At 66.1% G+C, this 110,840-nt stretch carries 115 protein-coding genes (2 of these 115 cut by a window edge); 68 read left to right on the top strand and 47 right to left on the bottom strand.

The window, feature by feature from the left end; translation table 11 throughout:
• From C8K14_RS14355 to C8K14_RS14325, 7 genes are all read left to right on the top strand, one after another.
• Positions 1–307: the 3' portion of a phage tail assembly protein gene (locus tag C8K14_RS14355; RefSeq protein WP_107717146.1), read on the top strand. Its footprint begins 32 nt before the window's first position; only the last 307 of its 339 coding nucleotides appear in the window; its start codon lies beyond the left edge, outside the window; its stop codon occupies positions 305–307.
• Complete coding sequence (locus tag C8K14_RS14350) at positions 304–447, top strand: GpE family phage tail protein (protein WP_369974058.1); 144 nt, start codon at positions 304–306, stop codon at positions 445–447. The genes C8K14_RS14355 and C8K14_RS14350 overlap by 4 nt, the downstream gene beginning before the upstream one ends.
• Positions 448–451: 4 nt before the next feature.
• Positions 452–2,653, top strand: coding sequence for a phage tail tape measure protein (locus C8K14_RS14345; RefSeq protein ID WP_107717144.1), 2,202 nt, complete (start codon positions 452–454; stop codon positions 2,651–2,653).
• 11 nt (positions 2,654–2,664) lie between these two features.
• Complete coding sequence (locus tag C8K14_RS14340; protein WP_107717143.1) at positions 2,665–3,039, top strand: phage tail protein; 375 nt, start codon at positions 2,665–2,667, stop codon at positions 3,037–3,039.
• A complete protein-coding gene (locus tag C8K14_RS14335; protein WP_107717142.1) occupies positions 3,039–4,073 on the top strand; it encodes a contractile injection system protein, VgrG/Pvc8 family in 1,035 nt (344 codons plus the stop codon). The genes C8K14_RS14340 and C8K14_RS14335 overlap by 1 nt, the downstream gene beginning before the upstream one ends.
• Positions 4,074–4,220: 147 nt before the next feature.
• Positions 4,221–4,625 carry a helix-turn-helix domain-containing protein gene (locus tag C8K14_RS14330; protein WP_158271918.1) on the top strand — a complete coding sequence of 135 codons (405 nt, stop codon included), beginning with the start codon at positions 4,221–4,223 and terminating at the stop codon, positions 4,623–4,625.
• Between the two features lie 5 nt (positions 4,626–4,630).
• Positions 4,631–5,176, top strand: coding sequence for an ImmA/IrrE family metallo-endopeptidase (locus tag C8K14_RS14325; protein WP_107717140.1), 546 nt, complete (start codon positions 4,631–4,633; stop codon positions 5,174–5,176).
• 341 nt (positions 5,177–5,517) lie between these two features.
• On the opposite strand, the gene C8K14_RS22415 is transcribed toward C8K14_RS14325, so the two are convergent.
• The 4 genes from C8K14_RS22415 to C8K14_RS14310 all read right to left on the bottom strand — a co-directional run bounded on the left by C8K14_RS22415 (position 5,518) and on the right by C8K14_RS14310 (position 7,644).
• On the bottom strand, positions 5,518–5,703 hold the full coding sequence (locus tag C8K14_RS22415) for a hypothetical protein (protein ID WP_133726823.1): 186 nt from the start codon (positions 5,701–5,703) through the stop codon (positions 5,518–5,520).
• A gap of 72 nt (positions 5,704–5,775) precedes the next feature.
• On the bottom strand, positions 5,776–6,012 hold the full coding sequence (locus C8K14_RS14320) for a hypothetical protein (protein WP_107717139.1): 237 nt from the start codon (positions 6,010–6,012) through the stop codon (positions 5,776–5,778).
• 212 nt (positions 6,013–6,224) lie between these two features.
• Positions 6,225–6,965, bottom strand: a complete 741-nt coding sequence (locus C8K14_RS14315; RefSeq protein ID WP_107717138.1) for a TerB family tellurite resistance protein — start codon at positions 6,963–6,965, stop codon at positions 6,225–6,227.
• A 10-nt stretch (positions 6,966–6,975) separates the two neighbouring features.
• Positions 6,976–7,644 carry a S24 family peptidase gene (locus C8K14_RS14310; RefSeq protein WP_107717137.1) on the bottom strand — a complete coding sequence of 223 codons (669 nt, stop codon included), beginning with the start codon at positions 7,642–7,644 and terminating at the stop codon, positions 6,976–6,978.
• Between the two features lie 82 nt (positions 7,645–7,726).
• Here C8K14_RS14310 and C8K14_RS14305 point away from each other — a divergent pair, with 82 nt between their 5' ends.
• From C8K14_RS14305 to C8K14_RS14240, 16 genes are all read left to right on the top strand, one after another.
• Complete coding sequence (locus C8K14_RS14305) at positions 7,727–8,038, top strand: YdaS family helix-turn-helix protein (protein ID WP_107717173.1); 312 nt, start codon at positions 7,727–7,729, stop codon at positions 8,036–8,038.
• Positions 8,035–8,490: a hypothetical protein gene (locus C8K14_RS14300; RefSeq protein ID WP_107717136.1), complete on the top strand. Its 456-nt coding sequence runs from the start codon at positions 8,035–8,037 to the stop codon at positions 8,488–8,490. The genes C8K14_RS14305 and C8K14_RS14300 overlap by 4 nt, the downstream gene beginning before the upstream one ends.
• A 1-nt stretch (position 8,491) precedes the next feature.
• Positions 8,492–8,710 carry a hypothetical protein gene (locus C8K14_RS22410; protein WP_133726822.1) on the top strand — a complete coding sequence of 73 codons (219 nt, stop codon included), beginning with the start codon at positions 8,492–8,494 and terminating at the stop codon, positions 8,708–8,710.
• 2 nt (positions 8,711–8,712) lie between these two features.
• Positions 8,713–9,066: an ogr/Delta-like zinc finger family protein gene (locus C8K14_RS14295; protein WP_133726821.1), complete on the top strand. Its 354-nt coding sequence runs from the start codon at positions 8,713–8,715 to the stop codon at positions 9,064–9,066.
• A gap of 83 nt (positions 9,067–9,149) precedes the next feature.
• On the top strand, positions 9,150–9,353 hold the full coding sequence (locus tag C8K14_RS14290; protein WP_107717134.1) for a hypothetical protein: 204 nt from the start codon (positions 9,150–9,152) through the stop codon (positions 9,351–9,353).
• 40 nt (positions 9,354–9,393) lie between these two features.
• On the top strand, positions 9,394–9,615 hold the full coding sequence (locus C8K14_RS22405) for a hypothetical protein (RefSeq protein ID WP_133726820.1): 222 nt from the start codon (positions 9,394–9,396) through the stop codon (positions 9,613–9,615).
• Complete coding sequence (locus C8K14_RS14285; protein WP_107717133.1) at positions 9,615–9,869, top strand: hypothetical protein; 255 nt, start codon at positions 9,615–9,617, stop codon at positions 9,867–9,869. The genes C8K14_RS22405 and C8K14_RS14285 overlap by 1 nt, the downstream gene beginning before the upstream one ends.
• Positions 9,866–10,072 (top strand): hypothetical protein, encoded by a 207-nt coding sequence (locus tag C8K14_RS14280; protein WP_107717132.1) that lies wholly within the window; start codon positions 9,866–9,868, stop codon positions 10,070–10,072. Before C8K14_RS14285 ends, C8K14_RS14280 begins: the two co-directional genes overlap by 4 nt.
• Positions 10,065–10,349: a hypothetical protein gene (locus C8K14_RS14275; protein ID WP_107717131.1), complete on the top strand. Its 285-nt coding sequence runs from the start codon at positions 10,065–10,067 to the stop codon at positions 10,347–10,349. Before C8K14_RS14280 ends, C8K14_RS14275 begins: the two co-directional genes overlap by 8 nt.
• The gene (locus C8K14_RS14270) at positions 10,342–10,557 is read left to right on the top strand and encodes a hypothetical protein (protein WP_107717130.1); all 216 of its coding nucleotides are present in this window, start codon (positions 10,342–10,344) and stop codon (positions 10,555–10,557) included. Before C8K14_RS14275 ends, C8K14_RS14270 begins: the two co-directional genes overlap by 8 nt.
• Positions 10,554–11,423: an SPFH domain-containing protein gene (locus C8K14_RS14265; RefSeq protein WP_233251092.1), complete on the top strand. Its 870-nt coding sequence runs from the start codon at positions 10,554–10,556 to the stop codon at positions 11,421–11,423. The genes C8K14_RS14270 and C8K14_RS14265 overlap by 4 nt, the downstream gene beginning before the upstream one ends.
• Positions 11,424–11,545: 122 nt before the next feature.
• On the top strand, positions 11,546–12,238 hold the full coding sequence (locus tag C8K14_RS14260; protein WP_107717129.1) for a hypothetical protein: 693 nt from the start codon (positions 11,546–11,548) through the stop codon (positions 12,236–12,238).
• Positions 12,235–12,510, top strand: coding sequence for a DUF2312 domain-containing protein (locus tag C8K14_RS14255; RefSeq protein ID WP_107717128.1), 276 nt, complete (start codon positions 12,235–12,237; stop codon positions 12,508–12,510). Before C8K14_RS14260 ends, C8K14_RS14255 begins: the two co-directional genes overlap by 4 nt.
• Before the next feature lie 62 nt (positions 12,511–12,572).
• Entirely contained in the window at positions 12,573–12,809 is a 237-nt protein-coding gene (locus C8K14_RS14250; protein ID WP_199223735.1) for an AlpA family transcriptional regulator, read from the top strand.
• Between the two features lie 383 nt (positions 12,810–13,192).
• Positions 13,193–14,173: a diacylglycerol kinase family protein gene (locus tag C8K14_RS14245; protein ID WP_107717126.1), complete on the top strand. Its 981-nt coding sequence runs from the start codon at positions 13,193–13,195 to the stop codon at positions 14,171–14,173.
• Positions 14,174–14,313: 140 nt separating this feature from the next.
• Positions 14,314–15,291, top strand: coding sequence for a phosphatase PAP2 family protein (locus C8K14_RS14240; protein WP_051146435.1), 978 nt, complete (start codon positions 14,314–14,316; stop codon positions 15,289–15,291).
• Between the two features lie 73 nt (positions 15,292–15,364).
• On the opposite strand, the gene C8K14_RS14235 is transcribed toward C8K14_RS14240, so the two are convergent.
• The 4 genes from C8K14_RS14235 to C8K14_RS14220 form a co-directional block, all read right to left on the bottom strand.
• A complete protein-coding gene (locus tag C8K14_RS14235; RefSeq protein WP_107717125.1) occupies positions 15,365–19,582 on the bottom strand; it encodes a translocation/assembly module TamB domain-containing protein in 4,218 nt (1,405 codons plus the stop codon).
• Positions 19,582–21,900: an autotransporter assembly complex family protein gene (locus C8K14_RS14230; RefSeq protein WP_107717124.1), complete on the bottom strand. Its 2,319-nt coding sequence runs from the start codon at positions 21,898–21,900 to the stop codon at positions 19,582–19,584. The genes C8K14_RS14235 and C8K14_RS14230 overlap by 1 nt, the downstream gene beginning before the upstream one ends.
• Entirely contained in the window at positions 21,845–22,726 is an 882-nt protein-coding gene (locus C8K14_RS14225) for an arginyltransferase (RefSeq protein WP_107717171.1), read from the bottom strand. Before C8K14_RS14225 ends, C8K14_RS14230 begins: the two co-directional genes overlap by 56 nt.
• A gap of 212 nt (positions 22,727–22,938) precedes the next feature.
• Entirely contained in the window at positions 22,939–24,192 is a 1,254-nt protein-coding gene (locus C8K14_RS14220; RefSeq protein WP_107717123.1) for a threonine ammonia-lyase, read from the bottom strand.
• Positions 24,193–24,302: 110 nt separating this feature from the next.
• Here C8K14_RS14220 and C8K14_RS14215 point away from each other — a divergent pair, with 110 nt between their 5' ends.
• A complete protein-coding gene (locus C8K14_RS14215; protein ID WP_107717122.1) occupies positions 24,303–25,205 on the top strand; it encodes an NAD(P)-dependent oxidoreductase in 903 nt (300 codons plus the stop codon).
• Positions 25,202–26,956: an amidohydrolase gene (locus C8K14_RS14210; RefSeq protein ID WP_107717121.1), complete on the top strand. Its 1,755-nt coding sequence runs from the start codon at positions 25,202–25,204 to the stop codon at positions 26,954–26,956. The genes C8K14_RS14215 and C8K14_RS14210 overlap by 4 nt, the downstream gene beginning before the upstream one ends.
• Positions 26,957–27,154: 198 nt before the next feature.
• Here the strand turns inward: C8K14_RS14210 and tatC are convergent, their stop codons facing one another.
• The 11 genes from tatC to C8K14_RS14155 all read right to left on the bottom strand — a co-directional run bounded on the left by tatC (position 27,155) and on the right by C8K14_RS14155 (position 37,435).
• A complete protein-coding gene (gene tatC, locus C8K14_RS14205) occupies positions 27,155–28,024 on the bottom strand; it encodes a twin-arginine translocase subunit TatC (RefSeq protein ID WP_107717120.1) in 870 nt (289 codons plus the stop codon).
• The gene (gene tatB / locus C8K14_RS14200) at positions 28,021–28,491 is read right to left on the bottom strand and encodes a Sec-independent protein translocase protein TatB (RefSeq protein WP_107717119.1); all 471 of its coding nucleotides are present in this window, start codon (positions 28,489–28,491) and stop codon (positions 28,021–28,023) included. Before tatB ends, tatC begins: the two co-directional genes overlap by 4 nt.
• Positions 28,492–28,520: 29 nt before the next feature.
• Positions 28,521–28,793 carry a Sec-independent protein translocase subunit TatA gene (locus tag C8K14_RS14195; RefSeq protein WP_022676853.1) on the bottom strand — a complete coding sequence of 91 codons (273 nt, stop codon included), beginning with the start codon at positions 28,791–28,793 and terminating at the stop codon, positions 28,521–28,523.
• A gap of 75 nt (positions 28,794–28,868) precedes the next feature.
• Positions 28,869–29,483, bottom strand: coding sequence for an SMC-Scp complex subunit ScpB (gene scpB, locus C8K14_RS14190; protein ID WP_107717170.1), 615 nt, complete (start codon positions 29,481–29,483; stop codon positions 28,869–28,871).
• Positions 29,480–30,292 (bottom strand): ScpA family protein, encoded by an 813-nt coding sequence (locus C8K14_RS14185; RefSeq protein ID WP_107717118.1) that lies wholly within the window; start codon positions 30,290–30,292, stop codon positions 29,480–29,482. Before C8K14_RS14185 ends, scpB begins: the two co-directional genes overlap by 4 nt.
• 6 nt (positions 30,293–30,298) lie before the next feature.
• Positions 30,299–31,315 carry a beta-N-acetylhexosaminidase gene (nagZ, locus tag C8K14_RS14180; protein WP_107717117.1) on the bottom strand — a complete coding sequence of 339 codons (1,017 nt, stop codon included), beginning with the start codon at positions 31,313–31,315 and terminating at the stop codon, positions 30,299–30,301.
• Between the two features lie 114 nt (positions 31,316–31,429).
• Positions 31,430–32,149 (bottom strand): SPOR domain-containing protein, encoded by a 720-nt coding sequence (locus tag C8K14_RS14175; RefSeq protein ID WP_107717116.1) that lies wholly within the window; start codon positions 32,147–32,149, stop codon positions 31,430–31,432.
• Between the two features lie 5 nt (positions 32,150–32,154).
• Positions 32,155–33,918 carry an arginine--tRNA ligase gene (gene argS, locus C8K14_RS14170; RefSeq protein ID WP_107717115.1) on the bottom strand — a complete coding sequence of 588 codons (1,764 nt, stop codon included), beginning with the start codon at positions 33,916–33,918 and terminating at the stop codon, positions 32,155–32,157.
• A gap of 83 nt (positions 33,919–34,001) precedes the next feature.
• Positions 34,002–34,931, bottom strand: coding sequence for an NAD(+) diphosphatase (gene nudC / locus C8K14_RS14165; protein ID WP_107717114.1), 930 nt, complete (start codon positions 34,929–34,931; stop codon positions 34,002–34,004).
• The gene (locus tag C8K14_RS14160) at positions 34,928–36,241 is read right to left on the bottom strand and encodes a serine hydrolase (protein ID WP_107717169.1); all 1,314 of its coding nucleotides are present in this window, start codon (positions 36,239–36,241) and stop codon (positions 34,928–34,930) included. Before C8K14_RS14160 ends, nudC begins: the two co-directional genes overlap by 4 nt.
• 63 nt (positions 36,242–36,304) lie before the next feature.
• Entirely contained in the window at positions 36,305–37,435 is a 1,131-nt protein-coding gene (locus C8K14_RS14155; protein ID WP_107717113.1) for an A/G-specific adenine glycosylase, read from the bottom strand.
• 14 nt (positions 37,436–37,449) lie between these two features.
• Here C8K14_RS14155 and C8K14_RS14150 point away from each other — a divergent pair, with 14 nt between their 5' ends.
• The 7 genes from C8K14_RS14150 to C8K14_RS14120 all read left to right on the top strand — a co-directional run bounded on the left by C8K14_RS14150 (position 37,450) and on the right by C8K14_RS14120 (position 44,732).
• Positions 37,450–38,094: a DUF721 domain-containing protein gene (locus tag C8K14_RS14150; RefSeq protein WP_022676846.1), complete on the top strand. Its 645-nt coding sequence runs from the start codon at positions 37,450–37,452 to the stop codon at positions 38,092–38,094.
• A 44-nt stretch (positions 38,095–38,138) separates the two neighbouring features.
• Positions 38,139–38,846, top strand: coding sequence for a thioredoxin domain-containing protein (locus tag C8K14_RS14145; protein ID WP_051146370.1), 708 nt, complete (start codon positions 38,139–38,141; stop codon positions 38,844–38,846).
• 47 nt (positions 38,847–38,893) lie between these two features.
• On the top strand, positions 38,894–39,643 hold the full coding sequence (locus C8K14_RS14140; RefSeq protein ID WP_022676844.1) for a thioredoxin domain-containing protein: 750 nt from the start codon (positions 38,894–38,896) through the stop codon (positions 39,641–39,643).
• Positions 39,644–39,680: 37 nt separating this feature from the next.
• Positions 39,681–43,121 (top strand): chromosome segregation SMC family protein, encoded by a 3,441-nt coding sequence (locus C8K14_RS14135; RefSeq protein WP_107717112.1) that lies wholly within the window; start codon positions 39,681–39,683, stop codon positions 43,119–43,121.
• A 115-nt stretch (positions 43,122–43,236) separates the two neighbouring features.
• Positions 43,237–44,103, top strand: coding sequence for an MBL fold metallo-hydrolase (locus tag C8K14_RS14130; RefSeq protein ID WP_233251091.1), 867 nt, complete (start codon positions 43,237–43,239; stop codon positions 44,101–44,103).
• 115 nt (positions 44,104–44,218) lie between these two features.
• Complete coding sequence (locus C8K14_RS14125) at positions 44,219–44,491, top strand: BrnT family toxin (protein WP_107717110.1); 273 nt, start codon at positions 44,219–44,221, stop codon at positions 44,489–44,491.
• Entirely contained in the window at positions 44,451–44,732 is a 282-nt protein-coding gene (locus C8K14_RS14120; RefSeq protein ID WP_107717109.1) for a BrnA antitoxin family protein, read from the top strand. The genes C8K14_RS14125 and C8K14_RS14120 overlap by 41 nt, the downstream gene beginning before the upstream one ends.
• A gap of 15 nt (positions 44,733–44,747) precedes the next feature.
• On the opposite strand, the gene ubiA is transcribed toward C8K14_RS14120, so the two are convergent.
• On the bottom strand, positions 44,748–45,662 hold the full coding sequence (ubiA, locus tag C8K14_RS14115; protein ID WP_107717108.1) for a 4-hydroxybenzoate octaprenyltransferase: 915 nt from the start codon (positions 45,660–45,662) through the stop codon (positions 44,748–44,750).
• Between the two features lie 107 nt (positions 45,663–45,769).
• Here ubiA and C8K14_RS14110 point away from each other — a divergent pair, with 107 nt between their 5' ends.
• The 3 genes from C8K14_RS14110 to C8K14_RS14100 all read left to right on the top strand — a co-directional run bounded on the left by C8K14_RS14110 (position 45,770) and on the right by C8K14_RS14100 (position 48,315).
• Positions 45,770–46,522 (top strand): 16S rRNA (uracil(1498)-N(3))-methyltransferase, encoded by a 753-nt coding sequence (locus tag C8K14_RS14110; RefSeq protein WP_199223737.1) that lies wholly within the window; start codon positions 45,770–45,772, stop codon positions 46,520–46,522.
• A gap of 105 nt (positions 46,523–46,627) precedes the next feature.
• Positions 46,628–48,001: a glutamate--cysteine ligase gene (locus tag C8K14_RS14105; RefSeq protein WP_107717106.1), complete on the top strand. Its 1,374-nt coding sequence runs from the start codon at positions 46,628–46,630 to the stop codon at positions 47,999–48,001.
• Between the two features lie 14 nt (positions 48,002–48,015).
• Positions 48,016–48,315: a putative quinol monooxygenase gene (locus C8K14_RS14100; protein WP_022675026.1), complete on the top strand. Its 300-nt coding sequence runs from the start codon at positions 48,016–48,018 to the stop codon at positions 48,313–48,315.
• 54 nt (positions 48,316–48,369) lie between these two features.
• Here the strand turns inward: C8K14_RS14100 and C8K14_RS14095 are convergent, their stop codons facing one another.
• The 5 genes from C8K14_RS14095 to C8K14_RS14075 all read right to left on the bottom strand — a co-directional run bounded on the left by C8K14_RS14095 (position 48,370) and on the right by C8K14_RS14075 (position 54,305).
• Positions 48,370–49,764, bottom strand: a complete 1,395-nt coding sequence (locus C8K14_RS14095; protein ID WP_107717105.1) for an isoprenylcysteine carboxylmethyltransferase family protein — start codon at positions 49,762–49,764, stop codon at positions 48,370–48,372.
• Between the two features lie 45 nt (positions 49,765–49,809).
• The gene (locus tag C8K14_RS14090) at positions 49,810–51,168 is read right to left on the bottom strand and encodes a PQQ-binding-like beta-propeller repeat protein (protein ID WP_022675024.1); all 1,359 of its coding nucleotides are present in this window, start codon (positions 51,166–51,168) and stop codon (positions 49,810–49,812) included.
• A gap of 122 nt (positions 51,169–51,290) precedes the next feature.
• The gene (locus C8K14_RS14085; RefSeq protein WP_107717104.1) at positions 51,291–52,043 is read right to left on the bottom strand and encodes a tetratricopeptide repeat protein; all 753 of its coding nucleotides are present in this window, start codon (positions 52,041–52,043) and stop codon (positions 51,291–51,293) included.
• Positions 52,044–52,212: 169 nt separating this feature from the next.
• The gene (locus C8K14_RS14080) at positions 52,213–53,370 is read right to left on the bottom strand and encodes a glycosyltransferase family 4 protein (protein WP_233251090.1); all 1,158 of its coding nucleotides are present in this window, start codon (positions 53,368–53,370) and stop codon (positions 52,213–52,215) included.
• Positions 53,371–53,396: 26 nt separating this feature from the next.
• A complete protein-coding gene (locus C8K14_RS14075; RefSeq protein ID WP_107717167.1) occupies positions 53,397–54,305 on the bottom strand; it encodes an alpha/beta fold hydrolase in 909 nt (302 codons plus the stop codon).
• An 87-nt stretch (positions 54,306–54,392) separates the two neighbouring features.
• On the opposite strand from C8K14_RS14075, the gene C8K14_RS14070 reads away from it, so the two are divergent.
• Complete coding sequence (locus tag C8K14_RS14070; RefSeq protein WP_107717103.1) at positions 54,393–55,811, top strand: protein adenylyltransferase SelO family protein; 1,419 nt, start codon at positions 54,393–54,395, stop codon at positions 55,809–55,811.
• A gap of 104 nt (positions 55,812–55,915) precedes the next feature.
• The gene (locus C8K14_RS14065; RefSeq protein WP_107717102.1) at positions 55,916–57,328 is read left to right on the top strand and encodes a succinylglutamate-semialdehyde dehydrogenase; all 1,413 of its coding nucleotides are present in this window, start codon (positions 55,916–55,918) and stop codon (positions 57,326–57,328) included.
• On the opposite strand, the gene C8K14_RS14060 is transcribed toward C8K14_RS14065, so the two are convergent.
• Positions 57,325–57,558 carry a hypothetical protein gene (locus C8K14_RS14060; RefSeq protein ID WP_022675018.1) on the bottom strand — a complete coding sequence of 78 codons (234 nt, stop codon included), beginning with the start codon at positions 57,556–57,558 and terminating at the stop codon, positions 57,325–57,327. The two genes, C8K14_RS14065 and C8K14_RS14060, sit on opposite strands and share 4 nt — an antisense overlap.
• A 153-nt stretch (positions 57,559–57,711) precedes the next feature.
• Positions 57,712–58,203, bottom strand: coding sequence for a glycine zipper 2TM domain-containing protein (locus C8K14_RS14055; protein ID WP_107717101.1), 492 nt, complete (start codon positions 58,201–58,203; stop codon positions 57,712–57,714).
• A gap of 168 nt (positions 58,204–58,371) precedes the next feature.
• On the opposite strand from C8K14_RS14055, the gene rarD reads away from it, so the two are divergent.
• A complete protein-coding gene (gene rarD, locus C8K14_RS14050) occupies positions 58,372–59,304 on the top strand; it encodes an EamA family transporter RarD (protein WP_107717100.1) in 933 nt (310 codons plus the stop codon).
• Between the two features lie 157 nt (positions 59,305–59,461).
• On the opposite strand, the gene pyrC is transcribed toward rarD, so the two are convergent.
• Positions 59,462–60,502, bottom strand: a complete 1,041-nt coding sequence (gene pyrC, locus C8K14_RS14045) for a dihydroorotase (RefSeq protein WP_107717099.1) — start codon at positions 60,500–60,502, stop codon at positions 59,462–59,464.
• A 38-nt stretch (positions 60,503–60,540) separates the two neighbouring features.
• Here pyrC and C8K14_RS14040 point away from each other — a divergent pair, with 38 nt between their 5' ends.
• Entirely contained in the window at positions 60,541–61,278 is a 738-nt protein-coding gene (locus tag C8K14_RS14040; RefSeq protein WP_107717098.1) for a folate-binding protein YgfZ, read from the top strand.
• Between the two features lie 116 nt (positions 61,279–61,394).
• On the opposite strand, the gene C8K14_RS14035 is transcribed toward C8K14_RS14040, so the two are convergent.
• The 4 genes from C8K14_RS14035 to C8K14_RS14020 form a co-directional block, all read right to left on the bottom strand.
• On the bottom strand, positions 61,395–63,128 hold the full coding sequence (locus C8K14_RS14035) for an ATP-binding protein (protein ID WP_369974057.1): 1,734 nt from the start codon (positions 63,126–63,128) through the stop codon (positions 61,395–61,397).
• A gap of 88 nt (positions 63,129–63,216) precedes the next feature.
• The gene (locus tag C8K14_RS14030; RefSeq protein WP_062785125.1) at positions 63,217–63,981 is read right to left on the bottom strand and encodes a TIGR02186 family protein; all 765 of its coding nucleotides are present in this window, start codon (positions 63,979–63,981) and stop codon (positions 63,217–63,219) included.
• Entirely contained in the window at positions 63,978–64,892 is a 915-nt protein-coding gene (locus C8K14_RS14025; RefSeq protein ID WP_107717096.1) for a sulfite exporter TauE/SafE family protein, read from the bottom strand. The genes C8K14_RS14030 and C8K14_RS14025 overlap by 4 nt, the downstream gene beginning before the upstream one ends.
• 102 nt (positions 64,893–64,994) lie before the next feature.
• Positions 64,995–65,579, bottom strand: coding sequence for a glycosyltransferase (locus tag C8K14_RS14020; protein ID WP_158272938.1), 585 nt, complete (start codon positions 65,577–65,579; stop codon positions 64,995–64,997).
• Between the two features lie 117 nt (positions 65,580–65,696).
• On the opposite strand from C8K14_RS14020, the gene nhaA reads away from it, so the two are divergent.
• The 3 genes from nhaA to miaB all read left to right on the top strand — a co-directional run bounded on the left by nhaA (position 65,697) and on the right by miaB (position 68,878).
• A complete protein-coding gene (gene nhaA, locus C8K14_RS14015; protein WP_107717095.1) occupies positions 65,697–66,878 on the top strand; it encodes a Na+/H+ antiporter NhaA in 1,182 nt (393 codons plus the stop codon).
• A 98-nt stretch (positions 66,879–66,976) separates the two neighbouring features.
• Complete coding sequence (locus C8K14_RS14010; RefSeq protein WP_107717094.1) at positions 66,977–67,432, top strand: Dps family protein; 456 nt, start codon at positions 66,977–66,979, stop codon at positions 67,430–67,432.
• A gap of 123 nt (positions 67,433–67,555) precedes the next feature.
• Positions 67,556–68,878 carry a tRNA (N6-isopentenyl adenosine(37)-C2)-methylthiotransferase MiaB gene (gene miaB / locus C8K14_RS14005; RefSeq protein ID WP_107717093.1) on the top strand — a complete coding sequence of 441 codons (1,323 nt, stop codon included), beginning with the start codon at positions 67,556–67,558 and terminating at the stop codon, positions 68,876–68,878.
• Positions 68,879–68,960: 82 nt separating this feature from the next.
• On the opposite strand, the gene C8K14_RS14000 is transcribed toward miaB, so the two are convergent.
• Complete coding sequence (locus C8K14_RS14000; protein ID WP_022675006.1) at positions 68,961–69,263, bottom strand: hypothetical protein; 303 nt, start codon at positions 69,261–69,263, stop codon at positions 68,961–68,963.
• A gap of 265 nt (positions 69,264–69,528) precedes the next feature.
• On the opposite strand from C8K14_RS14000, the gene C8K14_RS13995 reads away from it, so the two are divergent.
• The 4 genes from C8K14_RS13995 to C8K14_RS13980 all read left to right on the top strand — a co-directional run bounded on the left by C8K14_RS13995 (position 69,529) and on the right by C8K14_RS13980 (position 73,181).
• Positions 69,529–70,620, top strand: a complete 1,092-nt coding sequence (locus C8K14_RS13995) for a PhoH family protein (protein ID WP_082208975.1) — start codon at positions 69,529–69,531, stop codon at positions 70,618–70,620.
• A gap of 208 nt (positions 70,621–70,828) precedes the next feature.
• Positions 70,829–71,323 carry an rRNA maturation RNase YbeY gene (gene ybeY, locus C8K14_RS13990; protein ID WP_107717092.1) on the top strand — a complete coding sequence of 165 codons (495 nt, stop codon included), beginning with the start codon at positions 70,829–70,831 and terminating at the stop codon, positions 71,321–71,323.
• A gap of 32 nt (positions 71,324–71,355) precedes the next feature.
• Complete coding sequence (locus C8K14_RS13985; protein WP_107717091.1) at positions 71,356–72,300, top strand: hemolysin family protein; 945 nt, start codon at positions 71,356–71,358, stop codon at positions 72,298–72,300.
• Positions 72,300–73,181 carry a LysR substrate-binding domain-containing protein gene (locus C8K14_RS13980; protein WP_022675002.1) on the top strand — a complete coding sequence of 294 codons (882 nt, stop codon included), beginning with the start codon at positions 72,300–72,302 and terminating at the stop codon, positions 73,179–73,181. Before C8K14_RS13985 ends, C8K14_RS13980 begins: the two co-directional genes overlap by 1 nt.
• A gap of 115 nt (positions 73,182–73,296) precedes the next feature.
• Here C8K14_RS13980 and C8K14_RS13975 read toward each other — a convergent pair whose 3' ends face one another.
• Entirely contained in the window at positions 73,297–74,841 is a 1,545-nt protein-coding gene (locus C8K14_RS13975) for an acetyl-CoA hydrolase/transferase family protein (protein ID WP_107717090.1), read from the bottom strand.
• A gap of 151 nt (positions 74,842–74,992) precedes the next feature.
• Positions 74,993–75,448, bottom strand: a complete 456-nt coding sequence (locus C8K14_RS13970) for a peptidylprolyl isomerase (protein WP_022675000.1) — start codon at positions 75,446–75,448, stop codon at positions 74,993–74,995.
• 144 nt (positions 75,449–75,592) lie between these two features.
• On the opposite strand from C8K14_RS13970, the gene mgtE reads away from it, so the two are divergent.
• Both mgtE and C8K14_RS13960 read left to right on the top strand, forming a co-directional pair.
• Positions 75,593–77,023 carry a magnesium transporter gene (gene mgtE, locus C8K14_RS13965; protein WP_028657501.1) on the top strand — a complete coding sequence of 477 codons (1,431 nt, stop codon included), beginning with the start codon at positions 75,593–75,595 and terminating at the stop codon, positions 77,021–77,023.
• Between the two features lie 23 nt (positions 77,024–77,046).
• Positions 77,047–77,454: a DUF1489 domain-containing protein gene (locus C8K14_RS13960; protein ID WP_022674998.1), complete on the top strand. Its 408-nt coding sequence runs from the start codon at positions 77,047–77,049 to the stop codon at positions 77,452–77,454.
• A gap of 81 nt (positions 77,455–77,535) precedes the next feature.
• Here C8K14_RS13960 and clpB read toward each other — a convergent pair whose 3' ends face one another.
• Positions 77,536–80,115, bottom strand: a complete 2,580-nt coding sequence (gene clpB / locus C8K14_RS13955) for an ATP-dependent chaperone ClpB (protein WP_107717089.1) — start codon at positions 80,113–80,115, stop codon at positions 77,536–77,538.
• A gap of 201 nt (positions 80,116–80,316) precedes the next feature.
• Here clpB and C8K14_RS13950 point away from each other — a divergent pair, with 201 nt between their 5' ends.
• The 3 genes from C8K14_RS13950 (at position 80,317) to C8K14_RS13940 (ending at position 84,826) form a co-directional block, all read left to right on the top strand.
• Positions 80,317–83,226, top strand: a complete 2,910-nt coding sequence (locus C8K14_RS13950; protein ID WP_107717088.1) for a pitrilysin family protein — start codon at positions 80,317–80,319, stop codon at positions 83,224–83,226.
• A gap of 138 nt (positions 83,227–83,364) precedes the next feature.
• Complete coding sequence (locus C8K14_RS13945; RefSeq protein ID WP_133726819.1) at positions 83,365–84,048, top strand: hypothetical protein; 684 nt, start codon at positions 83,365–83,367, stop codon at positions 84,046–84,048.
• Positions 84,049–84,094: 46 nt separating this feature from the next.
• Positions 84,095–84,826 (top strand): hypothetical protein, encoded by a 732-nt coding sequence (locus tag C8K14_RS13940; protein ID WP_133726818.1) that lies wholly within the window; start codon positions 84,095–84,097, stop codon positions 84,824–84,826.
• A 109-nt stretch (positions 84,827–84,935) separates the two neighbouring features.
• Here the strand turns inward: C8K14_RS13940 and gatB are convergent, their stop codons facing one another.
• From gatB to rpsU, 5 genes are all read right to left on the bottom strand, one after another.
• Positions 84,936–86,432 (bottom strand): Asp-tRNA(Asn)/Glu-tRNA(Gln) amidotransferase subunit GatB, encoded by a 1,497-nt coding sequence (gene gatB / locus C8K14_RS13935; RefSeq protein ID WP_107717086.1) that lies wholly within the window; start codon positions 86,430–86,432, stop codon positions 84,936–84,938.
• A 1-nt stretch (position 86,433) separates the two neighbouring features.
• On the bottom strand, positions 86,434–87,918 hold the full coding sequence (gene gatA / locus C8K14_RS13930; protein WP_107717166.1) for an Asp-tRNA(Asn)/Glu-tRNA(Gln) amidotransferase subunit GatA: 1,485 nt from the start codon (positions 87,916–87,918) through the stop codon (positions 86,434–86,436).
• Between the two features lie 173 nt (positions 87,919–88,091).
• Complete coding sequence (gatC, locus tag C8K14_RS13925; protein WP_107717085.1) at positions 88,092–88,394, bottom strand: Asp-tRNA(Asn)/Glu-tRNA(Gln) amidotransferase subunit GatC; 303 nt, start codon at positions 88,392–88,394, stop codon at positions 88,092–88,094.
• 121 nt (positions 88,395–88,515) lie between these two features.
• Entirely contained in the window at positions 88,516–89,100 is a 585-nt protein-coding gene (locus C8K14_RS13920) for an FKBP-type peptidyl-prolyl cis-trans isomerase (protein WP_107717084.1), read from the bottom strand.
• Between the two features lie 206 nt (positions 89,101–89,306).
• Complete coding sequence (rpsU, locus tag C8K14_RS13915; RefSeq protein ID WP_011446475.1) at positions 89,307–89,513, bottom strand: 30S ribosomal protein S21; 207 nt, start codon at positions 89,511–89,513, stop codon at positions 89,307–89,309.
• A gap of 186 nt (positions 89,514–89,699) precedes the next feature.
• Between rpsU and C8K14_RS13910 the strand changes: the two genes are divergently transcribed.
• From C8K14_RS13910 to C8K14_RS13880, 7 genes are all read left to right on the top strand, one after another.
• Positions 89,700–91,079, top strand: a complete 1,380-nt coding sequence (locus C8K14_RS13910; RefSeq protein ID WP_107717165.1) for an RluA family pseudouridine synthase — start codon at positions 89,700–89,702, stop codon at positions 91,077–91,079.
• Entirely contained in the window at positions 91,076–91,738 is a 663-nt protein-coding gene (locus C8K14_RS13905) for an HAD-IA family hydrolase (RefSeq protein ID WP_028657623.1), read from the top strand. The genes C8K14_RS13910 and C8K14_RS13905 overlap by 4 nt, the downstream gene beginning before the upstream one ends.
• Positions 91,739–91,742: 4 nt before the next feature.
• Positions 91,743–91,958 carry a hypothetical protein gene (locus C8K14_RS13900; protein WP_107717083.1) on the top strand — a complete coding sequence of 72 codons (216 nt, stop codon included), beginning with the start codon at positions 91,743–91,745 and terminating at the stop codon, positions 91,956–91,958.
• Positions 91,955–92,644 (top strand): ATP12 family chaperone protein, encoded by a 690-nt coding sequence (locus C8K14_RS13895; RefSeq protein WP_107717082.1) that lies wholly within the window; start codon positions 91,955–91,957, stop codon positions 92,642–92,644. The genes C8K14_RS13900 and C8K14_RS13895 overlap by 4 nt, the downstream gene beginning before the upstream one ends.
• A gap of 93 nt (positions 92,645–92,737) precedes the next feature.
• Positions 92,738–93,304 (top strand): peptide deformylase, encoded by a 567-nt coding sequence (gene def, locus C8K14_RS13890; RefSeq protein ID WP_028657624.1) that lies wholly within the window; start codon positions 92,738–92,740, stop codon positions 93,302–93,304.
• A 95-nt stretch (positions 93,305–93,399) separates the two neighbouring features.
• Complete coding sequence (gene rmuC, locus C8K14_RS13885; RefSeq protein ID WP_107717081.1) at positions 93,400–94,944, top strand: DNA recombination protein RmuC; 1,545 nt, start codon at positions 93,400–93,402, stop codon at positions 94,942–94,944.
• A gap of 41 nt (positions 94,945–94,985) precedes the next feature.
• Positions 94,986–95,798 carry a hypothetical protein gene (locus C8K14_RS13880; RefSeq protein WP_133726817.1) on the top strand — a complete coding sequence of 271 codons (813 nt, stop codon included), beginning with the start codon at positions 94,986–94,988 and terminating at the stop codon, positions 95,796–95,798.
• 280 nt (positions 95,799–96,078) lie between these two features.
• Here the strand turns inward: C8K14_RS13880 and C8K14_RS13875 are convergent, their stop codons facing one another.
• Genes C8K14_RS13875 through C8K14_RS13865 form a run of 3 tightly spaced genes read right to left on the bottom strand, consistent with a single transcriptional unit; the run spans position 96,079 to position 98,530 of the window.
• Positions 96,079–96,411: a 2Fe-2S iron-sulfur cluster-binding protein gene (locus C8K14_RS13875; RefSeq protein WP_022677954.1), complete on the bottom strand. Its 333-nt coding sequence runs from the start codon at positions 96,409–96,411 to the stop codon at positions 96,079–96,081.
• Positions 96,412–96,416: 5 nt separating this feature from the next.
• The gene (locus C8K14_RS13870) at positions 96,417–97,502 is read right to left on the bottom strand and encodes a cysteine desulfurase family protein (RefSeq protein WP_107717079.1); all 1,086 of its coding nucleotides are present in this window, start codon (positions 97,500–97,502) and stop codon (positions 96,417–96,419) included.
• Positions 97,499–98,530, bottom strand: coding sequence for a cysteine desulfurase family protein (locus C8K14_RS13865; protein WP_107717078.1), 1,032 nt, complete (start codon positions 98,528–98,530; stop codon positions 97,499–97,501). The genes C8K14_RS13870 and C8K14_RS13865 overlap by 4 nt, the downstream gene beginning before the upstream one ends.
• A 146-nt stretch (positions 98,531–98,676) precedes the next feature.
• Between C8K14_RS13865 and C8K14_RS13860 the strand changes: the two genes are divergently transcribed.
• Entirely contained in the window at positions 98,677–99,333 is a 657-nt protein-coding gene (locus C8K14_RS13860; RefSeq protein WP_107717077.1) for an alpha/beta hydrolase, read from the top strand.
• A gap of 57 nt (positions 99,334–99,390) precedes the next feature.
• Here the strand turns inward: C8K14_RS13860 and C8K14_RS13855 are convergent, their stop codons facing one another.
• Together C8K14_RS13855 and C8K14_RS13850 are read right to left on the bottom strand one after the other, a co-directional pair.
• Positions 99,391–100,914 carry a hypothetical protein gene (locus tag C8K14_RS13855; RefSeq protein WP_233251089.1) on the bottom strand — a complete coding sequence of 508 codons (1,524 nt, stop codon included), beginning with the start codon at positions 100,912–100,914 and terminating at the stop codon, positions 99,391–99,393.
• A gap of 134 nt (positions 100,915–101,048) precedes the next feature.
• Positions 101,049–102,653, bottom strand: coding sequence for a phosphoenolpyruvate carboxykinase (locus C8K14_RS13850; RefSeq protein ID WP_107717076.1), 1,605 nt, complete (start codon positions 102,651–102,653; stop codon positions 101,049–101,051).
• A 399-nt stretch (positions 102,654–103,052) separates the two neighbouring features.
• On the opposite strand from C8K14_RS13850, the gene C8K14_RS13845 reads away from it, so the two are divergent.
• The 7 genes from C8K14_RS13845 (at position 103,053) to C8K14_RS13815 (ending at position 108,760) form a co-directional block, all read left to right on the top strand.
• Positions 103,053–103,835, top strand: coding sequence for a response regulator transcription factor (locus C8K14_RS13845; RefSeq protein ID WP_107717075.1), 783 nt, complete (start codon positions 103,053–103,055; stop codon positions 103,833–103,835).
• Positions 103,832–105,460 carry a stimulus-sensing domain-containing protein gene (locus tag C8K14_RS13840; protein ID WP_369974055.1) on the top strand — a complete coding sequence of 543 codons (1,629 nt, stop codon included), beginning with the start codon at positions 103,832–103,834 and terminating at the stop codon, positions 105,458–105,460. Before C8K14_RS13845 ends, C8K14_RS13840 begins: the two co-directional genes overlap by 4 nt.
• Positions 105,457–105,900, top strand: a complete 444-nt coding sequence (locus C8K14_RS13835) for an HPr kinase/phosphorylase (RefSeq protein WP_107717074.1) — start codon at positions 105,457–105,459, stop codon at positions 105,898–105,900. Before C8K14_RS13840 ends, C8K14_RS13835 begins: the two co-directional genes overlap by 4 nt.
• 83 nt (positions 105,901–105,983) lie before the next feature.
• Positions 105,984–106,949, top strand: coding sequence for an RNase adapter RapZ (gene rapZ, locus C8K14_RS13830; RefSeq protein WP_022677183.1), 966 nt, complete (start codon positions 105,984–105,986; stop codon positions 106,947–106,949).
• Between the two features lie 193 nt (positions 106,950–107,142).
• The gene (locus tag C8K14_RS13825; RefSeq protein ID WP_022677184.1) at positions 107,143–107,547 is read left to right on the top strand and encodes a PTS sugar transporter subunit IIA; all 405 of its coding nucleotides are present in this window, start codon (positions 107,143–107,145) and stop codon (positions 107,545–107,547) included.
• 71 nt (positions 107,548–107,618) lie between these two features.
• Positions 107,619–107,915 (top strand): HPr family phosphocarrier protein, encoded by a 297-nt coding sequence (locus C8K14_RS13820; protein WP_022677185.1) that lies wholly within the window; start codon positions 107,619–107,621, stop codon positions 107,913–107,915.
• 41 nt (positions 107,916–107,956) lie between these two features.
• Positions 107,957–108,760 (top strand): RNA methyltransferase, encoded by an 804-nt coding sequence (locus C8K14_RS13815; RefSeq protein WP_107717073.1) that lies wholly within the window; start codon positions 107,957–107,959, stop codon positions 108,758–108,760.
• A gap of 111 nt (positions 108,761–108,871) precedes the next feature.
• Here C8K14_RS13815 and recR read toward each other — a convergent pair whose 3' ends face one another.
• A complete protein-coding gene (gene recR / locus C8K14_RS13810; protein ID WP_022677187.1) occupies positions 108,872–109,465 on the bottom strand; it encodes a recombination mediator RecR in 594 nt (197 codons plus the stop codon).
• Positions 109,466–109,515: 50 nt separating this feature from the next.
• On the opposite strand from recR, the gene fmt reads away from it, so the two are divergent.
• Together fmt and truA are read left to right on the top strand one after the other, a co-directional pair.
• Positions 109,516–110,421: a methionyl-tRNA formyltransferase gene (gene fmt, locus C8K14_RS13805; protein ID WP_107717072.1), complete on the top strand. Its 906-nt coding sequence runs from the start codon at positions 109,516–109,518 to the stop codon at positions 110,419–110,421.
• Positions 110,421–110,840: the 5' portion of a tRNA pseudouridine(38-40) synthase TruA gene (truA, locus tag C8K14_RS13800; protein WP_107717071.1), read on the top strand. Its footprint extends 330 nt past the window's final position; the window shows 420 of its 750 coding nt (coding positions 1–420); the start codon lies at positions 110,421–110,423; its stop codon lies beyond the right edge, outside the window. Before fmt ends, truA begins: the two co-directional genes overlap by 1 nt.

Below are 110,840 nucleotides of genomic sequence, written 5' to 3'. Positions count from 1 at the left end.
GCCTGCCAGCAAGTCTGTTGTCGTCACCCTCGCCGAGCCCATCAAGCGCGAAGGCGGCGATATCGCCAGTCTCACCATCCGCAAGCCCAAGGGCGGCGATCTGCGCGGCACCAAGTTGACCGACCTGGTTGCAGCCGACGTCGATGCCGTGGCCAAGGTGATCCCGCGCATCACCACCCCCGCCATCGTTGCGCACGAATTCTATGGCTTGGAAGCCGATGACTTCGCCGAAGTGGTCGGCACGGTGGTCGGTTTTTTTCTGAACCAGGCCCAGCGCGAGGCGATGCAGGCGATGACCGCAGCCTGACGGTCGAAACCCTGATCGCCGATATCGCGGCGGTGTTCCACTGGCCTATTGCCGATCTCGCCGCGATGGATCTGGCCGACCTGCTCGAATGGCACCGCCGCGCCGTGGCCGCGTGGAATCGCATGAACAAACCGGAGTAGCCCCGTGGCCAACAACAAGCTGTCCCTGATCGTGTCATTCACGGGCAACGACAAGTTGTCCGGTCCGCTCAAGAACCTCATTGGCCTGGGGAAGAACGGTAAGCAGGCCCTCGATGGCATGTTCCGCGAACTGCGGAACGTGAAAAAGGAGATGCAGGAACTCGACAAGGAAATCGCAAAGGGCACCGGCAACACCGAAGAGCTAACCGCCAAGCAGCGCAACCTGGCCTCGCAGTTGGAGCGGGTGAACGCGCAGATCGACCGACAGAAGGCAATCAACACCTTCAACGCCAATACCAACCGCATTGGACAACGCGGCGAGCAATTGAAGAGTGCTGGCACTGACAACATGCTGGGCGCCGCCGGCCTGGCCACGCCGCTGGTATTAGCTGGCAAAGCCGCGATGGATTTCTCGTCGGGCATGGTGGACATCGCGCAAAAGGCCAACCTCACCCAAGCACAGACCGATGCCATGGCCCAAGGCATCCTGCGCGCGGCCGAGGCTGCGCACCAGATGCCCGAGGCAATGCGGCAGGGCGTCGATGCGCTGTCAGGCTTCGGCATCGATCCGCGCGAAGCCATGCAGATGATCAGCCCGATCGGCCGCCTGGGCACGGCGATGAAGGTGGACATTGCTGATGGCGCCGCTGCTGCCTCTGCCAACCTGCAAAACCTTAAGGTCGGCCTGTTGGACACCGGCAAGGCCCTCGACATCATGGCGGCGGGCGGCAATGTCGGCGCCTTCGAAGTGAAGGACATGGCCCGCTACTTCCCCAGCCTGACTGCGCAGGCCCAGGCGTTGGGCCAGTCGGGCCTGGGCGCCGTGGCTGACCTGACCGCCGCGCTCGAAATCGCCCGGCGCGGCGCGGGCACCAGCGAGGAGGCGGCCACCAACATCACCAACCTGCTCTCGAAGATCAACTCGCCCACGGTGCAGAACGCGTTCAAGAAGAATTTTGGGGTGGATCTACCCGCCGCGCTCAAGGCCGCCTATGCCAAGGGCAAGACGCCGATGGAGGCCCTGGCCGAAATCACCCAGAAAGCCACCGGTGGCGACTTGTCCAAGCTTGGCTTGGTGGTGGAGGACATGCAGGCGCAATCGGCCCTGCGCACCCTGATCCTCAACATGCAGGATTATCGCAAGATCCGCGGCGATCTGGCCAAGAGCGGCGGCACTGTTGATGCAGCCTTTAAGCAACGCGAAGCGCAGGATGCGTCGGTTGCTTGGGAAAGCTTCAAAGGCACAATGAGCGCCCTCGCGATCACGTTGGGCGCCACACTGCTCCCCGCGATGACGGAGTTCTTTGGCTGGGTAAACCAAGGCATCTCAGCTATCTCTAGGTGGGCACAGGCCAATCCGGAAACGGCCAAGAGCCTGATGCAGTTGGTCACCGCCTTTATAGCCGGCAAGGCGGCACTGGGAGCGTTGCAATTCGGTTTCGGCTCCGTGTTGTCCGGATTTGCCTCGCTGCGCAACGTGTTCATGATGGTGCGCGGAGCGTTCATGCTACTCGCGCCGATCGTCACGGCTATCGGCATCTGGCCTATCGTGATCGGCGCGGCCATCGCAGGTGTAGTCTTCGGTCTTTATTGGCTATACAATAACTGGAGCAAGGTTTGGACCTATATCGGAAGCAGCGTAGATAAGATCAAAGGCATCTTTCATGGCCTACCTGAATGGATGCAGTGGGCCGGAAAGATGATGCTGATCGGCTTGATTGAAGGGCTAAAGTCGATCCCCATCGTCGGCTTCGTCACAACGTTAGGCGAGAAAATTATCGGTGCCTTTCGAAAGCCGAACCAAATTAACAGTCCGTCCCGCACTTTCATGCAAATGGGCGGCTTTCTGACGCAAGGGCTAGCAATTGGCATCAACGGCGGCGCGCGCCTACCTCTTCGCGCCATGGGCAAGATGGCTGCGGGCGTTGCGAGCGCCGGCGCCCTCGCTTTGAGCTCTCCGTCACTGGCCGATGCGAAGAACAGGGTGGTAGATGCCAATGCCCGTGCTCTCGAAGGCCCGAGCTCTACCGTTCCCGACCGCAAGGCAAAGGCGGCCCAGGCAGATCGACCACGCCCTAACCTCAACCTGACGCTGAACATCTACCAGCAACCCGGCGAGGATGCCCACGACCTTGCCAAGCGTGTTGCCGATATCATCGAGCGCAAGTTTGGCGGCGGTGGTGGCGACATGGGCGACGATTTCTAAGCGAGGCCCTCATGCTTTTTGCCCTTGGCCTGTTCGTGTTCGACAGCCAGACCATGCTGCCCGACCGCATCGAGCGCGACCGCGCTTTCCGCCACGCACGCGACGATCGCTTCCTGGCGCCCGCCGCCAGCCAGTTCGTGGGTGTGGGCGACGACAAGGTGACGCTCACAGGCACCCTGGTGCCAGAGCTCGCCGGCAGCGCCTCGGCCATCGAAACACTGGCGGAAATGGCTAGCGAGGGCGAAGCCTGGCCGTTGATGGATGGCACCGGCACGATCCTGGGCACATACACCATCGATCGCGTGGCCAATGGTGGATCGAACCTGATCGACACCGGCCAGGCCCGCAAGATCGACTTCACCATCGAATTGACGCGGGTCGCGTAATGGCAAGCGTGCCCACCTCCGCTGGCGCCCAATCGCCCTATAGCCAGCCCCGCGCGAACTGGCGCGTCACGCTCGATGGCCAGGATCTGACAACCGCCATTGCTCCGCGCCTGCTGTCTTTGCGCCTGAGCGAAAAGGAGGGCGAGGAGGCCGATAAGCTCGAGATCGTCGTGCAGGATGCCGATGGCGCGTTCGTCCCGCCGCGCCAGGGAGCGCGCATCGCGGTATGGCTGGGCTGGTCGCGTGGCACCGGCGTGCCGCTCGGCCTGGTCGATAAAGGCAGCTTCGTGGTGGACGAGCTTACCTGGAGCGGCCCGCCAGACCGCGTCTCGATCACCGCGCACGGGGCAGACCTGAAAGGCGGCTTTCGCACACGCAAGACGCGCAGTTGGGTGGGCCAGACGGTCGGGGCGATCATCGCCAAGGTGGCGGCTGACAATGGCCTTACCCCCGCATGCCATCCCGATCTGTCCGGCCAGGCAATCCCGGCCACCGAGCAGCACAATAAGTCGGACATGCAGTTCGTCCGCGATCTCGGCCGCCATTTCGATGCCGTGGCCACGGTTAAGGCCGGCACCCTGATCTTTGCCCCACGCGGCAAGGCGACCACGCCCAGCGGCAAAGCCCTGCCGACCATGACGATCACGCGCCAGCAGTGCAGCAGCGTCAACTGGCGCCGCGCCGCGCGCGACAAGGGCCACGATGGCGCCGAGGCCAAGTGGCACGATCAGGATTCGGCCACGCGCAAGACGGTGACGGCCGGCGGCACCAACCGCCGCCGCCTCAAGCGCGTCTATCCCAACGAGGCAGCGGCCAAGGCTGCCGTGCAGGCGGAAACCGGCCGCCTGGGCCGCGCCTCGGCCACGGTGGACATCACCCTGCCCTATGGCGATGCCCGCGCCGTGCCCGGCACGCGCGTGACCCTGTCAGGCTTCCGCCCGCACATCGACAAGGAAAGCTGGAAGGTTACCAGCGCCGATCACGACCATGGCGCCAATGGCTTCAGCACAAAGCTTGCGTTGGAGATCGCATAGCCTGCCGGTTATGCGTTGGGACGAAATTCCCACGTTTTGTTCCCTTGAGGGGTTGCCAAAGTTTTACCGATCGAGGTAAACAAAGTCTTGCGGTCTTTTTCCTCTTCAGGCAAAACGCAGCCTGGGATCAAGCCGAGGAGAATGACCGTGGCAAACGACAAGGCTGGCACATCACCGCAGCATGAAGGTCCAAGCAAATGGACGCCGTTCGGTGAGGCATTGCGCGCAATTCGGCGCGAAAAGGGTGTGCTTTTGATTGACATGGCGGAGAAGGCCGGGGTTTCCCCTGGTTTTCTTAGCCTTATGGAGACCGGCAAGAAGCCGATTCCCGAGCGCATCATCCCCGCAATCGCAGCGGGTTTTGATCTCGGGCCGAAGAAGACGGCCGAACTGGATGAGGCCGCGCGGTTGTCGGCCAAGGATTACAAAATCCATCTTGGCCCCACCGCAAATCAATTCGATCGTAAAGTCGCCCTCGCCCTGCAAACCGGCTTTGCGAAAATGACGACAAAGAAAAAGGCCAAAATCCTTAAGCTTCTTGAAGAGGTTTAAGGCAGATGGGCGGAAACTTCCAGGCAGTTGAGCCGATGACAAGCGCTGATATCGAGCGCAGTGCACGGGATATCCGTGAGTTTTTTGGCATGGGCACAAAGAACGTTCAGATGGTTAACCTCGTCGAACGTATCCTGCCGGAAGTTCTGCCCGATTATGATTTTTTTATCTTACCGGATGACGATATGCCCGGCCTTGCCGGCATTACCGCGATCAGCGGAGAAGAGACGATCATCCTCTCAGAGTCCACATACATCGCGCTTTGCCATAATGACCGGGAGGCGCGCTTCGTCGCTGCACATGAGTTCGGCCATCTTATCCTCCATTCGCAGCAAACGCCCAGGTTGGCCAAGCGCACACGGAACGACAGCCGTGTTGACCCCGAATGGCAGGCCGATCGCTTTGCAGAACTCTGGCTCGTACCGACTGAGGGTGTGAGGAAGTGCCGCAGCGCGCGGCACGTGGCCGCCAAATACAACGTCACGGACGAACTGGCAGAACGCCGCTGGTTGGAAGTGATGATCGAAGGAATTCAAGGGGAGCTGTTTTGATGAACAACTCCCCCTGAACCTGTCGCAGAACCGCGGCCCCTGTGCAGGTGCGCGATCCAGACGAGCGGTGAGAACCCGATGCATAGCACGGGCGCAAGTCGGACGCAAAGATCATCGGGCCGCCTCGATTTGAGGTGATGTATGTCACGTTCGCGTGTGCCGGATGGCAAGCGTGTGATCTGGCGTCCTTGGATCACGAAGAACGGGAAGCGCGTGTTCGCCAGCCAGTATGGCTTGCGCGCATTTCCGATCCTCGTGGACGAGTAACCGATTGCAGTCCGGCCCTGCAACAACAGCAGGGCCGGACACCAATTTGAAATCCGCCCTTGGGCCTCATCGGCTCAAACCTGTCGTCCATACGCCGCCAAGGTCTTTTTGACCTTGGCGGCTGCTTTTCGCATTTTCAACGCACCGGCATGATCGCCGGAAATTTCAGCTTCATGCGCCGCTTGCAAACCCTTCTGATACATTTCGGCCAGCGTGTCCGCAGGGTCCGCGAAGCCTTGAGATTCCATGATCTCTCGCACTGTCTTCGGCACAATCACCTCTTGCTGTTGTGAAAGAAAGCAGGCCTCATCCCCGCCTCCCGCATTTCCCCCTTACACCTTCGCACCAAATGCGATGATCGCCGGCCCCTCCACTCTTTCATCTCCATGAAGAAGGCAGAAGGAACCGACTGATACGATGACCAAATCGGAGATATTGTAGAACGCCATCCCGACTTCATCATCTGGATAGGGAACAGCGATGCTCGCACCGATTGTTGGAGCGATCGGCAACTCGAAATCACCCACACGTACCTGAGAATCTTCATCCGCGACAACGATCTTCAGCATACCATCTCCTTGCGTGCCTTTGCTGCGGCTACGGCGGCTAATGCCCGCTGGCGGTGATAAATCTGTCGCACACGCACTACGCCGATCTGATGCTTCTCAGCGATCTCCTTGACAGACACTCCTGCCTGCCGATCGGCGAAGATTTGTCTGTTCCGCTTGAGCTTTTCGTGCGGAGAAACAGGGCCTAGAAATTCTCGCATAGCCAATCTCTTTCAGGCTGTGGCCATCACCTTCAGCGTTTCGCTGACCACCGAAGCCCACTCGACCTCTTTGGCATCGATAACGCCATCTGCTGCCGTCACGTTGGCAACACAATCGAGCAGAAGGCGCGAAAGAGACCGGGCTTCTGGATGATCGCGCATCCGCTCCAGGGCCTTGACGAAGTCGAAGCTATCAGGCGCGATCTTGTTGATGTTCTTGCACGCAGTCTCGAACGTCCGGTCATCGCCGCCGAAGCGAACGATATAGCGCTCCATGGCGGTTGCGATGCTGTCCGACTCCAGCGGATGAAACTGACCATCGCACCGGGCCATGAAGACCAGTATTCGCCCTATGTCGGTCAGCGTCTTGTCGGATACCTTCAACGCGCCATGAAGCCACAGTTGGTTGAAATGCTGGCCCGGATCCAGCACTTCGCCCGTTTCCAGGCAGACCAGTTCCTGAATGCGGTCAATGCGGAAAGTGCGATGGGCCCGCCGCTCATAGCAAAAGGCAGTGACGGTTTCTGGCCGCCCATAGCCGGAGATTGACCGACAGATGATCCGCCGCGCACTCGGCTCACCCGCAGCATCAGTGTACTGGATGAACCCGGCCCAACTGGAACTGGCACCGCGCCGCTGGACCTCAATAAAGTCTTCAGTGCCCAGCACAATTGGCTGACACCATGACGGCAGCCCCAAAGGCACCGCACGCCCGGCAGTGGCTTCCTTAACCTGCGCCAAAACCTCGTCCATTTGCCCCCCGCTAAACCTTGCGCACGATCGCAACGACCCGGCCGACTACGGTCATCTCGCCGTCATAGGCCAGTTCATCGCGGAAATCAGGGTTGACCGAGACCAGGCGCATGCCCCCATCCTTGGCTGGGCGTAGCGACTTGATCATGCCCAGGCCGTGCATTTCGATGGCCCAGAACTGATCCCACATGCGCGGGCTCTGCTGCGTGGTGTCGATCAGGAGGATATCGCTGTCGAGAATGGCCGGCATCATCGAAGTGCCGCTGCTTGTTGCCCAGAAGATTTGCTCCATAGGTGCGGACGTGAACTGCCGCACCCATGATCGCGAAAACGTGCGTAGAACCTGGCGGGCCGGCACGTCGTGGATAAACGAACCGCCTAAGCCGTAGGCGACATTGAATTCGGACAGTTGCACAATGTCAGCATCCGGTGCGGGCTCGGCGTGAAACGCGACCAGCGATCCGACCAGATCTGGATCGTCTACTTCACCAACAAGATATTCCGGCGAGGTGCGCAACGCTCGAGCCAGTTCCAGCAGCTTCCCGCTCTCTCGGGTCTCACCTGATATCAAGCGTCCGATTGAGGGCTGGGAAATGCCCAACATGCGCGCCAAGGCCGATTGGCTGAGGCGCCGCTCCTCGATCAACCGCTCCAGTCGCTCGCCAACAATCTCAGCCATGCGCGCAGACTATACAAAAATGAATAGCGCGGCACGCTACATTTTCGTTGCAGCTATCATTCGAATGTGTATAGCTCGCATCATGATTGAAGAGGTCACCCCTTTTCGCGCCCTTCAGATGGTGCGTGCACAGTTCGCTTCGGAGCGGGCAATGGCGCAAGTGTTCGAGGTAAGCCAGCCCACAGTGTGGCGCTGGCTGAACCAATACCAACAGTTGCCCGCTGAGCATGTCCTTCGCGCCGAGCAACTCACCGGCATTTCCCGTCATCTTCTGCGCCCCGATATCTACCCGGCCGATCTCGGCCCCTCGCCTGCCTGGCGTGGCGTAGACAATGGCGCACAGCGCGTCGCCTTCAATCAATCCAATGGTTTGCAGCGGGGGCACGCGGCATGACGAAGCTTCGCGAGCCGCTGACCTATCAGCACACCCTTACCCAGGTCGCCGCGGTAATCGGGTGGGACCGCTGCGGCGCCGTTTGCGGTGTCAGCGGCCGCGCCGTGCGGCACTGGTCCGACCACGACTGCGAAACGGAAATCCGCATGATCGATGCCGAGCGTCTTGATCGCGCGTTCATGGATCATGGCGGCACCTATGCCCCATTCCATCGCCTGCTTTCGCTGCGCCTCGAAATCGCCAGCCACGCGCCTGGCGATGTGAGCCTGGCCGAAATCGCCGCCGAAGCCGCCAAGGAAAGCGGTGAGGCTGTGGCCGCCCTTATCGACGCGGCCCTGCACCCTTCGGACCCTGCGGCCCGCCGCCGTGCCCGCAAGGAAGGCGAGGAGGCCCTGGCGGCCATCACCGATGGCCTCGCCGCTCTCGATCGCCAGCAACAGGGAGACGCATGACGTGCTGCACGGGGGGGACTTCAACAACATGGGAACGGCCGATCTGCGTATCGCCGCGCCCGCTACAACCACGACCAGCGTGATCTGCTCGTGCTGCGGCACGCCGCACATGGCCAAATCGACCAAGCCCACCCGCACAGGCGTGTTGCTCACCTTCACCTGTCAGAACCCGCGTTGCGACCATCGCTGGTCGGCCGGGATCACGCGGGGGAGGTGCTGATCATGGGCGCGCATCCGCTTCCTGACCTTGGCCACAACAGCGCTGCCGCTTCCGGCCGCTCCGACCGGCTGCGCTGCCCCCACTGCAACACGGTGGGCCAGCGCCGCACGAGCCGCGAAGTCACGCCCACGCACCGGGACATCTACTACCAGTGCGCCAACCTGTTTTGCGGGCACAGCTGGAAGGCCAGCGAGACTTACGATTACGGCATCGCGCCCAGCGCGATCCCCAACCCCCGCGTAACGCTACCGATGCGCCCGGTCTCCCGCCAGGACGCCATCGAGATCATGCGCCCGCGTGACGATGTGCAACCCGAACTCTTCGACAGTGCCGCGCCGCCTGAATTGCCCGGCTAACCACACTTAGACCGCCCAACAACCCGCATCTTTTTCCGGCCTCGATCCCGGATGCGCTCTCTTTTTGTCTGAAAGGACTGAACATGAACATCAAGCGTGAGTCCGCCCTCGCCCTCATTTTCTACAACGTCATCGCGTTTGGCTTCCTGTTTTGGAAGGTATTCATCGAAGGGTCGGCATCGACCCTCGTCGGCATCTTGGGAGGGGCCGCAATTTCGGCTCCCATTCTGACGATCGGCGCCCTGCGCTCGGCCCTTTCCCCCCGCTCTGACAGCGACGCGGCCTGACCGCACCCGGCGTCCTTTTGCCTGAAAGGAACACTCTACCATGCGTCTTCCTCGATCCGCGCAACCCGTCTCGCTGCAGCGCCAGACGATCGTCATCCAGTGCGAATGCGGCGCTGAACACCGCTCGCCCGACGCCATCGTGCCGGCAGGATGGACCACGCGCCACGGCGCCGCCTGGTGCGTCGACTGCACCCGCGTCGGCGTGCCCGTGCGCCAATTGCTGCACGGTGGCAGCCGCGCCGCTCGCCGGAGGGCCGCCTGATGACTGCGCGCGCCGCCCCCGCCCATTGGCCCTACGAACACGGCTCGCTCGCCCAGAACGACACCCGCGATCCACGCGCCTGGCACCTCGCCAACAAGGCCCGCTTCGACGCGCTTTATCCGCTGCCCGATCAGGGCACCGGCATGCGCCATGTGCACCCCAGGGATCGCAAGGCGCGCCTTGATGCGGCCCGCCAGTGGCGTTTGGACAACAAGGCCCGCTTCGACGCACTCTACGGGCCGGAGGCGGAATGATGGCGCGCGCCGCATCTCTCACGCTGGCCCAGCTCCAGGCCCGCCGCGCCGCATTTGACGCCATCAAGGCGCGGCGCGCCCTCACCCGTGCAGAGCGGCTCGAAGCCGACCGCCTCGACCAGCGCTTCTACATCCGCGTCTGGCGCGCCCAGCAAGCCGAGGCAGAGCGCCAGTTTCCCCGAAAGGTGCAAGCCCATGGCTGATACCGGCACCATGATGTTGTTGCCGCCACGGCAGGGGCTTTGTCAGACCTGCGGATCGCAGCACGAACCGCATGAACCGCACAACGCGCAAAGCCTCTATTACGGCGTTGCTTTCCAGATGCAGCATGGCCGCGCGCCGACCTGGGACGATGCCCTCGCCCACTGCGCACCGGAAATCCAGCAAGCCTGGCGCAACGAACTGATCTTCATGGGCGTCGATTTCGATGCTGGGGAGATCAACCCGAACCCCAAGGGGAAGCAGGCGCGCCATGTGTGAGCGCCACAGCCACATCATGCTCTGGGTGTTGGGCGCGATTCTTGTCGGCACGAACGTCGCGGTGTTCCGCGTGATCGTCCCTGCCCTGGTCAACCTCCAGAACGATGCCGCCCTCCTGGGCGCAGCCATCCTCTCGCTGCTCGTCGTCGCAGTCGACGGGATTTGCGTCACCCAACTTTTCAACCGTGAAGGGACCGACCAACCATGAAAAAACTGATCATTCTTGCCTTGGCGAGCTGCGCCTTGGCGGCCTGTAGCCGTGTCGAGCCGGGGCACGTTGGCGTGAAGGTGGAGCGCTATGGCTCCGCTGCCGGCGTCCAGGACAAGGCGCTGGGCGTGGGCACCTATTGGACCGGTATCGGCACCGATATCTACGAGTATCCGATCTACACCTCCAACTATGCCTGGACCAACGAAACCCGTTGCGACGATCAGAACACCTGCACCGGCGCCAACGAGGAATTCAGCTTTCAGGACAAGTCGGGCCTGATCGTTACCGCCGATGTGTCGATCGCCTACCGCGTCGATCCTGTGAAGGCGCCGATCCTGTTCCAGAAGTATCGCACGGACATGGCGGGGATCGTCGCCGCCCCGCTGCGCAATGCAGTGCGCTCGGCCCTGGTCGATGGCGCGTCCGGCATGTCAGTCGAAGAGATCTATGGCGCCGGCAAGACCAAGCTGATCAACCAGGCACTGGCCAACGTTCGCCGCTATTTCGAGCCCTTCGGCCTCCATGTTGAACAACTCTACTGGGCCGGCCCGATCCGCATCCCCCAGTCGATCCTCGACCAGATCAACGCGCGCACCAAAAACGAACAGCAGGCCCTGGCCGCCCAGGCCAACGTTGCCACGGTCAAGGCCAACGCCGAAGCGGCCGTGGCCAAGGCCAGCGGCGAGGCCGACGCCACCAAGGTGAAGGCTATCGCCGAAGCCGAAGCCATCCGCATCCGCGCCCAGGCCCTCGCCAACAACCCCAAGATCGTCGGCTATGAATGGGTGCAAAAATGGGACGGCGCCATGCCGAACACCGTCTACTGCTCGTCGTCGCAGCCTTGCGTGCAAACCGGCCAGTAAGCCCCACCTGATCTGAAAGGACCGGCGGGCCAGCCCAATAAGCGCCGCCGCACTCCCATGACCCTCACCATCGCAACTGTCGTGCTCTTCCTGATCGGCGCCGCCCTAGGGGCTTGCGCTCGATGAGCGCCCGCGTGCTGATCGGTTGCGAGCGCAGCGGCGTCTTACGCCGCGCTTTCCTGGCGCGCGGCATCGATGCTTGGTCTTGCGACACCGAAGCAGCCGACGATGGCAGCAATCGCCACATTCGCGGCGACCTGCTCGACCATCTTGAGGATGGTTGGGATTTGCTGGCTGTGATGCATCCGCCCTGCACCCGCCTGTGCAACAGCGGGGTTCGCTGGCTCTACATCGGCGGTCGGCGCATCAATGGCCACGATCCAAACGGCTGGGCTGATCTCGAAGCCGCCGCTGCATTCTACCGCGCGTGTCGCGAGCGCGGAAATATCCCGCGCCGTGCGCTGGAGAACCCCATCATGCACGCCCACGCTGTCCGGCTCACGGGTCGGCGCCACGTCCAGTTCGTTCAACCGTGGTGGTTTGGCGACCCGTTCTTCAAGGCCACCGGCCTTGAACTGATCAACCTGCCCAAGGTTTTGCCCACCAACCGTCTGACACCCCCGCGCCCCGGCACGGCCGAGCACAAGGCATGGAGCCGCGTCCACCGCCAAAGTGGATGGGGCAAGCACGCCGCCGACCGCGCCCGCGCTCGGAGCGAAACTTTCCCCGGGATGGCGGATGCCCTGGCCGAACAGTGGAGCAACTTGCTCGACGTTCGCGCTTCCCTTCCGCGCACGGAGGCGCGAGCAGCATGACCAGTCAACTGACCATTCCCGTTGATCTGCCCGAGGAACACCGCGCAGCAGACGAGCGGCTCAAGCTGCTGATCGAGCGCATTGAGCGGCTCGAGGAAGAAAAGAAGGGCATCAGCGGCGACATCCGCGACATCTTCTATGAGATGAAAGCCGCCGGCTATGACGCCAAGGTCGCGCGGCAGATCATCCGCCTGCGCAAAATGAGGCCCGACGACCGGCGCGAGATGGAAGCCATCCTCGACGTCTACAAATGCGCCCTGGGTATCGATTGATCCATGAACATTACCACCCAATCGGCCGACCGGATTGGCGTGCGCCCACACGGAGATTTCTGATGAAAGACAGTATTTCAGCCGTTGCCACGGGCGCAATGGTAAGGGAGGCCCCAACCGTGCCTGCTGATCGCCTCATGACGATCGCCGAAGTCGCCTATCGGATCGGCACCAGCCCATCGACGATCAACCGTCGCATCCAGGCGGGCAAGTTCCCGAAGCCCGTTCACTTGGGCACTCGCACCAGTCGCTGGCGCGAATCCGAGGTCAATGCCTGGATCCAGAACCTCACTCAGTGAACGAATTGCATGGGGCCTCAATGGGGGCCTTGGAAAATCATCCAAGACCATTTTTCATTATTATTTCGAGGCTTAGTAAAATGTTTCGAATCCTGCCGCCCCAGCCAGATTTGCTGTCCCTGACGCCAAGCGGCGCGGGCGCGACACCCATCATATCCGCCAGATTTTGCCGCCGCGCACCAGGCGCTGCCCGTCTCTGACAGTCCGCCCGGGGTCGCACGGGCCACCCGTTTCGTGCTGAACCGAGACCTACCTGGCCCAATGCGGGCGCAATCGGCGTTGTTATACCAGCGTCAAACAGCTATTGCCCCGCGCCGGGGACGATTGGAGGTTGGGGTTGTTGCGCGTATATCGATGGCTTGGCCGGGACGGCGGGACGGCCGATGGCTGATCGCGCCCTGGCAAGACAAGCCCCGGCGCCTTTGCTTTCCGCCCTGCCTGTTGCCCCCTCTCCTGCTCCAGCGCCGTCTGTCGCGCTGGTCTACAATCCCCATGCCGGGAATTTTTGCGCGCGCACGCTCGAACGTTGGCGCGCCGCGTTGACCGCCGCCGGCCACGCCACGCGCCTGGTCGACAGCCTTGACTATGCCCGCGCGCCGCAGCGCCACCGCGCCGATGTCGTGTGCATCGTCGGCGGCGATGGCACCGCGCGGCTGGTGGTGGAAGCCGAACTGCACGCGCCACGCATCACGCCCGCGTCCGCCGTGCGCCACGCCTTGCTGCCGGCCGGGACGGTAAACCTTATCGCCCGTGAAACCGGCTGCGGCACCGATCCGGCAGGGCTGGTGGCGGCACTGGCGCAGGATGATGCCCCTGCCCTGCAATATCATGGGCTGCTCGATGGCGCGGCCTTCCTGTGCTGCGCCTCGGTCGGGCCAGACAGCGCCGTGGTGGCGCGGGTGACGCCTGCGGCCAAGCGGCGGTGGGGCCGCGCCGCCTATGGCCTGGCGCTGATTGCCCAGCTCTGGCGCTGGCCTCGCCCGGCCCTGGCCGTGACGATCGACGGCGCAGCCCACCGCGCCGAAGCGGTTTTCGTGCTCAAGGGCCGCTTCTATGCCGGGCCGTGGACTCTCGATCCCCAGGCAGACTTACGTTGCCGCGAATTTCGCGTGCTGCTGCTGCCGCGCGCGCGCCGGCGCGACATTGCGCGGCTGGCCCTAGCGGCCATGGTCAGCCCCCGCTTTGCCGATCCGGCGTGGCAGCGATTTTCGGCGCAGACCGTCACGGTGACGGGGCAAGGCGCCGTGCCGATCCAGGCCGATGGCGACATTCTGGGGCAAACGCCCGCCCGGTTCAGCTTGGCGACAGCGCCCATCGCGTTTCTCTCACCTGCGGCGCGACAGACCACAAGGGACCAGGCCTGATGCGCCCGCAGATCGAACGAGAACCTTGTGATGATGCTGTCCAGCCCCGGTCTCTTGCGCCGCCACCACACCCTGGTCCTTCGCGGCCGCGCCCGATGCCCGTTCCACCACCCAGCGGCACGGCCCACCCTTTCCAGCCGATGACGCCTGAAACATCGTTGGCGCCCGTACGCGCCGCGCCGCCGGTCGATCGCTGCCTGTGGGCACTGGTCGGCGGTTCGGCGCTGGTCGTCATGGCCATGATGGTGGGCAATCGCCTTCCAGTCGTGGTGGCGAGCCCGTCCTTCGCGGTGCTGGCCCTGATTGTCGCCCTGTTCTTGGCCACCTGGCGCCACTGTGCCCGCGCCACCACGCCGTTGCAGGCCCGGCTGCGCAACCTCAGCGAATATGGCCTGATCCTGATCGCGATCGGCGTGCTTGGCGCGGTGGCCAGCTATCAGGTGGCAGCGATTTCACGCGGGTTCTGTGACGATGCCCTGCAACGCTGGGACGAGGCACTGCATTTCGACTGGCTCGGCCTCTACGCCCTGGTGGTGCGCCATCCGGTGCTGCAATATACCGGATCGGCGGCCTATAACGCCGTGTTCCTGTACCCCTGGGCCATTCTGATCTGGCACAGCTGGAAGGGGGAACGCGACAAGGCGCGCGAGTTCCTGCTCACCTTCTGGCTGGCTGCGGTCATCACGCTGGTGCTGTTTCCGCTGTTCCCGGCACGTGGCGCGCTATCGCACCTGTGGCACGGCGCGGTGCCCTATGCCCCCAGCAACGGGCTGGACCAGGGCACGGTGATCGCCGCCCTGCGCGCCCATCGCCTGGCCGGAATCGAGCTGTCTTCGGTCACTGGCCTAGTATCCGCGCCCAGCTTCCACACTGTGTGCGGCCTGCTGTTCATCACCTTTTCCTGGCGGATCGCGCACCTGCGCCCGCTGATCGTGCCGCTCAACCTCGTGCTGCTGGCCGCCACCCCGATCGAGGGATCGCATTACCTGGTCGACATGGTGGTGGGCGCCGCCGTAGCTGGGGCGGCCTATGTGCTGGTGCGCAAGCGCTTAGCCTTGCTGGCCTGGGTCCAGGGCATTGCCACCCGCCGCCTGCGCCCCGCCGCCATCACGCGCTGAGCACTCGGCACCATCTCCTTTACCGTGAAGCCGGTGGTCCGGCGCCCACATGCGCGGGCGCCGGACCTTCGCCTCAATAGTCCTTGCTCGCTTTGACGCTGATCTGTTCGTCCCCGATCGTGGAGATCGTGGCGAGCAGGGCAAGCCAGCGGGTGATGCGGAATTCGATCGAGGTGGCGTTGTAGCCGCGTCCGTCGGTCACCAGTTCCAGATAGAACCGGCGGCCCAGGTACTTGCCCACCGCGATCGACGTGCCGCGCCCGGTGGTGGCATCAGCCCCCACGATGCGCAGGCGATCGAGCCCGATGGCGCTGCGCACCTTGTTGATCGGATCGCCGCCCCCGCCGCCGCGCAGGCTGGCCAGCGCCGAGGCCAGCTGCACCGCTTCTGGCGCGGAAATCTGGGTGATCGACGTGCCGAACAGCAAGCGGCTGAGCAATTCTTCCTCGGGCAGCGCCGGGGTTGAGCTGAACGCGATGGAGGTATGCGCCGCCGTGCCGGTGATGCTGATCGTGGCCGTCACCCCGTTGGCATCGCCCGTGGCGACGATATCGAGCTGCGGATCGATCGGCGTGGAGCCGGTAAAGCGGATCTTGCCGCGCGTCAGGTCAAAGCGCTTGCCAGCAAATTCATAGGCCCCCCGGATCACTTCGGCGGTGCCGGTGATCTCGGGCGCGGCAGTGGTGCCGCGCAAGTGAATGTCGGCGCCCCATTCGCTGTCGAGGCCCATGCCGCGCACCGCCACGCGATTGGCGGCGACGGCATCGATCATGAACTGCCATGGCGCCGAAGGCACCTTGGCCGGCGCGGCATCGGCCGGGGCATTGATTTCACGCGTCTTGATCGTCGGCAGATCGGCCGCCGCGCTGGCCTTGCCCAGCGCCCAGCTGGCCTGGTCAATCCGCACGCGCCCGGCAATGGTACCGCCATTGCCGGTGCTGATCACCCGCAACGGCCCGGTGACCGTGGCCGACATATCGTCGCGCCGGATCAACTGAGCGTTGCTGGCCGCCAGGCGCAGGTCGATGCCCACGCCCTTGGTGGCGATGGTCGAGAGGTCGATCGTGCCACTGCCTTCCACCTTGCCCCCATTGCTGGTAGTGCCGGCAAAGTGCTGCAACGCCAGGTGAGAGGCATCGAAGCTGCCCGCAGCCTCGACATTCTGGATATCGGCCCCGATCAGCGAAGAGCGCACGCGCAAGCCCTTGGCCGCCAGCGCGCCGGACATCACCGGGGCATCGATCGTGCCGGTAATGTTGGCAGTCGCGCCCAAGGGGCCGGTAAAGTCGAACGCTTCCACCCCCGCCAATCGCCAGAGCGATTCGGCCGGCCCGCTGTAGCGCACCTGGGCGTTGAGCTTCCCGCCGCGCAGGCGTTCGGCCAGGGTGCCGCCACGCGGCAGATCGGCAATCGCCGTCTGCAAGCGCCCGCGCACTGCGCCCTGGTCCTTGACCACCGCGCGCGTCTGCAACGACGCAGCGTCAAGCTGGCCCACCAGATAGAGATCCACCGGTTGTGAGGTCAGCACCAGGCCAGAGCGCGAGAAATTGCGCACCTGGATCGCCACGTGCCCTTGCGGCGCGCCGGTGCCATCGTCGCTGTAATCGATCAGGCCCGATGCCAGCCCACCCAGGCCAAGATCGGCCACGGCGATATCCAGCACCGACAGCGGCATCCGCGCGACCTTGAGGTCGATCTTGGTCGGCCCGCCCAGCACATGGCCTTCGGCGATGACGATGCCGCGGCCGAAAGTGACTTGCGTAGGATTGAGCTTCCAGCCCTCCCCCTCGCGCTCCATCACCATGCGGCGTGGCATGTCGACCGTGCGGCCGGCATAGTTGCCGGCAACATAGGCGACGATCTTGTCCGGCTCGAACGCGGCGGTGCCCTGCAGCGCGAATTGCGTGCCGCGGCGCCCGGCAATCGACGCGGTGACGCTGCCCGAGCCGTTGACCAGCGCGGCGCTGGCCGCCATCCGGCCGATGAACACCTTGCCCGCCGCAAGCCCCTGCGCCGTGACGTTGGCAGTCAGCGTGCTGTTGCCCTTGGCGAACAGGCCGTCCACGTCGATCTTGGCATTGCCGATGGCAAGCGGCGTGTCGCCCCCAAACCTGGCGTTGCGCGCCAGGATCAGCGCCTTGACCATCTGCCCGCCATCTTGCGGTGCGAGGTGGATCGTGCCGTCAAGCCCCCCGCCCTTGAGCGCGAGATCGCCGGTTACCCCACCCCTGCCCAGCGTGACGCCGCCGGTCACGTCGGTTTGCCACACGCGCAGGAACTGGATCTGCAACCGGGTGGGCCCGCCCTTGGGCGAGAACAGCCCCATCGAGCCGTTGAACGGCCCCAGGCGCGATTGGCCTTGCGCGGTAATGCCCAGGCCATCGGCGATCGGACTGATGCCCACGCGCACGTCTTTGAGGCCGGCCGCCGGCAGCGGGCTGGCAAAGACCAGTTCCGCATGCGGGCCATCCTTGGCCATGCGCGCGTCGACGGTGAACGGGCCGTAATCGGTGGAGCGGCCCTGGCCGACCACGCTGGCGGTGCCGTCCTGGCCAACCTGGCCATCGATGGTCAGGGTGAGCTTGGGCGCATTGACCGCAACCTTGCGCAGCGTGAGCGGGATATTGCCACCCATCCGCGCGCTGCCGGTAAAGCGCACGTCACCACCGGCGAGATTGGCCAGCGTGGCGTTGCTGAGGCGCGAGAGGCGCCCGGCGGCATTGGCCTGGATCGACCATGGCAGGTTGTCACCCACCTTGATCAAGACCTTGGCCGTGCCATCGAGCATGCCGACATCGGGCACGGCAAAGCCGCGCGCCACGATCGGCCCGGCCAGGGCATAGCCGCCGCGGGCGATATCGCCGCGCAGCGTCAGCCGCGCATCGAGGCCCTTGAGATGCAGCGCCAGCGGATCGGCCGAGAGCGCATTGCCGCGCAAGACCAGGCTGCCCTGCAGGCGCGCGCCCGACAGATGCTGATCGACCATGGCCTGACCGCTGCGCAGAACCTGCGCCGTTACATCGAGCGGCAGGACCAGTGCTTTACCATCCCAACGCGCGGTGCCGGCGGTACGCAGGCCCTGTGCAGTGATCTGGCCAGAGCGCAGATTGCGGATCGTCAGGACGTGCTGGAACGACAGATCGGTGAATGCGCCATCAAGCGTGCCGGTGAGCGCCACGCCATCGGCTTGCGGATTGGCCAGCAGCTTTTCCGGGCGCAGGACTTGCGCCTTGACCGCGATCGCTTCGGCGCGATTGTTGGCCAGATCAAGGCCGCCCTGGGCCATCGCACGCAGCGTGGGCGTGACGGCAAAAGCCGTGCCCTGCGCGTGGCTTTGCGCAAAGTTGCCTTGATAGAGCAGCGAAACCTTGCCACCGGCCGCAGCCGCTGCGCTGCCCTTGAGCAGGTCAGCCGGAAACAGCTGGCCAGCCAGGCGATAGGTGCCACTGCGATTGTCGAGCAGGAAGGCCGCCATGGTCTTGCCATCCTGCTGCGCCCAGCCAAACCCGTGCCAATCGGCAAAGCTGCCGCGCCCGGCCACGCGCAGGTGCACATCGCGGCGCAGGCCGGAAAGCCCGGCCAGCAGGCCATCGCGCGGCGCATCATAGATGCCACCCAGTTCGAAGCGATCACGATCCGGCTGGCTATCGAGATGCAGCACCAGGCGATCGCGCCCGCCCAGCTTGCCGGTCACATCGACCAGCGCGCGACCGTTGCGGATATCGGCGCGCGCCTGCACGTCGATGTGGCGGCGATCGCCGACAATGCCCTTGGCGATCGTCAGGTCGTCCAGCGCAAAGCGATCGATGCGGATGTTGAAATCGGGCAGGATCGGCGCGTTGGGATCGCCCGGGTTCATCTTGGGCGTGCGCCACAACGTGCCGTGGTGGAACACCAGCGTGCGGATATCGAGGCCGCTGTGCAGCCAAGACAGCGGGCGCCAGTCCAGCTCCACCTCGGGCACGGTCATGAAGCGGCCGTGCGGATCGCTAATCACCACATCGCGCAGGGTGGAGGCGCCGAACAGCGAGCCATCGATCCGCCCGATCTTGACGCGCAGGCCCGATCCCGGCGTGACCTGGGCAATGCGATCGATGACGAAGCGATGCCCGATCGCCGAATCGAGGATCAGGAACAGCACGCCAAGGCCCGCTGCCAGAAGCAGCAGGCCCGTGGCCAGTCGCCGGGCCCAGCGGGCGGCAAAGCCGGGCTGGCGCGGCGTGGCGCGGGCCGGAACAGGGGCAGGCGCGGGTGCGCCGGCCGCGCCGGTATCTTCCGTTTCCTGCACCATCAGAAAGCTTGCCCCAGCGCGATATAGACCCCCAGGCGGCTGTCGCCCGGGCGCGGATTGATGGGCGTGCCCACGTCGATACGGATCGGGCCGAAGTTGGTCTGATAACGCAGGCCCAACCCGGCGCCCAGGCGCATGCCCGAGAGCGTGGGCGTGGCATTGGTGCCCACCGTGCCAGCATCAACGAACGGCACCAGGCCCACGGCCCCACCGAACAGCCCGGTCTTGACCCGCGCTTCCAGCGAGAATTCAGTGAGCGAGCGGCCGCCGGTCGGCTCTCCGGTGGCATCGAGCGGCCCCACCCGCTGATAGGAATAGCCGCGCACGGATGCGCCACCACCGGCGTAGAACCGCCGCGACGGCGCGATGTTGTCAACCTGTGTGCCGACGATGGCGCCAAGCCGGGTGCGTGCCGCCAGGATCACCCGGCTGCTGATGTGCTGGTACACGCTCGCGTCGATCTGGGTTTTGACATAGCTAGACTTGGTGCCATCGGTGGTGGAAAGTTCCGGCGAAACACGCAGCGACAGGCGCCAGCCCTTGGTGGGATCGAGCAGATTGTCGCTGGCATCATAGGCGCCGCGCAAAGGCAGCGCAGCGATGAAATAGGTGGTGCGCGGCGTGGTGCTGGTGGTTTCCTGCGTGCCGATCAGCTGGATGCCGAACGAATAGGTCCACGGTTTCTGGAAGATCAGCGTGGATTGTTTTTCCAGGCTGGCCGTGGCCGACAGCGTATTGGCGTCATAGGCGCGGACCTGGATCGTCTGGGCATAGAGATCGGCCGTCAGAACCTGGTCACGCTCGTGGAAATTGTTGCGGCGGAACGTGAAGCCGGCGAGCTGCTCCTGGGTGCCGAGCACGCCGCGGAAACGGATCATCCCTTCGGGCGGGAAGAAGTTGCGGTGTTCCCAGCTGCCTTCCAGCCGCGCGCCTTCGCCGCTGGAATAGCCGATCAGGCCCGCGAGCGTGCGCTGCGGCGCCTTGGTCAGGTCAACATCCACGTCGACCACGCCCGGCTGGCCATTGGTGGGCGGGGTCACTTCGCGGGCCTTGACCGTGGCGGTGGACACCAGGCTGGTGGCAAGGATGCCCTCGCGCAGGTCGTCCATGTCGCTGCGCTGGTACATGTCGCCGGGGCGGAAGCGGGCGATGCGTTCCAGGTGGCGAGAGCTGAGATAGGTCGGAAGGTTGCTGTTGACGTGGCCAAAGCGATACTTGCCGCCAGTGGTAACCGGCAGGTTGAGATCGCCGGTGCGCGGTTCGTGGTCGATTACCAGATCGGGTTCGCCGACCGTGGCAAAGGCATAGCCGCGCTCGCCCATTTCCTTGTTGAGGCTGTCCTTTTCCGTCAGGATCTTGTCGGAATTGATCGGATCGCCAACATTGAGGTGGAACGCGGCGCGCAGATCCTGGGCATCGCTGGCGGCCTGGATATCGCCCAGCGCGATATGGGCAAAACGGTATTGCGGGCCGGGCTGGATATCGAACCGTACCACGGCCTTGGCCAGGCTCGCCTGGCGCCGCGCCCGCGCCTCTTCAGCGGTTTCCGCCTTGGCCGGGGCAGCACCCGCACCGGTTGTAGCGCCGGCCGTTCCAGCCGCTACGGGCGTAGTCGTCGGGCGCTCGATCGTCTGGATCACGTCGGGATCGTAATAGCCATAGACGCGCAGTATCTGTTGCAGCAGATCAGCGTCACTCTTGGCGCGCCGGGTCAACTGCGCCAGGTTGTCTTCATCGTCCTTGAGCGTGGCTAGCGCGGACAGCCCCTTGAAGCGGGCAACGATGGCATCGCGATCGGGCAGCGTGGCATCAGGCGGGAACGCCAGCTCCACCTGGTTGGCCACATGCACCAGCGTTGCGTTGGCGATGCGCAGCCCTTGCGCCGAATCATCGGTTTCCAGCGCCACGCCGGCGGCCTTGGCCTGTTCCTGGGCATCGGCGATGTCGGGATCGGGGCTCAGCGGCTCGATCGCGGGGAGATCGGCCTTGTCCGGCCATTCCAGGGTGATGCCCGGCATGGGCGGCAGGGCCGGCAGCGGATCGGGGCTGATCAGCGTGGAAACATCGGGCACGGTGGTGTGCGCCGCATCGGTATCGCGGGCCCAGGCCTGCGGATTGTCGATCGCCGAATCCGGGATCAGCGCCTCAAGCGCGGTATCGGCGTTGCGCGACTGGCCCAGCGCCGGCAGCGGACCGAGCGTTGCACCCAGGCCCAGCCCAAGCGTGGCCAGAGCCCGCGCCAGGCCTGACAGGCAGAAGATGTCAGAGCGGAGGGAAACCTTCGGCCAGGCCAGTGCCGACCACCCTTGCCGCGCCATGGCCCACCGGCTGGGACGCCAGTTCAGGCTTGGCCGGCATGGCATTGCCGCCATCGCTGCGGCCAAGACGGTCAATCGCGTCGGCTTGGGCATCGGGCTCAAAGGCGTGCCAGCCATCCCGGCCCAATCGCTCCATCGGGCGATAGCGAACCTTGTACTGCATCCGGGCCGATCCCTCGACCCAATAGCCGAGGTAGACGTAGGGCAGGCCGATCCTCTGTGCGTGGAGGATGTGATCGAGAATGATGAAGTTTCCAAGCCCGCCGCGCGTTTCGTGATGTGGATCGTAAAAACTGTAGACCATCGAGAGCCCATCACCCTGCTGATCGGTCAGGCAGGCCCCCACCAGTTTGCCCGGGCTGCCATCGGCAGTGGGCTCCCTGTATTCAATCACATAACTTTTCACCGACGTATGTTCCACCATGTCCGCGAAATCGATTTCGTCCATGGTCGCCATGCCGCCACCCGGATGACGGGCAGCGAGGTAACGCCGCAAGAGGTCGAATTGTTCCGCAGTGGACCACGGTTTGCATGCGGTGACAACCAGATCGCCGTTGCGGCGCAGATCGCGGCGTTGCGTGGCTGAAGGGCGGAACGTGCCCGCCACCACCCGCACCGAAACGCACGCGGTGCATTCAATGCATGAAGGACGATAGGCCACGGTCTGGCTGCGACGAAAACCGATCCGGCTCAACGCGTCGTTGAGTTCTTCGGCGCCCGGCCCCTTCAGCTCGGTAAACACCTTCCGCTCCTGCCGATCGGGCAGATAGGGGCAAGGCGCCGGGCTGGTAACGAAAAAGCGGGGAAAACGGACAGGCGCAGTCACAGCCAGAGCAGTTCCTTGTCGCTGGCCGGCCCATCCGGCGCGCGTCGTGCCCATCACCGTGCCCCGGCATGGCCCTGGGTTAAAGCATGTTAACCACGAAATCCGATCGGCCGACAAGCCTGCTCGGTCAATTCGGAGAGATATTCATGCCGCCGCGCGATCCCGTGCCATGGCAGGACACCCTGCCCGGCACGGGTTAACGGATCAGCGCGTCACGCCAGCTCCACCTGGGTCACGTCATAGCCACGGTTGCGCAGCGCGCGCACCAGGAGATCGATCTGCTCGCGGTTGCGCGCTTCGCACTCGATCTCGGCGGTCAGGCCCTTGGCCGGCAGCGAGGTGAAGATGCGCTGGTGCCACACTTCCAGGATGTTGACCTGGTGGCGGTTGAATTCCTCCACCACGCTGTAGAGCGCGCCAGGACGATCCTGCAGCACGATGCGCAGCCGCCCGAGCCGGCCCGAGCGGGCGAGGTCACGCAGCAGCACGTTGGCCAGCAGGCGCGTATCGATATTGCCGCCGGTCAGCACGATGCCCACCTTGCGCCCTTCGAACATGGCGCGGTTGGCGATCACGGCGGCCAGGCCAGCAGCGCCCGCCCCTTCGACCACGGTCTTTTCGATCTGCAGCAGCAGCGCGACTGCAGATTCGAGCGCGGCTTCATCGACCAGGACGATATCGTCCACCAGCGTCGCCAGCACGGCCGAGGTGAACGCCCCCGGTTCCTTGACCGCGATGCCTTCGGCCAGCGTGTCTCCGCCGCACGGCAGGCTCTGGTGCTTGAGCTTGTCATACATCGAGGGAAACAGCTTTGCCTGGACGCCGACCAAGCCGATGCCCGGCTTCATCGCGCGCGCAGCCGTGCCCATGCCGGTCAGCAGCCCGCCCCCGCCGATCGGCACGGCCAGCATGTCGATCTCGGGAACGTCGGTGAGCATTTCGAGCGCGACGGTGCCCTGCCCGGCCGCGACGGCCGGATCATCGAACGGATGCACGAACGTGAGCCAGCGCTCCGCCTCCAGCAGGCGGGCATGAGCATAGGCTTCGTCGAACGTTTCGCCTTCCAGCACGACGTTGCCGCCCACGCTTTCGGTCTGCATGATCTTCACCGCCGGCGTGGTGCGCGGCATCACGATCGTGACCGGCACACCCAGCCGCGTGCCGTGATACGACAGGCCCTGGGCATGGTTGCCGGCAGAGGCCGCGATCACCCCGCGCGAACGCTGTTCTTCGGTCAGCAGGAGAAGGGCATTGAGCGCGCCGCGTTCCTTGTAGGCGGCGGTGAATTGCAGGTTTTCGAACTTGAGATAGATTTCTGCGCCGGTGATCCGGCTCAGCGTCTGGCTATGCAGCGTAGGGGTGCGCACCACCTTGCCCATAATTCGCCCGGCCGCCGCGTGAACGTCGGCAAGGGACAGCAGGGCATGCGCCGGCTGTTGGGCGAGCTTGTGGACAAGGTTTTCCATAGTGAGCCACCCCCTAATGCAAAGGGGGCAGCAAAGAAACCGTTTCCGCATCCCGCGATGCGCCCCAAGGGAGGGCTGGCACACCGGCGCAAAGCGGCTAAACAGCGGGCATGACCGAACCACTCACCATCGCATGCATCGGCCTTGGCACCATGGGCGGGCCGATCGCCCGCCATCTGGGCCAGGCCGGCCACCGCCTGACCATCTTCAACCGCAGCGATGCCCGGCGCGAGGTCTGGATGGCCGCCAATCCGGGCCTGGCCACGCGCGTTGCCGCCAGCCCGGCCGAAGCGGCCGACGGCGCCGATGCGGTGATCACCTGCGTGGGCAACGATGATGACCTCGCCGATGTGGTGCTCAGCCCGCAGGGCGCCTTTGCCACGCTGCGCCCCGGCGCCGTGCTGATCGACCACACCACGGTTTCGGCGCGCATCGCCCGGCAGATTGCCGTGGAAGGCCGCGACAAGGAAATCCTGTGTGTGGATGCGCCGGTTACCGGCGGCCAATCCGGCGCGGAAAGCGGCACCCTGTCGATCATGTGCGGCGGCAGCGACAAGGCGATCGCAGCAGCGCGGCCGATCCTGTCGGCCTATGCCAAGCGCGTGGTCCACGTGGGCAAATCGGGCGCGGGGCAAACCACCAAGATGGTCAACCAGATGTGCCTGGCCGCCACGATCGCCGGCCTTTCCGAAGCCATGCGCTTTGCCCAGGCCGCGCATCTCGATCTTGCCAAGGTGTTCGAGGCGATTTCCGGCGGCGCCGCGCAATCGTGGCAGATGGACAACCGCTGGGACACCATGGCCGCCGATTCCTTTGATTTCGGCTTTGCCGTCGACTGGATGCGCAAGGACCTGGGCCTGGCGATCGAGGAAGCGCGCGGCCTGGGCGCCAGCGTGCCCACCACCGCCCTGATCGACCAGTTCTATGCCGAAGTGCAGGCCCTGGGCGCCGGCCGCCAGGATACCAGCGCGCTGATTCGCCGCCTGCCGCTGCGTGGCCAGAAGCCGGCATGATCAGCCTGCGTCCGGCGGCCCGCCCCGCCCTCATCGCTGCCCTGCTTGCCGCCGCAGCCCTGCCGGTTGCCGTGCATGCCGCGCAGGCTCCATCCACCGATACGCTGGTGGACAATGTCCATGGCGAAACGATCGGCGCCGATGGCCAGCCCGAACAGGTCATCGGCCTGCTGTTCGATCGCTCCGGCGTGATCCGCCAGGTCTTTCACCCTGGCGACAAGCTGCCCAAGAAGGGCTTTGGCTATCACATCGATGGCAAGGGCCAGGTGATTCTGCCCGGCCTGATCGACGCGCACGTCCATGTGATGGAACTGGGCCTGGCCGCCCTTACGCTCGATCTGTCGTCAACGCGCACGCTGGCCGAGGCGCTCGACGCGATCCGCGCCTATGCTGCCGCGCATCCTGATCGCACCTGGATCACCGGGCGCGGCTGGAATCAGGAGCAATGGGGCCTGAAAGACAGCAGCGGGCACAGCCGCTATCCCACTGCGGCCGAACTCGATTCGGTGGTGGGCGATCGCCCGGTCTGGCTGGAGCGGGTCGATGGCCACGCCGGCTGGGCCAACAGCGCCGCGCTCAAGGCCGCCGGGATCACCACCGCCACCAAAGCACCCGATGGCGGGGCGATCGATCGCCGCCCCGATGGCACGCCGGCGGGCGTGCTGGTCGATGCGGCGATGGGCCTGTTGACGCCGCGCCTGCCCGCGCCGCGCGCCGCCGACCGCGATGCCGCGCTGGCCAAGGCGCAGTCGATCCTGTTCCAGCGCGGCGTGACGGCCGTGGCCGACATGGGCACCAGCATCGAAGACTGGCAGGCCTTCCGCCGCGCCGGTGACAAGAACCAGCTCTATGTGCGGATCATGGCCTATGCCATGGGCACCGAGCAGATGGCCCTGATCGCCGGGGGTGAGCCGACGCCGTGGCTCTATGCCGACAGGCTGCGTATGGGCGGGGTCAAGCTGTTCATGGACGGCGCGCTCGGCTCGCGCGGGGCGTGGCTCAAGGCGCCCTATGCCGATGCGCCCAACACGCGCGGGTTGCCGCGCATGACCGATACCCAGCTTGGCAACCTGATGAGCCGGGCGGCGATGGACGGGTTCCAGGTGGCGGTCCATGCCATCGGGGACGCGGCCAATGCCGCCGTGCTGTCCAGCATCGAGGATCTTTCCGCCACCTATAAAGGCGATCGCCGCTGGCGGGTGGAACATGCCCAGATCGTCGATCCGGCCGATATCGCCCGGTTCGGCCACAATGGCGTGATCGCGTCGATGCAGCCGGTGCATGAAACGTCTGATCGGGTGATGGCCGAAGCGCGCCTTGGGCCGCAGCGGCTGGCCGGGGCCTATGCCTGGCAATCGATCGCCAAGGCAGGCGCGCGGCTCGCGTTCGGTTCGGATGCGCCGGTGGAAGCGCCCGATCCCTTTGCCGGGATCGCCGCCGCGATCAGCCGCGAAGGCCCGGATGGCCAACCCGCCGGTGGCTGGCAGCCGCAGGAAAAGGTGACTCCGGCCCAGGCACTGGCCGCCTATACCACCGGCGGCGCCTATGCCGGCTTTGCTGAAGGTCGCTTTGGCCGCCTGGCACCGGGCCTGCGCGCCGATTTCATCCTGGTCGATACCGATCCGCTGACCGCCACGCCCGATGCCATCCGCCACACCCGCGTCCGCGAAACCTGGGTGGGTGGCGGCAAGGTATGGCCGGATGATGCCGAAAACGGGGCGGCCAAAAAGGATGGAAACCAAAAAGGCTGAGAGCCGTTAGATGGCGCGACGCGGAAGGCGCCGGGTTCCCCCCTCATCCCGGCGCTGCGTTGCCAAGCCTTGATGGTGTTCTCCCCTCGCACCCGGGCACGGCCATGCGGGCAGCGGAAAAATCCCGCCGCGCATGCAATTTCCCTCAAGACTGCGCAGGCGGTGGGGGCCAGTGATGGCCCCCACCGCATAGCCATGTCAGGGCAGCAATTGCGTGGGATTTCCGCTGGCCTGCTGGGCCGCAGCGGCGGCATCAGCCGCGGCCTGGGCCGCCTCAGCCGCGGCTTCTTCGGCCGCCATGCGGGCCTTTTCCTCGGCATCGGCCTTTTCGACAAAGCGCATGACGATCAGCGTGCCTTCGAACAGGATCAGCAGCGGGATCGCCAGCATCAGCTGCGACACCACGTCAGGCGGGGTGATCAGCGCAGCCAGCGCGACGATGCCCACGATCACATAGCGGCGTGCCTTGACCAGCGCATCGCGGCTGACGATGCCCGCGCGGTTGAGCAGCATGAGCAGCACCGGCAGCAGGAACGAGACGCCGAACGCCAGGATGAACTGCATCACCAGCGCGAGATACTCCTCGATCCCCGGCAATGCTTCGAGTTGCAGGCCACCCTTGTTGCCCTGGAAACCGACGAACCATTTGAACGCCGTGGGCATGACCACGAAATAGGCCAAGCTGGCGCCCATGCCGAACAGGATCGGCGTGGCGATCAGGAACGGCAGGAATGCACGCTTTTCCCGGGCATAGAGCCCGGGCGCGACAAACGCCCACAGCTGGTTGGCCACCACCGGGAAGCTGAGCAGGAAACCGGAAAACAGCGCCACTTTCAGGTTCACGAAGAACGCCGAATAGAGCTTGGTATAGATCAGCCGGCCATGCCCGGCCGGGAATGCCAGGCTGAGCGGATGGACCAGGATCGCCAGGATGGTGTCGACAAAGTAGTAGCTGATCGCCGAGGTCAGCGCCAAGGCATAGACACAGCGCAACAGGCGGGTGCGCAGCTCGATCAGGTGATCGAGCAGCGGGGCCTGGGTTTCATCGATATCGCGTATCTGGATCACGGTTGGCCCGGCTCGGTGTGGGGGTGAACGGCAGGCGCCACTGCCGCATGGTCTTCATCGGCCGGCTGCGGACCGCGCGGACGCTCGCCCCTGCTTTCCACCGGCAGCAACTTTTCAGGCGGCGGCGGAAGCGGCGCGGGATCGGTCGGCGCATGGGGCGCAAGCACCGGATCGACCGGATGTGCCGGCGCTTCGGCAGTGGCGGCATGGGGCGTTTCAGCCGCGCTCGCAGCCGCGCTTTGCGCCATGATCTGCGCGTTCTGCTCCTGCCACTTCTTTTCCATGTCAGCCAGTTCCGCCTCGCGGATCATGGTTTCGATGCCGGCGCGAAAGTGGTTTGAAACACGGCGCATCTTGCCGATCCAACGGCCGGCGGTGCGCAGTGCGAGCGGCAGATCCTTGGGCCCGATCACCACGATCGCCACGATGACGACCAACAGCAATTCGGACGGCGCAATATCGAACATCGATGGTCAGCCCTGCGTTATCGGGCCGATCAGGCCTGCGGCCCCTGCGGGTGATCGCCCGGCTGCTGGACCGGCGCGGGGTGAACCGGCGCTTGCGGCGCAACGGGGGGAACCGGCGGGGTCTGCTGGATCTGGGCCGGCGGCGGCGTAACCGGAGGATTGGCTTCCTCGTTCATGCCCTGCTTGAAGCTTTTGATACCCTTGCCGAAATCGCCCATCATTTCAGAAATGCGGCCACGCCCGAACAAAATCAGCACGACCAGCGCCAGAATGATCAGGTGCGGTAGAGAAAGGCCACCCATTTCAAATTCTCCTTTGCCTGCCCAGATAGGGGATGTTCCCGCACTTCGCCAGCGGGCAAAGCCGATTCTTGTCGTTTAGTCCGCCTCGCCCGGTTCGTCTGGCGCGTCGGCATCCTCTGGCCCGGCCTCCTCCCGGTTGCCGGTGAGCACGGCATAGGCTTCGTCCACCGGATCGAGCAAGCCGGCGGCGCGCAACTCGCCAATGCCGGGCAGATCTGCCCGGCTGGCAAGACCGAAATGGCTGAGGAACTGCGGCGTGGTGGCATAGATGGTGGGGCGGCCCGGCACTTCGCGCCGCCCGGCGATACGCACCCAGCCCGCTTCCATCAGCACGTCGAGCGTGCCCTTGGCGGTCTGCACGCCGCGGATCGCCTCGATCTCGGCCCGGCTGACCGGCTCGTGATAGGCGATGATCGCCAGGGCTTCGGTCGCCGCGCGAGACAGGCGGCGCACTTCTTCCTTTTCCCGCCGCAACAGGTGCGCCAGATCGGGCGCGGTCTGGAAATGCCAGCGCCCGCCGCGCTCCACCAGATGCACCCCGCGCGGGGCATAGTGCTCTGCCAGCAGGGCCAGCGCCGCGCGCACATCTGCCCCGCCCAGATGGCGCGAAATCTCATCAGCACGCAGGGGTTCCTGCGCGGCAAACAGCGTGGCTTCCACCGCGCGCACCAGATCATCGGGCGCGCTCATGGCCTGGCGCCCTGCAGCGGCCGGATCAACAGCGGGCCAAAGCATTCGTCCTGCACCAGTTCCACCCGCCCTTGCTTGGCCAGTTCCAGCGCCGCCAGAAAACTCGACGCCAGGGCCGATCGCGCCAATTGCCGATCGGCCGCGCCGTTGATCGCCATTGGCGGCAGGAAGGCGCGCAGATCGCGCCATTCCAGGCTGGTGCCGAGCAGCGCGGAGATGCGGGCGAGCGCGGCGTCCAGCGTCATGACCGGACGCTCGCGCACCATGTGCACCACCGGCCGGTTGCGGTGCTGGATCTGGCCATAGGCCTGGATCAGGCCAAACAGATCGGCCTGCCACAGCGACCGGCGGGCCAGGGTAATCCCTTCCGGCGCGCCGCGCGTGAACACGTCGCGCCCCAGCCGATCGCGCGCCATCAGCCGGGCGCCCGCCTCGCGCATGGCGCCCAGCCGCTGCAGGCGCAGTTGCAGGCGCAGCGCCATTTCTTCCGGGCTGGGCTGCATATCGGGGTCGCGCGGCAGCAGCAGCAGCGATTTGAGATAGGCCAGCCAGGCGGCCATCACCAGGTAATCGGCCGCCAGTTCCAGCTTCAGCGCCTCTGCCCGGTCAATATAGCCAAGATATTGATCGACCAGTTCCAGGATCGAAATCCGCCGCAGATCAACCTTTTGCCGCCGCGCCAGATCGAGCAGCAGATCGAGTGGGCCTTCCCAGCCATCGAGATCGAGATAGAGCGCGTCGCCCGTCGCCACGGCCGGAGGCAGCCCGTCCCACAGCGCGTCGTCCTGCGGCTCTGCCCCCTCGGCCATGCCGGATCAGGCCAAGGCCAGCAGCGTGTCGCGCCGGGCGAAAAGCTCTGCCTGCAAGGCCACGTCGCGCGGCACGGCCACCGGTGCCGTGGGCGCTAAGGCGCGGTCCAGCCGCGCGGCAGTCTGCGCGCTCATCGGCGCCAAGGATTGCGCGATGCCGATCATGTCGGGCATCCTGGCCCAGCAGTTGAGCGCGATATCGCACCCGGCGGCCTGCGCCCGCGCCGCGCGTTCCGGCACAGTGCCATCAAGCGCTGCCATGTCGAGATCGTCGGTTAGCAGCAGCCCGTCAAAGCCGATGCGGCGGCGGATGACCTCGGCAATGATGAACGGAGACAGCGTGGCCGGCAGATCGGCGTCCCACGCGGTGAAGCGGATGTGCCCGGTCATGCCGATGGCGGCGCCAGACAGGGCCTGGAACGGGGCGAGATCGGCGGCCAGTTCGTCTTCCCCGGCAGTGACCGTGGGCAGTTCCTTGTGGCTATCGGCCATGGCGCGGCCGTGGCCGGGCATGTGCTTGATCACGCCCATCACCCCGGCCCGCGCCAGGCCATCGAGCGTGGCGCGGGCCAGCGCGGCCACGCGCTGCGGTTCCTTGCCCAGGGCGCGATCACCGATCACGTCGTGCGCGCCGGGCTGGCGCACATCGAGCAGCGGCAGGCAATCCACGCTGATGCCGGCTTCGGCCAGATCGATGCCCAAGGCTTGCGCATTGGCGCGCGCCGCCTCGATCGCGCTCGCGGGCGCCACGTCATAGAGCCGGTCGAACGCCTCGCCAGCGGGATAGGGAGCCCAGACCGGCGGCTTCATCCGCGCGACGCGGCCACCTTCCTGGTCGATCGAGATCAGCAGCCGGTCGCGCCCGTGCAGGTCACGCAGCGAATCGGTCAACTCTCGCAGCTGGTCGCGCGATTCGACATTGCGGCCGAACAGGATGTAGCCGGCAGGATCGGCGTCCTGGAAAAAGGCGCGCTCGTCGGCGGTGAGAACGGGGCCGGAAAGGCCGAAAATGGCTGGAAGCATCGGGGAAGCTTTCCCGCAATTCGGTGCCTTTGACAAGCCACGCAGGCCTTGCCGCCCCATCCGCATTTCCGCATTCCCCGGATGAAGCCATCCGGGGTCAGGCTGTCAGGCAGATCAGTGCTTGACCTGGCACTTCACCCCTTCGCCCTGCAGCGTGTTGCACAGCGAATTGGCAGCGCTCGCGTCGCCGGGCACGGCCTGAAGGCGATAGACCGTGCCGATATCGGCCTTGCCGGCGATGATGCGATGGCTGACGCCCTTGAGGCTTTCATGCGCGACGACCAGCTTGTTCCACCCGGCTTCGGCCAGGGCCTGGCTCGAAAACGCGCCAACCTGCACGCCCACGCCGCTGACCGGCGCAGCGGCGGGCGCGGCCTTTTCAGCGGGCTTGTCTGCCGGCTTGGCCGTGGCGGATGGGCTGGCCGCGGGCGCCGGCGCGTCCTTGGCAGCAAGGGCCGCAGTCGGGCGTTCGCCTTCGCTGACCTTGAAGCTGGAATCGCCAGTGCCCTGGAACGTCTTGCCGCCCGGATCCTTGGGCGCAACCTTGTAGGGTTCCTTGCTCGCCTCGATCAGGCTGCCATCGGCAGCGGCCGGGGCGGCGTTGCGGTGCGTGGCCCAGTAGATCGCCCCGACGATCGCGGCGAGCAGGATCAGCGCCAGCACGCCAAAGCCGATCAGGCGCCCGTTGTCGGGGCCTTCCTCTTCCAGATCGACATCGTCGGCGCTTTCCAGCCAGGGCAGGCGTTCTTCGCTGCCCAGGTCCAGCGCCTGCGCGCCGGTGCCCTGGCCATGTTCGCCCAATGCGGCGTTGTCGTGCTGATCCCCGTTCACCATTGCCTTCAAAGCTCCTGCGCGGCCTCAACCCCCAAGATGGCCAGCCCGTTCTTCAATACCTGCCCGATTTGCGCGGCCAGGAAAAGGCGCGCCTCGGTCAGGGCTTGATCCTGTGCCACAATGAAGCGCTTTTCAGGCTTGTCGTTGCCCACGTTCCAATAGGCGTGGAATGCGGCAGCCAGATCGTAGAGGAAAAACGCGATGCGATGCGGCTCGCGCGCAACTGCGGCGCCTTCCACCATGCGCGGGAACTGCGCGGCCTGCTTGATCACGGCGAGTTCTTCCTGGCCCAGCAGCGCGAGATGGGCAGCGCTCGGCGCCCAGCCCAGTTCGGCGCCCTTGCGCAGGGTGGAGGAAATCCGGGCATGGGCATATTGCACATAGAACACCGGGTTGTCCTTGGAGGCTTCCACCACCTTGGCAAAGTCGAAGTCCATCTGCGCATCGGGCTTACGGGTCAGCATGGTGAAACGCACCACGTCCTTGCCCACTTCCTCGACCACGTCGGCCAGCGTCACGAAATTGCCCGCGCGCTTCGACATCTTGACCGGCTGGCCATCGCGCAGCAGCTGCACCATCTGCACCAGCTTGACTTCGAAAGGCTTGGGGCTCGCGCCTTCTGCCCCGGTCAGCGCGGCGACGGCGGCCTTGATCCGCTTGACCGTGCCGGCATGGTCTGCCCCCCAGATATCCACCAGCGCGTCGGCGGTTTCCGCCTTCTGGAAGTGATAGGCGAGGTCTGCGCCGAAATAGGTCCAACTGCCGTCAGACTTCTTGATCGGCCGATCCTGGTCATCGCCAAACCGCGTGGAGCGGAACAGCGGCAGTTCGACCGGTTCCCAGTCTTCGGGTGTCTTGCCCTTGGGCGCTTCGAGATGGCCGTCATAGACCAGATCGTGCGCGCGCAGCCAGGCTTCGGCCGCCTCGGGCTTGCCAGCGGCCTGCAGTTCCGCCTCGGACGAGAAGAGATCGTGAACGATGCCCAGCTTGGCGAGGTCTTCCTTGATCATCACCAGCATCGCGGCCACCGCCTTTTGGCGGAACAGCACCAGCCATTCGCTTTCGGGCGCGGCGACATAGCGATCGCCGAATTCGGCCGCGAGCGCCTGGCCCAGCGGGATCAGGTATTCACCCGGATAGAGGCCTTCGGGAATGCCGCCAACATCTTCGCCCAGCGCCTCGCGATAGCGCACGTGCGCCGAGCGGGCGAGCACATCGACCTGCGCGCCGGCATCGTTGACGTAATATTCCTTGATCACCTTATGCCCGGCAAATTCGAGCAGGGCGGCAAGCGCATCGCCCACCACCGCGCCGCGGCAATGGCCCATGTGCATCGGCCCGGTGGGATTGGCCGAGACATATTCGACGTTCACCGTGCTGCCACCGCCCAGGGTAGAGCGGCCATAGCTGTTTGCGGCCTGGCCGATCAGGGCCAGCTCGTCGGTCCACGCGGCATCGGCCAGGCGCAGGTTGATGAAGCCCGGACCGGCGATCTCGGCGCTGACGACACGCGGATGGGCGGCCAGTTCGTCTACCAGGAGCGCGGCCAGCGCGCGCGGGTTGGTGCCGGCGGGCTTGGCCAGGACCATCGCCGCATTGGTGGCCAGATCGCCATGCGCGGCATCGCGCGGCGGCTCGCACGTGACGGCGCCGCGCGGCAGGCCGGCGGGCAGCGCGCCCTTGGCGACAAGGGCATCGAGCGCGGCATCGATCACGCCGGCATAGGCAGCGAACAGCGTCTGGGCGGCAACGGGGCTATCGGTCGTCATGGCACGGGCCGATAGCGAATTTGTGGGGCGTTGGAAACCCGAGCGGCGCGGGCATGCGCAACGCCGGTACAGCCAACGCCGGTTCAGCCCCTGTGCGCCATCCACCATTCCAGCAGGTGCCGCGCCACCGCCGTATGGGTCGGCGCCCCGAACGGCGCATCGGGCCGGCCCTCCAGCGCGGCGCTGACTTCTTCGCGGGTGAACCAGCGCGCGTCTTCCAACTCGTTCTGATCGATTGTGATGGTGGGATCATCGGCCAGGGCATGGCAGGCGATCATCAGCGACGAGGGATAGGGCCAGGGCTGGCTGGCGACATAGCGCACGTCGCGCACGCGCACGCCGGCTTCCTCCAGCACTTCGCGTGCCACGGCTTCTTCCACCGTTTCGCCCGGCTCGACAAAGCCGGCCAGCGCGGAATAGCGCCCGGCGGGAAAGCGTGGCTGGCGCCCCAGCAAGAGGCACCCGTCATGTTCGACCAGCATGATCGTGACCGGATCGACGCGCGGAAAGTGATCGGCGCCGCAGTCCGCATTGGTGCAAGACCGCTGCCAGCCGCCCTTGGTCGCCTGCGTGGCATGGCCACAGCGCGCGCAAAAGCGGTGGCGGGCATGCCAATCGACCAGGCTGCGCGCGCCGCCATAAATCGCCAGGTCACGCGCCGGCATGGCATCGAGCAGGGCGCGCAGATTGGGCGCAGCCGGCGCCGTGCTGCCACCAAGGCCAGGCGCGGCGGCGGCAAAGCAGCCCCGCCCGGCTTCATCCAGTCCCAGGAACACCAGGTCCGCTCCATCCGGCGCGGATTGCAGCGGCGCCCAGGTCAGCCCGCCATCGGCCCCAAATTCCGGCGCCAGACCATCGAGCACCAGCAACTGCGCGTCGGGCGCGGCCTGCACCGCCGCCAGCCGCACCGGATCGGTGCGCACCGCATCGGCCCGGTCCAGCGGATTGCCGGCATAGGCAATCGGCGGCAGCGCGCGGGCCAAGGTGCGGGCCAGCGTGTCGGTAGTGGTCATGCGGCAACCTTGTGCTGGGCCAGCAGCCGCGCGCGCACATCGCTGCGCACGGCCTGGGGGAATGCAGTATCGAACGGATAGGCTGTGCTGGGCATGAACTGGGCAAAGAACCCGCCGCGCACGCCGCCCACCTTGCTGATGAAGCCGATCGTGCCAGCCGCGCCCGACCAGCCATAGGTGCCCGCCGAATCGCCAAGGCCAACGCGGCCGCCCGCGCCAAAGCCATGGCCGGCAATCCACGTACCTGCAGTACTGGCGCCGGGCGGCAACAGGTTGCTGGTGCCCATGTCGACCGCCCGCTGGCTCATCACCCGCTTGCCGGCAAACACCCCGCCGCCCAGCAGCATGGCCAGGAACCGGTCATAATCGCGCGGCGAACTGATCAGGCCTGCGCCGCCAAACGGAAAGGCCGGCGGATCGAGATAGACCGAATTGGTCGCGCCATCGATCGGCAGCAGGCGGCCATCGGCCACGACATAGTTGGTGGTGAAGCGCGGCACATCGGCCGGGGCCAGCTGGAACGTGGTGCTGTCCATGCCCAGCGGATCGAAGAAACGCGCTTTCAGGAAGGCGCTGAACTCTTGCCCGGAAGCCAGTTCGATGATCCGGCCCATCAGATCGAGCGCCACCGAATAGGACCAGCGCGTGCCCGGCTGATAGACCAGGGGAAGGCGGGCGAGATTGTCGGCAAAGGCAGCCAGGCTGGGCGCGGTATGCACTTCGCCAAAGCCCGGCAGCGGCACGCGGGTGGCGCGATAGGGCATGATGCCGGCCGCGGCATAGGCATCGCGGATCGGGCCGGTCTGGATAATGGTATAGCCAAGCCCGGCCGTGTGCGTCAGCAGCTGGCGCACGGTGATCGGTGCGGTTGCCGGCACCACCTTGTCCACCGGGCCGGCCGGATCGACCAGCACGTTCATGTGGGCATAGGCCGGCAGGAAATCGGCGATCGGCTGATCGAGGCCAAGCTTGCCCTCGTCGATCAGGATCATCGCAGCCATGCCGGTGATCGGCTTGGTCATCGAATAGATGCGGAACAGGGCGTTTTCATCCAGCGGCCGGGCATCGCCACGCGTGCCAGTGCCGCGCGCCACCACCTCGGGCGGGGCATCGCCCCAGCCCAGCGTGGCAACCGCGCCGGCCAGCTTGCCACTGCCGACATAGTCATCGAGCAGGCCGGTAATGGCCGGCAGGCGCGGGTCTGTCGGCGCGGCATGGGCCCAGCGCTGCAACAGCAGCCCCCCGCCCAGCAGCCCTGCCCCGCCCAGCAGGCCACGACGGCTGAGCGCCGGGGTTTGCGGAAGTGTCATGCGATCGTGCATTGCAGCCAAACCTTTCCAAGACGCCTGTTCATCGTTGCGCCCACGGCGCTTTCACCCTTCGTGCGCACCGGCCAATGCCAGGCGTGCCGCCTTGGCAAAAACCGTTGGCAACCCGGCATTTTCCATATCGCTGCGGGGCCACCACAGCGCACCGGGAATGTGGGCGCCGGGGATATTAGCGGGAGAAAATCCTGCGCCTACCAGCAAATGCAGATCGAGATCGAAATGGGTAAAGGCATGGCGCACCACCCCGGCGAATCGCCAGGTTCCGGCCACCGGCGGCTGGCTATCACCATCGGCCCGCGCGCTCCAGCCATCGTCGGGTAGCGCCCGCATGCCGCCCAGCATGCCCTTGCCCGGCCGCGTCACCACCAGCACCTGCGCCTGGCCATCGGCATCGACCCGTTCGATCCAATAGGCATGCCCCTGGCGCTGCGGCTTGGCTTTCTTGGGCGCCTTGACCGGCAGCGCCTCGGCCCGGCCTTCCGCCTCTGCCCGGCAGGCGCCGCGCAGTGGGCAAAGCAGGCAGCGCGGCGCCTTGACCGTGCAGATGGTGGCGCCCAGGTCCATCATCGCCTGGGCGAAATCACCCGCGCGCGCCGTGGGCGTGATTGTGGCGGTGGCCGCGCGAATGGCAGGCCGCGCCGCAGGCAACGGCACATCGATGGCAAACAGCCGCGCCACCACCCGTTCGACATTGGCATCGACCACTACGGCATGCCGGCCAAACGCGATCGCCGCCACTGCCGCTGCGGTATAGGCGCCAAGGCCCGGCAGCGCGCGCAGGCCCTCCTCGGTATCGGGAAAAGCGCCCAGCGCGGAAACCGCGCGCGCGCAGGCCAGCAGATTGCGCGCGCGGGCATAATAGCCCAGCCCCGCCCAGGCCGCCATGACCGCCGCGTCGTCGGCGGCGGCCAGATCATGCACGGTGGGCCAGGTGCGGGTGAATTTCTCGAAATAGGGGCCGACCGCTGCCACGGTGGTCTGCTGCAGCATCACTTCCGACAACCACACGCGATAGGGATCGGGCGCCGCCGTTCCCGGCCGGCTGCGCCAGGGCAGCACCCGCGCATGGGCATCGTACCAGGCCAGCAGGGCCGCGGCCACGCCATGGCTGGCCGGCACGCTTGCGGTTTCATCACGTTGGGCGGGGAAATCGTCAGGATGGCCACTGGCTTGCATGGCGCCGCTATGGCATGGCAGGCGCCATCATGGAAAGCGATCAGGCCAAACCCCGCCCTGCCCGAAAGGGTGCCGCCAAGCCGGCCGCCAAGCCAGCCAACGCGGCAGCGAGCAAGGCCGCGCCCAAGGGCTTTGAGCGCAAGCGCGGCGGAGAGGCACGGCAGATTGCCGACTTGATGCCGGCGATCGGCCGCACCGCGTTTCGCCGCTTCGGCTTTGTGCAAAGCTCGGTCGTGACCCGCTGGCCCGAAATCGTCGGCACGGCCCATGCCCGCCATTGCATGCCCGAATCGATCCGCTTTGCCCCGGGCGAAAAGGCCGACGGCATCCTGCAACTGGTGGTAACCCCCGCCCATGCCCCGCTGATCCAGCACGTGGTGCCCGAGATCATCGAGCGGGTGAACCGCTTCTTCGGCTATCGCGCCGTGGCCAAGGTCAAGCTACGTCAAGGCGTGGTTCAGGCGCCACGCCCGACAGGCCCTGCGCCGCTGGCGCCGCCGACGTTAAAACCGGTGCCGATGGACCTGGGCGACAGCCTGCGCGCCGTGGGAGACCCGGAACTGCGGGCCGTGCTGGAATCGCTCGCCCGCTCGCTGGGCGAAGCCAGCGCCAAACCAGAACCAAAGCCAAACCGGGACAACAGGGATATCCGCAAGTGACCATTCCGAACGTGACCACGACACTTCGTTCCACTGCCAGGGCCATGGCCCTTTCGCTTGCCGCCGCGCTTGCCACGCTGGTGGCCAATCCCGCCCAGGCTGCTCCGCCGAAAAAGGCGCCCGCCGCACCCGCTGGCCGCAACTGGAACCAGACCGTGGTGCGCACCGCGCGCGACAGTTTCCTGCTCGGCAACCCCAATGCCCCGGTCAAGCTGGTGGAATACATCAGCTATACCTGTCCGCACTGCGCCCATTTCACCCAGGAAGCCGATGCCCAGTTGCGCCTGGGCTTCATCGCCCCGGGCAAGGGTTCGATCGAGGTGCGCAATTTCGTGCGCGACCCGATCGACCTGACCGTGGCGCTGCTCACCCACTGCGTGCCGCCCGCACAGTTCTGGCAGACGCACCTGATGTTCCTGACGCGCCAGGACGATTGGATCGGCCTGGAAATGACCGCCAGCCCGGCCCAGCGCCAGCGCTGGATCACCGGCCCGCTGGCCAGCCGCACCCGCGCCATCGCCAGCGATTTCAAGTTCTATGACATGATGGCCTCGCGCGGGGTCAGCCGTACCGCGGCCGATCGCTGCCTCGCTGACGAAGGCCTGGCCAACCGCCTGGCCGCCGGCACCAAGGACGCCGCCGAAAAGGACTATGTCGAAGGCACGCCGGCCTTCATGATCAACGGCTTGCCGCTGGCCGGCACGGCCAGCTGGGCCGCGCTCAAGCCGCAGCTTGAAGCGCGTATCAACTGATCGGCACCCCCCTCCCTTTACCGCCCCATGCAACGGGAAAACCTGTGATGAAATTTGCCACCACACGCCTTGCGCTTCTGGCCCTGCCGCTCACCCTGGGTCTTGCTGCCTGCGGCAAGAAGGACGATGCCGGCGGCCCGGCCGCCCAGTCTGCCGCTGCCCTGCCCACCGTGGCCCCGCCCGCCGGCAAGGCCTGGAGCGATGTGGTCAGCAAGAATGCCGATGGCGGCTATGTGATGGGCAATCCCGACGCGCCGATCAAGCTGATCGAGTTCGGCTCGCTCACCTGCCCGCACTGCGCCGAGTTCGAGGAAAAGGGCTTCCCCAAGCTGCGTGACACTTATGTCAACAGCGGCCGCGTCAGCCTGGAATTCCGCAATTTCGTGCGTGATCCGTTCGACACGACGATGGCCATGCTGACGCACTGCGGCTCGCCGGACAGCTTCTTTGCGCTGACCCAGCAGGTCTATGCCAACCAGAAGGACATCTTTGCCAAGCTGCAGCCCGCCGCCAAGGAAATCCAGGCGATGAACCTGCCGCCCGCGCAGATGTTCGGCGTGATGGCCGACAAGGGCGGCCTGATCGATTTCTTCGGCGCCCGCGGCATTGCGCGCGATCAGGCAATGGCCTGCCTCGCCAATTCCAAGACTGCCGAGGCGCTGGCCAGCGATACCCAGACCGCCGGTGACAAGTACACCATCAGCGGCACGCCCACCTTCATCGTCAACGGCAAGAACGTGGACGTGGCCACCTGGGAACAGCTCGAGCCGATCCTGCAGCGCGCCGGCGCGCGCTGATCCCCGTTCCGGGGATGGGGCCAGGGGGGCCGGGGCGATGCATTTCCAGCGGTTGAAGCTTTCGGGCTTCAAGAGCTTTGTCGAACCGGCCGAACTGCGCATCGAACCGGGGCTGACCGGCGTGGTCGGCCCCAACGGCTGCGGGAAGTCCAACCTGCTGGAAGCGCTGCGCTGGGTCATGGGGGAGGCTTCGGCCAAGGCCATGCGCGGCGCCGGCATGGACGACGTCATCTTTGCCGGCAGCACCAGCCGACCGGCCCGCGCCTTTGCCGAAGTGGCCCTGACCGCCCAGACCGACCCTGACGACCAGTGGGGCGGCGAACTGGAAGTGGTGCGGCGGATCGAACGCGGCGCCGGTTCCGCCTATCGCGTCAACGGCCGCGACGTGCGCGCCAAGGACGTGGGGCTGATCTTTGCCGATGCCGCCACCGGCGCGCATAGCCCTGCACTGGTCAGCCAGGGGCGCATTGCAGCAGTCATCGCCGCCAAGCCGGCCGAGCGGCGGATGATGCTGGAAGAAGCAGCGGGCATTGCCGGCCTGCACGTGCGCCGGCGCGATGCCGAACAAAAACTGCGCGCGACCGAGGCCAATCTGGCACGGCTGGAAGACCTCATGGCCGGGCTCGATGGCCAGATCGCCGCGCTGCGCCGCCAGGCCCGCGCGGCAGAGCGCTATCGCGCCGTATCCGACAAGATCCGCGTGGCCGAGGCGCGGCTGGTCTTTGCCCGCTGGCGCGATGCCGCCGCCGCTGCCCAGGCCGCGCGTGAGGCTGCCGCCCGGGCCGAGGCGGCCGTCGCCGGCGCCCAGGCCGCCACCGTCACCGCGCAAGGCGCGCAGCACAGCGCCGCCACGGCCCTCGCCCAAGCGCGCGAAGAGCTGTTCGATCGCCGCCAGGATGCCTCTGCCCACGGGCAGCGCATGGCCGCCCTTTCCGCGCAGCTCGAGGCAGCTGAGCAGCGCGTGGCGGATATCGATCGGCAATTGCGCGCGATCGAGGAAGACCGCGCCCAGGCCGACCAGTTGACCGCGCAGGCGGCACAGGCCCTGGCCCGGCTGGAAAGCGACCTGGCCAGCGCCGAAGCCACCCTGCTGGCCGACGAAGCACGCCGCCCGCTGTTGGCCGGCGCGCTGGACGAGGCGGAACGCGCCGCCCGCGCCGCCGAACTGGCCCAGGCACAGGCCCAGGCGCAACAAGCCGGCGTCGAGGCCGAGTGGCGCGTGGCCCAGGCCGCGCTGGCGGCCACGCAAACCGCGCTGGCGCGGCTGGACAGCGAGGCCCAGCGCCTCGCCGGGCGCCGCGCGGCCCTGGCTGCCGAACCCGATCCCGCACTCGCCCTGGCCGAGGCGGAACGCCGACGGGGAGAGGCTGCGGCAACCCTGGCGGCGCAGCGTGCCCGGCGCGAGGAATTGGCCACCACGCGCGAGGCTTTGACCCAGGACCGCGACGGCGCCGCCAATGCCCTCGCCACCGCGCGGGCCGAATTCGCCGGCGTCGCGCGAGAGGCCGAAGCCCTGGCGCGGGACAAGGCGGCGCGGGCCAAGGCCGCCGCGGCGCGCGGGCGCGGGCCATCGGCGCTGTCGGGCTGCCGCGTCGCCCCCGGCTGGGAACGCGCGCTCGCTGCCGTGCTGGGCCGCGATGCCACCGCGCCGCTCGGCCCGGCGCCAGCGGCCGGCGAAGGGCGGTTCTGGACCGGCGCCACACCGCCCGCGCCGCTTGCCGATGCGCTGCTGCATCACCTGCGCGCCTGCCCTGCAGAACTGGCGGCGCGGCTTGCCTTGGTCCGTGCGGTCGAGGCCGACAGCGGCGAGGCGCTCAACCTCGGGGAATGGCTGGTCACCCGCGCCGGTCACTTGCGCCGCTGGGACGGCTTTGTTGCGCGCGGCGAAGGCGCGGCCGAGGCGGCCGCCCTGGAAGCCGACAACCGCCTGGCCGACCTGGAGGCGCGCCGTCCCGCGCTCGACGCGGCGGTGGCATCGGCGCAGACTGCGCATGATGCGGCGCGCGATGGCCTGGCCCAGGCCCAGGCGGAATGGAGCGGGGTGGAACGCCTGATCGGCCAGGCGGCCGAAGCCGAACGCAGCGCCCTGCGCGCAGTGGACCAGGCCGAGGCAGCGCGCGCGCAGCAGGAGGCCCGCGCCGCTGACCTTGCCCGGCAGGAAGCAGCCCTGGCCGAACAGATCACCGCAGCCCAGGCCGAGGCGGAGGGCGCGCAAGCCCGCCACGCCGCGCTGCCCGATCCGGCAGAAGGCCGCGCCGCCGTTGCCACGGCGCAGGCCCAGCACCAGACAGCACGCACCGCCCTGCAACAGGCCATGGCAGCCCATGCCGCGCTGGAACAGGCGCTGGCCGTGGGGCGTGAGCGATTGGGCGGGATGAAGGCCGACATGCGCAACTGGCAGGCCCGCGCCGGCGACGCGGCCAAGCGCCTGGCGCAAATGGCGACACGCGCCCAGGACCTGGCCGCCGAACGCGCGATCAGCGCAGCCAAGCCGGCCGGCCTCATCGCCGAAATCGAACAGGGCGAAGCGATCCGCAACCGCCTCTCCACCGATCTCGCCCAAGCCGAAGCCGCGCTGGCCCAGGCCGAAACCGCCGGCAAGGCCGCCGATACGGCCCTCGCCCAGGCCACCGAAGCCCTGGCCACCGCGCGTGAGGCGCGCGCCACGGCCAGCGCGCAGGCCAGCCACGAAGACCAGCGCCGCCAGGAAATGGCCGGCATTTCCGGCGAACGCTTTCAATGCCCGCCGCCGCTGCTGCCCGAACGCTTTGCCTTTGCCGGGGCCGAGGTGGGCGATGCCGCCAGCGAAAGCACCACGCATGAGCGGCTGCTGGCCGAGCGGGAGCGGATTGGCCCGGTCAACCTGGTGGCGGCCGACGAGCTGGCGCAGGCCGAAGCGCGCCAGGCCGAAAGCCTGGCCGAACAGGCGGAACTGGCCGAAGCGGTCAACCGCCTGCGCGGCTCGATCGGCAACCTCAACCGTGAGGGGCGCGAGCGCCTGCGCGCCGCGTTCGAAGCGGTGGACGGCCATTTCCGCCGCCTGTTCACCCGCCTGTTCGGCGGCGGCGAAGCCCATCTCGCGCTGGTCGACAGCGACGACCCCCTGGAAGCAGGCCTGGAAATCATGGCCCAGCCGCCAGGCAAGCGGCTGCAATCGCTCACGCTGCTGTCTGGCGGCGAACAGGCGCTTACCGCCGTGGCGCTCATCTTTGGCCTGTTCCTCACCAATCCGGCGCCGATCTGCGTGCTCGACGAAGTGGACGCGCCGCTCGACGATGCCAATATCGAACGCTTCTGCGACCTGCTCGATGCCATGGTCGCCGAAACGCAGACCCGCTACCTCATCGTCACGCACAACGCCGTGACCATGAGCCGCATGCACCGCCTGTTTGGCGTGACCATGGTGGAGCGCGGCGTGTCGCGCCTGGTCAGCGTGGACCTGGGCGGCGCCGAAGAACTGCTGGCGTCGGCCGTTTAGGCGCGCAGGATCAAAAACGCGGGCGCGCGCCGTCATGGTCGCGCGCGCCCGCGCGTGCCATTCGGGCAGGATGACCGATCGACAGCGCTTTCGCCTCACCCTTCCCCTTGCCCTCATGGCAGGATCGTCCCTGCTGATCGGCGCGGCCCCGGCGTTCGATCCCCCGCCCTTTGCGCACTGGATCGATGGCACCACGGCCAGCGAACAAGAGATGCAGGTGCAACAGGTTGATGCCGACACCTTCGTGATCCGCCAATCAGTGAAAACCAATTTCGAAGCGCCGTTTCTCTATCTGCTGTTCGGGCAAAGCGGCGCGTTGCTGGTCGATACCGGCGCCGGCGGCCTCATGGTGCGGCCCACGGTGGAACGCGTGATCGCGCAATGGCGCCAGGCCCACGGCAACCACCCGCTGCACCTGACGGTGGCCCATTCGCACAGCCACGGCGACCATCATGCAGGCGACAGCGAATTTGCCGATCGGCCGGATACCACCGTGGTAGGCCTTGCCCCGGCCGATGTTGCCAGCGCATTTCACGTGACCGATTGGCCCAGCGGCCTGGGCACGCTGGACCTGGCCGGCCGCGTGCTGCGCGCCATCCCGACGCCAGGTCATCAAAGCGCCCACGTCATGATCTATGACCCGCAAACCCGTCTGCTCTTGTCGGGTGACATGCTCTATCCCGGCCGTCTCTACGTGCCGATCAACCACTTCGCCGAATTCCGCGCCAGCGCCCATCGCCTGGCCGCCTTTGCCCAGACGCACCCGATCCGCGCCTTGCTCGGCACCCATATCGAGATGACCACCACGCCGGGCCAGGACTATCCGATGGAAGCCCCCACACACCCGGCCGAACACGGCCTGGCCCTGCCGCCCGCCGCGATTGCCGACCTGGTGCAGACCGTGGATGCCATGGGCGACACGCCGGTGAAGGCCGTGCGGCCGGACTTCATCGTCTATCCGGTGGAGCCACGGCCGAACTGATTGGGGGGCGTGTTTGCCCAGACCTTGACATTTTTTGTAGTTACATTAATGTTTCCGGCCAAGATGGTGGCATCCGGGTTGGACGCAACAGGTTTCGTCGTGACATCACGCTGTGATGGAGATCACGTTCGATCCCGCGAAGCGGCGAAAGACCCTGGAAGAGCGCGGATTGGATTTTGCCGACGCGGCCAGGGTATTTGCCGGCGAACACTTCGATGTTGCCGACGAACGATTTGACTATGGGGAAGCTCGCTTCCTCACTTTCGGCTGGCTCGATGGCCGGGCGGTGTCGCTGGTTTGGACGCCGCGCGGCGAAGGCCGCCGGATCATTTCGATGAGGCATGTTCATGCAAAAGAACACGAAGCCCGCAAAAGAGCCCTGGATTGACCCGGACGATGCGCCTGAGTGGACCGAAGACATGTTCCGGATGGCAGCCATCCATCGGGGCGACACGCTGGTGCGGCCTGCCACCGGCGCGCTCAAAACTCCGGGCCGCCCCGTTTCACCGGCCCCCAAGAAGCAGGTGACCCTGCGTCTTGATCCGGATGTGCTCGACGCATTCCGTGCCAGCGGCAAGGGATGGCAATCACGCATGAATGCCGAGTTGCGCAAGGTGTTGGGAATTTAAACGGCTTCGGCCCGCCTACCCCGCGCTCCCCACCACCAGGCACGCCAGCGCCATCAGGAAACCCGCCGTGCGGTTTGAACGGAACCGCGCCAGGGCGTTGTCGCCATCGTCTACGTCAAGACTCAGCGCCTGCCATGCCAGGTGCAGCGCCACCGGCAGCAGCGCGAGCAGCGCCAGGGGATCGGGATGGATCAGCCAGAACGCCAGTGCCCATAGCGCAACGGCAGCGGCGTAGAATGCACTGACACCAGGCCTCACCTTGGCGCCCAGTGCGCGGGCGCTGGAACGGATGCCGACCATGGCGTCATCCTCGCGGTCTTGCAGGGCATAGATCGTGTCATAACCGATGCACCAGCACATCGCCCCGGCATAGAGCGCGGCGAGTGCGCCCAGGTCGCCATCGTGCACCGCCACCCAGCCGGTCGGCGCGCCCCAAGTGAAGACGAGGCCGAGCCAGGCTTGTGGCCACCAGGTGATGCGCTTCATGAACGGGTAGGCGGCGACCAGCGCCAGGCTGCCCAGCGCGACGATCTGCGCCTGCCAGCGCAACTGGAGCAGCACGACCAGCCCCACCGCAGCGAGCACCACGAGCCAGGCCCAGGCCGCCTTCTTGCGCACGCGACCACTGGCCACCGGGCGCTGCGCCGTGCGGGCGACCCGCGCATCGAGATCAGCGTCGACGATATCGTTATAGACGCACCCCGCCCCGCGCATGGCGATGGAGCCGAGCAGCATCCACGCCACCAAGTGCCACTGCCGCGCGCCGCCGGCCAGGAACACGCCCCAGGCGCAGGGCCAGAACAGCAGCCACCAGCCGATCGGCCGGTCCAGCCGGGCGAGCAGCGCATAATCGCGCAAGGGCTGCGGCAGGCGGGCCACCAGCCCGCGATGTTCGCTGTCAGGGACGATCTGATCGGTTGCCGTGGTCATGCTGCCATGCTCCTGCGCCGGTTTGGTCGGGCCCGCAAGGGGACAGATCGCCCGCGTGTTGCCGCCGCGCGCGGCGCTGCCTATGAACGCTGCCCATGACCGATCATCTGCCCGCCACCCCCGCCTGGCCGCCCCGCTCTGCCCCGCGCCTGTTCGTGGAACAACGGCTGGAAGACGGCGCCAGCCTGGCGATCGAGGGCGCGCAGGCACACTATCTGGGCAAGGTGATGCGCGCTGGGCCGGGCGACGCGGTGATCCTGTGCGACAACCAGACCGGCGAATGGCTTGCCCGCGTGGCGCACGCCGGCAAGCGTGACATGATGCTGACGCTCGAGCGGCAGTTGCGGCCACTGGAGGCGGTGCCCGATCTATGGCTGTGCGCGGCCTTGCTCAAGAAGCAGGCGTTCGACTGGGTGCTGGAAAAGGCGACAGAACTGGGCGCCGGCCAGATCCGCCCGGTGATTACGCGGCGCTGCGTGGCCGACAAGCTCAATGCCGAGCGCGCCGCCACGATCGTGACCGAGGCGGCCGAGCAATGCGCACGCACTGCCCTGCCCGCGCTGTTCGATCCGGTGAAGCTCGACGCCATGCTGCGCGACTGGCCAACCGGGCGCGCGCTATTCTTTGCCGATGAACAGGGCGGCGCGCCCGCTGCCGCTGCCTTTGCCGCGCACAAGGGCCCAGCGGCACTGCTGATCGGGCCGGAGGGCGGCTTTGACGAAGCGGAACGCGCCGCGATCCGCGCACATCCTGCCGCCCACGCCATTACCCTGGGTCCGCGCATCCTGCGGGGCGAAACGGCAGCCGTGGCGGGCCTGGGATTGTGGATGGGGGTTGCGGGGGACTGGGCTGCCGCGTGAGGGTTTGCGCTGCGCGCACACCCCTGGGATTATTGCCGCCCTGCAATCGTTCATCCCACGTTTATCGCTGGCGCAAAGTCCGTTTGGCCACTAACGGATGCGGGCATGAGCACGAGACAGGTTTCAGATAGCAACGATCCTCTCATCGAGAGCCGGGACCAGCTTGTCGCCCCCATGCAGAAGGGCGAAAAGCCGCGCGAGGCATGGCGAATCGGCACCGAGCACGAGAAATTCGTCTATCGCACGGCCGATCATGCCGCCCCGTCCTATGACGAGCCAGGTGGCATCCGCGATCTGCTGATGGCGCTGACCGAATTCGGCTGGGAGCCGGTGATGGAAGGCGGCAAGGTCATTGCCATGTCCGGCCCGGATGGCGCGGTCAGCCTGGAGCCGGCCGGCCAGCTTGAACTGTCGGGCGCGCCGCTGGAAAGCCTGCACGAAACCTGTGCGGAAACCGGGCGCCATCTTGCCCAGGTCAAGACCATCGGCGATCGCTTTGGCCTCGCTTACCTCGGCCTTGGCCTTTGGCCCGACAAGGCGCGCGGCGATCTGCCGATCATGCCCAAGGGCCGCTATGAGATCATGCTGCGCCATATGCCCCGCGTGGGCACGATGGGGCTGGACATGATGCTGCGCACCTGCACGATCCAGACCAACCTGGACTATGCCAGCGAAGCCGACATGGCGCAGAAGTTCCGCGTCAGCCTGGCGTTGCAGCCGCTGGCCACCGCTCTGTTTGCCAATTCGCCGTTCCTGGAAGGCAAGCCCAACGGCTTCCTGTCCTATCGCAGCCACATCTGGTCAGACACCGATCCGGCGCGCACCGGCATGCTGCCCTTCGTGTTCGAAGACGGTTTCGGCTATGAACGTTATGTCGACTACATGCTCGACGTGCCGATGTACTTTGTGTTCCGCGACGGCAAATACATCGATGCCGCCGGCCAGTCGTTCCGCGATTTCCTTGATGGCAAGCTGCCCGCTCTGCCCGGCGAAAAGCCGCGAAAGAGCGACTGGATTGACCACCTTTCCACCGCCTTCCCCGAAGTGCGGCTGAAATCGTTCCTGGAAATGCGCGGCGCCGATGGCGGCCCGTGGAACCGGATCTGCGCCCTGCCCGCGTTCTGGGTGGGCCTGCTCTATGACCAGGGCGCGCTCGATGCGGCGTGGGATCTGGTCAAGGACTGGGACATGGAAGGGCGCGAGATCCTGCGCGCCAGCGTGCCCAAGCTGGGCCTCGATGCGCCGCTGCCCGGTGGCGGCACCCTGCGCGACATCGCCGGCCGCGTGCTCGACATTGCGCGCTCGGGCCTGGCCGCGCGCGGGCGCCTCAACGCAGCCGGAGACAACGAGACCGGCTATCTCCTGCCGCTGGACGAGATCGTCGCCTCGGGCAAGACCCCGGCCGAACGCCTGCTCGATCTGTACCACGGCGCTTGGGGCGGTGACCTGTCCAAGGTCTATGCCGCCAAGAGCTTTTGAGAGGATAGCACCCCATGATCCTGGTAATGGGCACGTTTCGCCTGCCGACCGCCGCCTTCGCCACTGCCGCGCCGATGATGCGCGCGGTGATCGAGGCTACCCGCGCCGAAGACGGCTGCCTGGCCTATGCCTATTCGCACGATGCGCTTGATCCCGAAGTGATCCACGTCAGCGAAAAGTGGCGCGACCGCGCCGCGCTCGACGCCCATTTCCAGACCGCGCACATGGCCACCTGGGCACAGCAGCGCGCCGGCCTGGGCCTGACCGAGCGCAACATCCGCGTGTTCGAAAGCGATGAAGGCGTGGCGGTTTGAGCGCTTAGCGCTAGGGTTCCCCCCCAACCCCCTCCTATGAAGAGGAGGGGACTTTTAGATTAATGCTTTATCCTCCCCATCCTCTTTGGATGAGGGGGTCTGGGGGTAGTGGATACCCGCGCCCGACCGACCAAAAACCATTCGCACCAACCGGCCCAACCGCCGCGTGATCAGCCCATGCTGGGCCATCCAGGCATGGTATGCGCGATACTTGGCGTCTTCGCCCAGCAGGTGCTTTTCCTCGGTCTTGGCGCGCCAGAAATAGACCGCGCTGACTAGCGCGAGGGTGACCGTGTTGCGCACGGCATCAACCTTGGAATGCGTGGTGGCGAGGAACGGCATCGTCACCAGCCACCAGAACAGGTTCTTCGACAGATAGGCGGGATGCCGGGTAAAGGCATAGGGGCCGTTGGTCAGCACGCCGCGATACGTAAGGTTGGAAAAGCGCAAGCCGAAGGCAATCGTGGCCCAGGCATAGATCGCCGTCAGCACCACTTGCGCCAGGCCCCAGGCCCACAGCAGCGCCGGATGGCCATCGAACCAATAGGCCCATTCTGCGGTGTTCTGGTGATAGTCCAGCACGCCGCCGCCGCCCATCAGCACAAAGGGCGGATAGCACATCAGCGCTGCCACCCACCCCGCCAGATAGGGATTGGCCGTGCGGATGTGGGCATCGAGCGGCTTCATCGTCAGCAGGTAGCCGACCATGGCGATCTGCACGTCGATCATGAACATCGCCTCGATCGCGGTGTTCGACCAGCGTACCGGATCGGCCCACAGCCCGGTCCAGTCCGCCTCGACCACGGCGGCAAAACCACCGGGCAGGATCGAGATCATGAAGGCGCAGAAAAAGCCTTTCACCGTCCAGGCGCGCAAGTGGTGCCACACCTGGTCCACGTCATAGGCTTCGCGCCCGATCAGCATGGCACCGAAATGCCAGGCCCCGTCGCGCGGGCTGACCAGCACGCGATCGAGCCACAGCACATAGGGAATGGCGCCCAGGAACAGGAACGGCGCGGCCTGTTCCAACAGGTCCATGGCGAACAGATACTGCCCGCGCCAATACCAGCGCCCCAGGCAATAGACGAAGGCGATCAGCGCCCAGGTGGCCCAGAGCCCGGCCAGCTTGGTGATCGAGATATCGAGCACGCTGCGCAACGGGCGCGGCGCCATCCAGTCGATGCCGGTGGAGGGCCGGCGATGAACCTTGTCGACCAGCAGCGACCAGGCCACCATCGGCGTGCCGGAAAACAAGAGGGCAAGCACCGCCGCGCTTGATCCGGCCAGCCGCGCGTGCGGCCCTGGCAAGCCCAGCGCATCGACGATCTGTGGCCAGGCGCGGCACACCGCCACCCATGCCAGCAGGCCAGCGAGGCCCACCAAGCCTACCCAGACGGACACATCGCTGGCAGGGCGGGGCGAAACGGCGTGGGCGGGCGACTTGGTCATACCCGCCCGCTTATACGCGCAGAAGTGGAAATTCGGTGAAGAAGGTTAACGCCAGGCGGTGATTTCGCCGCTGTCATCCAGCACGATCAGGGTCTTGTCAGCCACGATCGGCGGCAGGGTAACGGGCGCAGCCACCTTGGTCACGCGGGCCAGCGTGCCATCACCCACGGTAATGGTGGAAATCTCGCCACGCGAATTGGCCACCCACAGCTTGTTGCCCGCCAAGACCGGCCCGGTCCAGAAGATCGGGCTCTCCTTCTTCTTGGGCTTGAGATAGCGGGGCAGCTGGCTCATCCAGCGGACCTTGCCGGTGGACTTGGCGATGCACAGCAGCTTGTCTTCGTCGGTCAGGGTGAAGATCCACTCACCGGCCACTGCCGGGGTGGAAATGCCCGCCAGGTTGAGTTCCCAGATACGCTGGCCGGTGACCAGTTCATAGGCGGCCATGCGGCCGCCCTGGCCCAGGGCATAGACCCGGCCACGTTCGATGATCGGATCGGCATCGATGTCGGTCAGCGTCGAAACGCTCGTGGCGATCGAGGTACGCGCCAGCGCATCGGACCACAGCTGCCGCCCGTTTTCATAGCGATAGGCCACCAGCTCGCCCGAACTGTAGCCGGCGATCACCGTGCCTTGGCCAGCAGCGGGAGCCGCCACGCCGAACACGCCGCTTTGCGTGACCGAGGCGGACTGGTTCCACAGGTTGGTGCCATCGGCGGTGTTGAGCGCAAAGATCTGGTTGTCCTGCGTCATCACATAGACCGCGCCGAACGCCACGGTGGGCGCGCCGCGCAGCGGGCCGGCCGGCTTTACGCGCCACTTGATCTTGCCATCGGCCGCATCGAGCGCGGCCACTTCGCCAAGGCCGGTGGTGATGTAGACGTTGCCCGAATCAAAGCTGACGCCGCCGCCAAAGATCGAATCGTTCTTTTCGGGCAGACGGAAGCCCTGCTTCCACTTTTCGTGGCCGTTGTTTTCATCGAGCGCGCGCACCACGCCTTCGGTGTCCATCACGAAGACAGTGCCATTGCCCACCACCGGCGATGCGGCCAGGCGCTGCTTGGGCGAAGACCCGGAAATGCGCGTGGACCACAGCTTTTGCGGGGCATCGGCAAGCGCGAGATGGCCCGAAGACTTGCTGGCAGTGCCACCGCCCTGGGCCCATTCGGTGTTGACCACGGGCGCGGGCACGACCACGTCCATGCTTGCGAGCGTGGGGTCAACCTTGGTGCCGGCCTCGATCCGCGACAGCACGGGAATGCGTTCGCCCACGGTGGGCGTGGCCTTGACCTTGCCCTTGTGCCCGGCGCAGCCGCCCAGAACCAGGGCCAGGCCGAGCACTGCCGCGGGGGCCAGCGCCGCAATCCGGCGGCGATCGGTGCCGGCGCCTGGCTGGCGGGCCATGTGGCCCTGGCTGGGAATGCGGATCATGCCTGTCTTCCTTGTCCTGTCATGCCCCGGCGGCCCGTGGCGGGCGGCGGCGCGCAATGCATGCAAACCCGATCGATCGGGAAACCGTGGCAGCCTTACTGGGCCTGCCCGATAACTGCCGAAACATCGTCAACCGCGTCGACACCCAGGCTGCCGGCAACCTGGCGCGCCCGGCGCTTGATCGTGTCGGGCACGTCCTTGTCCTTGGCAATGGCGGCAAACAGCGGCCCCGCCAGATCGTTGTGCCCCTGCTTGAGATAGGCCAGGCCAACCAGTTCGCCGGCGCTGCCGAACCACGGATTGCCCGGCACGGCCAGTGGCTTGAGGCGGTCGATCACCTGCTGCGGAGGCAGCTTGTCAAACGTGATGGCCACTTCACGCACCGTGGCGGCATCGCGATAGGCCTGCGGCGCATTGCTGTCGGCGGCCACGGCGGCAAAGCCCTTGGCGGCCTGATCGGCCTTGCCATCGTCCTGCGCCTTGCCGGCCAGCAGCAGCTGCGCGGCGGCGCGGTTGCCCGGGGTGCCATCCTTGGTCAGCGGATCGAGCAGGGCTTGCGCGGCCTTGTCGTTCTTGGCTTCGAAATTGTCGAGCGCCTGGGTCAGTTGCTCACCCTGCTGGCCGCGCAGCGTATCCTGGTGGTTGCTGTACCACAGCCAGCCACCCAGCCCGGCCAGGCCCAGCACCACGGCCGCGCCAACCGGCTTGCCCCACTTGCGCAGCGTGTAAAGCGCTTCATCCTGGCGCAGGGCATCGTCCACTTCGCGGGCGAAGACATTGCCTTCGGCGGCGCGCGCCACGGCACGCGGATCGGACGGGTTTTGCGGACGGTTCGGTCTAAGGGCCAAGGCTAAGCTTTCGGCGATTGAGAGCAAGGGATAGGCAAGAATTGCACGGAATGGGCGCGGTGTTTAGCGGATGGAGCCACCTTTTCAACGCCTATGATGCTGGCTGTCCCCCGCTGAACCGATGGTTAAGCGAGCAACCGCCTGCAACATCGCGACAACGAACGATGCTTCACGGGAATTGTGCCAGTCCCAGCGCATCGGCATAGACGCGGGCATAGTGGCCGGCCATCACGCTTTCATCATACTCGCGCTTGGCCAGAACCCGGTTGGCCGCCCCGGCGCGGCGGCGCGCCAGTTCGTCGGTCGCCAGGTCCAGCATGGCCTGGGCCAGCGCCGCTTCATCACCGACCGGCGCGATGAACCGCGCGTTGTCAGCGGCAACGATCTCGGCCACGTCGCCCACGGCCGGGCTCGCCACGGCGAGGCCTGCGGCCATCGCCTCAACCACAGAAAGCGGGAACTGTTCGCTATCGCTCGACAGCGCAAAGAAATCGAACAGCCCCACTGCCAGCGCCGGATCGGGAACATGGCCGGGCAGATGCACGCGGTGGCCGATGTTGAGATCCATCGCCTGGGTCAGGATCGCCTCGCGCTCTGGTCCTTCGCCCAGGATCACCAGGTGCCATTCTTCGGGCAGCGCGCGAAAAGCGCGCACCAGGCGGGGCAGGTTCTTGACCGGGCGCAGGCCGGCCAGCGTGCCCACCCACTTTTCGCCCGGCCGCTTGATCACGCGCGGCAGCGCGTCAGGGCGCGCCTTGCGGGCATAAGCAGCGGTGTCGATGCCATTGGCAATGCGGTGGACCTTGTCGGCCGGCTGGTGCCAGGCATCGCGGGCCACGGCCTCCAGCCGGCGCGAGGGCACCACCAGTGCGCTGGCCCGGGCCAGGGCCACGCGCCGGAACCAGTTGCGCCGGGGATTGAGCCGCTCTGCCTCGTCGGCATTGAAGCCGTCTTCATGGTGGACCAGCGGCGCCAGGCCATAGAGTTGGGCGAACAGCGCATGGGCCATGACCGCATCCATCGCCCCCCAGTTGTAGGTGCAGATCAGGTCAAACCCCTGCATGCCGCGTGCCAGGGTCTGGAGGCGACGCACGCCGAGCTTGCCCGCCAGCGGGGGAAAACCCAGCGGAAAATGCACCGAAAGCCCGCGGGCCAAAAGGCTGCGCGCGCCCAGCGCCCCAGGCTGCGCCGAAACCACCGAATGATCGAGCGCGTTGCCGAAACGGTTCATCAGCGCCACGCTGCGGCGTTCCTTGCCCCCGGCATCGAACGTGGAATGCAGGTGCAGCACATGCAGGCGGCGGGCCGGGCCGGCTTGGCGATCCATGGTCAAGGTTCCTGCGCCAGATACCGTCAGTCCAGCCGGGCCAGCAGGGCATCGATCGCCGCGCGTGCCTCGGGTTCGTCCAGTGTGGGGGCATGGCCCACGCGCGGCAGGGTCACCAGCGTGCAATCGGGATGGCGCTGCGCCATCGCGGCGGCGGTATCAGCCGAGAGAATGTCCGACGTGGCGCCATGGACCACCACCAGCGGCACCGGCGTCAACGCGGCGAACAGCGGCCACAGATCGGCCTCGGGCGGCGGCGCGGTACCTTCTGCCCTGGCCTTGGCCGCAGCATCGTCGCGCGCCTGCTCTGCCGCGTCGATCGGGGCGGCGATCTTCATGTCATAGTCAAAGGCGATGCGCCCGCCCGTGCCCAGTGCCATCAGCCGCTTGGCTAGGCGCAGCCAGTCTTCGATGCTAAAATCCGGGTAGATATCGCCCATCGTCTCGCGCAGGCCGCGTGCGGCATGCATCCAGGTCAGATAGCTGCGCCCCTGGCCGACATAGTCGGTGATCCGCGCCAGGCCGGCCGGATCGATCACCGGGCCGATATCGTTGAGCACGGCGCCCGCCACCAGGCCCGGCTGCCCGGCCGCCAGCGCCATGGTGAGAATGCCGCCGAGCGACGTGCCGATCGCGATGAAGCGGGTGATCTTTTCTGCGGCGAGCAGGCCCGCCAGATCCTGGGCATAGACCGGCGGCTGATAGGTCATCGGATCGCGGGCATAGTCGCTTTCCCCCCGCCCGCGCAGATCGGGGCACAGCACGCAGCGGCCACTCGCGGCGATATGCGGGGCCAAATCCTCGAAATCACGGCCATTGCGTGTCAGGCCGGGCAGGCAGATCACCGGAAGACGCGTCGCATCGCCGGGATAGGCGCGATAGGCCAGGCGCAAACCATCGGTGCTGGCCCAACTGCGAATCTCGAATGTGGCGATGGGCAAACGCGTTTTCCCGTGTCTTGTATCACTGTTAAGCCACAAGGCGCCTTGCCTGTGGCCACCAAGCACCCCACTAATGGAAGAATGGAGCCTGTCCCGCAAGCCGTGTCGGATCGCCCGCTGCCGGGTCAAGCCATTCCCTATCGCCCCGATCCGCAATTGGCGGCGCTGGCGCCCTGGCTGGGCGACAGCGTGGCGGCGGCCGATTTTCCGCAGACCGTGCTGCGCTGGCGCAATGATCGCGCCGCCGCGCAGGTGGGCCTCGATGGCCTTAGTGATAACGAGTGGATCGCCCACTTCGGCCGCTTCGTGCCGCTGCCCGGCAATCTGCCCGGGCCACTGGCGCTGCGCTATCACGGGCACCAGTTCGGGGTGTACAATCCCGACCTGGGCGATGGGCGCGGCTTTACCTTTGCCCAGTTGCGCGATGGCGCGGGCCGCCTGCTCGACCTGGGCACCAAGGGTTCGGGGCAGACGCCGTGGAGCCGGCGCGGCGATGGGCGCTTGACGCTGAAAGGCGCGGTGCGCGAAATCCTCGCGACCGAGCTGCTCGAAGCGCTGGGCGTCAACACCAGCCGCACCTTTTCGGTGATCGAGACCGGCGAGAACCTGTGGCGCGGCGATGAGCCCTCGCCCACCCGCTCGGCGGTGCTGGCGCGGCTCAGCCATGGACACATCCGCATCGGCACGTTCCAGCGCCTGCTCGCGCTCGACAAGCCGGCCGAAATGCACGAATTGATCGCCTATTGCCTGGCGCAGTTTCCCGGTGCGCCCGATGCCGCGCCTGCCGGGTCCAGCCCGGCGGCCACGCTGCTGCACCAGGTGGTGGCGCGCATGGCCGATATGGCCGCCAGCTATATGGTCGCGGGCTTTGTCCACGGCGTGCTCAACACCGACAACATGAACGTGACGGGCGAGAGCTTTGACTATGGCCCGTGGCGCTGGCTGCCGCGTTGGGATGCGGGCTTTGTCGCGGCCTATTTCGACGAGGCTGGCCGCTATGCCTTTGGCCGCCAGCCCGAGGTGATCGGCTGGAACTGCGGCCAGCTGGCCGTGGCGCTGCGCCTGGTGGAGGAAGCGCCGCCGCTGATCGCCGCGCTTGAACGCTTTGGCCCGCTCTATCAGGCGGCCATGGCGCGCCGCTGGTGCTGGCGCCTGGGCGTGGCATCGCAAGGGCTAGAACGCGATAGCGCCCTGATCGCGGCCTGCGAGGCGGCGATGCGCGCCAGCGGGACCGGCCCCGATGCATTCTTTCACGCCCATCGCGGTGGGCGCGGTGCCGATGCCTTGCCCGCGCTCGCTGCCTATGAACCTTGTGGCAGCGACCATCCGCTGTGGCAGGAAGAGGCCCCGCCCAGCCTGCTGATCGACGAAGTGGAAAGCATCTGGGCGCCGATCGCCGAACACGATGACTGGAGCGCGCTCGATGCCAAGATCGCGGCGATCCGTCGCCTGGGCGAGGCGCTCGGCCAGCCGCCAGTGCCGGCCGGCCACGATCATTAAGCAATGCGACAGGCTGCTGGGCCGATCGCTGACCCATTCGTAACGCTTTTGGTTTATCCCGCCCTGTGACAGCAAGCCTCACCCAAAGGATCGACGCCCACCCCGTGGCAGCCGGAGAGATCATTTCCACAGAGCCGGCCACCGGCGCTGAACTCTGGCGCGGCGCCGTGGGCGATGTCGATGCCGCAGTGGCGCGTGCGCGGCGCGCGTGGCCGGCCTGGGCAGCGCAGCCGCTGTCCACCCGCATCGAACTGATGCGCCGTTTTGCCAACGAAGTGCGCAAGGATGCCGAAAGCCTTGCCACCCTGATCGCCCGCGAAACCGGCAAGCCGCTGTGGGAAGCCAAGGGCGAGGTCGATACCGTGCTGGCCAAGGTGGAAATCGCGGTGCGCAGCTACGCCGAACGCACAGCGCAACGCCGGCTCGACAGCGCGCTGCAGGGCACGGCCGCGCTGCGCCACAAGCCACACGGCGTGATGGCCGTGATCGGCCCGTTCAACCTGCCGGCGCAAGCGCCTGTCGGCCATATCATTCCCGCGCTGATCGCGGGCAACGCCGTGGTGTTCAAGCCATCAGAAAAGGCGCCCGCCACCGGCCAGGCCCTGATCCAGTGCCTGCACCGCGCCGGGGTGCCGGCCGCCCTGGCGCAGATGCTGGTCGGCGCGGCCGAGGAAGGCAAGGCGCTGGCCACGCATGAAGGCGTCGATGGCGTGCTGTTCACCGGATCGAGCCACACCGGCCTGACGCTCAACCGCCGCCTGGCGGCCCAGCCGGGCAAGATCGTGGCGCTGGACCTGGGCGGCAACAACCCGATCGTGGTGTGGGACACGCCCAAGATCGCCGATGCGGCCGCGCTCGTCGTGCAATCGGCGTTTACCACCGCCGGGCAACGCGCCACGGCCGCGCGCCGGCTGATCGTCAAGGCCGATCTCTATGATGCCGTGGTTGGCGAGGTAAAGGCTCTGGCCGATCGCCTGATCGTGGGCGCGCCGCTGGATGATCCCGCGCCGTTCATGGGGCCGGTGATCGACAATGCCGCCGCCGATGGCCTGACCGAAAGCTTTGTCTATCTGCTGTCGCACGGCGGGCGCCCGATCCGCCATCTCACCCGGCCGCGCGGCGATCTGCCGTTCCTGGCCCCGGCGATGATCGACGTGACCGCCATGGCCCAGCGCCCGGACGTAGAGCTGTTCGGCCCGATCCTGCAGGTGATCAAGGTGGATGATTTCGACCAGGCCCTGGCCGAGGCGAACGCCACGCGCTTTGGCCTGTGTGCCGCGCTGATCGGCGGCACCCCGCAGGATTACAACCGTTTCTGGGCCAATGTGCGGGCCGGCGCGGTCAACTGGAACCGACCGACCAACGGCGTCTCACCCGCAGCGCCCTTGGGCGGGGTGGGCCTTTCCGGTAACCAGCGGCCCGGCGCGTTCTATGCGGCGGATTTCTGCGCCTATCCCGTGGCCTCGGCCGAAATGGAACAGCCGCGCGCCTCGATCGGTATCGGGCTGTCTGGCTAGGGCGAATCGGGGGGCGGCGTGGCGGGATCGACCGGGCCGCCCGGCACCACCGCCGCGTTGCGCATGTTCTGCTGCGACAGATCGGGATCAACCAACAATTGCCCCTCAAGCGCAGCGCTCATTGCGGGATCGTGATCAGCCTTGCGCTTGGGCGCGTCGTCCTGCGCGCAGGCCGTCACGGCCAGACTGGCAAGCAGCGCAAAAAGGCATGAGGCAAAAGGCTTGGCCATGGCCATTCCTGAACCGGCCGTGGTTAGCGCCGTGTTAACGGCCCGGCAAAACCAGACGCAAAAGGGGGCCTGCACGCCACCACGCATGCAGGCCCCGGTCCCGCCCGATCCCCGACTGGTCCCTCCGGTCGGGCAGGATCTAGGCTGTTCGCTTTAGCGGCAGCGGGCGTTGCTCTGGTCGATCGACTTGCCCAGCAGCGCGCCACCGGCTGCACCCAGCAGGGCGCCAAGCGTGCGATCACCGTTGCCGGCAATGCCCCGGCCGATCAGCGCACCGGCCACGCCGCCCACCAGCAGGCCGGTGGTGCCGTCATTGCGGCGGCAGTAATAGCGGCCGTCGTTGCCGCGCCAGCTCTGGCCGCGATAGGCAACATCGCCGTAATAGCCACGGTCGTTGCCGCGATAATCCTGGCGGTCATAGCCGCGATAGTCGTTGCCGCCACGGCCATAGCCACCGCGCCAATCGTCACGATCACGCCAGCCGCCACGGTTGTGGTTCCAACCCTGGTCCCAGCCATCGTGCGCCACCGCGGCAACCAGCGTGGGCTGGGGGGCAACTTCAATCGCCGCCAAAGCCGGGGCGATGCCGGAAGCCAGAGCGGCCGTTGCGGCCAGGCCCAGCATAGTCTTGCGAAGTGCGATCATGTTCGGTCTCCTGATCCGTCGTGTTGGTTCATGTTTACAGGCTTCAAGCTGAACGACATGCAACGCGACTGTCAGAATTGGTCAGAAACGAAAAAAGTTCGGACCGGCCGGCACGCCGCGCGGAAAAGGGCCTTGGCGCAAGGCGATGTGCCTGCCACAGGCCCGGCCATGAGCGAGAGGATAGACAGCGCAACAGCGAGCAAGCTGAACAACCCCGGCACGTCCAAGGCCGCGGGCGGCTTGGGCGCGGCCGTGCTGGCCTATGTGATCTGGGGATTCTTCCCGATCTATTTCCATCCGCTGCTCGGCGTTCCGGCGATCGAGCTGGTGAGTTGGCGCGTGGTATTCACGCTGCCGGTGTGCCTTGCCGTGGTCTGGCTCAGCGGCCAAGGCCCAGCCCTGCGCGCTGCACTCACCACCCCTGCGGTGCTTGGCCGGCTGGTGCTGAGCGCGGCGGCGATCGGCTGCAACTGGCTGATGTATCTGGTGGCGATTGAAACGCACCAGGTGCTGGCGGCGAGCCTGGGCTATTACATCAACCCGCTGCTCAATGTGCTGATCGGGGTGCTTTTCCTGCACGAGCGCTTGAACCGCCTGCAATGGGCAGCCGTGGCGCTGGCTGCCGGTGGCATTGCCGTGCTGATGGCCGGCGCACTGTCGATGCTGGGCGTGGCCATGGCGATGGCCGGCAGCTTTGCCCTCTATGGCCTGGTGCGCAAGTTCGTCGTGGTGCCTTCGGTCATCGGCCTGACCGTGGAAACTGCGGTGCTGTTCGTGCCGGCGCTGCTCGCCGTGCTCCATGCCGCATCCGGCCCGGCCGGCTCTGCCCTGTCGCAAGGCGGCGTGGTGCCCTGGCTGCTGGCCGGATCGGGCGTGGTCACGGCCGTGCCGCTGCTGCTGTTTGCCGTCGCCGCGCGCAAGCTCGATCTTTCGACGCTGGGCTTTGCCCAGTTCATCGCGCCGACCATCCTCTTCGTGCTGGGCGCATTGCTCTATGGCGAACCGCTCGATCCGGCGCGGGTGACGTGTTTCATGCTGATCTGGGCGGCGATTGCCTTGTTCAGCTATGACCTGCTGCGCCGGCGGCAAGGCGCCAAATGATCAGCGGGAATTGCAACAGTAAGCGGGACCCCGGATCAAGTCCGGGGTGACGTCAGATAGATAAATTATTTATGATGTCGTCACCCCGGACTTGATCCGGGGTCCCGCTGTTGTGCCGATAGGTGAAGCGCCTGGAAGCGATCTCTCGCCAAAAACCTCAGACCAGGCGCCAGGCCAGGGTTTCACCTGCGTGGAACGGCACCAGCACCGTGCCGCCCGCCGCAATTTCGGCCGGCACGGCAACGCCGGTCTTTTCCAGGGTCACCGTGCCCTGGTTGAGCGGCAGGCCATAGAAGCGCGGGCCGTTTTCGCTGGCAAAGGCCTCGAACTTGTCGAGCGCGCCCTCTTCATCGAACACGGCGATGTAGCTTTCCAGCGCATAGGGCGCGTTGAACAACCCGGCGCAGCCGCAGGCGCTTTCCTTGAGGTGGCGTGCGTGCGGCGCGGTGTCGGTGCCGAGGAACACGCGATCATGGCCCGAGGTGGCCAGCTTGCGCAGCGCCAGGCGGTGCTTTTCGCGCTTGGCCACCGGCAGGCAATAGGCATGCGGGCGCATCCCGCCCACCAGCATGGCGTTGCGGTTGATGTGCAGGTGCTGCGGCGTGATCGTCGCGCCCACATTCGGCCCGCCGCTTTCCACGAACTGCGCAGCTTCTTGCGTGGTGATGTGTTCGAACACGATTTTCAGCGCCGGGAAATCGGCCACCAGGCGGTCCAGCGTGCGCTCGATGAACACCGCCTCGCGATCGAAAATGTCAACGTGGGAATCGGTCACCTCGCCATGGATCAACAGCGGCATGCCGATCTTCTGCATGCGTTCGAGCACGGGATAGATTGTTGCCACGCTGGTGACGCCATGGGCCGAGCCGGTGGTGGCATGGGCAGGATAGAGCTTGGCCGCAGTGAACACGCCGGTGCTGTGGCCACGCTCCACCTCGTCAGGATCGGTGTGGTCGGTCAGGTAAAGCGTCATCAGCGGGGTGAAATCGCTCCCCTCCGGCAAGGCCGCCAGGATACGATCGCGATAGGCGGCAACGCCGGCCACGTCGGTCATCGGCGGAGACAGGTTGGGCATCACGATGGCGCGGGCAAACTGGCGCGCGGTATAGGGCGCCACGCCTTCCAGCATGGCGCCGTCGCGCAGGTGAACGTGCCAGTCATCCGGGCGGCGGATCGTGAGAGTCGTTTGCGTGCTCATGGCTTCCCCTTAAGCCCAAGCGCTCCTATCTGTCACCCATGAGCAATCCCCGCCTGTTCGATCGCGCCCTGATCCGGCTATCCCCCACTGCACCGGGAGAAGACGTGGCCGCGTTCCTCCAGGGCCTTGTCACCAACGACGTGCAAGGGCCGCTGCCGGTCTGGGCCGGGCTGCTGACCCCGCAAGGCAAGGCGCTGTTCGATTTCCTGGTCTGGCCCGATGGCAACGACGCGCTGCTGATCGATTGCGAGGCGGCCGTGGCCGAGGCCCTGGTCAAGCGCCTCTCGCTCTATCGCCTGCGCCGCAAAATCGCGATCGCCATTGCGCCCGAACTGGGCGTCTATTGGCAGGGTCACATGGGCGATGGTGGCGCCGCCGATCCGCGCCTGGCAGCGCTGGGACAACGTTGGATCGCCGCGGTGGCTGACGATGACGTGGCGGTTGATGCACAATGGCGCGAACACCGCCTCAAGCTGGGCGTGCCCGAGGGTCAGGCCGAACTGGGCAGCGACCAGACGCTGTGGCTGGAAACCAATGCGGCCGAGCTCAAGGGCGTGAGCTTTACCAAGGGCTGCTATGTCGGCCAGGAAAACACCGCGCGGATGAACTGGCGGCAAAAGGTCAACCGCCGCCTGACGGTCGTTCCCCTCGCCCAGTCAGACCCGGCCCGCCAGCGCGCCGCCTATCCCGACCTCGGCCTGGCGGTGGATCATCTGCGGACAGAAGCGATTACCCACGTCCCGCATTGGCTTGAGGATGCGCTGAAAGCGGATTGAGCGTTGTGCAAGCCGCCCTTCGACAAGCTCAGGGCGAACGGAGTCCGGTAACAATTCCTCGGAATTCCGTTCGGGCTGAGCCTGTCGAAGCCCCCCGCAGGCACGCGCCGCCCCCCTCAAAACCGGCTTTGCGCGCGCCAGCGATGCACGGTGCGCGCGACGCTTTCCTCTTCGCCGCCGCTCTTGCCCCATAGCTGGCTGAACGAAGGATCGGCCGATGCCGGGCGGCGCACCTCGTCCAGGTCGTCGAACGCGACGCGGATCGGGATCGCCACGCCCTCGCCACAGATGATGCATTCGCGGTTGCGCAGCGCGGGAATCGAATCGAGGAACCCGCGCGCGCCTTCGGGCATGGCCGCGCGCACGAACTGCTGGTCGCGATCGTTGTTAAGGCGCATCGAGATGATCGTGCCGCATTGCGACAGCACGCCTTCGGCCAGGTCAGACGGGCGCTGGGTGATCAGGCCCAGCGACACGCCGTATTTGCGGCCTTCCTTGGCGATGCGCGACAGGATACGACCGACCGACGATCCGTTGGAATTGCGCTCGTTGGGCACATACCGGTGCGCTTCTTCGCATACCAGCAGGATCGGCCGCGTGGTTTCCTGGCGCGACCAGATGGCATAGTCGAACACCAGGCGGCTGAGCACGGCAACCACGGTAGAGGTGATTTCGGACGGAACGCCCGACACGTCGATGATCGAGATCGGCTTGCCATGTGCCGGCAGGCGGAACAGCCGCCCGACGAATTCGGCCATCGTATCGCTGACCAGCATGCCCGAGAACATGAACTGATAGCGCGGATCGTTGCGGATTTCCTCGATCTTGCTCTTCACCCGCATATAGGGGATCGAGCTGTGCCCCTTGTCGAGCTTGCCCATCTCGTTCTGCAGGATGTTGCACAGATCGGACAGCAGGTAGGGGATCGGCGAATCCTGCGTGATGCGGCCCACCTGTTCGGCCAGACGGTTCTTCTGCCGCGCCATCAGCAGGCACTTGGCCAGGATATCGGCGTCGATCTGGCGTTCTGCCCCGGTAGCGGTGAGGAACACCTCGCAGTGTTCTTCAAAGTTCATCAGCCAATAGGGCATCTGCAGGTTCGACACGTCGAACAGTTGCCCGGTGTTGCGAAACGCCGAAAGATATTCGCCGTGGGGATCGATCATCACGATATGACCCTCGGGCGCCATGTCGCAGATGCGGTGCAGGATCAGCGCGGCGGCGGTCGATTTGCCGGTGCCGGTCGATCCCAGCAGCGCAAAATGCTTGCCCAGCAACGGGTCGATATAGAGGCCGGCGCGGATATCCTGGGTGGGAAACACCGTGCCCACGGTGACATGCGCGCGGCCGTCGCTGGCATAGATCTGGCGCAGATCGGCGCTGGTCGCCGGATAGACCAGCGCGCCGGGCACGGGAAACCGGGTAACGCCGCGGCGAAAGCCGAAGATGCGGCCGGTGGCGGGGTCTTCCTCGCCCTCCCCCAGGAAATCGAGCTGGGCCAGCGCGCCACCATCCACCTTGCCATCGCGGCGCTGGTTGCGCACCGAGCCGAGCAGCCAGCCGCGCCCCACGCGCACCTTGATCTGGCTGCCCACCTGGCCCGATAGCGCCACGGTGGGATCGGCATCGTCCATGCAGTCTTCCAGGCGATGCAGATCGAGCGCGATGCCGCTGCCCGATCCGGCCACATCCACCACCACTCCGATCGGGCTGAGCGCGCAATCGGACGGCGGCAGATCGCGCGGTTCAAGGACAATATCGGGCAAAGCGGCAGCAGCCGGCATCGGCCCGTGGGGGGCAAGGTCTCCAGGCCGGGCAGGGTCTGCCGAAATGAATACCTGCCTGCTCATGTCCGTCATGCCTGTTCTTGCCCCAGCCCGTTGTCGCGCCAAACGCTAGAACTGGCAGGGTTAATTTTGGGCTAAGCAGTGCCCCACATCACACCAGCGCAAACAGGCGCCCGGCGATCCAGCCCATGCCCACCGAGACCAGCACGGCAAACAGGCCATAGAGCAGGCCGTTGCCATCGGCCTGGTCGGCCACGAAGCGTTCGAAACCCTGCTTCGACACGTCAACCCGCGTGACCGCCGAGGTGATCACGCGGCCCTGGCGGATGGCAAAGGTTTCGGCCGTGTACGTGCCGGTGCGCACTTGCGAAGGCAGGGTGATGCGCGCCTGATACAGCACCTGCCCGCTGATCGTTACGCCGTGGCCGTCTTCGCGATAAAGACCTTGCCTCTGCATCAGATCCACCAGGCCATCGGCAAAGTGCCGTTGCCGCGCCGGGTCGATCGCCCCGATCGGGGAAAGCTGCAGGCGATCGAGACCGAGTTCATAGATCGCCGCGGTCTTGTCATCGACGATCTCGCGCACCGGGCGGGACGAGGCAATGGCAAAGAAACTGGGCGCAGAGCGCAGCTCGCTGCTGGCGGCATTCACCCAGATGCCCGCCACCTTGCGCTTCTCCCGCAGCACGATCGATTGCACCGGGCCTTTGAGCACAACGACGATATCGTAATCCTGCGCGGCGCGGGTGCCACCCGGATCGAGGATGGCACCAAACAGCAAGAGGTCCGCCCCGGTAAAGCCCTGGCGCACTTCCACCCGATGCTGCGATATTTCGGGCACCAGGATCGGCGCGCGCGCCCCGCCGAGCAGAATGGCCACCGGCGCCAGCAGCGCCAGCACCCAGCGCGGCGTCATAGCGGCACCACGGTGAAAATCTCGTCGGGTCGATAGCCCAGGCCCAGCGCCATGCGCAGTGCCACGCCCAGCACGATCACCGCCAGGATCAGGCGCAACTGTTCGGGCTTGGCCTTTTGTGCAAACTGCGCGCCGATCTGCGCGCCCGAAACCGATCCCACCAGCAACAGACCCGCGAGCACGATATCCACCGCATGCGTGGTCAGCGCGTGCATCATGGTTGTCGCCATCGTCACGAACAGAATCTGGAACAGCGAGGTGCCCACCACGACGTTGGTGCTCATGCCCAGGATATAGAGCATCGCGGGCACCAGGATGAACCCGCCGCCGATGCCCATCAGCATGGTCAGGATGCCGGTGGTCATGCCCAGCAACAGTGGCGCCAGTGGCGAGATATAAAGGCCCGAGCGATAGAACCGCCAGCGCAGTGGCAGGCTGGCTACCAGGGGATGGTGGCGGCGGCGGCGCGCCGGCTGGGCGAGGCCAAGCCGCTGTGCGCGCAGGGCCGTGATGCTTTCATGCGCCATCAGCCCGCCGATGCCGCCCAGCAGCACGACATAGAGGATGTTGATCACCGTATCGATCTGGCCCAGCGCCTGGAGCAGGCGGAACAGCAGCGCCCCCACCCCGGTGCCCAGCACCCCGCCGGCGACCAGCACCGCGCCCATGTGATAATCGATGCCGCCGCGCCGGGCGTGGGCAAATGCGCCCGAAACGCTGGCCCCGGTCACCTGGCTCGCGGCCGATGCGGCGGCCACCGTCGGCGGCACGCCATAGAAGATCAGCAACGGAGTGGTGAGAAAACCACCGCCCACGCCGAACATGCCAGACAAGAGCCCGGTCAAGGCGCCAAGCCCCACGATCACCAAGCCGTTGACCGCCAGATTGGCGATGGGAAGGTACACATCCATCGCCGCTTGTCCTAGGCGGCACAGGCCAATTCCGCAATGCCACGGTTGCCCCGCACGGCTGCACTGCGCCAGCAAAAGGGCGATCGGCGATACATGCGAAAGCTATGCCCACAGCGCGGGAAGCGGCGGTTGACCATATTCGTCGTCGCGCGGTTTCGAGGCATCGTGCACGATTACGCTTCGCACGATCCTGCCGCTGCGCGCCTCATCGGCCTGCAACGCAAGATAAAGCCGATTGAGGCAATCGGCCTTGGTCGTCGGACCGTCGCGATCATGCACCACGATGCGCAGGCGCGGATCGGTGGCGCAGCGCATGACCGCCGCCAGCGTGGCGGGATCGTTGCGATGGCAGCCCACATAGAGCCGCAGGTCCGCATTTGGCCAAGCCGCCAGACAATGCTCGATCACGGCGGCCACACCCGGCGCTTCCGACCAGACCGGCACCAGCACCGCTGCCGCACCCGGCTGACCACCCGCGCCACGGTCGACGCGCGCGGGCCAATCGGGAGTTGCGGCAAAGCCCGAAGCCAGATGTAGTGTGCAAGCCCGGCCCGTGATCCGGAGCCAGGCCCACAGTCCGTCCATCCGCCGTTCTTGGCAGGCACCCACGGCCAGGCATGTTGCAGCGAAAAGCAGAAGTTCGCGCTGCAACATGGCCAGCCACAGCCAGACTGTGGACAGCGACATCATTCCCAATTTGCCCTCACCCCCGTTTGACGGCAAACACCCCCACTGGCAAATTACGGCTGGCCGGGGCGCGTGGCAACGCTTGCAACCTTCAGGAATGAATCGAATATGGCGGAAATGCGCGGGTCCCCTCATCAGCCGCAATCGGCATTGCGCCGGTTGATGCGCCACGAAGCAGCGCCGGGCGTGCTGCTGCTGGTCTGCGCGGCACTGGCTATCGCGCTGGCCAATTCGCCCTTGCACCATACCTATCACGCCGCACTGCACCATGCCCTTCCGGTGATCGTGGCGCCCCAACTCGACAGCCTGCATGCTTGGATCAACGACGGCCTGATGGCCGTGTTCTTCTTTGTCGTGGGGCTTGAGATCAAACGCGAAATCATCAGCGGCGCACTGGCCGATGCACGGCGGCGGCGGCTGCCGGTGCTGGCGGCGCTGGCAGGCATGGCGCTGCCCGCGCTGGTGTTCCTGGCCGTCAGCCGTGATTTTCCCATGCTGCATCGCGGGTGGGCCATTCCCGCCGCCACCGACATCGCCTTTGCCATGGGTGTGCTGGCCCTGATCGGGCGCCGTGCCCCCCGGTCGATCAGACTGTTCCTGTTGACCGTGGCCGTGGTCGATGACCTTGGCGCGGTGGTGGTGATCGCCATTTTTTACACCAGCGGGGTGGCCTGGGCCTGGCTGGCGGCGGCGGCCGCCGTGTTTGGCGCGATGATTCTCATCAACCGCGCCGGTGCGACTCGGGCGTCGACCTATGCGGTCTTTGCCGTGGCCCTCTGGGCATGCGTGCTGCAATCGGGCGTCCACGCCACCGTGGCAGGGGTGCTGGCGGCGCTGACCGTGCCGATGAAGCTCGATGCCCGGGGTAACAGCCCGCTGCTGCGCCTGGAACATCTGCTTGTGCCGATCAATGGCTTCGTGATCGTCCCGCTGTTCGGCCTGGCCAATGCCGGGGTCGATCTGCGCGCCACGGGCCTGGCCGGCATCCTGGCGCCGCTGCCCCTGGCAATCGCGGCCGGGCTCGTCGTAGGCAAGCAGGCCGGCGTGCTGGGCGCGGTTCTGGGTGCCGAACGGCTGGGCCTGGCGCCACGGCCGGCCGGCGCGCAGATAATGCATCTGTGGGGCATGGCACTGCTGTGCGGTATCGGCTTTACCATGAGCCTGTTCATTGCCGCGCTGGCGTTTCCAGCGCAGCCCGATCTGGTCGAGCAGGCCAAGATCGGCATCCTGGGCGGATCGCTGCTGTCCGCCCTCGGCGGCGCGCTCGTCTTGCGACTGGCGCCAAAGCCTGCCGATTGATCGACAAAACCGATTTTTACAAGCCACCATTTGCGTGAAACTTTGGCGCCGTTGTGGCGTATGAAAGCGCAAAGCCAAGCAAAGGAAAGGGGTTTACCATGCCGGGCGACAACGCAAACAAGGCGCTGATCGATAGCCTGAACGGGCTGCTCGCCGATTATTTCGCGCTCTATATCAAGACCAAGAACTATCACTGGCACGTGGCCGGCCCGCAGTTCCGCGATCTGCACCTGCTGTTTGACGAGCAGGCCACCGAACTGTTCGCCCTGACCGACATCGTGGCCGAGCGCGTGCGCAAGAACGGCGGCGCCACGCTCACCTCGATCGGCGCGATCGGCGCCAAGGCCAGCGTCCAGGATGATGACCGCGCCAAGGTTGATGCGATGGACATGGTCAAGGCCCTGCGCGACGACAATGCCGCGCTGGTCGAAACCATCCGCAAGGTGAAGGCCGCCGCAACCGAAGCCGGCGACAACGCCACCGAAGGCGCGGCCGATGACTGGACCGACCAGGCCCAGCAGCGCGTGTGGTTCCTGAGCCAGATCCTGGCCTGAACCAACGCTGCCCGCCATGCCGAGGCCCGCCGCGCATGCCTTGCGCGGCGGGCTTTTTCCTGGGCAGCGGCGCTACGCAAGGCGGTTTCCATCCGCGCCCGATTGCCTTATGGGGCGCGGCTTATGCCCGCAGAGAATCCCCCCCGGACGTTTCACGTCAAGAGCTTCGGCTGCCAGATGAACGTCTATGACGGCGAGCGCATGGCCGAGTTGCTTGCCGCCCAAGGCATGACCGCCACCGACGAGCGCGATGGCGCCGATCTGGTCGTGCTCAACACCTGCCACATCCGCGAAAAGGCCACGGAAAAGGTCTATTCCGATATTGGCCGCCTGCGCCGTGCCGATGGCTCCACGCCGCTGATCGCCGTGGCCGGTTGCGTGGCCCAGGCCGAGGGCGAGGAAATCATGGCGCGCGCGCCGTCGGTCAAGGTCGTGGTCGGGCCGCAAGCCTATCACCGCCTGCCCGAAATGGTGGCCGACGCCGCCGCCGGCAAGCGCGGCACCGAGACGGACATGCCGGCCGAAGCCAAGTTTGCCGCCCTGCCCAAGCGCCGCCGCTCGGGCCCCAGCGCGTTCCTGACGGTGCAGGAAGGGTGCGACAAGTTCTGCACCTATTGCGTGGTGCCCTATACGCGTGGCGCGGAAATCTCGCGCCCGTTTGCCGATCTGGTGGAAGAGGCCAAGCTGCTGGTTGCCGGCGGCGCGCGCGAAATCACCCTGCTGGGGCAGAACGTGAATGCCTGGACCGGCCAGGACGACAAGGGCCGCGCCATCGGCCTCGATGGCCTGATCCGCGTGCTGGCGGCAGAGCCAGATCTGGCGCGCATCCGCTATACCACCAGCCATCCCAACGACATGAGCGAGCGCCTGATCGCCGCCCATGGCGAAATCGACAAGCTGATGCCGTTCCTGCACCTGCCCGTGCAGGCCGGCAACGACCGCGTGCTCAAGGCGATGAACCGCAGCCACACGGTGGAAAGCTATCTCAAAATCCTCGATCGCGTGCGCGCCGCCCGGCCCGATATCGCGCTGTCGGGCGATTTCATCGTCGGTTTTCCCGGAGAGACCGAGGCCGAATTCCAGGACACGCTCGATCTGGTGGGCGCGGTGCGCCATGCCCAGGCGTTCAGCTTCAAGTATTCGCCCCGCCCCGGTACGCCAGCGGCGACGATGGACGATCAGATCGCGCCGGCAGTGATGGACGAGCGGCTCAAGCGGCTGCAGGCCGCATTGGCGTGCGATGCCACGGCGTTCAACCAGGCCAGCGTGGGCCGGCGCTGCCAGGTGCTGGTCGAGCGGCGCGGGCGCCTTGCCGGCCAATGGCTGGGCAAATCGCCCTGGCTGCAATCGGTGCACTTCACCGGCGATGTGGCGATCGGCGATCTGGTGACGGTTGACCTGGTGCAGGCCGGGCCCAATTCGCTCGCTGGCCAACTGGTCGCCTGATCCGGCCCAAGCACCGCGCAGACAGCAAAAGGCCCCCGCCGCGATCCACGCGACGGGGGCCTTTTGGTTTGGGCGCCTGACCTTAGCCGTGGTGATGGCGATAGGCGTGGCGGATCTTGTGATGCATCACCTTGCGATCGTGGCGCATGTCACGGCGATCATGGCGCAGTTCGTGCTTGGCGATGCGCACCGCGCGTTCGTTGCCATGGGCGCGGGCCACGGCCACTTCGCGGCGATCATGGCGCACTTCGGCGCGGTCGCGGCGCACTTCGTGGCGGGCGGCGGCAACGGCCGGGGTGTTGACCGGCTGGGCATTGGCAATGGCCGGCGCCATGACGGGGGCAACCAGGGCGGCGGCAACGAGAGCGAGGACGAACTTGCGCATGGGGGTAACTCCTTGTTCCGGCCGGACCTGAGCGTTTTGCCCGGGGGTCTCGTTCGGCCATGAAACGGTTATGGCCCTGCCCGGCTGAATGCCTGCCGAAGCACGTTGCAAGAAACCGCTCAGGTTTGTCGTGCCCCGGCAGCAAAGTGTCGCGCAATTGTTACCTGCGTTGTGCATTTTGCCCCCAGTCTCCCTTGCACAAGGACAATCACGCCTTACACTTGGATAAAGTGGTTCGATGAAAGGAGCGCGAAAACCCCATCCCATGGCTCGCAAATTCCCCCGTGCCCACGACGAGGCACATCGCGACATGACCTTCGACCGCCCCGGACACCGTGCCGGAATACAGGGCGATGGCGGGGTCAGGACCGGGCCGCGGCCCGACCAACCCCGTCGCGCCCGCGTGGAAGTGGAATTTGAAGAGCAGACGATGCTGGGTGCGCTGTTCGGACAGTTCGACACCAACCTGGTCCAGATCGAAAACCGCCTCGGCGTGTTCATTTCCGCACGCGGCAACAAGGTCTTGATCGAAGGACCCGAAGACGCCGTGGCCCGCGCCCGTGACGTGCTCAAGGGCCTGTACCAGCGCCTCAACACCGGGCACGAGATCGACAGCGGCGCCCTGGAATCGCTTATCGCGATGAGCGCGGAACCCACGCTCGAAGGGATCATCACCGGAACGCCGGGCAATGCCCCGCCGATCATGATCCGCACCCGCCGCAAGACCATCGTGCCGCGTTCGGCCACGCAGATCTCCTACATGCAGGCGCTGGTGCAGAACGATGTGATCTTTGCCCTGGGGCCGGCGGGTACCGGCAAGACCTATCTTGCCGTGGCCCAAGCCGTGGCCCAGCTGATGACCGGTTCGGTTCAGCGGCTGATCCTGTCGCGCCCGGCGGTGGAAGCTGGCGAGCGCCTGGGCTTCCTGCCCGGGGACATGAAGGAAAAGGTCGATCCCTATCTGCGCCCGCTTTACGATGCGCTTTATGACTGCATGCCGCCCGAACAGGTGGAGCGGCGCATCGCCAGCGGCGAAATTGAGATCGCGCCGATCGCTTTCATGCGCGGGCGCACCTTGGCCGATGCCTTTGTCATCCTCGACGAAGCGCAGAACACCACGCCGGCGCAGATGAAGATGTTCCTCACCCGCTTTGGCCAGAACAGCCGCATGGTGGTGTGCGGGGATCCCAAGCAGGTTGACCTTCCCGGCGGCGTGGCTGCCAGCGGCCTGGCAGACGCAGTCGGCCGGCTGGAAGGCGTGGACGGCATCGGCGTGGTGCATTTCAGCCGCGCCGACGTGGTGCGCCATCCCATCGTGGGCCGCATCGTTGAAGCCTATGAAGGAAACGAGGCCTGACCTTGCACGGTGCCCCCACCACCCCCAACCCCCTCCTCTGAAGAGGAGGGGCTTTGTTTCATCCTCCCCATCCTCTTTAGAGGAGGGGGTCGGGGGGTGGCGGAAACCTTGCACTGACCCTGACCTTGCATTTTTTGCAAATGGCGGGTGGCGCGGGTCGCGTCGCCATGCCAAAGCGATTCGTCCCCCAATTGCACAGGCCCCCCGCATGACCGCGCCGATTCTGGAAATCGACATCGATCCCATCTGGGGAGATTCCACCGATTGGGAGGCACTGGCCAACCGCGCCGCCGAGGCGACCGCGCAGGTTGCTAATGAACTTGCGCATCCCAATCTGCTGGTCAGCCTGGTCCTGGCCGACGATGACGAGGTGCACGCCCTCAACAAGCAGTGGCGGGCCAAGGACAAGCCCACCAATGTGCTGTCTTTCCCGATGCTTGCCCGCGAAGACGTGCTGCGCGCCGCAGCCGACGAGGGCGCGCCGGGCATGCTGGGCGACCTGATCCTGGCGCAGGGCGTCTGTGCGCGCGAAGCCGCGGAAAAGGGCATTTCGGTCGAGAACCACGCCACCCACCTGATGATCCACGGCCTGCTGCATCTGGCCGGCTATGACCACGAGGAAGGCGAAGCCCAGGCCGAGGAAATGGAAGACCTGGAGCGGAAGGCGCTTGCCTTGCTGGGCCTGGCCGACCCATATGCATGAATATCGACAGTAACAGCTAAGGAGCAAGGTCAGTGCCCGAGGGCAATGGGTCCGGCGGTGAAAATCGCTCGGGCGAAGGCGACAGTAATGGGGCGCTTTGGCGCGTGATAAAGGCCTTTTTCAAGGGGCCTGACCATGACCAGTCTCTACGGGCGCAGATCGAGGAAGCGATCGAGGAGCACGAGCACGAACCCGGCCACGATCTGGGCGCCGATGGCGACCTGGTGCCGGTGGAACGCCAGATGCTCAAAAACCTGCTCCATTTCAGCGAGCGCGATGCCGATGACGTGGCCATCCCGCGTGGCCAGATCATCGCAATTCCGGCCTCCTCCACGTTTGCCGAAGTGGTTGCCGCCTTTGCCGAGCATGGCCACAGCCGCCTGCCGGTCTATGGCGAATCGCTCGATGAAGTGCAGGGCATGATGCACATCAAGGACGTGTTCCCGTTCCTGGCGGACATGGCGCTTAAAGGTGCGCCCGCGCCAGAGGACTGGACCGTGCTGCTGCGCCAGCCGCTGTTCGTGCCCCAGGCGCGCGGCGCGATCGACGTGCTGGCCGACATGCGCGGCAGCCGCACCCACCTGGCCGTGGTGGTGGACGAATATTCCGGCACCGACGGGATCATCACGTTCGAAGACCTGGTCGAGGAAATCGTCGGCGACGTGGAAGACGAGCACGACGACGCGCCCGAAGTGCTGCTCAACCGGCTCGATCCCGATACCTGGGATGCCGATGCCCGCGCCGAACTGGAACACGTCGCCCGCATCATCGACCCGCGCCTGGCCGAGGTGGAGGAAGACGTCGACACCCTGGGCGGCCTGGCGGTTGTCCTTGCCGGCGAAGTGCCACCAGTCGGCCGCGTGCTGGAACACGAATCCGGCTGGCGTCTGGAAGTGACCGGGGGCGACGAACGCCGCCTCACGCGCCTGCGCTTGCACGCCCCCTCCACCGCCCTTGCCGAAGAAGAAGACGCCTGATGATCCGCCGCCTGCCACCACTGCGCTCGCTGGAAGCTTTCATTCGCGTGGTGCGCGCCGGTTCGGCCAAGACGGCTGCAGCCGAACTGGCACTCAGCCCGTCGGCCCTGTCGCGTCGGCTGGCGGCGCTGGAAGAGTTCGTGGGCAAGCCGCTGTTCGAGCGCAAGCACCAGGCCCTCAAGCTGACCGAAGACGGGCAGACGCTGTATGATGCGGTGGCCCCGCTGATCGACGAGATGGCCGACCGGATCGACCGCATGATCGATACCGGCAAGGTTATGCGCCTGCGCCTGGGCGTGCTGCCGCTGTTCGGCAGCCAGCGCCTGTTCCCGCGCCTGGGCGAGTTGCGCAAGCTGCACCCGCAGCTGCACATTGATATCGACAGCTCGACCGCGGCGGAAACCAAGCTGGGTGACACGATCGACGCGGCGATCATCCTGTCGGAAGGGCCGGACGCCGCGCTGCATGCCGTACGGCTCGATCACAACCGGGTCTATGCCATCGCCAGCAAGCAGCTGGCCGAAGAGCTGGGCAACCGCCCCGACATGGCCAAGCTCGCCAAGCAGACGTTCCTGGTCCACAACGATCTGCCCGCCAGCTTTGAAGCCTGGAAGCGCACGCTACACCTGGAAGCGCTGGAGCCAGCCGCGATCGACCATTTCGATTCCGGCCAGTTGATCTTGGAAGCCGCCGCGCAGGGTCTGGGCATTGCCATCATGCACGATGACCATTTCAGCCGCAGCCACGATCCCCGGCTGGCGCGCGTCTATGACATCGAGGTGGACAGTCCCTATTCTTATTGGTTCGTCTGCCGCCCCCGCGCCCTGCAATCGCGGCCGGTGCGCCTGTTCCACGACTGGATGCTGAAGGCGGGGCTTTAAGAGGCCCCCTCCACCGCCCGCTGCGCGGGCGGTCCCCCTCCCCACGCCGTGGGGAGGATCCCAGGTCCTCCCCGCTCGGCGGGGAGGTGGCGGCCCGAAGGGCTGACGGAGGGGCTTACCCCGCCCGCATGGTGCCCGTCTGCACAAAGCGCTGATGCCATGAAAGCGCCTCGTCCAGCAACGAAGGCGAATGCTTGCCATAGGAATCGCGCAAGGCGCGGGCATAGTAGTCGCTCAACTGGTCGCGATAGATCGGGTGCACGCAGTTGGCGATGACCTGTTCGGCCCGCTGCTTGGGCGACAGGCCGCGCAGATCGGCCAGGCCCTGGTCGGTGACGATCACCTGCACGTCCTGATCGATATGGTCGACATGGCTGACCTGGGGCACGATCGTGGAAATCGCCCCGCCCTTGGCCAGCGAAGGCGCCATGAAGATCGAGATATAGGCATTGCGGGCAAAATCGCCCGAGCCGCCGATGCCGTTCTGGATGCGCGAGCCCATCAGGTGGGTGGAATTGACGTTGCCATAGAGATCGGCCTCGATCATGCCGTTCATCGCCAGGCAGCCCAGACGCCGCACCAGTTCGGGATGGTTGGAAATTTCCTGCGGGCGCAGCACGATGCGATCGCGATAGCGGTGCATTTCGCCGTTCAGCGCCTCTGCCGCATCGGGGCTGAGGGAAAACGCCGTGGCCGAGGCCATCGCCAGCTTGCCCGCCGCCAGCAGATCGAGCATGCCGTCTTGCAAGACTTCGGTATAGGCCGTCATCGGCTCGAACGGGCTGTCCATCAAGCCATTCAGCACGGCATTGGCGATATTGCCCACGCCCGACTGGATCGGCAGCAGCGAAGCCGGCAGCCGGCCCATTTTCACTTCATGACCAAAGAACTGCAGCAGGTGCCCGGCAATGGCGCGGGCGGCATCGTCGGGCGCCTTGAACGGGGCATTGCGATCGGGCGTATCGGTGGCCACCACCGCCACCACCTTGGCCGGATCGATGCGGAAGGTGGGCTGGCCGATGCGATCATTGGGATGGACCAGCGGGATCGGGCGGCGATGCGGCGGCAGCGCGGTGCCATAATAGATATCATGCATGCCGTGCAGCGCTTCATGCTGCCAGGAATTGACTTCCAGGATGATCTTGCCGGCGCGATCGAGCCAGGTCTTGTTGTTGCCCACCGACGAGGACGGCACCACGCTGCCATCGGGCAGGATCGCCGAAACCTCGACCAGCGCCACGTCGAGCGGGCCGAGAAAGCCCTGCCACGCCACGGGCGCCACCTGGCTCAGGTGCATGTCGAAATACTGCACCGTGCCGGCATTGATCTGCTCGCGCACCAGGGGATCGGAATTGTAGGGCAGGCGGAAGTCGATGCCCTTGGCCCGCGCCAGCGCGCCGTCGAGTTCAGGCCCGGTCGATGCGCCGGTCCACACCTTGATGGCATAGGGATTGCCGGCGGCATGGGCCGCCTCCATCCGCCGCGCCAGCGCCTGGGGCACCGCCTTGGGATAGCCTGCCCCGGTGAACCCGCTCATCCCCACCACGGCGCCGGGGCCAATCAGGCTGGCGGCATCGTCTGCGCTCATAAGCTTGGCGCGATAATCAGGATGGGCAATCCGCGCGTTGGACACGGACGGTGACGAAACGGGGGCGTTCATGGGGGGCTCCTCTCGGGTTCGATCTACCCTGCCCCTAAGCCGATGCGCCTTGTCCTACAGCAAAAAAGGCGGGGACCAGCCCCGCCTTTTCCCTGATATGATACAGGTTTTGTCTCGATAGCGAGACAGTGACCCGATCAGCCAGTCGTAATCAGGCAGCCTGCACGGTCGCCTTGCGGATCACGCCCGGGTTTGCCGGCGGCTCGCCCTTGGGCAGCGCGTCGATCAGTTCCATGCCGCTCTCCACTTCGCCCCACACAGTGTACTGGCGATCGAGGAAACGGGCATCATCGAAGCAGATGAAGAACTGGCTGTTGGCCGAGTGCGGATAGCTGGTGCGGGCCATCGAGCACACGCCGCGCACGTGCGGCTGATCGTTGAATTCGGCCTTGAGGTCCGGCTTGCTCGAACCACCCATGCCGGTGCCCTGCGGGCAGCCGCCCTGCGCCATGAAACCGGGGATCACGCGGTGGAACTTCACCCCGTCATAAAACCCTTCGGAAGCCAGTTCCTTGATGCGTTCCACGTGGCCGGGGGCCAGGTCGGGACGCAGCTTGATCACCACATCGCCCGAATCCAGCGACAGGACCAGTTTTTCTTCAGACATCGACCACTCTTCCTTGGCAAAGAATGTCGCCGATATAGGCAATCTTCGGACAAAGTCACGCTGCACTGCATCATTGCATTTGCCGGATGATCGCCTATCCCCGCCTTGATGGAACAAGGCGCGCCCCACGAACACGACCCGCGGATGGACGACGGCGTGGACACTGACACCTTGACGGTGGCAGCGCCCGAACCTGCGCGCAATTCGCAGGAACTGGACGAGGAAGACAACACGCTGCGGCCCTCGTTCCTGCGCCGGGTGACCGAGGCGCTGGACGCGGAAAACCAGGAAGCGGTCTATAACCTGGTCGAGCCGCTGCACCCGGCCGACATCGCCGACCTGTTCGAGCTGATCGGCCAGGAGTATCGCGCACCGCTGGCACGCGCGATCAACGACCTGCTCGGCTCAGACGTGCTCGCCGAGTTGAACGACTGGGTGCGCGATGACCTGGTCGATCAGCTCGAACCCGAAGAGGTTGCCGACCTTGCCGAGCAGATGGAGACGGACGACGCCGTCGCCCTGATCGAAGACCTCGACGAGGAAGACCAGGCCGCCGTCCTGGCAGAAATGGAGCCGGAAGACCGCGCCGCGATCGAAAGCGCGCTGTCCTACCCCGAAGAATCCGCCGGCCGCCTGATGAGCCGCGACGTGATCGCGGTGCCCGAACACCTGACCGTGGGCGACCTGATCGATTACCTGCGCCGCGACGACGATGACCTTGCCACCGAATTCTGGGAAGTGTTCATCGTCGACGTAAAGCATCGCCCGGTTGGCACCTGCATGCTTTCCTGGCTGCTGCGCGCACCGCGCAGCGTGCCCCTGGCCGATGTGATGAAGCGCGACCAGACGCTGATTCCCGTCACCATGGACCAGGAAGAGGTCGCGCTCCGCTTTCAGAAGTACGCGCTGATTTCTGCCGCCGTGGTGGATGACAGTGGCCGGCTGGTCGGCCAGATCACGGTGGACGACGTGGTCCACATTATCCAGGAAGAGGCGAGCGAGGACATCCTGCGCCTGTCGGGCGCGGGCGATGGCGACATCAACGAGCCGATCGGCCTGACCGTGCGCACGCGCCTGTCGTGGCTGGTGGTGAACCTGGGCACGGCGATCATTGCCGCCTCGGTGGTCGGCCTGTTCCAGGGCGCCATCGCGCGCTTTGCCCTGCTCGCCGTGCTGATGCCGATCGTTTCGGGCATGGGCGGCAATGCCGGCACCCAGACGCTGGCAGTGGTGGTGCGCGCGATTGCCACCAACCAGCTGACGAGTTCCAACACCGTGCGCATGATCCTGCGCGAATTGCGCATCGCGCTGGCCAACGGGCTCTCGCTGGGCGTGCTGATCGGGGTGGGCACCACGCTGATCTTTGGCAACCCGCACCTGGGCGCGGTGATCGGCGCGGCCATGGTGATCAACAACCTGGTGGCGGGCCTGGCTGGAATCCTCGTTCCGGTCAGCCTCGATCGCCTGCGGGTGGATCCGGCTGTCTCTTCGGCCGTATTCGTGACGATGGCCACCGATGTCATGGGGTTCTTCTCGTTCCTGGGGCTGGCTGTCGTCACCGGGCTTGCCGCCTGATTCGGATTGAAAGAACACCTGCAATGCCGCTCAACATGACCAAAGTGGCCTATGGCGCGCAGTCGCTGGCGGAAGTCCACGAATGGTTTTCCACCGGCCGGCGCCACGGTGCCGATGGCGTCGCCCGCCTGACCACGCGCAACTGCCCGCGCCGCCATGCCGAAATGATCGGCGGCTCGCTGTACTGGATTCTCAAGCACCAGCTGGTCGCGCGCAGCGAAATCTTGGGTTTTGAAGAGGCCGAGGGCGGACGCACCAATATCCTGGTCTCCACCCGCCTGATCGACGTGGTGCCGATGCCGCGCCGCGCCCACCAGGGCTGGCGCTATCTGGAAGCAGCCGATGCCCCGGCCGATCTTGGCCATGGGGAAGCCGGTGACGTGCTGCCCGCCGCGATCGCCGGCGAACTGGCCAAGCTCGGCCTGGTCTGACGCCCGCGGGCTGCCGGCCCGCCGATGCAGAAAAGGGAGCGACATGCGCTCCCCTTCCCTTTCCGCAATGGCCTGCGCGGCTCAGCTGACGTGGAACGCCAGCGCGCCGTCGCCTTCATCGATCGTCACCGTGCTGCCGTCGGGCACTTGGCCTGCCAGCAGCCGCTCCGCCAGCGGGTCTTGCAGATAGCGCTGCACGGCCCGCTTCAATGGCCGCGCGCCATAGACCGGATCATAGCCCACCCGGCCCAGCCAGCGCTTGGCCGCCTCGGTGAGGTCCAGCGTGATCTTGCGATCCTTGAGCAGCTTGGCCACGCGTGCCACCTGGATGTCCACGATCGGGGCCATGTGTTCCTGGCCCAGGCGGTGGAACAGGATGATTTCATCCAGCCGGTTGAGGAATTCCGGCCGGAAGTGCGCGCGCACCACATCCATCACCTGCGGCTCCACGCTGGCGGCATCTTCGCCCTCGCCCAGGTTGGCCAGGTACTGGCTGCCCAGGTTGGAGGTCAGGATGATCAGCGTGTTGGTGAAATCCACCACGCGGCCCTGGCCGTCGGTCAGGCGCCCATCATCGAGCACCTGCAACAGCACGTTGAACACGTCCTGATGAGCCTTTTCCACCTCGTCGAACAGGACGACCTGATAGGGCCGGCGCCGCACCGCCTCGGTCAGCACGCCGCCTTCGTCATAGCCGACATAGCCCGGAGGCGCGCCGATCAGACGGCTGACGGCATGCTTTTCCATGAACTCCGACATGTCGATGCGCACCATCGCACTGTCATCATCAAACAGGAAACCCGCCAGCGCCTTGGTCAGTTCGGTCTTGCCCACGCCCGTGGGGCCCAGGAACAGGAAGCTGCCGAGCGGACGGTTGGGGTCTTGCAACCCGGCCCGCGCGCGGCGCACGGCCTTGGACACGGCCACCACCGCGTCGCGCTGGCCGATTACCCGCTTGCCGAGCACGTCTTCCATGTTGAGCAGCTTTTCCCGCTCGCCTTCCATCATCCGGTCGACCGGCACCCCGGTCCAGCGGCTGACGACACCAGCGATATCTTCGGCCGTCACTTCCTCGCGCAGCAGGGCATTCTTGCTGGCGCCTTGCGCATCGGCCAGCTGGCGCTCCAGCTCGGGGATGCGGCCATAGGCCAGCTCCCCGGCCTTCGCCAGATCGCCCACGCGCTGCGCCTGCTCCAGTTCCACGCGCGCGCTGTCGAGCTGCTCCTTGATCTTGCCTTCGGCATGGATCTTGTCGCGCTCGTTCTGCCAGCGCGTGGTCAGCTCGGCCGATTGCTGTTCCAGGTTGGCCAGGTCTTCGCGCAGGGTATCCAGCCGATCACGGCTGGCCTGGTCGGTTTCCTTGGCCAGGGCCATTTCCTCGATCTTGAGCTGGATGATGCGACGATCCAGGTTCTCGATCTCCTCGGGCTTGCTTTCCACTTCCATGCGGATGCGGCTGGCAGCCTCGTCCATCAGGTCGATCGCCTTGTCGGGCAGGAAACGGTCGGCGATATATCGGTTGGACAGCGTCGCGGCGGCCACGATCGCGGCATCGGCGATGCGCACGCCATGGTGCACCTCGTACTTTTCCTTGATCCCGCGCAGGATCGAGATGGTGTCCTCCACCGTCGGCTCGCCCACGAACACGGGCTGGAACCGGCGTTGGAGGGCCGGGTCCTTTTCCACGTACTTCTGGTATTCATCCAGCGTGGTAGCGCCGATGCAGTGCAACTCGCCCCGCGCCAGCGCCGGCTTCAAGAGGTTGGACGCGTCCATCGCGCCTTCGGTCTTGCCCGCGCCGATCAGGGTATGCATCTCGTCGATGAACAGGATGATCTCGCCCTCGGCGCCCTTCACCTCGTCGAGCACGGCCTTCAACCGCTCCTCGAACTCGCCGCGATACTTGGCGCCGGCAATCAGGCTGCCCATGTCGAGCGCCATCAGCCGGCGATGCTTGAGGCTGTCGGGCACGTCGCCATTGGCGATGCGCAGCGCCAGGCCTTCGGCAATCGCCGTCTTGCCCACGCCGGGTTCGCCGATCAGCGCCGGGTTGTTCTTGGTGCGACGCGCCAGGATCTGCACGGTACGACGGATTTCCTCGTCGCGGCCGATCACCGGATCGAGCTTGCCCTCGCGCGCGGCAGCCGTCAGGTCGCGGGCATATTTCTTCATCGCGTCATAGGCGTTTTCCGCGCCGGCGCTATCGGCCGAACGCCCGCCGCGCAGCGCGGTGATCGCCGCTTCCAGCGCCTGGGGCGAAAGGCCCGCCGCCTTCAGGGCCTGGCCAGCCGCCGTGGTGCCGGCCAGCGTCAGCGCCAGCAGCATGCGTTCCACGGTGACAAAGCTGTCCCCGCTCTTGGCGGCAACCTGTTCGGCCTGGTCGAGCAGGCGCACGGTATCGTTGTCGAGCCCGGGCGAATTCTGCGCGCCCGAACCCGAGACCGCCGGCAATTTGCCCAGCGCCTTGTCCACTTCGGCCTGGGCCACGGCGGGGTTGCCGCCGGCCCGCTGGATCAGCCCGCTGGCCATGCCTTCAGGGTCTTCCAGCAACACCTTGAGCACGTGCTCGGGGGTGATGCGCTGATGGCTCAGGCGGATCGCCAGGGTCTGGGCCGCCTGAAGGAAACCCTTGGCGCGATCGGTGAATTTTTCGAGGTTCATAACGGTCTCTCGCTCTCCTGACCGCCACAAGGTAGTGTGACTTTTGGGCAACACAAGGACGTGGATCAAATTTTGCGCCACCGGTTGCAATCAAAACCAATGTCGCGTGGCAAGTCCTCACGATGGTTCAGCTTTGACTCCGCCGAACATGCCCTTACACATCGCCACAGAGACTTTTCGAGACAGGACAAGCCCCCCTCCATGCAGCGCTTCCTCAACGCCTCTCTCCTGGCCCTGGCGATCGCCTCGGCCGCGCCTTCACCCGTGCTTGCCGCCACGGCATCGGCCCCGGCAGTGCCTGCCCCGGCGCCGCTGGCCAACCTGGTTTCGGCAGTGAACATCCCGTACGAGCAGTTCACCCTGCCCAACGGCCTGCGCGTGCTGGTCCATACCGATCGCAAGGCGCCGGTCGTGGCCGTGTCGGTGTGGTATGGCGTGGGTTCCAAGAACGAGCCCAAGGGCAAGACCGGCTTTGCCCACCTGTTCGAACACCTGATGTTCAACGGGTCGGAACACAACAAGGGCGATTTCTTCACCCCGCTGCAGAACGCCGGGGCCACCGATTACAACGGCACCACCTGGTTCGATCGCACCAACTATTTCGAAACCGTGCCCACGGCCGCGCTCGATCGCTTCCTCATGCTGGAATCCGATCGCATGGGCTATCTGCTGGGTGCGGTGACGCAGGAAACACTCGATAACCAGCGCAGCGTGGTCCAGAACGAAAAGCGCCAGGGCGACAACCAGCCCTATGGCCTGGTGGAATACGAGCAGCTCGAAAACCTCTATCCCGTCGGCCACCCCTATCACCACAGCACGATCGGCTCGATGGCCGATCTCGACAGCGCCAGCCTGGCCGATGTGAAGGCGTGGTTCACCGATCACTACGGCCCCAACAACGCTGTTCTGGTCCTGGCCGGTGACGTCGATCTCGCCACGGCCAAGGCCAAGGTCGCCAAGTGGTTTGGCGCCATTCCCGCCGGGCCCAAGGTGGAGCCGGTATCGGCCCCGGTGCCGACCCTGCCCGCACCCGTCGCCAAGACGATCAAGGATGAAGTGGCCACCACCCGCATCTACCGGATGTGGGCGATCCCGGGCTATGACAACCCCGATTACCTGCCGTTGCAGATCGGTGCAGTGATCCTGGGCGGGCTTGCTTCCTCGCGGCTCGACGACAACCTGGTGCGTGGCCAGCAACTGGCCGTTGCGGCCGGGGCCAATGCTGAAATCTATGCCCAGGCTGGCCAGTTCGTGGTTCAGGCCGATGTGAAGCCGGGCCAGAATGCCGCCGCCGTGGGTGCCGCGCTCGACGCGCAGATCAAGCGCCTGGTGACCGAAGGCCCAACGGCCGACGAACTGGCCCGCGCGGCCACCGTCACCGCCAGCGACCAGATCCGCAAGCTGGAATCGGTCGGCGGCTTTGGCGGCAAGGCACCGACGCTGGCCGAAGGCCTGCTCTACAACGGCGATGCCAACCACTATCGCAAGGAACTGGCGGCCATGGCCGCGCTCACCCCGGCGCAGGTGCGTGACGCGTTGCAAAAGTGGCTGACGCGCCCGGTCTTTGCCCTGACGGTCGAGCCGGGCACCCGCACCGAGGGCGGCGAATCCCACGGCGGCTGGGCCAACAACGATACCAAGGTCGGTGGGGGCCACGGTAGCGCTGCCCATCCCGCCTATTGGCACCAGCCCGGCCAGGACCCGGCGCCGCAGCCGGCGGTGCCGGCCGCAGCAGCCGGCCCCGATCGCAGCGAACTGCCGCCGATCGGCACGCTCGCGGCGCTGCAGTTCCCGCAGATCGAGCGGGCAACGCTGTCCAACGGGGTGAAGGTGGTCTTTGCTCGCCGCGCCGCCGTGCCGGTCGTTTCGGTGCAGGTGGCGTTCGACGCCGGCTTTGCCGCCGATCCGCGCCAGGCGCTGGGTACGCAGGCGATGCTGCTCAAGATGATGGACCAGGGTACCAAGACCCTGGACGCCGCCGCCTTTGCCCGTGCCCGCGAAAACCTGGGCGCCAACATCAGCAACGCCGCCCTGCCCGACAGCACGGCGTTCCAGCTCGATGCCGTGGCGCCCAACCTCGCTGGCTCACTGGCCCTGCTGGCTGATTATATCCGCAATCCCGCGCTCAAGAGCGATGACCTGGAACGCGTGCGCGCCCAGCAACTCGCCGCGATCGATGCCGAACTACGCGATCCCTCGGCCATGGCCTCGCGCGTGCTCTATCCCGCGCTCTATGGGCCGCAGCACCCCTATGGCACGCCGCCCACCGGCACCGGCGATCCGGCCGTGGTCAAGCGCCTGACTCCAGCAGACCTCGCTGCGTTCCACCAGGCCTGGCTGCGCCCGTCCAAGGCGACGATCTTCGTGGTCGGCGATACCACGCTGGCCGCAGTCAAGCCGCTGCTGGAACGCAGCTTTGGCAGCTGGGCCGAACCGGCGGGCGCTGCGCCGGCCAAGAACCTGTCGGCAACGATTCCCGCAGCCAGCCCGCGCATCCTGCTGGTCGATCGCCCGGCCTCACCGCAGTCGATGATCATGGCCGGCGAAGTTCTCGCCGCCACCGGCCGCGACGATCTCGTGCCGCTGCGCACTGCCAACGAAGTGCTGGGCGGCAGCTTCCTCTCGCGCCTCAACATGGACGTGCGCGAAAGCAAGGGCTGGAGCTACGGCGTGGGCAGCGCGGTGAGCGACCGCCAGGATCGCGTGATCTATCGCCTCGTCGCGCCGGTCCAGACCGACCAGACTGGCCCCGCAATTGCGGCGATGCAGGGTGACATGACTGCCTTCCTCAAGGACAAGGGCGTTGCCCCCGACGAACTGGGCTGGGCCACGCAGGGCGCTGCGCGCGAACTGCCGGGCGCGTTCGAAACCTCGTCTGCCGTGCTCGATGGCCTGGTCAAGATCGTCCAGTTCCAGCGCCCGGACGACTACTACACGCGCCTCGCCGTGCGCTATCCCACGCTGACCGCCGCCGAACTCGACAAGGCCGCCCGCAGCGCGCTCGATCCGAGCAAACTGACCTGGGTTGTCGTGGGCGACGCCACCAAGATCAAGCCGCAGCTCGACAAGCTCGGCCTGCCGGTTGAGGTGACGAGCGTACAGGGGAAGTAAAACCCGATTTTGCCATTTTGGCAGCACTGGCTCGGCAAGGTTCCAGATGAAGCCTTGCCGATCTATGCCGGTTTAGCCTAGACGCAGACTTCGCAACGAATTGTTGCGCAAACTACGTCTGGGTGTCCCGGGGAAGGCATGACAGAAAAGATCGGGTGGGGACGGCTGCGCAAGGCGCCGATTGGTTTGCTTGTTGCGCTGGCCGTTAGTGTGCCGTGGACAGCAACTGCGCAGCATGCCACGGCAAGCCTGGCCACATCCACATCACCTTGCACACTTCACATTTGGCCTGGCAACCCATTGCGGTCTACTTTTTACGGCTGGCTCCACGGCGGAATCGTTGATGGGTCTGTTAACGGGCGGCAGGGCTATCCAAAGCTGCCGCGAGCGCCGCTGGACACGGCCACCCAACAGGCCGTGCTGGCGAGCCTCGACCTTCCGACTATACTCGGCCTGACGGGGTATCAAGTCACAGTCCATGCCGAAACGCTCGACAGTCGCACCCTGCGCAACACACCGGGTCGCTACACTGCCGAGGGCGGACCGTGCCATGCCGAACTCGCCGTGGATGACGTGTTCTTTCAGGAAGACACTTTTTCGGGTCGCTATCTCAAGGTGATCTACCGCTTCAAGCGGTTCGACGGCAGCGAAACGCCCAGCCGCAGCTTTGGCACGATCGCCACGGAAAAGCTCACACTGTTTCCTCCCGCAAAACCAGAAGACGATCCGCAGGCTGCGCTGGGCGAATTGCGCCACGCGTTTGCAGAAAGCGTGGAAACGTTTGGCAGGCAGCTAGCAGCGCCGCCGCGTAAGAAAAATTAACGCAAGCACAGCCCAAACGGGGCCATTCCAGATGGGGATTATGGAAATGCTCAAGACCTTCCTTGCAACTAGCGTGGCTTTGCTGGCCACGGTTGGCACCGTCCAGGCGCAAGACACGACGGCGCCCGCGTCTCAAGCAGCGCCTGCCGAAGCCGCAAAGTCACTTAGCCCGGAGGTCGTCGTGCATGCACCTTCCGCCGCTGCGCCCGATGGCTGCGAACTCCATATCTGGCCGGCCGAACGAATGGCGTCGATGACGACCGGACTCTTGGGCGGCGGCTTGCTGGATGCTGCCATCCACGGCAATCGCGATGCCACCAATCGCACGCTGATGGCCAGCGCGCTCGACAGTCCCAGCCAGCTCGATGCTCTCGAGACGCTCGACCTGCGCGGCATGCTCAAGCTTACTCCGGGCACCACGATCGTGACGCATGCCACGCCGCTGGTGCGCAAGACCATGAATTCCGTTAAAACGCGCCGCTCGGATTCTCAGGCCAAGTGCTATTCAGAACTCGTCGTGGCGGACGTATTCTACCAGAAAGCCGCAATTTACGGCCGCTCGCTGCGCACACTGTTCATGGTGCGGGAATTTGGCGACGATCAGAAAATCGACTTCGAATACAAAGCGTGGGGCGGCAATGGCCTCAAGCTTTTCCCGCCAAAGGAAGGCGATGACGCCGTGGCTGCGCTCGATGAACTGGTCGCCGTGTTCAAGAAGAATTTCGAGGAATATGCCGGCAACGAAGCCAAAGCGACGCGCACGCCCGTAAAGAGCTGACAGGCAGTCGACTTCCCAGAGAAAAGCCCCCTGTCCTTCGTCGGACAGGGGGCTTTCTTATGTCCTGAAAGTCTGGCCCTAGCGGTGCGAAGACCGCAGGGCGCGTCCCTCACCCCAGCTTGGCCTTCAGCACCTGGTTGACCAACTGCGGATTGCCCTTGCCGGCCATGGCTTTCATCGTCTGGCCCACGAAGAAGCCGAACAGGGCTTCCTTGCCATCACGGTACTGCTCGACCTTGTCGGCGTTCGCGGCCAGCACGGCATCCACTGCCGCTTCGATCGCGCCGGTATCGGTCGTCTGCTTGAGGCCTTCGCGTTCGACGATGGCAGCCGCGCCGTCGCCGGTTTCCAGCATCTTTTCCAGCACCTGCTTGGCGATCGAGCCGGAGATCGTGCCATCGCCGATCAGGGCCAGAAGTTCCGCTGCGCTCGTCGGCGAAACCGGGCTGTCTTCCAGGCCCTTGCCCAGCTTGTTAAGCGCGCCGAACAGCTCGCTGGTCAGCCAGTTGGCAGCCTGCTTGGCCACGGCGGCTTCGTCCTTGCCCTGCTTGGCGGCGCTCGCCGTAATCAGGGTTTCGAACCAGGCGGCGGTATCCACGTCTGCCGTCAGCACCGCGGCGTTGTATGCCGACAGGCCCAGCGCATCGGTATAGCGCGTGCGCTTGGCATCGGGCAGTTCGGGCAGGGACGCGCGGCATTCATCCAGGAATGCCTGGTCCAGCACCAGCGGCAGCAGATCGGGATCGGGGAAATAGCGATAGTCGTGCGCGTCTTCCTTGCTGCGCATCGACCGCGTGGTGCCCGTGCCCGGATCGAATAGGCGGGTTTCCTGCACGATCTTGCCACCGGCTTCCAGCACGTCCACCTGGCGGCTCGCCTCGTGCTCGATCGCGGCCATGACGAAGCGCACCGAGTTGACGTTCTTGGTTTCGGTACGCGTGCCCAGCGGCTCGCCCGCGCGGCGCACCGAGACGTTGACGTCGGCCCGCATCGAGCCCTGATCCATGTTGCCGTCGCACGAGCCGACATAGCGCAGGATCTGGCGCAGCTTGGTGAGATAGGCCCCAGCCTCGGCCGGCGACGTCATGTCAGGCCGGCTGACGATTTCCATCAGTGCCACGCCCGAGCGGTTGAGATCGACGTAGGACATCGTCGGATGCTGATCGTGCATCAGCTTGCCCGCGTCCTGCTCCACGTGGATGCGCTCGATGCCGATGACCTTGGTGCCGGCATCGGGGTTCTTGTCATCCAGCGCGATCTCGATCGACCCTTCGCCCACCAGCGGGTGGTAGAGCTGGCTGATCTGATAGCCCTGCGGCAGATCGGCATAGAAGTAGTTCTTGCGATCGAACCGCGACCAGGTGTTGATCTGCGCTTCAATCGCCATGCCGGTGCGCACCGCCTGGCGGATGCACTCGCGGTTGGGCACGGGCAGCATGCCCGGCATCGCCGCATCGACCAGGCTGACCTGGGTGTTGGGTTCAGCGCCGAACGCGGTGGCAGAGCCCGAAAAGAGCTTGGCCTGCGTGGTGATCTGGGCGTGAACCTCCAGCCCGATGACCACTTCCCACTCGCCCGTGGCGCCCTGGATACGATAGCTGCTCATCTTACCACCACTTACCCGGCTTAGCCGAAAACTGTGCGCGCTGTTCAAGCGCAAGGCTGGCGTTCAGCACGCCCTGTTCATCGAGCGGACGGCCAATGACATGCAGCCCCAGCGGCAACCCATCGCGCGACAGGCCGGCCGGAACCGACATGGCCGGAAGACCGGCAAGGCTGGCTGGCACCGAGAACACGTCGTTGAGATACATCTCGACCGGATCGGTGCTCTTCTGCCCCAGCGCAAAGGCCGCAGACGGCGCGGTGGGCGTCAGGATCACGTCCACCGTCTCGAACGCCTTGGCGAAATCCTGCGCGATCAGGGCGCGGACCTTCTGCGCCTGGGTGTAATAGGCGTCATAGAACCCGGCCGAGAGCACATAGGTGCCGATCAGGATGCGGCGCTTCACCTCGTCGCCGAAACCGGCAGCGCGGGTGGCGGCGTACATCTCTTGCAGGTTGGCGCCATCAGGCAGATCGCGCAGGCCGTAGCGCACGCCATCATAGCGGGCGAGGTTCGACGAAGCCTCGGCCGGGGCAATGATGTAATAGGTCGGCAGCGCGTACTTGGTATGCGGCAGCGAGATATCGACGATCTCCGCGCCGGCATCCTTGAGCCAGGCGATGCCATCTTCCCAGCTCTTGGCGACATCGGCATCCAGGCCATCGACGCGGTATTCGCGCGGAATGCCCACCTTCTTGCCGCGCATATCGGCATTGAGGCCCGCTTCCCACGCCGGCACAGCCAGATCGAGGCTGGTCGAATCCTTGGGATCGAACCCGGCCATGGCTTCGAGCATGATCGCGCAGTCGCGCACGTCGCGCGCCATCGGCCCGGCCTGGTCGAGCGAGGAGGCAAACGCCACCACGCCCCAGCGCGAGCAGCGGCCATAGGTCGGCTTGATCCCGGAAATGCCGGTGAAAGCGGCAGGCTGGCGGATCGAGCCGCCGGTGTCAGTGCCCGTGGCCGCCGGCGCGATGCGCGCGGCAACTGCGGCAGACGAGCCGCCCGAAGAACCACCAGGCGCCAGCGGGGTGGTGTCATCCCCCTTGCGCCAGGGCGAGATCACATTGCCAAAGCCGCTGGTTTCGTTCGACGAGCCCATGGCGAACTGATCGAGGTTGAGCTTGCCCAGCATGCCGGCACCCGCGTCCCACAGCTTCTGCGAGACGGTGCTTTCGTACGGCGGGACAAAGCCCTCCAGGATCTTGCTGGCGGCCGTGGTCTGCACGCCCTTGGTGGCAAACAGATCCTTCATGCCGATCGGCACGCCGGCCATCTTGCCCAGCGGCTGCCCGGCGGCGCGGGCTGCGTCCACCTTGGCCGCTGCGGCAAGCGCGGCATCCGGGGTGGTGACGATAAAGGCATTGAGCGCGCCCTGCGCCGCTTCGACCGCGGCGTTGAAGGCACTGGCCACTTCCGTGGCGGTGAAAGCGCCACTCGCCACCCCATCACGGAGCGCGGCAACGCCAAGTTCGGTAAGGTCAGTCATCCGTTCGGACCGATTGTTGCGCATGAACCGATCGGGGTTCGTGCGTGGGAAACTGGAAGGCGGTGCTGCGCCGGCCCTTCGACAAGCTCAGGGCGAACGGGGGATTGATCCAAAACCCACATCCGTTCGTGCTGAGCCTGTCGAAGCACGGCCCGCGCAAGGCCGGCCAAAGCTTACTCGATCACCTTGGGCACGCCGAAGAAGCCATGTTCGGCCACCGGGGCATTGGCCAGCACGGCCTCGCGGATGTCGCCGCCGGTCAGAGGATCGGCGTTCACCACGTCATCGCGCAGGCGCAGCGTGTTGGGGATCACGGCCGTCATCGGGGTAACCCCGGTCACGTCGACTTCGCCCAATTGCTCCACCCAGGCGAGGATGCCGTTCAATTCGGGCACCATCGCTTCAAGCTGGGCCTCACTCACCTTGATGCGCGCAAGACTGGCGATCTTCGCCACGTCGGCGGTATTCACGGACATGCCGTCCCTTTCGTGCAGGGTTTGCCAAAAACAAGAACACCGCGCGCTACCATCGCGCGCGGTGTCCTTCAAGCCGCTGGGGCAAGCCACGGGGCCGACAGCCCCCTGGCATAAAGCCGGATCAGTTGGCGGGCACCACCGGGGCTGCCGCCGGATCACCCGCTGCGCCACCAGCCGCACCGGCCGCGCCGCGCGCCTGCATCTGCTGCTGCAGCGCCTGCATCGCGGCCTGCTGGCGCTGCAGTTCGGCCATGGAGCGGAACTCGATCAGCTCGACCTCGAACACCAGGTCGCTGTTGGCGGGAATGGCGACGCTGCCATCCCGGCCCGGCATGGCCTGGCTGCCATAGGCAAGCGCGGCCGGGATCTCGAGGCGATACTTGCCACCCACCTTCATCTGTTGCAGGCCCTGGGCAAAGCCGGGGATCACGCCTTGCAGCGGCATCGCGGCGTTTTCGCCACGGTCGAATTCCTTGCCGGTGCTGGCGATGCGGCCAACATAGTTGATCAGCGCCACGTCAGACGTGGTGGGAGACTTGCCCGTGCCTTCCTTGAGCGCGACCACGCGCACTTCGCTGAAGTGCACCGGGCGCGCCGCCCAGGCCAGGCCGATGCCCACCAGCACGGCAACGATCACGCCGAGCCAAACCTTGGCGAGCGAGCCCTTGGCAACGGGCTGCAACGGAACGCGGGTGATTTCCGACATTGGTTTCCCTCTGGGGTTTCCCTCTGGATTTTCCCTGATCAGGCAGCGCCCAAAGGAACGGCCGCCCGGCCGGTGCCTGCCCGTCGATTCGAGCCGGGATGCTCGACCCAACGAAAAGGGCGCCGTGATTCACGGCGCCCTCTTGGCCCAGCACAGGGCCTATCGCAAGTGCTCAATGTGACGGATGATCCCGCCACGATTGAAGCTTACTTCGCGCCGTCGCGCTCCTGGCGCTTGCGCTCAAGCTTGCGGGCGCGGCGCACAGCAGCGGCCTTTTCGCGAGCGCGCTTTTCCGAAGGCTTTTCAAAGTGACGACGCAGCTTCATTTCGCGATAGACACCTTCGCGCTGAAGCTTCTTCTTCAGGGCACGAAGAGCTTGATCAACATTGTTGTCGCGAACGAGAATCTGCATAAACCGACATACCTCAACAGCTTCGGGCGAGAGCCCGCGGCCGCGCGGGGGTCACCAGATACCAGGAACACAAAGCGTGCCGAATCCGATCAGGACCGGCTCGAACCGGGCGCCCAATAGTGATTCTGCCGGCGAAAGGCAAGCAATGTCGTGCAATTTGCGGGCAAAGGCCTTATGGGCGCGACCATGACCTCTTCAAAAGCCTCTAATGGCAAAGCTTCGAATGGCAAAGCCGCCGGCAATGCAGATGCCGTGCGCCAGTTCACAGTTCGCCCTGATGACAACGATGTGCGGCTGGACCGCTGGTTCAAACGCAACCTCCCCGAGGTGAGCTTTGCCATGGTGTCGCGCTGGGCGCGCACCGGCCAGATTCGCGTGGATGGCAAGCGCGCCGATGTCGACACCCGCCTGATCGCCGGGCAGTCCCTGCGCGTGCCCCCGGCGGGCGGCCCACTGCCGCTGGCCGGCGGCGGCAAGGGCGGCCGCGTGCGCAAGCCGCTGACCGAAGAACAGCTCCACCTGGCCGAAGACATCGTGCTGGAACAGGATCGCGCCGCGATCGTGATCAACAAGCCGCCGGGCCTGGCCACCCAGGGCGGCAGCGGCACTTACGAGCATGTCGATGGCCTGCTCGATGCCTATGCCGGCGATGGCGATCCACGCCCGCGCCTGGTCCACCGGCTCGACAAGGATACCTCGGGCGTGCTGCTGGTGGCGCGCACGCCGGGCAGCGCGGCGTTCTTTTCCAGGCGCTTTTCCGGCCGCACCGCGCGCAAGATCTATTGGGCGCTGGTCATGGGCGTGCCCGATATCCACGATGGCATGATCGAACTGCCGCTGGCCAAGCAGCCGGGCACCGGCGGCGAGAAGATGATGGTCGATGAAACCGAGCACGGCATGCCGGCCCGCACGCGCTATCGCGTGATCGATCGCGCCGGCAACCGCGCTGCCTGGGTGGAATTGCAGCCGTTCACCGGGCGCACCCACCAGCTGCGCGTGCACATGGCGGCGATCGGCCACCCGATCGTGGGCGATGGCAAGTATGGCGGCCAGGCCGCGTTCCTGTCGGGCAGCATCAGCCGCAAGCTGCACCTCCATGCCCGCCGCCTGCGTATCGAGCATCCCGAAGGCGATCTGCTGGACGTGACCGCGCCGCTGCCCGAACACTTTGCCAAGAGCCTGGAGCAACTCGGCTTCACCGAAACCGAAGGCGATCTGCCGCTCGAAGCGCCGGTCTTGGTCGAACCCAAGACCATGGAAAAGCGCGCGGCCAAGGCCCACGCCAAGCAATACCGCAAGGAACGCCGCGGCGAGCGCCGCAAGCGCATCGATGGCCCGGCAACCACCGGCGCACGCAAGCCCACCGGCCAGCGCGCCCGCGTGGCCGGCGCCGCCGCAGGCAAGGCGCCTGCAAAGCCTGGCGCCAAGCCTGGAGCGAAACCGGGGGCCAAGCCGGCCACGCGCACCGCGAGTGCCAAGCCCGGCGCCAACCCGGCGCCGCGCCGCGCCGCGCCGAAGGCTCCTGGCACCAAGGCCCCTGCACCGCGGGGCCCCGGTAAGCGATGAGCCTGCGCCTCGCCATCTTTGATTGCGACGGCACCCTGGTCGATAGCCAGGCCGATATCGGCGCGGCGATGGACGGGGCGTTTCATGCCATGGGCCTGGTGCCACCGCCGCGCAGCGAAACCCGGCGCATCGTCGGGCTGTCGCTGGTGGAAGCGATGCGCCGCCTCCATCCCGAAGGTGACGCGCAGGCGCACGACATGCTCACCCAGGCCTACAAGGACACGTTCCGCGCCCGGCGCGAGGCGGGCATGGTGGGCGAGCCACTCTATGACGGCATCGCCGCGCTGGTCGAAGACCTGGCGCAGCGTGGCTGGCTGCTGGGCGTGGCCACCGGCAAGAGCGACCGGGGTCTGGCCCATTGCCTGGCCACGCATGGCCTGTCGCGCCATTTCGTCACGCTGCAAACCGCCGATCGCCACCCGTCAAAGCCGCATCCCAGCATGATCGAGGCCTGCCTCGATGCCACTGGTGCAGACACCGCGCTGACCGTGATGATCGGCGATACCGCCTATGACATGGCCATGGCCCGCAATGCCGGCGTGCGCGCGATCGGCGTGGACTGGGGCTATCACGAGCGGGCCGAACTGTTCGCTGCCGGCGCCCATGCCGTCGCCGGCACCGTGGCAGAGCTGGCCGAACTGCTCCACGCGGTAGGCTGAGGCGATGCGCGACCCGGCGATGGGGCGCTTTGCCCTGCTACAACTGCTGCGCCTGGCAGGCACGCTGATCGTGATGATCGGCGCCATGGCCGCATCGGGCAATGTGCCGTGGCTGGCGCGCGTGCCGCAATGGGGCGCGTTCGCACTCGCCTTTGCCGGACTCACCCTGTTCTTTGGCGCGCCGCGCTGGCTGGTGCGGCGCTGGAAAAGGCCATCATGAAGCGCTTTTATCAAGACGTTACCGTTTCGCCTGAAGATGCTGGCTTTCGCGTGTGCCTCGATGGGCGCGGCATTCGCACCCAGGGCGGCCGCCCGCAGATCGTGCCCACCGCCGCCCTCGCCCAGGCCATGGCCAGCGAATGGGCCAACCAGGGCGAGACGATCGACACCGCCGCCTTCGCCTTTCGCGACATGGCCGACTATGCGATCGACGTGGTAGCGCCGGCCCCGGCCGCCGCGCGCGCCGATCTGCTGCCTTATGCCGAGACCGACACGCTGTGCTATCGCGCCGAGCCGGACGAACCGCTCGCCGCGCGCCAGCGCCTGCTGTGGGAGCCCCTGCTTGCCATGGCCGAGGCGCGCTATGGCGTGGCGTTCACGCGCGTGGCCGGGATCATGCACAAGCCCCAGCCCGCGCCGACGCTTGCGGCACTTGCCGCCGAGCTGGAGCAACTTTCGCCCTTTGCCCTGGCTGCCCTGCGCAACACCGCAACGCTGTCGTGCTCGCTGATCATCGGCCTTACCGCGCTCGATCCCGGCGCAGACGTTGCCGCGCTGTGGGATGCGGCCTGCGTGGAGGAAGACTGGCAGGCAGAGCTGTGGGGCAAGGACGAGATGGCCCAGGCGCGCCGCGCCTTGCGCGGGGAAGCCTTTGCCACGGCCGCGCGGTTCGCCCAGCTGCTGTAACGCGGCGCGGCGCCCCGTTGGCACGGCAAAAGCGATCACCCTGATCGAATCGCCTGCCTTGCGCCGGTGCGCCGCTCCGCCTATCTTGGCGCCATGGCTATCCGCGAAATTCTTGAAGTTCCCGATCCGCGCCTCAAGCAGGTCTCGGCTCCGGTGGAAACGTTCGACGACGAACTCCGCACGCTCGTGTCCGACATGTTCGATACGATGTACGATGCCCCTGGCATCGGCCTGGCCGCGATCCAGGTGGGCGTGCCCCTGCGCGTGCTGGTGATCGATCTGCAGCCCGATGACGAGGATGCCGAGCCCGAAGCATGCCACGATCACGGCTGTGGCCACAGCCACCAGCCGGTGCGGCGCGAACCGCGCGTGTTCATCAACCCGGAAATCCTCGATCCTTCCGAAGAACACACGATCTATCGCGAAGGCTGCCTCTCGGTGCCGGAAATCTATGCCGAGGTGGAACGCCCTTCGCGCATCCGCGCCCGCTGGCAGGATCTTGACGGCACGGTCCACGAGGAAGCGATCGACGGCCTGCTGGCCACCTGCCTGCAGCACGAGATGGACCACCTCGAAGGTATCCTGTTCATCGACCACCTCTCGCGCCTCAAGCGCCAGATGGCGCTCAAGAAGCTGGACAAGCTGCGCAAGGTGGCGTGATCGCCCCTGACAGTTGAGGATAAAGCGGCCCGGCACATTGCGTTGCCGGGCCGCTTCGTTTACGTTCCCGCTCTGTTCTTGAGTGGAGGCGGACCTTGGCGGTGGTTTTGGTAATCGTGGCGCTGGTGATCGGCCTGGCCCTGGGCTGGTTCCTGGGCGGTCGCCCCGTGGCGGAAGCGCAAGGCCGCGCCACTGCCCGCGAGAACGAAGCGCGCGAGGCGCAAGGCACCATCAAGGCCATGGCCGTGGACCTTGCCACCATGGCCGAACGCGCGCGCCAGGCAGAACAGCTTGGCGCCGAGCGCGATGCCCTGCGCGCTGAGCGTGATGGCCTGGCCACCCACCTCGCCGCCGCCAGCGAGCGCGCGGCCGAAGCCGACGCGCTGCGCGATGCGCTGCACGAGGCGCGCCAATCGCGCGAAGACCTGCGCGCGGAACTGGCGCGGATGAAGGCCGACGCTGCCAATTTTGCCGAGCAGAAGCGCCTGCTGATCGAGGCACAGGAAGCGCTGCGCCGCGAATTCGAGAACGCCGGCAACAAGGTGCTGGAACGCGCGCAGGAGGCGTTCATGGCCCGCGCGCAGGAGCGCTTTGCCCAGAGCGAGGAAAAGGCCGCGCAATCGTTGCGGGCCCTGCTCGCCCCGGTGGACCAGCGCCTGAAAAGCTATGAAGAGCAGGTCGGCAAGCTGGAAAAGGAGCGCGTCGACGCGTTCGGCAATCTCACCGGCCTGATCCAGGCGATGCGCGACGGGCAGGAACAGGTGCGCGCCGAAGCCGCGCGGCTGGGCAATTCGCTGCGCAACGCGCCCAAGGCGCGCGGCCGCTGGGGCGAACAGCAACTGCGCAACGTGCTGGAACAGTGTGGCCTGGCCGAGCACACCGATTTCGTCACCGAGCATTCGATCGATACCGACGAAGGCCGCCTGCGCCCCGATGCCATCGTGCGCATTCCCGGCAACAAGCTGCTGGTGATCGACGCCAAGGTTTCGCTCAACGCCTATCAGGATGCGTTCGAGGCCGCCGACGATACCGCGCGCGGCGTGGCCTTGGCAGCGCATGTGCAGTCGATGCGCAACCATATCCAGACGCTGGGCGCCAAATCCTATCAGAGCCAGTTCGAGGAAGCGCCCGACTATGTGCTGATGTTCGTGCCGGGCGAACACTTCATCGCCGCCGCGCTGGAACGCGATCCGCAGTTGTGGGACTTCGCCTTCGATCGCCGCGTGCTGCTCGCCTCGCCCACCAACCTTGTCGCCATCTGCCGCACCGTGGCCCAGGTCTGGCGCCAGGATGGCCTGGCGCGCGAAGCCCGCGAGATCGGCCGGATGGGCGGCGAACTGTACGATCGCCTGGCTGTCGCCGCCGATCACCTCAAGCGCGTCGGCTCTGGCCTGGAAAGCGCGGTCACCAACTACAACAAGTTCGTCGGCAGCTTTGAGCGCAACGTGCTGTCGGCCGGGCGCCGCCTGCGCGAAAAGCATATCGAGATCGGCAAGCGCGAAGTGGAAGAAGTGCCTTTGGTGGAAACCGCGCCGCGCTATGTTGCCACAGACATTGCCCCAGACACTGCTGCAGTCGGGGCGGCGGAACTGCCCGCGCCAACCGGCGTTGGCGTTGAAGGGGAAACGGCTGCAGGGTAACGATGGGCATGATGGCACGACAGGCAAACAAGGGCTTGCCCATGCGCAGCGCAGCTTGGACAGTGGCACTCGCCACCCTTGCGCTTGCCGCCTGCCAGCGCGAGCCGGCGCCGCAGGAAAGCGCCAGCCCGACGGCAACGCCAAGCGCCAGCGCCACGCCCGAGCCTACCCCCACGCCGCCCGCGCCAAGCCCCAGCCCGACGCTGGCGCTCCCGGTCAAACCCACGCCCGATGTGCCGCTCACCCCGGCCGATACCGCCTCTGCCCTCCCGGCGATCGCCCTGCCCCCGCGCGACGATTGCGCCGCGCTGCCGGGCTGGAGCGCCTTTGCCACGCGCCTTGCCGCCGCCGTCAAGGCGCGCGACGCTGCCGCACTCGCCGCACTTTCATCCCCCGATGTGACGCTCGATTATGGCGGCGGCCATGGCCCGGCCCAACTGCAAAAGCGGTTGGCCGCGCCGGCCGGCGCGGCCATATGGGCCGATCTCGCGCGCATCCTGCCGCTGGGCTGCGCCGTGCAGGGCGATCTGGTGGTCATGCCGTGGTTCTTCTGGAACGTCCCTGATGAGGTCGATCCGGGCATGACGATGCTGGTCACCGGGCAAGGCGTGCCACTTCGCGCCAAGCCCACTGACACGGCGCCAGAAGTCGACCGGCTGGACTGGTCGCTTGTCACCATTGCCACGAGCCCTTCCTACAATCCCGCCGCGCGCTACACCGCCGTGATCACCGGCAAGCCGCAACGCAAGGGCTGGATCGAAACCGCCCGCCTGCGCAGCCTGCTCGCGCGCCGGATCATCGCCGAACGCAAAGGCGATGATTGGCATATCAGCGCGCTGGTGGCCGGGGATTGAGAGGAATATGCCGGGCGCCATCCTATTCAGGCGCTCCGCAAAATCAAATTCGCGCAGAGGCGCTGAGGCGCAGAGAAAATCTTATCCTCTGCGCCTCAGCGCCTCTGCGCGAAATTTACATCAGTATTTGCCAATATGCACAGCGGGCTTTCTCCCACCGTCACCCTGAACTCGTTTCAGGGTCCAGGCCGCAGCCTCACGCTGTGCTACAAACCCACCAGTAATGAGCGAGCCGGATGCCGAAACGAGTTCGGCATGACGAATGTGTAGGAGGAGCGTCTCAGCGCGGCTGCATATCCCGGGCCTCTGCCGGCACGCGCACTTCCAGGCCGTCCAGCGCGGGGTCAAGCACGATCTGGCAGGCGAGGCGGCTGGTGCGGGTGACCCCGACGGCAAGGTCGAGCATGTCTTCCTCGTCCTCGCTGGCTTGCATCAGGCGGTCGAACCAGTCAGGTGCAACGACGACATGGCAGGTGGAGCAGGCCATCTGACCTTCGCACGTGCCTTCGAGCGGCATGCCGGCGTTCTGGCCCAGTTCCAGCAGGCGTTGCCCTGCCTCGCCCTCGGCCGCCACGCGCTGGCCATCGGCTGTGAGGAAGGTGACGCGAACCATAGGCACTAGACTCCCTGCATCTGCGCCGCCGCATTCAGCACGGCAGCAGCCTCCTTCAGTTCCTCACCCGTGGTATAACGTCCGAAACCGATGCGGATCGCGGTTTTGCTATCCCTGTCCGAAAGTCCCAGGGCGCGCAAGACATGGCTGGGCCTTCCCGAGCCGCTGGCACAGGCCGATCCGGCAGAAAACGCAACATTGCGACATTCTGACAACAGCCTGGCCACATCAAGCCCCGGCTTGCGCAAGTTGAGGTTGCCACGCCAGCGCTGCGTGGCGCTGCCGTTGAGCGTCCATCCGGCAAACAGGCCAAGTGCCTGCTCCCACAGCGTCTCAACATGCTGTCCATCACTTTTCCACAGGCTGGTGCACAGCGCTGCCGCCGCACCGAACCCCGCGCATAGCGCCGGGCTGAGCGTGCCGGACCGCAAGCCACCTTCCTGCCCGCCGCCATGGACGAGAGGCGCCAGTTCGAGCCCATCGCGCACCCATAGCGCGCCGATGCCCTTGGGCCCGTGCAGCTTGTGCGCCGAAATCGCGACCAGATCGGCCCCTTCGGGCGCCGCCAGCTTGCCGGCGCCCTGCACCGCATCGCACAGGAACAGCGCGCCCATGGCATGCGCGCGCGCGGCCAGCTCGGCCACGGGCTGCACCGTGCCGATCTCGTTGTTCACCTGCATCACCGCGACCAGGCCGGTGCCAGCGGGAATGGTCACGTCAGGATCGACCAGCCCGGCCCCGTCCACCGGCAGCACGGTGAGCGCGGGATCGTGGAACCGCACCGTGTCGAGCACGGCGGCGTGTTCGATGGCCGACACCGCCAAATGCCGTTTCCCCACGCCCGCGATGGCCAGATTGAGCGCCTCGGTCGCGCCCGAGGTGAAGATCACCCGCCCGCTTGGCGGAAACAGCGCGGCCACTTGCGCGCGGGCCACCTCCACCGCCGCTGCAGCCGCGCGCCCTGGGCGGTGCGGGCTGTGTGGATTGGCAAAGCCGGCGCGCACGTCCTCGGGGCCGGCCAGCCACGGCAACATCGCGGCCCGCGCTTGCGGGGCGAGCGGCGTGGTCGCCTGGTAATCGAGGTAGATCACGCCAGCCCCGCAATCGCGCGCCAGACGGCAACGAAACGGTCCACAGCGTCCACCGTGGTCTCCCGGCCGAGCGAAACGCGAATCACTTCGTTCGGCTGCGCCACGCCCATCGCATCCAGGACGTGGCTGGTGCGCAGCGAGCCGGAAGAACAGGCACTGCCCGCCGAAACGGCCATGCCCATCCCGTCAAACCGGATCAGCTGCGCCGTGGCCGATTTGCCCGGCATGCGATAGGCACCAATCGCGGGCAGGCGCGGCGCATCTGCCGCGATCACCTCGGCACCAATTTCCAGCAGCGCGGTTTCCAGCCGATCGCGCAGACCCTGCACATCAGCCAGCCACGCGTTCCCCGCCTCCAGCGCCGCGGCCATGGCCAGGGCGCCAGGCAGGTTTTCGGTACCGGGTCGATAGCCGCGCTCCTGCCCGCCGGTGGGATGGAGCAGCGCCCAATCGCGCACCAGCAAGGCGCCCACCCCGATCGGCCCGCCAAACTTGTGTGCCGAAATGGCGATCAGGTCGGCCTCTGGCAGCGGCAGCTTGCCCGCGCCTTGCGCCGCATCGGCCAGCAAGACGCCGCCGGCATCGCGCACCGCCTGGGCGACCGCCGCCAGCGGCTGGATCACCCCGGTTTCGTTGTTGACCTGCTGCACCGCCACCAGCCCGGCAAGCGCGGATGAAGCAGGAACGACTTGGCCACGGCCATCGACGGCAAGGCGTGCGGCATCGCCGGCCAAGCGCAGCACCGCCTCGTGCTCCACCGCCGAAACCGCCATCAGCGGCGCCTTCGCCCGGCCGATCGCCAGGGCCAGCGCCTCGCTGGCGCCGCTGGTCAGGACCACCTCGCCCGGCCAGCCCAGCGCGGCCTTGATCCGGGCGCGGGCATCTTCCAGCGCCGCCCGGGCCGCGCGCCCGGCGGCGTGCGGGCTGGAGGGATTGGCCCAGCGCGCCATCCCCTCCAACAGCGCGTCACGCGCCTGCGGCAGGAGCGGCGTGGTGGCCGCGTGATCGAAATAAAGCGAGAGCGACAACGAGAAATCCCGGAAAAGTTGCGTTTGCAGGGTTCGTTTCTATATAGCCACCAGTTCCATGCCCAGCCCCGACCGCGCATTGCCCTTGAAACAGGGTCTTGCACCGCCGGTCTCCAGGGCCAGCCAACAGGTTCATCAGGTCAACGATGCCCGCAGTCATCTTCCCCGGTCCCGAAGGTCGCCTCGAAGGCCGCTTCCAGCCCGCCACGCGCAGCCGCGCGCCTGTCGCCATGATCCTGCATCCCCACCCGCAGGCCGGTGGCACGATGAACGACCGTGTGACCCAGGCGCTGTACAAGACATTCGTGGCGCGCGGCTTTGCCACGCTGCGCTTCAACTTTCGCGGCGTGGGCCGCAGCCAGGGCAGCTTTGACAACGGCGTGGGCGAATTGTCCGATGCCGCTGCAGCGCTCGATTGGGTGCAGTCGATCCATCCCGAAGCTTCGGCCACGTGGATCGCCGGCTATTCGTTCGGCGCACTGATCGGCATGCAGCTCTTGATGCGGCGCCCGGAGATCCGTGGCTTCATCTCGGTGTCGCCGCCGGCCAACATGTATGATTTCAGCTTCCTGGCGCCTTGCCCCGCCTCGGGCATCATCGTGCAAGGGTCTGCCGATACGGTGGTGACGCCCAATGCCGTGCAGAAGCTGGTCGACAAGCTGCGCACGCAAAAGCACATCACCATTCACCACGACGAAATCCCGCGCGCCAACCACTTCTATGAGAGCGAGTTGGACGAGATGATGAAGTCGGTGGACAATTACCTCGACTTCCGCCTGTCGCCCGATTGCCCGATCCGCTGATCGGCGCAAGCCTGACATCAGGAAAGGCCCCGGCAGCGCGCGCTGCCGGGGCCTTTTTCATGGGCGTGCCTGCGCTCGTTCGGCGCGCAGGTCGCGGCGCGCCCAGATCAGAAATATGCGATCAATCGTGGGCACGCGGTCAACGAGAACGTAGTCATGCGCCAGCGCCGCCTGCACCAGGGCGCGCGGTCCCTCCGCGACAACGGGATCGACCGCGCGGCTCGCCGTGACGATCGCGCCGGGGCGGCTGGCCAGGATGCGGCGCTCTTCGGCAACGGGATCTACCCCCAGGGCATCGGCCTCGGCCGCGTTGACGAGATGGTGGGGAAAGAGGAAGCGGGTTGGCGCGCAGGCGCTGGTGCGCAAGTAGAGGATCGACGGGCCGTCATAGACGTAGAGGCAATGGCCAGACACGTAGGGAGCGAGCGAACCCACCATGCGATCGGTGGCACCGGCGCTTTGCCGGGCAACGAAATAGCTGGCCGGCGTGAACAGCAACGGCCATCCCAGCATCAGGCATCCCGCCACAAAACCCCAGCGTCCCCCGCGCAAGGCCCAGGCGCCAGCTAGCGCCGCCGGCAAAGCCACCGGCAGGGCATAGCAGCTGAAAACATCACCCAGCATGGCAAAGCCGCAGAGCGCGCTGGCGAGCCACCCAGCAAGCAAGGCCCAGTCGGCCCACGCCGCGATGGGCATGGCCTGGCGCAGGCGCACCAGCCCGATCAGCGCTGCCGCCAGCAGGCCACCACCACAGGCCGCAACTTCCGCCAATTGCTGATGGCCGAATGCAGCGGGAAAAGCGTGGCGATGAAAGATCGAGACGAAGTTGGCAAAGACGAACTCTGCCAGGTGGCCAATCGCCGCATACCACGCCAAGGCCAAGGCCGTAGGCAGCAGCGCGACGGCCAACATCGCTGCGGCCATGACCACTAAGCGTCCAGGCCGCGCGCCGACCGCCACCAGGCGCCACAGGAACCAGCAGCCCAGGAATGCCCCTTCGGCAACGACGGTATACTTGATCTGGATCGCCAGCCCCAGCGCGACCATCGCGGCCAGCGCGAGGCGCAACACGGCGCGAGACGACGCGGCATCGTTGGCGCGAAACGCACACCACGCGGCATACGCGGTGAAGGCGTTGTAGAAGACCGCCGTCTGCCCACCCGCGCCATGCAGGATATTGAGCGCCAAGACATAGCCCACCGCGCCGAGGATGGCCGCGCCCTCTCCGCCATGGCGCCGGGCCATGGCGCGGATCAGCCAGGCGGTGACGATGACAAAGCCTGTTGCCACCAACTGGTACTGCACAATGCCCGCGCCACCCAGCAGCCGGATCGCGGCATAGAGCAGGAACAGCCCTACCGGCTTGCGGTCCCACAGATCGACATAGGGCAATTGCCCATGCAGAAGGCGATCGCCGACCAGCAGGTAGAACTGTTCATCGAGATCAAGCAGCGGATTGCCAAACGTCGGCAGGCGCAGCGCCAGGACCAGCAACGCGATCAGCGCAAACGGCCACCAGCGCGCCAGGCTGCTGCCCGTGGCAGGCCGTGCCTTGATGCCGCTGATTGCCCTGGTTGCCACGATCACCCCTTGCGCCCCTTATGCCTCCATGCCGCAAGCGGGTAACGGCGTGGTTAACGCCGGCCAAAAGCAAACCCCCGGCACGCCAGGGCGCACCGGGGGTCTTGCAGACGCTGCGTGGGCAGCGTGGATGGTCAGGCCGAGACGGGCGCCGCCTTGCGCACGCTTTCGTCGACATGCTCCATGAACTGTTCGAAGTTGTCGATGAACTTCTTGACCAGTTCCTGGGCGGTCTTGTCGTATTCGCCGGCATCGGCCCAGGCGCCGCGCGGATCGAGCAGCTTGGTATCGACGCCCGGCACTTCCACCGGCACTTCAAAGCCGAAGTTGGGATCTTCGCGGAATTCGGCGCTGTTGAGGCTGCCATCGAGCGCGGCATTGAGCAGCGCGCGGGTGGCCTTGATCGGCATGCGCTTGATGCCTTCCTGCGTGGCCTTGCCGCCCGACCAGCCGGTGTTGACCAGCCAGCACTTCACCCCGCCCTTGGCGATGCGTTCCTTGAGCAGGTTGCCATAGATCGAGGGGTGACGCGGCATGAACGGCGCGCCGAAGCAGGTGGAGAAGGTTGCTTCCGGTTCGGTCACGCCGATTTCGGTGCCGGCCACGCGGGCGGTATAGCCCGAGAGGAAGTGATACATCGCCTGGTCGGGCGTGAGGCGGGCGATCGGCGGCAGCACGCCATAGGCATCGGCGGTGAGGAAGATCAGGTTCTGCGGCACGGGGCCGAGGTTTTCTTCCGAGGCATTGGGGATGAAATCGATCGGATAGGAACCGCGGCTGTTTTCAGCGAGGCTGGCATCGTCCAGATCGATTTCGCGCGTGACGGGATCGATCACCACGTTTTCCAGCACCGTGCCGAACCGCTTGGTGGTGGCAAAGATTTCCGGCTCGGCCTCGGCCGAGAGGCGGATCATCTTGGCATAGCAGCCGCCTTCGAAGTTGAACACGGCGGTATCCGACCAGCCATGTTCGTCGTCCCCGATCAGGGTGCGGCTGGCGTCGGCCGACAGCGTGGTCTTGCCGGTGCCCGAGAGGCCGAAGAACACGGCGGTGTCGCCATTGGGGCCGATGTTGGCCGAGCAGTGCATCGGCATCACGCCCTTGACCGGCAGCAGGTAGTTGAGGATGCCGAACACCGACTTCTTCATTTCACCGGCATAGGCCGTGCCGCCGATCAGGATCAGCTTTTCGGTGAAGTTGACCGCGATCACGGTTTCGCTGCGGCAGCCGTGGCGGGCCGGATCGGCGCGGAAGCTGGGCAGGTCGATGATCGTGTATTCCGGGGCGAAGCCGGCCAGTTCATCGGTCGCCGGGCGCACCAGCAGCGTGCGGATGAACAGGTTGTGCCAGGCAAACTCGTTGATCACGCGCACGTTGACGCGGTGTTCGGGCTGCGAACCGCCGAACAGGTCAGCGACGTAGAGCTTGTCCTTGGTGGCGAGCGCAGCAAGGAAATCTTCCTTCAGCGCGGCAAAGTGCGCCGGGCTCATGCCCACGTTGGTTTTGCCCCACCACACGGTGTTTTCGGTTTCGGCGTCGCGGACGATGAACTTGTCCTTGGCCGAGCGGCCGGTGTGCTTGCCGGTGGCGACGACGAAAGGACCGTCCTTGGCCAGGACGCCTTCCCCGTTCTTCACCGCATGTTCCACCAGCGGGGCGGTGCCGAGGTTGGCAAACAGCTCGGCAGGTTCAGGAAAACCCTGCGCGGACAAGGAAATGTTCAGGCTGTTGGCGGACATCACAAGCCTCCCGTTTGGTGGGCCATGCTGCACCCCGGACTGTCTGGAGCCGTGGGCAAAAAGGCAGGCCACTGATTGCAAAAGCGCGGTATCAAGCATGATCGCACAGCCGCATTGCCGTTGTTTTCCGGCTTCGCATACGAATGCCGAATACGAATGCGCGATTCCCTGTTCGGATAGTTGACCACCCGCCCCGCGTCAAACCGGATCGACCCAAGATTTTTGCGCAGCAAGTTGCACAATTTTCAACTGCCGCCCTTTCGCAGCTTGTCCCCACACGACCAAATCCAACGTCCTTGGGGGTTTCTTGCCAGCCGCGCCTGCGCGCCCTAATCTAGCCCGCCACCCTGGTAGGCCACACCCGAGCAGGCCCACTCGAGCAGGATCGCCGCAACGCCTATGCATAATGCCCCTGCCCCCCAGCCCGAAGGCACGGGTACGCCCCCGGCAGGGCAGAGCCAGCCGCGCCGCACGATCGCGCTGGTCGATGATGATCGCAATATCCTGACCACGGTATCGATCGCGCTGCAGACCGAGGGCTTTGTCACCCGGCTCTACAACGACGGCGATACCGCGCTCAAAGCGCTGCTCGACAATCCGCCCGACCTGGCGGTGTGCGACATCAAGATGCCGCGCATGGATGGCCTGGAATTGCTGCGCCGCCTGCGCGAGCAGAGCGACCTGCCGGTGATCTTCCTGACCAGCAAGGACGACGAGGCCGACGAGGCACTGGGCCTGGCCATGGGCGCCGACGATTACATCGCCAAGCCATTCAGCCAGCGCCTGTTGCTCGCCCGCATTCGCGCCATTTTGCGGCGCAGCGAAATCGTGCGCCGCGATCCAATTGCCGCCGATGCCGAGCCGGCCGAAAACCTGCCCGATCCGATCCGCCGCGGCCGCCTGGCGATGGACCCGGCGCGCCACCTGGTGACCTGGACAGACAAACTGGTTTCGCTGACCGTCACCGAGTTCCTGATCCTGGAAGCGCTGGCCGTGCGCCCCGGCGTGGTGCGCACCCGCGACCAGCTGATGAACGCGGCCTATCACGACGACGTCTTTGTCGATGATCGCACGATCGACAGCCATATCAAGCGCCTGCGCCGCAAGTTCCGCGCCGTCGATCCGCAGTTTTCCGCGATCGAGACGCTCTATGGCGCGGGCTACAGCTACAGCGACGAATGACGCCGGCCAACTCTGCCCCACCTGCGCCAGAGCGCACCGCGCGCATGCTGGTGCCACGTGCGCTGCGGCCGCGCGGCCTCTCGCTCACCGCACGTATCCTGGCGGTCAACGTCATCGCGCTGGCGCTGCTGGCAGGCAGCTTCTTCTATCTCGATAGCTACCGTTCGCAGCTGCTGGGCGAGCGATTCAAGCTGGCCCGGGCCGAGGCGGAAATTGCCGCCGATGCGCTCGATGGCGCCAGCCTGGCGCAGCAAAAGACGCTGCTGGTGCGCATCAGCCAGGAACAGCGCCTGCGGCTGCGACTCTATGATCGCGAAGGCCGCCTGGTGGCAGACAGCTTTGCCCTGGCGCCGCCCAGCTTCGCCCTGGTCGATCCCACGGGCGAGCCATGGTACCAACATGCCGCGCGCCTGCTCGATCGCGGGGTCGATTTCATCGTCGGTGCGCCGCCGGTGGAACGCTATGCCGAACCGGCCGATCCGGGAGCCGGCAACTGGCCCGAAGTGGTGCGCGCCCGTGCCGCCCATTCCACCCAGGTCTATCTGCGCTATGCCCCCGATCGCACCCCGGTGCTGACCGCCGCCACGCCCGTGGGGAGCGACAGCGATGGGCCGATGCTGCTGGCCATGCGCAATGCCGTGGATATCACCCAGGCGGTGCGCGATGCGCGCCAGACCCTGGTGATCATCATCGGCCTTGCCCTGATGCTGTCGGTGCAGTTGTCGTTGTTCCTGGCGCGCACCATCGTCCAGCCGTTGCGCGCGCTGGTGCGCGCAGCGGTGCGGGTACGGCTGGGCCGTGACCGTGAAGTGGTAGTGCCCCGCCTGCCCGATCGCGGGGACGAGATCGGCCTGCTCGCCCGCGCCTTTTCCGACATGACCATGGCCCTGCGCCATCGCATCGACGCGGTGGAAAGCTTTGCCGCCGATGTCGCCCACGAACTCAAGAACCCGCTGGCAAGCCTGGCCAGCGCGATCGAGTCGCTCGACCGGGTGGAAGATGCCACGCTGCGCCGGCAACTCACCGCGATCGCCACCCACGATGTCCAGCGGATCGATCGCCTGATCACCGAAATCGCCGATGCCAGCCGGATCGATGCGGAGCTGAGCCGCGCCACGTTCGTGCGGCTCGACCTGGGCGGTCTTGCCGCGCAGGTGGTGGGGGCACGCGGCGCCCGGGAAACGCGCGGCGGTGCGGTGATCCGCCTGCGCCAGCCCGATCCCGGCACTTACGCCCCGCTGGTACTGGGCGATGCCATGCGGCTGGAGCGCGTGCTGGAAAACCTGCTCGACAACGCCGTCTCGTTCTCTCCGCCCGGCGGCGCGGTGGACGTGGCAGTGTGGACACAGGGGCCGCGCGAGGGCGAAGACGCCCGCGTCATGCTGAGCGTGACCGACGAGGGACCCGGCATCCCCCAGGCCGAGCGCGGCAAGGTGTTCGAGCGCTTCCATTCGGTGCGACCGGCCGAGGAGGCGTTTGGCGCGCACAGCGGCCTGGGCCTCGCGATCGCCCGCACCATTGCCGAAGCCCACGATGGCCGCCTGACGATCATCGACCGCCCCGATGGCGCACATGGCGCCTGCCTGGTCCTGACCCTGCCCTATGCCGGGGAACTGCGCGCATGACCGCGGCGGGCCAGACGCACCAAGCCACGGCAGTGGCGATCGGCGGGCGCGCCGTGATGATCGAGGGGCCACCGGGCAGCGGCAAGTCCAGTCTGGCGCTGGCGCTGATCGATCGCGGTGCGCAGCTGGTGGGCGATGACGGGCTGCTCCTCCTGCCAGATATCGCGCCGGGCAACGCGCCACGGCTGCTGGCCCAACCCCATCCCCGCATCGCCGGCTTGCTGGAAGTGCGCAACCTGGGGCTGCTGCGCTTTCCCCACCTGGCACAGGCGCCGGTGGCCTTGGTGCTGCGCCTCGACGCAGATGCGCCGCGCTTTATCGATGCGGCAGGTCGCGTTGAGCGCGCCGGAATAGCCGTGCCGATGGTGCAGTTATGGCCAGAAACGCCGATGCTGGTCCTGCGCGCCACGCTCGCGCTGGAACACTATGGCCTGGGCTGAGTGCCATGCCTGCAACAAGATCAGGGCTGGCCGTCGCGTAACCGCACTTTTCTTTGCCCGCCAATGCGCGCAAAAGGTCGTGCATGGTCGCCACCGATAGTTCCGCTCTGCCCGATCCGGATTCGCCGCAACGCATCCTGCTGGTCACTGGCCTGCTCGGCGCAGGCAAGACCACGGCGCTGCGCACGTTGGAAGACCTGGGCTGGGAAGCGATCGACAATTTCCCGATACGCCTGCTCGATCGCCTGCTGGAAACCGAACCGGGCCAGGCCCGCAGCGAAAGCGGTGGTATTGATGCCGGAACGCCGCTCGCCATCGGGTTTGACACCCGCACCCGCGGGTTTGATCCGCAGACGATCATCGAGCGGGTCAAGGCGCTGAGCACGCGGCCCAACCTCTCGGTCACCACCCTGTTTCTCGACTGCAGCGGGGCAGAGCTTGAGCGCCGCTACAACGAAACCCGCCGCCGCCATCCGATGAGCGAGGACAAGCCCGCCGCCAGCGGCATCGCTGCCGAGCGCGATCTGCTGGCCCCACTGCGCCGCTGGGCCGACGTAGTCATATCCACCACCGATTTCACCACCAACGACCTGCAGCAGGCCATCCGCCAGCAGTTCGGTGCGATCTCACCGAGTCGCACCACGGTCACGATCAGCAGCTTCGGCTTTTCCCGCGGCACCCCGCCGCTCGCCGACCTGGTTTTCGACATGCGTTTCCTCAACAATCCGCACTGGGATGAAACGCTGCGGCCGATGACCGGCAAGGACGCCCCGGTGGGCGATTACATCCGCAACGACCCTGCCTTTGCCGAGGCTTTTGACCGGATTCTGGGGCTTTTGCGCCTGCTCCTTCCCCGCTTCGCGGCCCAGGGCAAGGCCTATGTCCACATCGCCTTCGGCTGTACCGGCGGGCGCCATCGCTCGGTCTTCATGGCCGAAGAGATCGCACAAGGCTTGCGCAACTCCGGTTTTTCACCCACATTGTTGCACCGCAACCTTGCCGCCCGCGGCGCCAACCTGCTGGAAGGCGCCCAGGCGGTTCAGGTATGACAATGATGCCAGTGACAATGCCAATGATAACGATAGCGCGGGCAGCGAATATCCTGCGCTCGGGGGATGGGACGGTTCTGAAAGACATGCCTTGTGAATGCCAGCATTCTGGCAGCCCACATGTGTCCGCCAAGGCTCTGTTAAGCTTGGTTGTGGCATCTTGTCAGGCTGTATTTCGGAGCCCGTTCCCTTCATGATCGGTCTTATTCTCGTCACCCATGGTGCCCTTGCCGACGAATTCATCCATGCGATGGAACATGTCGTGGGCCGACAACAGGACGTCATCGGCGTCTGTATCGGCCCCAATGACGATATGGAGCGTCGCCGCAAGGAGATCGCCGATGCCATCCGCCGGGTCGATAGCGGCGAAGGCGTCATCATCCTCACCGACCTGTTCGGCGGCACCCCTTCGAACCTCGCGATCTCGCTGATGCAGGCGGGCCGGGTGGAAGTGATCGCCGGGATCAACCTGCCCATGCTGATCCGGCTTGCCAAGGCGCGCGGATGCATGAATGTTCGCGATGCCACGGCCGCCGCGCGCGATGCCGGCCGCAACTATATCACGATCGCTTCGGAATTCCTGGGCCAGGACGCATAAATCCCACGCCCGAGGGTTTCCCGAACAAAGCGACGCACCCGACAACGACGGGCAGGGGAAGAGGAAAGCCGATGTCGAGCCAAAGCTACGTTGCCCGAGAGACGATCACCATCGTCAACCAGCGCGGCCTCCATGCCCGCGCCAGCGCCAAGTTCGTCAATGCCGTGGCCAAGCTGCCTTCTGGCGTTGACGTGACGGTGTTCAAGGACGGCACCGAGGCAGCCGGCGGCTCTATCCTGGGCCTGATGATGCTGGGCGCGGCCAAGGGTGATACCATCGATGTCGTGGTGTCTGGCCCGGAAGGTGAAGCGGATTCTGTGCTGCTCAAGCTGGCGGGCCTGGTCAAGGACGGGTTCGGCGAAGACTGAAAGCCTTGCCCATCGCGGCTGGCTGACGCATGGACCGCCCCATGTCCCGCCGTACGATCACCGGGTTTTCCAACCCCACCGTCAAATTCGTCCGCAGCCTGCGCGACAAGAAGCACCGCAAGCGCGAGCAGCGCTTTCTGGCCGAGGGTCTGCGCCTGTTGACCGATGCCCGGGCCGGTGGGCGCCTGCCCGAAATCCTGCTGATGGCCCAGGGGCGCGAGGCGCATCCGCTGCTGTCAGACCTGGAAAGCGCGGTTTCGGCTGCCGGGGGCGATGTGATCGAGTTGCCGGTGGATATCCTGGCCAAGGTGACCGGCAAGGATAACCCGCAGGCCGTGGCCGGTGTCTTTGCCGAATGGGACACGGGCCTGGCGCAGATCGATCGCCGCGCCGCGCCGCTGTGGCTCGTGGCGCAGGCCATGCGCGATCCGGGCAATCTGGGCACGATGCTGCGTACCGCCGATGCCGTGGGCGCAGGCGGACTGATCCTGATCGATGATTGCGTCGATCCTTTTTCGGTAGAGGCGGTGCGCGCCAGCATGGGCGCCATCTTCACCCAGCGCCTCGCCCAGGCGCGCTGGGACGAATTCCTGCCCTGGCTGCGCACCGGCACCGGCCAGTTGGTGGCTGCATCGTTGCGCGATGCCGTGCCATATCGCGGCGCCCCTTATGCGGGTCCCTGCTTCGTCATGGTGGGCAACGAATCGCGCGGCCTGCCCGAAGACTATGAGCTGGCCTGCGACCTGCGCGTGACCATGCCGATGAAGGGCCGCGCTGACAGCCTCAACGCTGCCGTCGCTGGCGCCGTGCTCGCCTATGAAGTGCTGGCAAGCCTGGAAAGCTGAGTTCGGCGCAGGGGGGGCTTCGACAAGCTCAGCCCGAACGGGTTTCGGGGAGGGACTTTCCGCCTTCGTTAGCCCTGAGCCTGTCGAAGGGCCCAGCGCGACACCCGCGGGTCAAACCGGCCGCCGCGCGCGCAGGGCCTGGGCCAGGGTGCCCTCGTCCATATAGTCCAGTTCTCCCCCCACGGGCAGGCCATGCGCCAGTTGCGTCACGCGCACGGGCAAGTCTTCCAGCCGTTCGGCAATATAGTGCGCCGTGGTCTGCCCCTCGAGCGTGGCGTTCATCGCCAGGACCACTTCATCAATCCCGCCGGCGCGAACCCGATCGAGCAACCGGCCGATGGTCAGGTCTTCCGGCCGCACCCCTTCGAGCGCGGAAAGCCGCCCGCCCAGCACGTGATAGCGCCCGGTGAACAGCCGCGCGCGATCAAGCGCCCAGAGGTCCGCCACATCCTCCACCACGCACAGCGCGCGCGCATCGCGACGCGGATCGGCACAGATCCCGCACGGATCGGTGGTGTCCACATTGCCGCAGGTCTGGCATTCCACCAGGTTCTGGCGCACGGTATCAAGCGCGGCCAGCAGTTGCGGCAGCGCGCTTTCACGCCGCTTGATAAGCCAGAGCACAGCCCGCCGCGCCGAGCGGGGGCCGAGGCCGGGCAGACGGGCCAGTGCGCTCGCCAGCGCCTCGATCTCTTGCGATGCCATGGCGCGACAGATAGGGCCGCGCGCAGGATTGGAAAAGGACCCATTGCACCATGCGCGTTGTCTTCATGGGCACACCCGAATTTGCCGTGCCCACGCTCGATGCGCTGGTGGCCGCCGGCCACGATGTGGTGGCGGTCTACAGCCAGCCGCCGCGCCCGGCCGGCCGGGGTAAAAAGTTGCAGCCCTCGCCCGTGCATCTGGCGGCAGAGCGGCATGGCTTGCCTGTGCTCACCCCCGTCAGCCTCAAGGGGGCAGACGAACAGGCTGCCTTTGCCGCGCATGGCGCCGATGTGGCGGTCGTGGCGGCCTATGGCCTGATCCTGCCGGCCGCGATCCTGGCAGCCCCGGTAAAGGGCTGCCTCAACGTGCATGGCTCGCTGCTGCCACGCTGGCGCGGGGCAGCACCGGTGCAGCGGGCCATCCTGGCAGGCGATGTGCACACCGGCATCACCATCATGCAGATGGAGCGCGGACTCGATACCGGGCCTATGCTGGCGACGGTGGCCACGCCCGTGGCCGGCAAGACCGCCGGCGAACTCACCGCTGAACTGGCCACGCTGGGCGCAGACCTGATGGTGCGCGTGCTGGCCGATCTGGCCAGCTTTACGCCAGAGGTTCAGCCCGAAGCGGGCGTGACCTATGCCGCCAAGATCGACAAGGCGGAAAGCCGGCTCGATTTCGCCCAACCGGCCGAACAGGTGGAGCGCCAGGTGCGCGCTTTCGCCCCGACGCCAGGTGCTTTTTTCGAACTAGAGGGCGAACGCTATCGCGTGCTCGCTGCGCAGGTGTTGGCCGGTGAAGGTGCGCCCGGCACGGTGCTGGACGAGGCGCTGACCATTGCCTGCGGCCAAGGCGCCATTCGCCCGCTGACCGTGCAGCGCGCCGGCCGCCCGGCGATGGACACCGCCGCCCTCCTGCGCGGCCGCGCCATTCCGGCGGGCACGGTGCTCGCCTGATGCCGCGCTATGCCCTCACGCTGGAATTCGATGGCGGCCCGTTCATGGGCCTGCAACGCCAATCGCACGGCCCGTCGGTGCAGCAAGCGGTGGAGGAAGCGGCGCAAAGCGTGGTGGGGCATCCCGTCATTCTGCATGCCGCAGGCCGCACCGATACCGGCGTTCACGCGCTTGGCATGCGCGCGCATATCGATGTGGCGCGGCCGTTCGATCCGTTTCGCCTGTCAGAGGCGCTCAACGCTCGGCTCAAGCCCGATCCGATCGCCGTGCTCGCTTGCCGGATCGTGCCCGAAGACTGGCACGCGCGCTTTTCCTGCCTTGGCCGCGCCTATGAATATCGCATCGCCAACCGGCGCGCGCCGCTCACGCTCGATGCCGGCCGCGCCTGGCGCATCGCCCGGCCGCTAGATACGGCCGCG

The organism is Novosphingobium sp. GV079 (assembly GCF_003058045.1).
Classification (GTDB): domain Bacteria; phylum Pseudomonadota; class Alphaproteobacteria; order Sphingomonadales; family Sphingomonadaceae; genus Novosphingobium; species Novosphingobium capsulatum.
The sequence above is the reverse complement of the archived record's forward strand: the minus strand, read 5'-3'. Positions and strand labels throughout refer to the sequence as shown.

What these genes read in the sequence shown, in the direction of transcription:
- C8K14_RS14340 (WP_107717143.1), top strand. Translation starts at nt 2,665, where the DNA reads ATGCTTTTTGCCCTTGGCCTGTTCGTGTTCGACAGCCAGACCATGCTG.
- C8K14_RS14335 (WP_107717142.1), top strand. Translation starts at nt 3,039, where the DNA reads ATGGCAAGCGTGCCCACCTCCGCTGGCGCCCAATCGCCCTATAGCCAG.
- C8K14_RS14325 (WP_107717140.1), top strand. Translation starts at nt 4,631, where the DNA reads ATGGGCGGAAACTTCCAGGCAGTTGAGCCGATGACAAGCGCTGATATC.
- C8K14_RS14320 (WP_107717139.1), bottom strand. Translation starts at nt 6,012, where the DNA reads ATGCTGAAGATCGTTGTCGCGGATGAAGATTCTCAGGTACGTGTGGGT.
- C8K14_RS14315 (WP_107717138.1), bottom strand. Translation starts at nt 6,965, where the DNA reads ATGGACGAGGTTTTGGCGCAGGTTAAGGAAGCCACTGCCGGGCGTGCG.
- C8K14_RS14310 (WP_107717137.1), bottom strand. Translation starts at nt 7,644, where the DNA reads ATGGCTGAGATTGTTGGCGAGCGACTGGAGCGGTTGATCGAGGAGCGG.
- C8K14_RS14305 (WP_107717173.1), top strand. Translation starts at nt 7,727, where the DNA reads ATGATTGAAGAGGTCACCCCTTTTCGCGCCCTTCAGATGGTGCGTGCA.
- C8K14_RS14300 (WP_107717136.1), top strand. Translation starts at nt 8,035, where the DNA reads ATGACGAAGCTTCGCGAGCCGCTGACCTATCAGCACACCCTTACCCAG.
- C8K14_RS14295 (WP_133726821.1), top strand. Translation starts at nt 8,713, where the DNA reads ATGGGCGCGCATCCGCTTCCTGACCTTGGCCACAACAGCGCTGCCGCT.
- C8K14_RS14290 (WP_107717134.1), top strand. Translation starts at nt 9,150, where the DNA reads ATGAACATCAAGCGTGAGTCCGCCCTCGCCCTCATTTTCTACAACGTC.
- C8K14_RS22405 (WP_133726820.1), top strand. Translation starts at nt 9,394, where the DNA reads ATGCGTCTTCCTCGATCCGCGCAACCCGTCTCGCTGCAGCGCCAGACG.
- C8K14_RS14285 (WP_107717133.1), top strand. Translation starts at nt 9,615, where the DNA reads ATGACTGCGCGCGCCGCCCCCGCCCATTGGCCCTACGAACACGGCTCG.
- C8K14_RS14280 (WP_107717132.1), top strand. Translation starts at nt 9,866, where the DNA reads ATGATGGCGCGCGCCGCATCTCTCACGCTGGCCCAGCTCCAGGCCCGC.
- C8K14_RS14275 (WP_107717131.1), top strand. Translation starts at nt 10,065, where the DNA reads ATGGCTGATACCGGCACCATGATGTTGTTGCCGCCACGGCAGGGGCTT.
- C8K14_RS14270 (WP_107717130.1), top strand. Translation starts at nt 10,342, where the DNA reads ATGTGTGAGCGCCACAGCCACATCATGCTCTGGGTGTTGGGCGCGATT.
- C8K14_RS14265 (WP_233251092.1), top strand. Translation starts at nt 10,554, where the DNA reads ATGAAAAAACTGATCATTCTTGCCTTGGCGAGCTGCGCCTTGGCGGCC.
- C8K14_RS14260 (WP_107717129.1), top strand. Translation starts at nt 11,546, where the DNA reads ATGAGCGCCCGCGTGCTGATCGGTTGCGAGCGCAGCGGCGTCTTACGC.
- C8K14_RS14255 (WP_107717128.1), top strand. Translation starts at nt 12,235, where the DNA reads ATGACCAGTCAACTGACCATTCCCGTTGATCTGCCCGAGGAACACCGC.
- C8K14_RS14250 (WP_199223735.1), top strand. Translation starts at nt 12,573, where the DNA reads ATGAAAGACAGTATTTCAGCCGTTGCCACGGGCGCAATGGTAAGGGAG.
- C8K14_RS14245 (WP_107717126.1), top strand. Translation starts at nt 13,193, where the DNA reads ATGGCTGATCGCGCCCTGGCAAGACAAGCCCCGGCGCCTTTGCTTTCC.
- C8K14_RS14240 (WP_051146435.1), top strand. Translation starts at nt 14,314, where the DNA reads ATGACGCCTGAAACATCGTTGGCGCCCGTACGCGCCGCGCCGCCGGTC.
- C8K14_RS14235 (WP_107717125.1), bottom strand. Translation starts at nt 19,582, where the DNA reads ATGGTGCAGGAAACGGAAGATACCGGCGCGGCCGGCGCACCCGCGCCT.
- C8K14_RS14230 (WP_107717124.1), bottom strand. Translation starts at nt 21,900, where the DNA reads ATGGCGCGGCAAGGGTGGTCGGCACTGGCCTGGCCGAAGGTTTCCCTC.
- C8K14_RS14220 (WP_107717123.1), bottom strand. Translation starts at nt 24,192, where the DNA reads ATGGAAAACCTTGTCCACAAGCTCGCCCAACAGCCGGCGCATGCCCTG.
- C8K14_RS14215 (WP_107717122.1), top strand. Translation starts at nt 24,303, where the DNA reads ATGACCGAACCACTCACCATCGCATGCATCGGCCTTGGCACCATGGGC.
- C8K14_RS14210 (WP_107717121.1), top strand. Translation starts at nt 25,202, where the DNA reads ATGATCAGCCTGCGTCCGGCGGCCCGCCCCGCCCTCATCGCTGCCCTG.
- tatB (WP_107717119.1), bottom strand. Translation starts at nt 28,491, where the DNA reads ATGTTCGATATTGCGCCGTCCGAATTGCTGTTGGTCGTCATCGTGGCG.
- C8K14_RS14195 (WP_022676853.1), bottom strand. Translation starts at nt 28,793, where the DNA reads ATGGGTGGCCTTTCTCTACCGCACCTGATCATTCTGGCGCTGGTCGTG.
- scpB (WP_107717170.1), bottom strand. Translation starts at nt 29,483, where the DNA reads ATGAGCGCGCCCGATGATCTGGTGCGCGCGGTGGAAGCCACGCTGTTT.
- C8K14_RS14185 (WP_107717118.1), bottom strand. Translation starts at nt 30,292, where the DNA reads ATGGCCGAGGGGGCAGAGCCGCAGGACGACGCGCTGTGGGACGGGCTG.
- nagZ (WP_107717117.1), bottom strand. Translation starts at nt 31,315, where the DNA reads ATGCTTCCAGCCATTTTCGGCCTTTCCGGCCCCGTTCTCACCGCCGAC.
- C8K14_RS14175 (WP_107717116.1), bottom strand. Translation starts at nt 32,149, where the DNA reads ATGGTGAACGGGGATCAGCACGACAACGCCGCATTGGGCGAACATGGC.
- argS (WP_107717115.1), bottom strand. Translation starts at nt 33,918, where the DNA reads ATGACGACCGATAGCCCCGTTGCCGCCCAGACGCTGTTCGCTGCCTAT.
- nudC (WP_107717114.1), bottom strand. Translation starts at nt 34,931, where the DNA reads ATGACCACTACCGACACGCTGGCCCGCACCTTGGCCCGCGCGCTGCCG.
- C8K14_RS14160 (WP_107717169.1), bottom strand. Translation starts at nt 36,241, where the DNA reads ATGACACTTCCGCAAACCCCGGCGCTCAGCCGTCGTGGCCTGCTGGGC.
- C8K14_RS14155 (WP_107717113.1), bottom strand. Translation starts at nt 37,435, where the DNA reads ATGCAAGCCAGTGGCCATCCTGACGATTTCCCCGCCCAACGTGATGAA.
- C8K14_RS14150 (WP_022676846.1), top strand. Translation starts at nt 37,450, where the DNA reads ATGGCAGGCGCCATCATGGAAAGCGATCAGGCCAAACCCCGCCCTGCC.
- C8K14_RS14145 (WP_051146370.1), top strand. Translation starts at nt 38,139, where the DNA reads ATGGCCCTTTCGCTTGCCGCCGCGCTTGCCACGCTGGTGGCCAATCCC.
- C8K14_RS14140 (WP_022676844.1), top strand. Translation starts at nt 38,894, where the DNA reads ATGAAATTTGCCACCACACGCCTTGCGCTTCTGGCCCTGCCGCTCACC.
- C8K14_RS14135 (WP_107717112.1), top strand. Translation starts at nt 39,681, where the DNA reads ATGCATTTCCAGCGGTTGAAGCTTTCGGGCTTCAAGAGCTTTGTCGAA.
- C8K14_RS14130 (WP_233251091.1), top strand. Translation starts at nt 43,237, where the DNA reads ATGGCAGGATCGTCCCTGCTGATCGGCGCGGCCCCGGCGTTCGATCCC.
- C8K14_RS14125 (WP_107717110.1), top strand. Translation starts at nt 44,219, where the DNA reads ATGGAGATCACGTTCGATCCCGCGAAGCGGCGAAAGACCCTGGAAGAG.
- C8K14_RS14120 (WP_107717109.1), top strand. Translation starts at nt 44,451, where the DNA reads ATGCAAAAGAACACGAAGCCCGCAAAAGAGCCCTGGATTGACCCGGAC.
- ubiA (WP_107717108.1), bottom strand. Translation starts at nt 45,662, where the DNA reads ATGACCACGGCAACCGATCAGATCGTCCCTGACAGCGAACATCGCGGG.
- C8K14_RS14105 (WP_107717106.1), top strand. Translation starts at nt 46,628, where the DNA reads ATGAGCACGAGACAGGTTTCAGATAGCAACGATCCTCTCATCGAGAGC.
- C8K14_RS14100 (WP_022675026.1), top strand. Translation starts at nt 48,016, where the DNA reads ATGATCCTGGTAATGGGCACGTTTCGCCTGCCGACCGCCGCCTTCGCC.
- C8K14_RS14095 (WP_107717105.1), bottom strand. Translation starts at nt 49,764, where the DNA reads ATGACCAAGTCGCCCGCCCACGCCGTTTCGCCCCGCCCTGCCAGCGAT.
- C8K14_RS14090 (WP_022675024.1), bottom strand. Translation starts at nt 51,168, where the DNA reads ATGGCCCGCCAGCCAGGCGCCGGCACCGATCGCCGCCGGATTGCGGCG.
- C8K14_RS14080 (WP_233251090.1), bottom strand. Translation starts at nt 53,370, where the DNA reads ATGGATCGCCAAGCCGGCCCGGCCCGCCGCCTGCATGTGCTGCACCTG.
- C8K14_RS14070 (WP_107717103.1), top strand. Translation starts at nt 54,393, where the DNA reads ATGGAGCCTGTCCCGCAAGCCGTGTCGGATCGCCCGCTGCCGGGTCAA.
- C8K14_RS14060 (WP_022675018.1), bottom strand. Translation starts at nt 57,558, where the DNA reads ATGGCCAAGCCTTTTGCCTCATGCCTTTTTGCGCTGCTTGCCAGTCTG.
- C8K14_RS14055 (WP_107717101.1), bottom strand. Translation starts at nt 58,203, where the DNA reads ATGATCGCACTTCGCAAGACTATGCTGGGCCTGGCCGCAACGGCCGCT.
- rarD (WP_107717100.1), top strand. Translation starts at nt 58,372, where the DNA reads ATGAGCGAGAGGATAGACAGCGCAACAGCGAGCAAGCTGAACAACCCC.
- pyrC (WP_107717099.1), bottom strand. Translation starts at nt 60,502, where the DNA reads ATGAGCACGCAAACGACTCTCACGATCCGCCGCCCGGATGACTGGCAC.
- C8K14_RS14040 (WP_107717098.1), top strand. Translation starts at nt 60,541, where the DNA reads ATGAGCAATCCCCGCCTGTTCGATCGCGCCCTGATCCGGCTATCCCCC.
- C8K14_RS14035 (WP_369974057.1), bottom strand. Translation starts at nt 63,128, where the DNA reads ATGAGCAGGCAGGTATTCATTTCGGCAGACCCTGCCCGGCCTGGAGAC.
- C8K14_RS14030 (WP_062785125.1), bottom strand. Translation starts at nt 63,981, where the DNA reads ATGACGCCGCGCTGGGTGCTGGCGCTGCTGGCGCCGGTGGCCATTCTG.
- C8K14_RS14025 (WP_107717096.1), bottom strand. Translation starts at nt 64,892, where the DNA reads ATGGATGTGTACCTTCCCATCGCCAATCTGGCGGTCAACGGCTTGGTG.
- C8K14_RS14020 (WP_158272938.1), bottom strand. Translation starts at nt 65,579, where the DNA reads ATGTCGCTGTCCACAGTCTGGCTGTGGCTGGCCATGTTGCAGCGCGAA.
- nhaA (WP_107717095.1), top strand. Translation starts at nt 65,697, where the DNA reads ATGCGCGGGTCCCCTCATCAGCCGCAATCGGCATTGCGCCGGTTGATG.
- C8K14_RS14010 (WP_107717094.1), top strand. Translation starts at nt 66,977, where the DNA reads ATGCCGGGCGACAACGCAAACAAGGCGCTGATCGATAGCCTGAACGGG.
- miaB (WP_107717093.1), top strand. Translation starts at nt 67,556, where the DNA reads ATGCCCGCAGAGAATCCCCCCCGGACGTTTCACGTCAAGAGCTTCGGC.
- C8K14_RS14000 (WP_022675006.1), bottom strand. Translation starts at nt 69,263, where the DNA reads ATGCGCAAGTTCGTCCTCGCTCTCGTTGCCGCCGCCCTGGTTGCCCCC.
- C8K14_RS13995 (WP_082208975.1), top strand. Translation starts at nt 69,529, where the DNA reads ATGGCTCGCAAATTCCCCCGTGCCCACGACGAGGCACATCGCGACATG.
- ybeY (WP_107717092.1), top strand. Translation starts at nt 70,829, where the DNA reads ATGACCGCGCCGATTCTGGAAATCGACATCGATCCCATCTGGGGAGAT.
- C8K14_RS13980 (WP_022675002.1), top strand. Translation starts at nt 72,300, where the DNA reads ATGATCCGCCGCCTGCCACCACTGCGCTCGCTGGAAGCTTTCATTCGC.
- C8K14_RS13975 (WP_107717090.1), bottom strand. Translation starts at nt 74,841, where the DNA reads ATGAACGCCCCCGTTTCGTCACCGTCCGTGTCCAACGCGCGGATTGCC.
- C8K14_RS13970 (WP_022675000.1), bottom strand. Translation starts at nt 75,448, where the DNA reads ATGTCTGAAGAAAAACTGGTCCTGTCGCTGGATTCGGGCGATGTGGTG.
- mgtE (WP_028657501.1), top strand. Translation starts at nt 75,593, where the DNA reads ATGGACGACGGCGTGGACACTGACACCTTGACGGTGGCAGCGCCCGAA.
- C8K14_RS13960 (WP_022674998.1), top strand. Translation starts at nt 77,047, where the DNA reads ATGCCGCTCAACATGACCAAAGTGGCCTATGGCGCGCAGTCGCTGGCG.
- clpB (WP_107717089.1), bottom strand. Translation starts at nt 80,115, where the DNA reads ATGAACCTCGAAAAATTCACCGATCGCGCCAAGGGTTTCCTTCAGGCG.
- C8K14_RS13950 (WP_107717088.1), top strand. Translation starts at nt 80,317, where the DNA reads ATGCAGCGCTTCCTCAACGCCTCTCTCCTGGCCCTGGCGATCGCCTCG.
- C8K14_RS13945 (WP_133726819.1), top strand. Translation starts at nt 83,365, where the DNA reads ATGACAGAAAAGATCGGGTGGGGACGGCTGCGCAAGGCGCCGATTGGT.
- C8K14_RS13940 (WP_133726818.1), top strand. Translation starts at nt 84,095, where the DNA reads ATGCTCAAGACCTTCCTTGCAACTAGCGTGGCTTTGCTGGCCACGGTT.
- gatB (WP_107717086.1), bottom strand. Translation starts at nt 86,432, where the DNA reads ATGAGCAGCTATCGTATCCAGGGCGCCACGGGCGAGTGGGAAGTGGTC.
- gatA (WP_107717166.1), bottom strand. Translation starts at nt 87,918, where the DNA reads ATGACTGACCTTACCGAACTTGGCGTTGCCGCGCTCCGTGATGGGGTG.
- gatC (WP_107717085.1), bottom strand. Translation starts at nt 88,394, where the DNA reads ATGTCCGTGAATACCGCCGACGTGGCGAAGATCGCCAGTCTTGCGCGC.
- C8K14_RS13920 (WP_107717084.1), bottom strand. Translation starts at nt 89,100, where the DNA reads ATGTCGGAAATCACCCGCGTTCCGTTGCAGCCCGTTGCCAAGGGCTCG.
- rpsU (WP_011446475.1), bottom strand. Translation starts at nt 89,513, where the DNA reads ATGCAGATTCTCGTTCGCGACAACAATGTTGATCAAGCTCTTCGTGCC.
- C8K14_RS13910 (WP_107717165.1), top strand. Translation starts at nt 89,700, where the DNA reads ATGACCTCTTCAAAAGCCTCTAATGGCAAAGCTTCGAATGGCAAAGCC.
- C8K14_RS13905 (WP_028657623.1), top strand. Translation starts at nt 91,076, where the DNA reads ATGAGCCTGCGCCTCGCCATCTTTGATTGCGACGGCACCCTGGTCGAT.
- C8K14_RS13900 (WP_107717083.1), top strand. Translation starts at nt 91,743, where the DNA reads ATGCGCGACCCGGCGATGGGGCGCTTTGCCCTGCTACAACTGCTGCGC.
- C8K14_RS13895 (WP_107717082.1), top strand. Translation starts at nt 91,955, where the DNA reads ATGAAGCGCTTTTATCAAGACGTTACCGTTTCGCCTGAAGATGCTGGC.
- def (WP_028657624.1), top strand. Translation starts at nt 92,738, where the DNA reads ATGGCTATCCGCGAAATTCTTGAAGTTCCCGATCCGCGCCTCAAGCAG.
- C8K14_RS13880 (WP_133726817.1), top strand. Translation starts at nt 94,986, where the DNA reads ATGCGCAGCGCAGCTTGGACAGTGGCACTCGCCACCCTTGCGCTTGCC.
- C8K14_RS13875 (WP_022677954.1), bottom strand. Translation starts at nt 96,411, where the DNA reads ATGGTTCGCGTCACCTTCCTCACAGCCGATGGCCAGCGCGTGGCGGCC.
- C8K14_RS13860 (WP_107717077.1), top strand. Translation starts at nt 98,677, where the DNA reads ATGCCCGCAGTCATCTTCCCCGGTCCCGAAGGTCGCCTCGAAGGCCGC.
- C8K14_RS13850 (WP_107717076.1), bottom strand. Translation starts at nt 102,653, where the DNA reads ATGTCCGCCAACAGCCTGAACATTTCCTTGTCCGCGCAGGGTTTTCCT.
- C8K14_RS13845 (WP_107717075.1), top strand. Translation starts at nt 103,053, where the DNA reads ATGCATAATGCCCCTGCCCCCCAGCCCGAAGGCACGGGTACGCCCCCG.
- C8K14_RS13840 (WP_369974055.1), top strand. Translation starts at nt 103,832, where the DNA reads ATGACGCCGGCCAACTCTGCCCCACCTGCGCCAGAGCGCACCGCGCGC.
- C8K14_RS13835 (WP_107717074.1), top strand. Translation starts at nt 105,457, where the DNA reads ATGACCGCGGCGGGCCAGACGCACCAAGCCACGGCAGTGGCGATCGGC.
- rapZ (WP_022677183.1), top strand. Translation starts at nt 105,984, where the DNA reads ATGGTCGCCACCGATAGTTCCGCTCTGCCCGATCCGGATTCGCCGCAA.
- C8K14_RS13825 (WP_022677184.1), top strand. Translation starts at nt 107,143, where the DNA reads ATGATCGGTCTTATTCTCGTCACCCATGGTGCCCTTGCCGACGAATTC.
- C8K14_RS13820 (WP_022677185.1), top strand. Translation starts at nt 107,619, where the DNA reads ATGTCGAGCCAAAGCTACGTTGCCCGAGAGACGATCACCATCGTCAAC.
- C8K14_RS13815 (WP_107717073.1), top strand. Translation starts at nt 107,957, where the DNA reads ATGTCCCGCCGTACGATCACCGGGTTTTCCAACCCCACCGTCAAATTC.
- recR (WP_022677187.1), bottom strand. Translation starts at nt 109,465, where the DNA reads ATGGCATCGCAAGAGATCGAGGCGCTGGCGAGCGCACTGGCCCGTCTG.
- fmt (WP_107717072.1), top strand. Translation starts at nt 109,516, where the DNA reads ATGCGCGTTGTCTTCATGGGCACACCCGAATTTGCCGTGCCCACGCTC.